The following is a 115,343-nucleotide window of genomic DNA, read 5'->3' as shown; positions in this document are numbered from 1 at the left end:
GCGCACCGGGGGCAGACGAGGGCGCCGGGCACGCCGCATCCGGCGCAGCGGGGCGGCAGGACCAGGTCGAGCAGGGCTGTCGGCACGGCTCCACGGTGCCAGGCGGCACCGACAAACCCCTCCCACGGAGGGAGGAACCACTCATCACAGCCGCAACCCCCCTCGCGGCGAAGGGGGAACCAGCCCACTCAGCCCAGGGGGTAGGCCGGAGAGGAGGGGCCGTCCTTCTCGGAGAAGAGCACGGTGCCGTTCTCGTCCTTGACCATGGGCTCCCACTTGGCCGAGGTGCGGTTCCAGTAGAGGACCTGCCGGTTGCCGTTGTCGTCCTGCGCCCCGGCCAGCAGGGAACCGTCCAGGGCGGTGATGCTCTCGATCCGGGAGTCGGAGGCCAGGGTCTTGGGCTCCGCCGCGACCGAGGCCTCCAGCAGGTCGGACTTACCGGTGAGGACGTAGAGGGTCTTGCCGTCCTTCCAGGCGATGTCCTTGATCGTCTGGTTGCCGTCGCCGTCCACCACGGACTGCAGGTCGGTGATGCGGGTGCCGCTCCCGTGGCCGACGACCGTGCCGATCTTGACCTCCTCCTCCAGGCCGTTCTTGACCACCACCGCGACGTGGACCCCGTCCCGGGCGACCTTGAGCGACGTGACGTGGACCGTGTTCAGGTCGGGGGCCCAGACGCGGTACTGCTGCCTGCCGTCGCGCCGCACCACCACCGAGCTGTTCCCGTCGGGGCGGTCGACCGTCCACAGGGTGTCGTAGCGGTCCCAGGAGGGCGGGGTGAGGGAGTCGCCGGTGACCCAGTCCTGCCACTCGCCCCCCGGGGCGAGCGGGGCGACCGAGACCTTCGTGCGGTCCTCCGACAGGGCCGCCACCTGCCCCTGCCCGCTGATCGCCGGACGGGTGCGCGTGCCGTCCTTCTCCCCCGCCCTGCCCTGCACCGGCTGGCCGACGTTCTCCTTGCCCAGCATCTGCAGGGCGCCACCGGCCATGTAGTACGGGTAGACGTCGCGGGGAGCCGTCCAGGGGTCGAAGTCCGCGTGCTGCTGGGCGTCGATCGCCAGCAGGCTGTCGGAGTAGTACAGCTTGCCCTCCACCCTGACCTCGAAGCCCCAGCCGCCCTTGGTGAGCTCGGCGAGCGTCCCGGCGAGCTGGGCCGACATCGGGGCGATCCGGTCGGAGTCCACCGGCTTGGTCAGGTCGACGACGACGCGGTTGTTCTCCGTGGTGACGTCGATGAGCCTGGTGCCCGGCCGGAAGGCGGAGTTCACCGCCTTCTTGAGCAGGCTGCTCGGCCCCTTCAGCAGCCGCTCCACCGCCGTCTTGGCGAAGTTGGACGTCGGGTCGATGGGCACCCGGACCTGGTCGGCCACCAGGCCCCTCCACGCCGAGTCCAGGAAGTAGAGGTCGACCTTGAGGTAGGCGCGGTCGACGTCCGCCTCGGAGAGCATCAGCCCCTCGGGCGCCGCGCTGATCCGCCACCCCTGCGCCCCCTTCACGAGGGTGAAGGGCTCGTTCAGGCTCCCGCCCTTCGGCCAGTAGCGGCCGTCCTGGTCGATCATGGCCGTCACGGTGCCCTTGAGGGTGACCCGGGTCTGCTTGGCGTCCGCCTGGACGGGCGGGGCCTTCTCGTACTGGTCCTGCTTGCCGTCCTGCTTGTAGACCGTCACCCCGCTCTGCGGATTCCACTCCCTGGCGAAGGCCTCGGTGAGGTATTCGCGTGCGACGTCACGCCCGGGGTCGTCGACGCTCGCCATCGCGGCCCTGAACCCGGTGACGACCTCCTCCGGCGACCAGTCGGCGCTCGGCGGCACGGCGATCACCCGCGCGTACGGGTCGCCCAGCGGGTTGCCCTTGCGGGGGTTGCCCACCGAGATGGGCTTGCCTCCGGTGGGGATGACCGAGCAGGCCGTCACCCCGCAGGTCAGCGCGACGATCAAGCCGACCGTCCCCACCCGTCGTCCTGTGCTAGTCCGCATCGTTTCCCCCGTCGGCGACCGCCGGTGAGAGCACCGGGGTCATGTGCCCCCGCCATGTCCGCCGCATCTCCACCTCCGGCGGGACCAGCGACAGCGGTGACCCCCGCAGCGGCGCCCCGGCCACCCGGGGCAGGGAGAGCCGGAACTGCGACCCCTCGCCCTGCGCCCCCCAGGCCTGGAGCCAGCCGCCGTGCAGCACGGCGTCCTCGCGGGAGATCGCCAGGCCCAGGCCGGTGCCGCCGATCGTCCGCGCGCGTGACGGGTCGGCCCGCCAGAACCGGTCGAAGACCATGTTCTCCTCACCCGGCTTGAGACCCACCCCGTGGTCCCGTACGGCCACCGCCACCGCGTCGCGGTCGGCCCCCACCGAGACGACGATGTCGCGGCCCTCGCCGTGCTCGATCGCGTTGAACAGCAGGTTGCGCAGGATCCGCTCGACCCGGCGGCTGTCCATCTCCGCCATGCAGGGCTCACCCGGCAGGCGCAGGTCGAACCGGGTCGAGTGGCGCTCGGCCAGTGCCTCGGAGTCGGCGACGGCGCGCAGCACCACGTCCCTGACGTCCACCGGATCGACGTCCAGCTCGGCCGCGCCCGCGTCGTAGCGGCTGATCTCCAGCAGGTCGGCGAGCATCGACTCGAACCGGTTGAGCTGGTTCTGCATCAGCTCGGCCGAGCGGGCGGCCATCGGGTCGAAGTCCTCGCGGGCGTCGTAGAGCAGGTCGGCGGCCATCCGCACGGTGGTCAGCGGGGTGCGCAGCTCGTGCGAGACGTCGGAGACGAACTGCCGCTGGACGTGGGAGAGCTCCTCCAACTGGTGGATCTTCAACGCCAGGTTGGCGGCCATGTCGTTGAAGGAGGTGGCCAGGCGGGCCAGGTCGTCCTCGCCGCGCACCTTCAGCCGCTCGTCCAGGCGTCCGGCGGCCAGCCGCTCGGCGGCCTGGCGCGTCAGCCGTACCGGCGTGACCACCTGGCGGGTGACCAGCGAGGCGATGGCCGCCAGCAGCAGCACCAGGGCGGCCCCGACGGCGACGAGCATCCGCAGGACCGAGTTGAGGGTCTCCTCCTCCTTGTCCAGCGGGATGAGGTGGTAGATCTCGTATCCGCTGTCCAGCATGGTCCCGGAGGTGTCGAGGCGGGTGCCGATCACCATGCCCCGCACCGGCTCGCGCCTGCCCTCGTAGTAGAGGTCCCCGTAGTGGGTGCTGTCCTCGCCCGCCTCCTTTTTGGACACCTCCTCGCGCAGCCCGGACGGGATGCTGCGCGGATCGATGTTCGGGGTGACGAAGAACTCCCCCGGCTGGTTGTCGTTGCGGGCGATCACCGAGTAGCGGGGGACGGCCCCCGCGCGCCCGGCGAGGGCGTAGACCGCCTGGCTGAGCGGGCTGTCGCCACCCCGCTGGAGCCCGTCGCCCGAATCGACGGACGGCTTGGAGACGTCGCCGGACGGCCGGTTCAGGTAGCCGAGCACCGCGTTCCGGTCGGCCTGCGCCTCGCTCCTGGCCGCGCGCTCCCGGTCCTGGAGCGTGGTCGCGATGATCTGCTGCATGAGGAAGACGCCGAGCACGGCCACCACCGCGATGGAGATGACCATCGTGCTGGTGACGACGCGGAGCTGCAGGGAGCGCCGCCAGACCCGGCGCACGCCTCCCGCGGCGCGACGGGCCCGCCGGCGGACGCCCCGCACCACCTGGCGCGGGGTACGGCGGCGCTTCTTCGGCGAGGACGGCATGTCAGGGGCCCGGGGGATCCGCGCAGGCTAGGCCGGGCCGGCCTTGTAGCCGACCCCTCGGACCGTCACCACGATCTCCGGGTGCTCCGGGTCCTTCTCTATCTTGGCGCGGAGCCGCTGGACGTGCACGTTGACCAGGCGGGTGTCGGCCGCGTGCCGGTATCCCCAGACCTGCTCCAGCAGGACCTCGCGGGTGAATACCTGGCGCGGCTTGCGGGCCAGCGCGACCAGCAGGTCGAACTCCAGCGGGGTGAGGTTGATGGTCTCCTCGTCGCGCTTGACCGAGTGCCCGGCGACGTCGATGGTGATGTCGCCGATCTGGAGGATCTCCGGCGTCGGCTCGTCGGTGCGGCGCAGCCGCGCGCGGACCCGGGCCACCAGCTCCTTGGGCTTGAACGGCTTGACGATGTAGTCGTCGGCCCCCGACTCCAGGCCGAGCACCACGTCGATGGTGTCGCTCTTGGCCGTCAGCATGACGATCGGCACACCGGACTCGGCGCGGATGCGGCGGCACACGTCGATGCCGTCGGCGCCCGGCAGCATCAGGTCGAGGAGGACCAGATCCGGCCGGGTGTCGCGGAACGCGTCGAGGGCCTTGTCCCCGTCGGAGACGAAGGAGGGCTCGAAACCCTCTCCGCGCAGCACGATGCCGAGCATCTCGGCGAGAGCGGCGTCGTCGTCGACGACCAGCACGCGTCCTTTCATGGCCCCTCATTCGTTTTACGCAGTTTGGGAGTTTTTGGGGTAAACGGCACGGTCGTCGAAGATTACCCTTGTCCGGCCACTGGATGACACCTGCCGACGAGCAGCCATCCAACTGCCGAATTTTAGGCGCACACAACGTAAAGCGTGTAGGAGTGCCCCCGTGCGGCCAACTCCGGTCTCGGCGACTGCGAACGCCAAGTGGAGGTGGTCACGCCCCCAGTCTGCGGTAAACGACGGTGTCTCGGCCATCCCTCCGGCATCTCCGCCGATCTCCCGGCGTGTGAAACCCCGTCGAGATCTCCCGGGCACCACAATCGGTGTGTCCACATGTCAGGATTGGGATATGTCAGACGGTCACGGCTCCACTCCCGACACGCCACCCGGCTGGGCGTCCAACCAACCTCCGCCGTACGGCGACGCCCCGGGATCACCGTGGACCGCGCCCGGCTCCGGCCCCGGCGCGCCACCGCCGCAGCCGCCCCCGCAGCAGCCCCACGGCGGGCAGGCGCCGCCGTACGGCCAGCCCCCGCCCCACCGGCCCGGCCCGTACGGCCCGCCGCCCCACGGCTTCCCCCCGCCCCCGGCGATGCGGCCGGGGATCATCCCGCTGCGCCCGCTCGGCATCGGCGACATCCTCGACGGCGCCATCAAGCTGATCCGTTCCAACCCCAAGACCATCCTGGGCCTTTCGGCGATCGTCGCCGCGCTCGGGGCGATCCCGGTGGCGATCGGCCAGGCGGTCATGATCGGCGACCTGGGCGCCGGCCTCGACGACCCCTCCGTCCTGGAGGACCCGCAGGACATCGGCTTCCTCGCCCAGTACGGCGGGACGCTGATCTCCTACGCGGTGCAGTTCGTCGCGGTGACCCTGCTCACCGGCGTGCTGACCCGGATCCTGGGCCGGGCGGTCTTCGGCGGCAAGATGAGCGTGGGCGAGGCCTGGCAGCTGACCCGCAACCGGGTGCCCACGCTGTTCGGGCTGGTGGCCATCGGGATGCTGGTCATGCTGATCCCCATGGTCGTGGTCATCGCGGTCATCGCCGGGCTGGGGGCGGCGGGGGCCGACTTCGGGGCGCTGTTCCTCGTCGGCGCGCTGGCGATCCTGGGCTTCGTCGCCTACGCCCTCTTCATCACCACCCGCCTGGCGCTCGCGGCGTCGGTGGCGGTGCTGGAGCGGCGCGGCGTCATCGACTCCCTGCGCAGGTCCTGGAACCTGGTGGGCGGCGGTTTCTGGCGGACGCTCGGCATCCTGCTGCTGACCCAGCTCATCACGGCCCTGGTCGCCCTGGTGCTCTCCTTCCCCTTCACCATCATGGCCTTCGTCGTCGGCATGATCGGCAAGGGCTCCACCGGCTCGCAGATCGGCACGGCGATCCTGATCGCGGTCGGCGGCACCGTCAGCGCCATGATCACCTATCCGTTCCAGGCCGGGGTCAACGGCCTGCTCTACGCCGACCGGCGGATGCGCGCCGAGGCGTTCGACCTGGTGCTGCAGACCGCGGCGATCGAGCAGCAGCGCCAGGGCTGGGTGCACGCCTCCGCCGACGACCTGTGGGACCCGTCCATCACGCCCAGCGGACCCGGCCGGTACGACCAGACCGGCCAGGGAGCTCCGTGGCGCGACTCCTGACCCTCCCGGCGCTCCTGGCGTCCCCGACCCCGATCGACATCGACCGGGACCAGGCCCGGCGCGAGGCGCTCCAGGAGCTGCTCAAGCCCGAATACGCCAAGGAATCCCTGATCGACCGCGCCATGCGGGCCGTGAGCCAGTTCCTCGGCGACCTGCTGGACCAGGAGTCCGTGGGCGTCGTCGGCAGCGTGGCCGCGCGGGTCGTCCTGGCCGTGATCGTGATCGCGGCCATCACCGCGGTGGTCACGATCGCGCGCAGGGCCACCCGGGGCGGCGCCGTACGCCAGGATGGGATCTTCGGAGACCGTCGCCGCACCGCTGCCGAGCACCGCGACGCCGCCGAGCGGCTGGCCGCCGAGTCCCGGTGGGCCGAGGCCGTCCGCGAACGGCTCAGAGCCGTCGCCCGAGACCTGGAGGACCGCGCCATCGTCGACTCCACGCCCGGCCGTACGGCGGGCGAGCTCGCCGCCGAGGCGGGGCGGGTCCTGCCCGCCTTCGCCGGGGAGCTGACCACCGCGGCGCGGGTGTTCGACGACGTGACCTACGGCGAGGTGCCGGGCACGGCCGAGGCCTACGAAGTCCTGCGCGACCTCGACGAGCGGTTGCGCACGGCCCGTCCCGTGCCCGCCGCCCCCGCGAAGGCGGTGCCCTCGTGAGCCTCGCCGCCGCCCCCGGGACGGGGTCGACGTCCACCTCGCCGACCGCCGCGACCCTGTGGCGCGGCGGCCGGGGCATCCTCCTGGTCGCGCTCATCGTGGTCGCCGGCGCCGTGATCGGCGTGCTGCTCAGCGGCTCCGGCGGGGGAAGGCCGCTCGATCCCGCCGACACCTCGCCGTCCGGCGGCAGGGCACTGGCCCAGCTGCTGCGGGCCCACGGCGTGCAGGTCACACGGGTCACCTCCGTCGCCGAGGCGGAGGCCGCCGGCTCCGGCGACCGCACGCTGCTGCTCAGCGACACCTCCTTCCTCGGCGAGGAGGAGGCCCGGCGGCTCGGCGCGATCCCCGCCGACCTGCTCGTGGTCGGCGTGCAGCCGCACCAGGAGCTGATCACCCCCGGCGTGAGGCCCGCCGAGGAGGCGCGGGCGCGCTCGCGCGAGCCCCGCTGCGAGCTGCGGGCCGCGACCAGGGCGGGCAGCGCCTACCTGGGGGGCTCGGCCCTCACCGCCCCCTCCGGGGCGACCGGCTGCTACCCGGCCGACGGCAGGCCCACCCTGGTCAGCTACACCGACGAGGGCAGGACGGTCACGGTCACGGGCGACGGCCAGTTCATGAGCAACCTGCGGCTGGCCGAGGACGGCAACGCCGCCCTGGCGATGAACCTCGCCGGGGCCAGGCCCGCCCTGGTCTGGCTGGTGGCCCCCGAGACCGCCGCGCGGGCCAGCGGCGAGCAGGGGTTCTACGACCTGATCCCCGGCGGGGTCAGGTGGGCCGTGGTGCAACTGGCCGTCGCGGTCCTCCTGCTGGCACTCTGGCGGGGCCGCCGGCTCGGCCCGGTGGTGGCCGAACGGCTGCCCGTCGTGGTCAGGGCGGCCGAGACCGTGGAGGGCCGGGGCAGGCTCTACCGGGCCAGGCGGGCCCGCGACCGGGCCGCCGTCGCCCTCCGCACGAGTTTCGTCGACCGGGTCACCCCCCGGCTCGGCCTGCCGTCGGCGGCCGGGCCGGACGCGAAGGTCGAAGCGATCGCCGAACGCACCGGACAGGCGCGCCTCCACGTGGGCGCCGCCCTGTACGGCCCGCCGCCGGCGGACGAGGCCGGGCTGGTAGCCCTGGCCGCATATCTGGACATGTTGGAGAGGCAGGTCAAAGAGTCGTGAGCGAGCGTAGCGAGCAGACCGTCGGGCACGGCGGCACGGTGCCGCCGGAGCCGGCAGAGGAGTCCTCGTGACCATGCCACCGGAGAACAGCGGCCTGGCGGAGACACCCCCGGTCGCGGGGACAGCGCCCGGCGCGAGCGCCGCCCGGGAGGCGCTGGCGGGCCTGCGCGCCGAGGTCGCCAAGGCCGTCGTCGGCCAGGACGCCGTGGTCACCGGGTTGGTGATCGCGCTGCTCTGCCGGGGACACGTGCTGCTCGAAGGCGTGCCGGGCGTCGCCAAGACCCTGCTGGTCAGGACCCTGGCGGCGGCGCTCTCGCTGGACTTCAAGCGGGTGCAGTTCACCCCCGACCTGATGCCGGGCGACGTCACCGGCTCCCTGATCTACGACGCGAAGACGTCGGAGTTCGAGTTCCGCCAGGGCCCGGTCTTCACCAACCTGCTGCTCGCCGACGAGATCAACCGCACGCCTCCCAAGACGCAGGCGGCGTTGCTGGAGGCGATGGAGGAGCGGCAGGTCAGCGTGGACGGCAAGCCGCGCAGGCTGCCCGAGCCGTTCATCGTGGCCGCCACCCAGAACCCGGTCGAGTACGAAGGCACCTACCAGCTCCCCGAGGCGCAGCTCGACCGCTTCCTGCTCAAGCTGACCGTGCCGCTGCCGCCCCGCGACCAGGAGATCGCGGTGCTGGAACGGCACGCGCTGGGCTTCGACCCGCGCGACCTGTCCCACGTCAAGGCCGTGGCCACCATCGCCGACCTGGATGCCGGCCGCGCGGCGGTCAGCCAGGTGCACACCGGCCCCGAGGTGCTCGGCTACATCGTCGACATCGCCAGGGCCACCCGGCAGTCGCCGTCACTGCAGCTCGGCGTCTCCCCGCGTGGCGCCACCGCGCTGCTGGCCGGGGCACGGGCCTGGGCCTGGCTGTCCGGCCGCTCCTACGTGACCCCGGACGACGTCAAGGCGCTGGCCAGGCCCTCCATGCGGCACCGGATCCAGCTCCGGCCCGAGGCCGAGCTGGAGGGCGCGACCGCCGACGGCCTGATCGACGCCATCCTCGCCTCCGTCCCCGTCCCCCGCTGAGCCGATGGCACTGACAGGACGGGCCGCCCTGCTGGCCCTGCTGGGCACGCTGGCCGTGCTCTTCGCGCCGCGGCCGGCTCCGGCCGTGGCCGGGGTGGCGCTGGTGCTCCTGGCGCTGGTCGCGGTCGACCTGCTGCTGGCCGCAGGCGTGCGGCAGCTGCGGTTCACCCGCTCGGGCGACCGGCTGATACGGCTCGGCGAGTCCGCCACGGTCGAGCTGATCGTGGAGAACCCCGGCCCCCGCCGGGCCCGGGGCATGCTCAGGGACGCCTGGCCCCCCTCGGCCGGGGCCACGCCGCGGCGCCTGCCGCTGGACGTGCCCGCCGGCGAGCGCCGCCGCCTCACCATGACGCTCACCCCCACCCGCCGGGGCGACCGCGAGGCGGTCACGGTCACCGTGCGCACGCTGGGCCCGCTGGGCATCGCGGCCCGCCAGGGCTCCCACCGGGTGCCGTGGTCGGTGCGGGTGCTGCCGCCGTTCCTCAGCCGCAAACACCTGCCCGCCAAGCTGTCCAGGCTCAGGGAGCTGGAGGGCCAGCACCCGTCGATGGTCAGGGGGCAGGGCACCGAGTTCGACTCGCTCCGCGAGTACGTGGTCGGCGACGACGTCCGTTCGATCGACTGGCGGGCCACCGCCCGCCGCAACGACGTCGTGGTCCGCACCTGGCGGCCGGAGCGCGACCGGCGGGTCCTGATCGTCCTGGACACCGGCCGCACCTCGGCCGGCCGGGTCGGCACGGCCCCCATCCCGCTGGCCGGCGAGACGCCCGGGCCCGGCGGCCTGTACGGCGGGGCGGCGGTCGTGCCGGGCTGGCCCCGGCTGGACTGGTCGATGGACGCGGCGCTGCTGCTGGCCGCGCTGGCCGCCCGCGCCGGGGACCGGGTGGACTTCCTGGCCTACGACCGCGCGGTGCGCGCCTGGGTGTCCGGCGCCAGCCGTACCGAACTGCTGTCGTCGCTGGTCAACACCATGGCACCGCTGGAGGCCGAGCTCGTCGAGGCCGACTCGGCCGGGATGGTCGCGGCCATTCTCGCGCGGGCCAAGCGGCGCTGCCTGGTCGTCGTGCTGACCGACCTGAACGCGGCGTCGCTGGAGGAGGGGCTCCTGCCGATGCTCCCCCAGCTCTCCTCGCGGCACCTGGTGCTCCTCGCCGCCGTCTCCGACCCGCAGGTGGCCGTGATGGCGGCCGGGCGCGGCACGCCGGAGCTGGTCTACAACGCGGCGGCCGCGGAGCACCAGAACTCCGGCCGGCGCAGGATCACCGCCCGGCTGCGCCGCCAGGGCGTGGAGGTCGTGGACGCCGCCCCGGAGCAGATCGCGCCCGCCCTGGCCGACGCCTACCTCGCGCTGAAGGCCGCGGGCCGCCTCTGACCGCTCCCGGCGCTCGGGGCGCGTCTGCGGACCTTCCGGCCCGCCATGGCCGCCCTGGCGCTGCGTCCCTGCTGACCTGGGGTGATGACGGTCTCAGCAGGATCGCCCCGGGTCAATTGATGATCGGAGCCTTCGCCCCGGGGAAGTCGAAGGCGAAGAGGTTCCCCCTGTGCTTGGCGAACAGCCGGCCCGGGGTGCGCAGAACACCCCAGTCGAAAGCGTTGTCGGTCGGATAGGGGAAATTCCAGCTCCGCCGCCCGCTCTTGACATCCCAGCCATGGAGGCCCTCGATCGTCGCGCCGATGAGGAGGTCTTCCGTACCGCCTCGAAAGCGGAGCGAGTTGTCCGCGGCCTCTCCTGTCCAGAGGGTCTCTCCGGTCAGGAGGTCACACGCTTTGATTTCTGAATCCACGTATATGAACGTCCGGTCCGACCTTGCCCAGATCAGTCCGGTGATGGACTTGGCGGGCCAGCGGCGGCGGCCGGTGGCGACGTCGAAGACGGCGACTCTCTCCGGTCCGCTGCAGCGGCAGACGAGCATGTCCTCCGCGAGGACCAGCTCATAGGATGGTTGGCCCGTTCGAGAACTGTACGGGGGCATACGGCTGGGCCTGTTCCAGATCTCGCGACCGGTGAGCGGGTCCAGGGCCGCCAGGTTCAGCCCCGGGCCGAGGACGTAGAACCGTTTGCCGTCCGTACACTGAGCGTGCAACCTGCCCTGCCTGGACCAGCTCAGTTCGCCGTCGGTGATGGAGATGGCGGCATAGGCGTCGAAGTATTCCGGAGTCGCCAGCACGACTCCCCGGGCAGCCTCTCCCTCCAGGAAAAGAGGTCTCCCTTCGGGGGTGAAGGTCCAGCGCTGTTTCCCGGTCGCGGCGTCGAGGCCGTGCAGGCGGTCGCGGGTGTCCCTCACCACGAGCGTCGAACCGGATGGGAAAGTCCACTCGGGTTCGCCGTCGCTCAGTCCGGAGATCCACAGCTCCTCGCCCGTCCGCGGATCGAAGGCGCTGATCGAGTCGTTGTCGCCGAGCATGTAGATCCGCTTGCCCACGAGCTTGGGGTAGTACCCCGCATAGTTGGTCTCGCTCTTCCAGCGGGGCTTGCCGTCCTTCAGGGTGAAGGCATCCGTCCCTTCCTTGTCAAGGCAGAAGATCAGGTCGCCCAGGGTCGCGAGGCTGCCTTTCTCACCGGAGACGGTGCGGGTCCAGAGGGGTTGGGCACCTGTGGAGCCGCTCGGCGAGCCAGTGGCCGTGGCACCTCTGGTGGGCCGGTCTCTTCCCGATGTGGCGAGCAGGGCGGCCGACGCGCCCGCGACAGCCACGACGGTGGCCACGGCGCCACTGATGATCAACTGGCGCCGCTGGGGCGACGGCGGCAGTATCTCGGTCGGCTCCGGCGACACGACCGTTTCCGGCGACACGACCGTTTCCGGCAACACGACCGTCTCCGGCGACGCGTTCGGGCCAGGGGTGACGAAGAGCTCCGGTAATCGGGCGACCGCCGGCCGGCGCAGCGGATCCTTGTCCAGGCAGGCGGAGACCAGACCGACGAGCCCTGGCGGCATCCCGTCGAGCTGGGGCGGTTCGTAGGCGGCGCGGAACATCACCGCCTGGAAAGGGCCGGTTCCGAACGCGGACCTGCCGGTCGACGCGAAGGCCACCACCGCGCCGAGCGCGAACACGTCGCTCATCGAGGTCAGCTCGCGCCCGGCGATCTGCTCGGGGGACATGTATCCGGCCGATCCGATGACACCGCCGGTAGCGGTGAGCGAGGTGCCGTCGGCGGCCCGGCTGATCCCGAAGTCGATCACCCGCGGGCCGTCGTCGGCGAGCAGGATGTTCGACGGCTTGAGATCCCGGTGGATGATCCCGGCACGATGGATCGCGGCCAGCGCCTCTGCCAACCTCGCGCCGAGTATCCGCACCTGCGCCTCGGGCATCGGGCCATGTGTCTCGATCTCGCTCTGCAGCGAGGGGCCGGGCACATAGACGGTGGCCAGCCAGGGCACCGGCCCGTCGGGATCGGCGTCCACGACCGGCGTGGTGAAGGCACCGCTGACCGCCCTGGCGGCCTCGACCTCGGCCTTGAACCGGCGCCGGAAGCTCGGATCGCCGGCAAGCTCCGGGCGTACCACCTTGACCGCCACGGACCTGCCGCTGGCCGAGGTGGCCAGATAGACCTGGCCCATACCTCCTTCCCCCAGTAGCCGAACAACCCTGAACGGACCGATGGCCGCTGTCCCGTCGCCTGCGAGAAAGGTCATTGCGGGATATTACTGATCTCGGGTGAAGGCCGGTCAAACACGCGCCGCTGGCGACAGCCCGCCGAGCACCGGGCACCGCGCCGCCCTTGACCCCTGGCCAGACATGTACAACCCGCACTGGGGACACACCGCGTCGGGAGGCCGGCCACCCGTCAGCCGCGTCACCGGCCTGCCGGGGCGGTACACCTAGCCGGCGCTCGGCGCGAGGTCGGGGGCCCGCTCCAGGTCTCCCGTCTCCTGGGCGGCCAGCGCCCGGCGGCCGAAGAAGATCACGTAGGCGAGGAAGGCCGCCTCCGCGACCACTCCGATTCCGATCCGCGCCCAGGTGGGCAGGCCCGAGGGGGTGACCAGTCCCTCGATCAGGCCGGAGACGAACAGCACCACGACCAGGCCGAGGGCCACGCTCATGACGGCCCTGCCCTGCTCGGCGAGGGCCTCGCCGCGCTTTCTGGGACCGGGGTCGACGACCGTCCAGCCGAGGCGCATGCCGACGGCCGCGGCCAGGAACACCGCGGTCAGCTCCAGCAGACCGTGCGGGGTGATCAGGCCGAAGAAGATGTCCAGCTTGCCGCGCGAGGCCATCAGACCGGCGGAGACGGCCACGTTGAGCGCGTTCTCCCACAGGATGTAGGGGATCGGCAGGCCGAGCAGCACGGCCATGATGATGACCTGCATCGAGACCCAGGCGTTGTTGACCCAGACCTGCCCGGCGAACGAGGCCGCGGGGTGCTCCGAGTAGTAGTCGGCGAAGTCGTGGTCGACGAGCTGGGTGATCTCCTCGGGCGTGCCGATCGCGGCCTGGACGGCGGGGTCGCCCGCCACCCAGACGGCGACGACCGCGGAGACCAGGACGAACGCGGCGGTCGTGCCGAGCCACCACCAGCGGGCCCGGTAGGCGACCACCGGGAAGGAGACGGCGAAGAAGCGGATGAACTCCCGCCAGGCGGGGGTGTGCGCGCCGGTCACCGCCGAGCGGGCACGGGCGACCAGCGCCGACAGCCGGCCCACCAGGATGGGGTCGGCCGATCCCGAGCGCACGATGGACAGGTGGGTGGCGACCCGCTGGTAGAGGTCGACCAGTTCGTCGATCTCGGCGCCGTTCAGCGACCTCCGGCGCCGGACGAGGTCCTCCAGCCGGTCCCAGGCCTGCCGGTGCGCGCTGACAAAGACGTCGATGTCCACGCAGGAAGCGTATCCACATCCGCGCTCACGCCGGGATGCCCGGCCGGCCGGAAGGGACCGCGGGCCGTACGGTCAGAACGCGACCCCGCACCGCAGGAGCACGTTGGCGTACGGCCGCGCCTCGCCGGTCCGCACGATCAGCCGGCTGGAGCGGGACAGGCGCTTGAGCTCGCTGTGCGGGATGTAGGTCAGGCCGGGCAGGCGGGCGGCGAGCAGGGCGTCGCACTCGGCGTTGGCCGTACGGACCTCCCGCGCCGCGGTGGCGCCCTCGACGACGAGCTCGGCGAGGATTCCGTCCAGCACGTCGGCGAACGCCGGGATGCCTGGCAGGAAGGCGAGGTCGACGACCTCGACTCCGGGGGGCAGCGGCATCCCGCTGTCGCAGACGAGCAGCTCGTCGGTGTGGCCGAGGCGGGCGAGCCCGCCGGACAGGGCCGCGTTGAGGATTCCCGCGCGCTTCACAGGGCCTCCAGATCCTCCGGGTACGGATAGGAACTCTGCGCGCCGGGCCTGCGCACCGAGGCGGCGCCCACCCGGACCGCGAAGGCGGTGGCGGTGGCCAGGTCGTCGCCGCCGGCCAGGCGCCAGGCCAGCGCCCCGGTGAACGCGTCACCGGCGCCGGTGGTGTCGACGGCCTCCACCCGGGGGCTCGGCACCTCGATCACCCCGCCCGGCTCGGCGACGACCGCGCCCCCGGCCCCCAATGTGAGGACCACCGAGCGGGGCCCGAGCGCGAGCAGGGCCCGCGCCTGCGAGCCGGGGGCGCCGCGCCCCCCGAGCAGGAACGCGGCCTCGTGTTCGTTGACGACGAGCGGGTCGCAGAGCGCCAGCAGCTCGTCGGGGACCACGGCCGGAGGCGACAGGTTGAAGACCACCCGCGCCGCCGTCCGGGCGGCGGCCAGGACCGCGGCGAGCGGGCTCTCCAGTTGCAGGGAGACGACCCGCGCCGAGGCCAGCAGGCCTGCCGCCGCGGCGACGTCGTCCTCGCTCAGCCGCGCGTTGACCCCCGGTGACACGATGATGCTGTTGTCCCCGTCCGCCCCCACGGTGATCAGGGCGACGCCGCTCGGCCCCGGGGTCTCGACGAGGTGGCCCAGCCCCACGCCGTCGCCGGCGAGCGCCTTGTGCAGGAACTCGCCGTGGCCGTCGGAGCCGATCCTGCCGAGCAGGGCCACGCGGGCGCCGAGCCGGGCCGCGGCGACGGCCTGGTTGGCGCCCTTCCCCCCGGGATGGGTGACCAGGTCGGAGCCGATCACGGTCTCGCCGGGCGCGGGACGGCGGTCGACGCGGACCACGAGGTCGGCGTTGACCGAGCCGACGACGACCATCTCGTACGGCCGTGCCCCGTCCTCCCCGCCCCGCCCGTGGGCGTCCTCGGGAGGGACGGGTTCGACGTCGCCGCCGTGGACGGTCATCACGAGCCCGCGAACTCTGCGACGTTGTCCTTGTTCACGGCCTTGACCGGCACGGCCACCGTGGCCTCGATCTTCTCTCCCTTGGCCGCCTTGACCGCGCCCTGTACGGCCTGCTGCCCGAGGAGCTGCGGCTGCTGGGCGATGCTGGCGTTCAGCGTGCCGGCCTCGATGGCCTTGAGCCCGTCCGGGGTGCCGTCGAAGCCGACGATCTTGACTTCCTTGCCCGCCTTCGCGCCCAGCGCCTTGATGGCGCCGAGGGCCATCTCGTCGTTCTCGGCGAACACCCCGGTGATGCCGGGGTTGGACTGGACCAGGTTGGTCATGACGTCCAGGCCCTTGGTCCGGTCGAAGTCGGCGGGCTGCTGGGCGACCACCTGGATGTCCGGGTAGGCCTTGATGCCCTCGGTGAAGCCCTGGCCGCGGTCGCGGGAGGCGGAGGTGCCGGGGACGCCCTGGAGGACGGCGACCTTGCCCTTCTCCCCCATCTGCTTGGCCAGCTCCTGAGCCGCCAGCTTGCCGCCGGCGACGTTGTCGGAGGCCACGGTCTGGGCCACCGTGGCGCCGTTGACCACGCGGTCGACGGCGATCACCGGGATCTTGGAGCGCTCGGCGGCCTTCACCGCGGGCCCGGCGGCGTCGGAGTCGACCGGGTTGATGATGATCGCCTTCATGCTCTGGCTGGCGAAGTTCTGGATCTGGTTCACCTGCTGCGAGGCGTCGTTCTGGGCGTCGGTGACGGTCAGCGCGACGCCCTGCTTCTTGGCCTCGTCCTCGGCGCCCTTGCGGAGCTGGACGAAGTAGGGGTTGTTCAGGGTGGAGACCGACATGCCGAGCTTGATGTCTCCAGCGGCCGCTCCGGACCCCTCCGAGGAGGAGCCCGATCCGCAGGCCGTCAGGCCCAGGGCGAGCGCGGCGCCGGCCGCGATGACGGTGATGGTGCGTTTCATGGTGTTCCCCCGATGGGTTCAGTTGGTTCCGCGACGGCGCAGGGTGTCGAGCAGGACCGCGAGCGCGATCACCACGCCGATCACGACCTGTTGCCAGAAGGCGGAGACGGACAGCAGGTTGAGGCCGTTGCGCAGCACCGCGAGGATGAGCGCGCCGACGAAGGTGCCGAAGGCCCGGCCCTTGCCGCCGGACAGGCTCGCCCCGCCGATGACGACGGCGGCGATGGCGTCCAGCTCGTAGCCGGCGGCCGCCTGGGGCTGGGCCGAGGCCAGCCGGCTGGCCAGGACGATGCCCGCGACCGCGGCGAAGAGCCCGGCCAGGGCGTAGGTGATGAGCTTCTGCCTGTTGACGTTGATGCCGGAGAGCCGGGCGGCCTCCTCGTTGCCGCCGATGGCGTACATCGCGCGCCCGGTGTAGGTCCGGCTCAGGATCACGGCCGTGATCAGACCCATGATCAGCATGACGACGACCGGGACCGGCAGGTAGTCGCCGATGGTGTCGCCCAGGTGCGAGACCGCCTCCGGCATCGCGATCGGGCTGCCCTGCGAGATCACCAGGGCCAGGCCGCGGGCGACGCCGAGCATAGCCAGCGTGGCGATGAACGGCGGCAGCTTGCCGTAGGCGATCAGGGCGGCGTTGACCAGCCCGCACGCGAGGCCGACGCCGAGGGCGATCACGGTGGCCAGCGGCCACGGCAGGCCCGCGTCGGTCGCGGTCCAGGCCAGCACGATCGCCGACAGGGCGGCGACGGAGCCGACCGACAGGTCGATGCCGCCGGTGATGATGACGAAGGTGGCGCCGAAGGCGAGGATCGCGGTGACCGCCGCCTGCACGCCCACGTTGAGCAGGTTGGTCACCGTCAGGAAGTCGCCCGACAGCAGCGACAGCGCCACCGCGAGCACGACCAGCGCGACCAGCGCGCCGTTCTCGCCCAGCCAGGTGGCGGCCGGCGACTTCCGGCCCGGGGGCTTGCGCTGCAGCACGTTAGTGGACACGAGCATCCTCCACCTCGGTCACGGCCAGGGCCATCACCGAGTCCTGTGTAGCCTCACCGGCGGCGAGCTCCCCGACGAGCCTGCCGCGGGCCATCACCAGGACGCGGTCGCTCATGCCCAGGATCTCGGGGAGATCGCTGGAGATCATGAGCACCGCGTGCCCGGAGGCGGTGAGCGAATTGATCAGTTGATAGATCTCGACCTTGGCCCCCACGTCCACACCCCGCGTGGGCTCGTCGAGGATGAGCACGCTCGCCTTGGCGAGCAGCCACTTCCCGATGACGATCTTCTGCTGGTTGCCACCCGACAGCGTGCGGACCTCCTGGCCGAGGCCGCTCATCCGCACGCCGAGCTGCCGGGCCACCTCGGCGGCGGCCCTGCGCTGTCCCTGCCTGTCGACGAACCCGCCGCGACTGGCCCGCCGCAGCGTGACCAGGCCGAGGTTCTCGCCCACGTCGGCGCCGAGCACCAGCCCCTGGCCCTTGCGGTCCTCGGGGACCAGGCCGAGGCCCGCCTCCATGGCGGCGTGCACGTCGCCGCGGGCCAGCGGGCGGCCGTTCACCAGGACCTCGCCGGAGTCGTAGGCGTCCGCGCCGAAGATCGACCGCGCGACCTCGGTACGGCCCGCGCCGACCAGTCCCGCCAGGCCCACGACCTCTCCGGCGCGCACCTCGAAGGAGACGTCGGTGAACTCGCCCTCCCTGCGGAGCCCCCGCACCTGCAGGAGAGGACCGCCCGGCGCCGCCGGCTCCCGGGGGTACTGCTGGTCGATGGGACGGCCGACCATGAGCCTGACCAGCTCGTTCTCCGGAGTGGTCGCCGGCACCTCGGCCACCGAGCTGCCGTCCCGCAGCACGGTGACGCGGTCGCCGATCTGCGGGATCTCCTCAAGGTGGTGGGTGATGAACACGATCGCCACACCCTGGTCGCGCAACTGCCGGACGATGCCGAACAGCCGCTCGACCTCGGTCGTCGTGAGCACGGCGGTCGGCTCGTCCATGATGAGCACGCGGGCGTTCAGGCCCAGCGCCTTGGCGATCTCGACCATCTGCATGCGCGCGATGCCCAGCCGCGCCACCGGGGTGCGCGGGTCGACGTCGACGCCGACCCTCCGCAGCAGCTCCCCCGCCTGCTCGTGCATCCGCCCGGTGTCGACGAAGCCGAAACGGCGGGGCGGACGTCCCAGGGCGAGGTTCTCACCGACGGTGAGCTGGGGAACCAGGTTGAACTCCTGGTAGATGGTGGCGATGCCCAGTCTCTGCGCGTCGCTCGCGGTGCGGATCTCGGTAGGCGCCCCGTCGACCAGGATCCGCCCTCCGTCGGGGTGGTAGGCGCCGGAGAGCATCTTGATCAGCGTGCTCTTGCCCGCGCCGTTCTCCCCGAGCAGGACGTGGACCTCGCCGGCCCTGAGGGTGAAGTCGACCCCGTCCAGCGCGACCACACCCGGGAACTCCTTGCGCAGGCCTTCGACCCGGAGGATCTCGTCGTTCAAGAGACGTCCCTTCCTTCCCCGCATGATTGGCGGACCACCAGTACGGCGGGCAGGGCCACCGACTCGGCGGGCCGCCCGCCGAGGCGGTCGAGGATGACCCGCACACCCCGCTTGCCGAGCTCGGCGGCAGGTTGGCTGATCGCGGTTATCGGTGGGTTCACGTGCGGGAACCACGGCACGTCGTCGAACGACGCCAGTGCCACGTCCTCGGGGATCCGCAGGCCGCGCGCCCGTATCTCGTCCAGCGCGCCCAGGGTCATCAGGTTGTCGCCCGCGAAGATCACCTGGGGCGGCGCCGGGAGGTCGAGAAGCCTGGCGGTGAGGGCGCGGCCGCTGCCGGACCGGAAGTCGCCTGCCTGGACGTACTCCGGGTGGACCTCCAGGCCGTGCTCGGCCATCGCGGCGAGGAAGGCTCCGGTCCGCTCCCTGCCCGTGGACAGCCGGGCGGGGCCCGAGATGAAGGCGATCCGCCGGTGCCCGAGCTGCCGCAGGTGGGCGACCAGCGCCCTGATCGCGTCGGTCCCGTCGGCCCGGACCGACGGCACGTGCATCCCGGGGAGCGTGCGGTCCAGGAAGACCAGCGGCCCGCCGGCCCGTGCGAGCTCCTCGACCAACGGCGTGACCTCGGCGGTGGGGCAGATCAACAGCCCGTCCACCCGCTGCTCCAGGAGGGTGCGCACGTAGTGGTCCTGTTCTTCGGCCCGCTCGTCGGCATTGCCGATGATCACGGTATAGCCGGCCGCCCGCGCCGCGTCCTCGACCGCTCTCGCCAACTCGGCAAAGAATGGGTTGACGATGTCGCCGATGATCAGCCCGAGGGTCTTGGTCGCCTCGGTGCGCAGCGAACGCGCCACTGCGTTGGGGACGTAGCTGAGCTCTCTCATCGCGGCGTAGACCCGGGTACGGGTCTCCTCCGTCACCGACGGGTTGTCGTTGAGGACCCGGGAGACCGTGGCGACGGAGACGCCCGCGTGTGCAGCCACGTCCTTGATGCGTGCCATCAGCCCTCCATGTAATCGATTACATCAGGGTATGTAATCGATTACATGGATGTAAACAGCGCATTAAGTGACCTACGTCACAGTCCGATGCTCCCGCAGGCCCCACACGCTCCCCCTGCCGGGTCAGGCGGCCCGGCGGCCGCAACCCGGACGCGACGGCGGTCCGGGGACGGATCGGCGCGGACACCGGGCGCACGCGCGCCCGCCGAGGGGCCCGCGGGCAGGGAAAGCCGGTCGCGTCACGGGTAGGGTTCTGTATGTGTCCGATGTCGTAACCGGCGAGGCCGTTGTCGTCGAAGTCCGGGTCGCCCAGCTTCCGAGCAGAGCGGCGGCGCTGCTCATCGACATCGCGGTCCAGCTCGCGACGCTGTTCGGGGCGTCCTTCGTGGTCGGCGCCCTGGTCTTCACCGCCGACGAGGCACTGACGACGATGATCTACATCGCGCTCACCGTGCTGGTGCTCGTCGGCTATCCGGTGATCTTCGAGACGCTCTCCCGCGGCCGCAGCCTGGGCAAGCTCGCCCTCGGGCTCCGGGTGGTCAGCGACGACGGCAGCCCCGAACGGTTCCGGCAGGCCCTGTTCCGCGGGCTGGCCGGAGTGCTGGAGTTCTGGACGCTCAGCGGCGCGCCCGCGCTGATCAGCTCGCTGATCTCGGAGAAGGGCAAGCGGCTCGGCGACATCTTCGCGGGCACCATCGTGATCTCCGAGCGCGGCCCCCGGCAGTACGGCCCGCCGCTGGAGATGCCGCCGCAGCTCGCCGCGTGGGCCGCGACGCTGGAGCTGTCGCGGCTGCCCGAAGGGATCGCCACCACCGCGCGGCAGTACCTCACCCGCTGGCACGACCTGTCCCCCGCGGTCCAGCACGAGATGGGCGCGCGCATCGCCACCGAGATGTCGGCCTTCGTCTCACCGCCCCCGCCCCCGGGCGTGCCGCCGTTCGCCTACCTCACCGCCGTCCTGGCCGAGCGCCGCCGCCGTGATCACGCGCGGCTGGCCCTCCAGGCAGGCACCCGGCAGCCGCCCGCCCCGGCGATGCCGATGCCCTACCCGCCGCAGCCCCACCAGCAGGCGCCGCATCCCTACCAGCAGACCCAGCCGTCGCACCGGCAGGCGCAGCCCCCCTATCAGCAGTCCCAGCCGCCCCCCTACCCGCCGCAGCCCCACCAGCGGGCGCCGCATCCGCCGCGGCCCCAGCAGCCGATCCCGGGTCCGATGCCCGCACCGCCCGCGTCCCAGCCGCCGGCCACGGCCCCCGGCCCCACCTCCGGCGGCTTCGTCCCGCCCGCCTGAGGTGGCCTGCGCCCGGCGGCGCGCCGTACGGACGAGACCGCCCGAGCCTGAGCACCGTACGGACGACCGCCCGGGCCTGAGAGCCATACGGATGGCCGGCCGGGCCTGAGCACCGTACGGACGACCGGCCGGGCCTGAGCGCGTATGGCGTGGAACATCCCGCCGGGCAGGGGCGCGCCGTACGGACGCGGGTGGGGCGGGGACGGATCGCCGCCCCCGCTCCGGGGTCAGTGGCCGTGTCCCTGGCGGTAGGAGGACTGGGTCTGCACGTTCAGCCGGTCCAGGCGGACGCTCCTGGCCGGGTCGGTGCGACGATCATTGATCTTGACCACGTCGAGTCCGTGGTGGAAGTCGCTGCCGTAGATGTAACCGTTGTAGTAGTAGGCCGACCAGATGCCGCCGCCCCTGCCGTTGGGCTCCGGGCCGCGCTCGAAGAAGCCGATCTCCCGGGGGCGGGCGGAGTCGGTGAAGTCCACGATCGAGATGCCGCCCTGGTACCAGGCCTGGACCATGATGTCCTTGCCCTTGACCGGGATCAGCGAGCCGTTGTGCGCGACGCAGTTCTCGGTGTCGGCCTGGTGGCGCGAGATCTTGAAGTAGCTCCTGAACACGAGCCGGCCGTCCCTGATGTCGAAGACGGCGTCGGCGCCGCGGTTCGGGCCGGTGGCCGCGTTGCAGGTGGCCGCCCCGCCGCCGCCCAGCTCGTCGGTGAAGACGACCTTGGTGCCGGCGTTGTTGAACGTCGCCGAGTGCCAGAACGCGAAGTTCGGGTCCGTCACCCGGGCCGTGACCACCGGGTTCGCCCGGTCGGAGATGTCGAACAGCACGCCGTCGCCCATGCAGGCGCCCGCCGCGACGTCCCTCTCCGCGTAGACGGTGATGTCGTGGCAGCCGCTGGTCGGCAGCAGCAGGCCCGGCTGGCTCTCGTTGCCCCCGTCGGGGAAGACGACCGGGGTGCTGACGACCGCCGCGTCCGCCGGGGCGCGCAGCGGCACCTTGATGACCGAGATCTTGTCGTGCGGCGGCCGGCAGTCGGGGAAGCTCACCGAGGGGTTGTAGGAGGAGGCGTAGAGGTAGACGTTGCGCCGGTCGCGGCCCTTGCCCGGCACGAGGGTCAGGGTGTGCGAGCCGCAGTCGGTCTCGACCGCCTTGACGTACTTCGGACTCCTCTTGTCGCTGATGTCGAAGATCCGGACGCCCTCCCACGACTCCTTGACCGACGCGACCTGAGCGGTGCTGTTGCAGGAGTCGTCGCTCCGGGAGGAGTCGACCGCGGTGAACAGCAGATCCCCGTAGACCGACACGTCCATCTGGGAGCCGGGACAGACGACGCTGCCGACGACCTGGGCCCGCTCCGGACGGCTGATGTCGTAGATGGAGAAACCGCCGTAGTTGCCGACATAGGCGTAGTCGCCCTGGAAGGCGATGTCGGTGTTGATGGTGGTCTCCAGCCCGGCGGGCTTGGGAACGTTGGCCACGTGCGACACGTTCGGGCTGGTGACGACCTCACCGGACGGTGGGATGCCGGCGGCCTGGACGGGCATCGCCGACATGAGCATCGCGGCGGCCGCCGCGATCGACGGCCAGACGATCCTGCGGAGAGTGAGCACCCGGTAACCTCCGTTGCGAGGGAGACGTGAAGTGCAGCCGAACGTCGAAATTGTCCGTCTCAACAGGCAAACAAACTAGATGTCAGCCGGTAAGGCTAATCATCTAGTTTGAGGTCTTCCCTGGTACGAAAGGACTATCCCGGCGCACCCTCCACCCGAGGCGGCGAGGACCGGGATCCCCGCCGCCCAGAGATGATCAGTCGTCGTCGTGGTCGCCGTGACCGCCGTGACCGCGCTCGGCGTAGGAGGCCTGGGTCTGCGCGTTCAGGATGTCGGCCTTGACCCCCTTGGCCTTGTTGGTGCGCGGGTCATTGATCTTCAGGACGTCGAGGCCCAGGTTGAAGTCGCTGCCGTAGATGTAGCCGTTGTAGTAGTAAGCGGACCAGAATCCACCGCTCAGCGCGGGGGCGGTGCTGTCGGGACCGCGCTCGAAGAAGGCGATCTCCTGCGGGTTGGCGGAGTCGGTGAAGTCCACGACCGAGATGCCGCCCTGGTACCAGGCCTGGACCATGATGTCCTTGCCCTTGACCGGGATCAGCGAGCCGTTGTGCGCGACGCAGTTCTCGGTGTCGGCCTGGTGCCTCGGGATCTTGAAGTAACCCTTGAAGGCGAGCTGGCCGCCCGCGATGTCGTAGTAGGCGTTGGCGCCGCGGTTCGGGCCGATCGCCGCGTTGCAGGTGGCCGCGCCGCCGCCGCCGAGCTCGTCGGTGAAGACGACCTTGGTGCCGGCGTTGTTGAACGTCGCCGAGTGCCAGAACGCGAAGTTCTCGTCGTCCCGGGCCGTCGCGGTGACCTTGGGGTTCACCGGGTCGGAGATGTCCATCAGGATGCCCTCGCCCATGCAGGCTCCGGCGGCGATGTTCTTCTCCGGGAAGACGGTGATGTCGTGGCAGCCGGTGGTCGCCGACGTGCGGTAGGGGTACTGCTTGTCCGGCTCACCGGGGTTGCCGCCGTTCGGCTCCTGTTCCGTCGGCGGGAAGAGGACCGGGGTGTTGACGACCGAGGCTGCCGCCGGGTCGGCCAGCGGCACCTTGACGATCGAGATCAGGTCGTGCGGCGGCTTGCAGTCGGGGAAGCTGGCCGAGGGGCTGTAGGAGGAGATGTAGAGGTAGACGTTGCGCCGGTCGCGGCCCTTGCCCGGCACGAGGGTCAGGGTGTGCGAGCCGCAGTTGGTCTCGACCGCCTTGACGTACTTCGGATTCTTCTTGTCGCTGATGTCGAAGATCCGGACGCCCTCCCACGACTCCTTGACCGACGCGCTCTGCGAGGTGCTGCTGCAGGAGTCGTTGTTGCGGGAGGAGTCGACGGCGCCGAAGAGCAGGTTCCCGTAGACGGCCACGTCCATCTGCCCGCCGGGGCAGATCACCGAGCTGACCAGCGAGGTCTTCTTCGGCTTGCGGATGTCGTAGATGGAGAAACCGGTGTAGTTGCCGACGTAGGCGTAGTCGCCCTGGAAGGCCATGTCGGTGTGGATGTCAGTGAGCGCGGCCGGCTTGGGAACGTTGGTCACGTGCTCGATGTTCGGGCTCATGACGATCTCGCCGGGTGCCGGGATGTCAGCGGCCTGGGCGGGCACCGTGGACAGCGCCATCACCGCCGCGACACCGGCTACTACCAGGAACCGGCCGGACAGGCCCTTCCTGAGAGGGGTGAACACTCGCGAACCTCCTTGCCATATGCACCATAAAGGGCGCATAAATGACTAGATCGTTCATCCTGGGGGGTAGATCAGGCAAGGTGTCACTGTGTCAGCAAGTTTTTCCGATTTGTTGTCTTTACTCACCTACCTGGCCGAGGTTAGGGTTTTTCGTCACAGCAGCTTCAAGAAGGAGGCCGGGTGCGCGTCGCGCTCGTCGTCGTGGTCGCCGCCCTCTCCCTCAGCGCGTGCAGCGCCGATCCGAAACCGCCCTCCGCGGCGCCGGACACCCAGGCGACCGCCCCCGTCATCGCGCCCGGCAGGCCAGGTGAGCCCGCCAGGACGATCAGCCCGGACGAGGCCGCCACGGCCGTGCCCGCACCCACCGCCAACGCGGCGGACGTGAAGTACGTCCAGGACATGATCATTCATCACCGGCAGGCCGTCGACATGGCGGTCCTGGCTCCGTCCCGGGCCGACTCGGCCACGCTCAAGGGCCTGGCCTCGCGCATCAAGGACGCCCAGGGGCCGGAGATCCAATACATGACGACCTGGCTGCAGCAGCAGGGCGTGAAGGCTCCCGGCCACCACGCCTCCCATGCCGGCATGCCGGGCATGGCCACCCCCGAGCAGATGGAGGCCCTCAAGGCCGCCTCGGGCAAGGACTTCGACCGGCTCTTCCTCACGCTGATGACCGCCCACCACCAGGGCGCCATCACGATGTCCGAGCAGGTCCTGGTCGGCGGCTCGCACATCAAGATCGAGGAGCTGGCGAACGACGTCGCCGCCACCCAGAGCGCCGAGATCCGCAGGATGCGGGAGATGCAGGCCGGGCTATGAGCCGAGCCGCCAGGAGTGGAGATACTTCTCCTGCTCGGCGGTCAGGGTGTCCACCTCGATCCCGGCGGCGGCCAGCTTGAGCCGCGCCACCTCGACGTCGACCTCCTGCGGCACGTCGTAGACGCCGGGCGCCAGCCCCGCCCTCTCCCGGGCCAGCCACGCGACGGCGAGCGCCTGCGCGGAGAAGGACATGTCCATGACGGCGGCCGGATGCCCCTCGGCCGCCGTCAGGTTCACCAGACGGCCCTCGGCGAGCAGCAGGAGCCGCCGGCCGTCGGCGAGGACGTACTCGTCGGTGTTGGGGCGCACCCCGCGATGGACGGCCTGCGCCAGCTCGTCCAGTGCCCGGACGTCGATCTCGACGTCGAAGTGGCCGGCGTTGGCCAGGATCGCGCCGTCCTTCATCACCGCCAGGTGCTCGTCCCTGATCACGTCGCGGTTGCCGGTGACCGTGATGAACACGTCGCCTGCCCGGGCGGCGCCCGTCATCGGCTGCACGTCGTAGCCCTGCAGTGAGGCGTCCAGGGCCTTGACCGGGTCGATCTCGGTGATCACCACCCGGGCGCCCAGGCCCCTGGCCCGCTCGGCGACGCCCCGCCCGCAGTAGCCGAACCCGGCGACCACCACGGTCTTGCCTGCCAGCAGGGTGTTGGTGGCGCGCATGATGCCGTCGATGGTGGACTGGCCGGTGCCGTAGCGGTTGTCGAACATCCGCTTGGTCCGGGTGTCGTTGACCGCCACGACCGGGAACCTCAGCGCCCGCTCGGCCGCCATCTGCCGGAGCCGGATGATCCCGGTCGTGGTCTCCTCGCAGCCTCCGGAGACCCCCTCCAGCAGCTCGGTCCGCTCGGTGTGCAGGATGTTGACCAGGTCGCAGCCGTCGTCCAGGACGATGTCCGGGGAGACGTCGAGCGCCTGGTGGATGTGCCGGTAGTAGGTCTCCCTGTCGACCCCGGCCCTGGCGTGCACGCCGATGCCGTACTCGCCCAGCGCGGCGGCGACGTCGTCCTGCGTGGACAGCGGGTTCGAGGCGGCCAGCGCGATCTCGGCCCCGCCCGCCTTCAGCGCGCCCATGAGCACCGCGGTCTCGGCGGTCACGTGCAGGCAGGCGGCGATCCGCAGCCCGTCGAGAGGCCGCTCGGCCGCGAACCGCTCGCCGATCGCGGTGAGCACGGGCATCGACCGAGCCGCCCACCCGATCCGCCGCTCGCCCGCGGCCACCAGTGCGCTGTCCACGTCTCTCCCCGGATTGCCCGAAGGCCCCCGCAGCTCTGCGGGGGCCCGGTTGGAACGGTCGATCAGTAGCGGTAGTGGTCGGCCTTGTAGGGGCCCTCGATGTCCACGCCGATGTATTCCGCCTGCGCCTTGGTGAGCTTGGTGAGCTTCACGCCGAGGGCGTCGAGGTGGAGGCGGGCGACCTTCTCGTCCAGGTGCTTGGGCAGCACGTAGACGCCGATCGGGTACTGCTCGGTCTTGGTGAACAGCTCGATCTGGGCGATCACCTGGTTGGTGAAGGAGTTGGACATGACGAACGAGGGGTGACCGGTGGCGCAGCCCAGGTTCATCAGACGGCCCTCGGCGAGCACCAGGATCTGGCGGCCGTCGGGAAAGGCCCAGGTGTGGACCTGCGGCTTGATCTCGGTCTTGACGATGCCCGGGATCTTGGCCAGGCCGGCCATGTCGATCTCGTTGTCGAAGTGGCCGATGTTGGACACGATGGCGTTGTGCTTCATCCGCGCCATGTGGTCGGCGGTGATGATGTCGAAGTTGCCGGTCGTGGTGACGAAGATGTCGGCGATGCCGACGACCTCGTCCAGCGTGGTGACCTGGAAGCCGTCCATGGCCGCCTGGAGCGCGCAGATCGGGTCGATCTCGGTGACGATGACGCGGGCGCCCTGGCCCCGCAGCGCGTCGGCACAGCCCTTGCCGACGTCGCCGTAACCGGCCACGACCGCGACCTTGCCGCCGATCAGCACGTCGGTGGCGCGGTTGAGGCCGTCGATGACGGAGTGGCGGCAGCCGTACTTGTTGTCGAACTTCGACTTGGTCACCGAGTCGTTGACGTTGATCGCCGGGAAGAGCAGCGAGCCGGCCTTGAACATCTCGTAGAGGCGGTGGACGCCGGTGGTGGTCTCCTCGGTGACGCCCTTGATGCGCGAGGCGACCTCGGTCCACTTCTTCTCGGGGGTGACCGTACGGCGGAGCAGATCAAGGATGATCTTCCACTCCTCCGCGTCGTCCTCGCCCGCGCTGGGGACGGCGCCGGCCTTCTCGTACTCGGCGCCCTTGTGGACGAGCAGGGTGGCGTCGCCGCCGTCGTCGAGGATCATGTTGGGGCCGTCACCGCCGGGCCATACCAGCGCCTGCTCGGTGCACCACCAGTACTCCTCCAGGGTCTCGCCCTTCCAGGCGAAGACCGGGACGCCCTGCGGGTCGTCGACGGTGCCGTTCGGGCCGACGACGACGGCGGCGGCCGCGTGGTCCTGGGTGGAGAAGATGTTGCAGCTCACCCAGCGGACCTCGGCGCCGAGCGCGACCAGCGTCTCGATGAGCACGGCGGTCTGGATCGTCATGTGCAGCGAGCCCATGATCTTCGCACCGGCCAGCGGCTGGGACTCGGCGTACTCCTTGCGGACGGCCATCAGGCCCGGCATCTCGTGCTCGGCGAGCTGGATCTCCTTGCGGCCGAAGGCCGCAAGGGAAAGGTCGGCGACCTTGAAGTCCATGTGTTACCCCTCTGGTTGATGGTCGCGCTCACCGCGTGCCCTCGCTGGTCTCGCGACCCCGCTTCGCTCTCGGGCCCGGCTCGGCGCTCCACCGGAAAAGTCGACGATGTGAGTTTAGGCGGCCGATATGACTCCGCGCACCTTCCAGGCGGCTAATCTGACACAAGAATGTAAGACTTTGCGGAAAGGCGTGAGAATGCGGATCACCGAGGCCGCCAGGCGACTGGGAATGTCACCCCGCATGCTCCGCTACCGCGAGGCGCTCGGCCTGCTCCCGCCGGTCAGGAGCCACGGGGCGCACCGGCGCTTCGGCCCCGAGGAGCTGTCGGCCGTGGCCCAGGGTGTGGAGCTGGAGAAGCGGTTCGACATCTCCCCCGCCGAGCTGGCCTTCGCGCTGCGGGTGCTGAGCGACCCCGCGGTGGCGCAGGCCGTACGCGATCTGGGGCTGCGGATCGGCCGCCTGCAGGCCCCCCGCCGGGCGCTGGACTTCGAGAAGGAGAAGGCGCTGCGCCTGCTCCAAGGTCGCTCCTAGGAGTGACGACCGCCGGCTCCGCCGCGGAGCGGCATGGGCCCTGACGGCGGGCCGGACGTGAAAGGACCCCGGCGCGGGGCGCCGGGGTCCTTCGGAGCGTCCGGGCTCAGACCGGACCGTTGACCTTGGACCTGTCGAGGTCCGGCTCAAGGTAGATGACGCGGGCCTCCGGCACGGCGGCGCGGATGCGCTGCTCGGCCTCGTCGATCCCGCGAGCCACCTCGGAGGCGGTGTCGTCGTGGTCCACCGCGATCTTGGCGGCGACCAGGATCTCCTCCGGCCCCAGGTGGAGGGTGCGCATGTGGATGACCCGGGTGACCTCCGGCGTGCCCTCCAGGGCGTCGCGGATCCGCCGCTCCACCTCCGGGCCGGCACCCTCGCCGATCAGCAACGACTTGGTCTCGATCGCGAGGATCACCGCGATGATGGCGAGCAGGACACCGATCGCCATCGTGCCGACGCCGTCCCAGACGCCGTCGCCGGTGACCACGGCCATCGTCACGCCGGCCAGCGCCAGGATCAGACCCACCAGCGCGCCCAGGTCCTCCAGCACGATGACCGGCAGCTCCGGCGACTTGGACCTGCGGATGAACTGCACCCAGGACTGGTTGCCCCGGACGTGGTTCGACTCCTTGATCGCGGTGCGGAAGGAGAACGCCTCGGCGATGATCGCGAAGATCAGCACGCCGAAGGCCACGATAGGCGTCTTCACCTCATGCGGATCGCTGATCTTGTGCCAGCCCTCGTAGAGGGAGAACAGCGCGCCGATCGTGAACAGCACCACCGCCACGACGAAGGCGTAGAAGTAGCGCTCCCGGCCGTAGCCGAAGGGGTGCTCCGGCGTCCGGTCCCGCGCCGCCCGTTTCCCACCGACCAGCAGCAACACCTGGTTGCCCGAGTCTGCGAGGGAGTGGATCGACTCCGCGAGCATCGACGAGGAAGTCGTGATCAGGAAGGCCACGAACTTGGCCACCGCGATCGCCAGATTGGCGGCAAGTGCCGCGATGATCGCCTTAGTACCGCCGCCCGCGCTCACGGCAGCCTCCGCTCATTGATTCCGTAAAAGACGAGAAGAAATCCTATGGGGAAATCCTCGCCTTAAGCTCTGTGATGGCCGACACCGGGGTCGGATCGACCCCGTACCCCAGCGCGAGGTACGTACTCGCGTAGTCTCCCAACTCCACCAGGGTCGCGAGCCGCTCCAGCGGGTGGAGCCCCTCGGCCGCGATCTGGGTGACCGGGACGCCCCGGTCCTCGGCCATCCGCACCGACACCTCGCGCCGCCGCGCCACCTGCGGATGCTCCTCCACGTCGCGCAGCACGAACAGCCGCAACGACCGCCCGCTCTCGTCGGCGAAGATGTCCCGCGTGGCCAGCGGGCCGTCGAAGGCCACCACCTGGTTGTGGTTGACCTCGGGGATCTCGCCCCAGACGGCCGGATACTTGCCGTTCTCGTTGAGCTGGCAGGCCCACCGGTAGGCGGCGACCGCGGCCAGCGGGGAGGATCCCCAGATCATCGGCACCGTCTCGGCCATCTCCATGGCCAGCGACTTGCCCGGGTTGATGAACGACTCGCTCGCCGGACGGCACCGGTGGGCGATGTCCTCCAGGCGCTTGGCCGTGCTCTCGAACGCCTCGTCGTCCGCCTGGACCAGGCCGAGTTCGGCGGCGATGACGACCAGCGGGATCGACAGCGCCCAGACGGCGGCACGTGGCTGCCCCCCGGTGGTGACGGGCACGAACGGCGCGCCCGCCTGCCTGGCGATCGCCTGCAGCGGCGAGTCGGGGGCGCCCAGGGCGAGCAGGCGGCACCCGCGGCGGACGGCCTCCATCGCCACCGCGAGCGTCTCCTCGGTCCTGCCCGAGCACGACACCGCGATCACCATGTCGGTCGCGCCGACCCAGCCGGGCAGGCGGTAGGACCGCACGGTCACGATCGGCAGCGGGGCACCGTGGCCGCACACCGCGTTGAGGATGTCGCCGGCGATGCCCGAACCGCCCATGCCCGCGACAACGATGGTCCTGGGCCGCCCCTCCCTGTCCAGCGACGAGAGGTCGGCCTCGCGTGCCGCCCGGTGGGAGGTGCGGACCTGCGCCGCCGAGGCCGCCACCGCGCGCAGCATGCCCGACGGGTCACCGTCGGTCAGCAGCTTCTGATCGTCGAGCCGATCAGGCTCCCAGCTCACGACTTCCGCGCCTCGTCAACCAGCAGCACCGGGATGTCGTCCCGGACCGGATAGACCAGGCCGCAGGAGGCGGAGGTGCAGGACAGCTCGTCCACCTCGGGCTCGGCGCGCAGCGGGGACTTGCAGTTGGGACAGGCCAGGATCTCAAGCAGCCAGTCGTCGATCTTCACTCGTTCAGCTCCTCACGACAGCAAGAACTTCGTCCCTGATCGCTGCCATCTGAATCTCGTCGGCCGCCTCGGCGTTCAGCCTGAGCAGCGGCTCGGTGTTGGACGGACGAAGATTGAACCACCATCCGGGGCCGGACACGGTCAGACCGTCCAGCTCGTCGAAGGTGACGCCGTCGCGGCCGGCGAACGTCTCGCGGACCCGCGCCGCCGCTCCCGCCTGGTCGGCGACCGTGCTGTTGATCTCTCCGGAGGCCGCGTAGCGGGTGTAGTCCGTGAGGATCTCCGACAGCGGCCGGTCCTGCCCGCCCAGCGCGGCCAGCACGTGCAGCGCGGCCAGCATGCCGGAGTCGGCGGACCAGAAGTCCTTGAAGTAGTAGTGCGCGGAGTGCTCGCCGCCGAAGACCGCACCGGTCCTGGCCATCTCGGCCTTGATGAACGAGTGGCCGACCCGGGTGCGGACAGGCTCGCCGCCGTGCTCGGCGACGATCTCCGGGACGCTCCGCGAGGTGATCAGATTATGGATGATCATGGCCCCCGGATGCCTGGCCAGCTCGCGCACCGCGACCAGCGCGGTGATCGCGGAGGGGGAGACCGACTCGCCGCGCTCGTCGATGACCCAGCAGCGGTCGGCGTCGCCGTCGAAGGCCAGGCCGATGTCGGCGCCGACGTCGAGCACGGCCTTCTGCAGGTCGCGCAGGTTGTCAGGCTCGATCGGGTTGGCCTCGTGGTTGGGGAAGTCGCCGTCCAGCTCGAAGTAGAGCTCGCTCAGCTCCAGCGGGAGCCCCTCGAACACCACCGGGACGGTGTGGCCGCCCATGCCGTTGCCCGCGTCCACCACGACCTTCAGCGGCCGGATGCCGGACAGGTCCACCAGCGAGCGCAGGTGCTCGGCGTAGCCCCGTAGCAGGTCCCGCTCGGAGACGGTCCCGCCGCCGTCGCCACCGACTCCGGACCTCAGGAGCTCGGCTGCCCGGTCGCGGATCTCGGCAAGACCGCTGTCGCCCCCGATCGGCACGGCGCCGGCGCGGCACATCTTCATGCCGTTGTAGCGGGCCGGGTTGTGGCTGGCGGTGAACATCACGCCGGGCAGACCAAGGCTGCCGCTCGCGTAGTAGAGCAGGTCGGTGGAGCCCAGACCCGCGTGGACGACGTCGGCTCCGCGTGAGGTGGCCCCGCGGGCGAAGGCCGAGGCCAGCGGTCCGGACGAGGCACGCATGTCGTGCGCCACCACGACGGTCCCGGCGCCGGTCACCTCCACGAAGGCCGCGCCGACCGCCTCCGCGGTCTCCTCGTCGAACTCGTCCGGCACGACGCCTCGAACGTCGTACGCCTTAAAGATCTTGGCGAGGTCGCCCACTCCAGCTCCGCCCTTTATGTCGTGTCTGCTGACCCCAGCCTAGTCGGGTCAGCGGTCGCGCTGGGGCTGGGCGGAACGGAGCACCCGCAGGTGGCCGCGGCGGCCCACCTCGACCCCCTGGCCGACCGGCTCGGTGCCGCCGGTGGGAGCGGGTCTGGCGGCCTCGCGGACCGCGTTGGCGAGGGCCTCCAGGTCGTCCGTGCTGGGCGGTGCGCCGTCGGTGGGAAGGCGGACGACCTCCCAGCCGCGGGGTGCGGTCAACCGCTCGGCATGCTCGGCGCACAGGTCATAACAGTGCGGCTCGGCGTACGTCGCCAAGGGCCCGAGAACGGCGGTCGAATCGGCGTAGACGTACGTGAGCGTGAATACGGCAGGCTGACTGCACGCGGTGCGGGAACAGCGGCGGACGGGGCTCACGGTGGGACCGTATCCGGTAAGCGTCCGAGGCGCCACTATCTGAGCGCTCTTAACGAGCGTGTCGCCACAATTCGGACACGTGTCCCACCTTCCACCCGCCTGTACGGCTTACGCCCCTGTCACCACCCCTCCCGCCCCTCCTCCGGGCGCGTCTAAGCTTGGCCCGTGAGCTCGGCACCCGGCAGACCCCGCCCTCCCCGCAGACGCGACCGGCACGGCCGTGGTATGCGCGGCCCCCTGGCGCCCTCCCACGTGCCGATCGCCAAGTCCCGGAGCGAGCGCTTCGACGACTTCGTCCTGGACGCGGTGGACCGGCTCAAGCCCCGCTGGAGCAAGCAGCTGTCGGCGGTGGAGTTCGCGGTCGAGGAGGTCCCGCCGATCAGCCACCTGGGCGACGGGCCCGGACTGCTCAGCGGCGAGCCGATCCCGTTCGGCCGGGCCGAGCCCGCCGCCGGGAAGCGCCCGGCCGTCGTGATCATCTACCGGCGCCCCCTGGAGGCGCGGGCCCGCGACCGCGACCAGCTCGGCGCGATGGTGCACGACGCCGTGGTGGAGCAGGTGGCCGGGCTGCTGGGCCTGTCCCCCGAGACGGTGGACCCCGGCTACGACGAGCGCGACTGAACGACCCCGCGGGCCACTAGGGCAGCACGGCCGCCACGGACTCGGTGATCGGCGGGACCAGCGCCCACATGCGCGCGGACGCCAGCGGCTGGGCGGTCAGCAGCAGTCCGCCCTTGACGCTCTCGTCCATCACCCGCCCGCCGTACACCGGGCCGGAGCCCGGCAGCGGCAGCACGACCACCGCGAAGGCGCCGTCCACCTTGGGCAGCTTGACCTCCTTGGTGTGCGAGCCGGTGATGTCCACCTCGAAGGGCTCCGGTGCCTCGCCCTTGCGCGGCAGCACCTGGACGCTCACCTTCCCGGCCGCGTCCGGTGCGGTCAGCAGCAGCCGGGAGCTCTTCTTCTTGCCCGTCCGGTTGTCGGCGACCACGCTGCCCAGGTCGATCGGCGCCGCCCCGGCGGTGAAGGCCACGTCGATCTTCTTGCCGGTGCCGGTGACGGCCAGCCCGGCCACGATCGGCGTGTCCGAGGTGAGCAGGAGAGCGGAGGGCTGCCCGCCGATGCCGCTGGACAGGTCGAGGGTGGCGACCGACCCCGCGGGGACCTCCACCAGCTCACGGCCCTTGAGGGCGTAGGTCCCGTCCGGGGTGAGCGCCTTGACCTCGACCAGGGTGTCGGACTCGCCGGTGGAGGCGACGTACAGCTCGCGTCTGCCCCCGCCGCCGGGGACACCCGGCACCACGACGCGGGTGGCGGGGGCGGCGGAGACCGGCAGCCAGTCGACGCCCCGGCCGCCGCGCATGACCGCCCGGGCGGCGGCGGCGACCCGGCCGGAGGTGGTGCGCACCTCGACGGCCATGACGAGCGGCGAGGGGGCCAGGTCCTTGAGCTTGACCGTACGGCTCTCGCCCGGCTTGAGCGTGAACACCCCGCCGGAGTCGCTGACCACCGGGCCCTCCCCGGAGTAGATCATGATCTCCGCGATGGCCGGGGCGGGGTCGGCGTTGGTGAGGTGGAGCGTGACGTCGGCCGCGGCCGGGCCCGGCCCGACCAGCCAGGTGCTCGCCACCGGCTCCACGCATCGCACCCCCGCCAGCCCCCGCTGGTCGCCCGAGGTCTCCCTGCGCATCTGCCCGGCCTCCAGGCCCGCGGCCATGCTCCCGGTCGACGCCACCACCAGCGGCCCCGACTTGGCGGGGATCTGCTCGTGCCAGAGGCTGCCGGTGGTGTCGAGGCCGGCGAGGGTCTTGTCCCCGGTGAGGAGCGCCGTGGCGCCCGGCCCCGTCCCGCCCGGCGGGGTGATGACGCCGACGGTGGTCTCGGCGGGATCGGGGCAGATGGCCGTCACGGAGGCGACGGGCACCTTCTGCGGACCGGGCGCGGGCCGGGCGGTGGCCTTCGGCTGGGTCGCGAAGGCCACGCCGTACAGGGCGAGCAGGGCCACCAGGACGAGGCCGAGCAGGCCGAACCGGTTCTCGATCAGGGATTTCACCGGGAGGCCAGCTCTCTTGAGGGCTCCGACAGGTCCGGGGAGGCGTCGCCGTCGGCCTCGCCGGTCCGCGAGCCGGGCGCGGCCAGGACGGAGACGGCCAGCAGGATCGCGGCCTGGACCCAGAGCCAGCGGCCGTGCCAGGGGTCGCCCTGCGGGGCCGGGGCCGCCGCGATCGGCTGGGTCAGCCGCCACACGCCGAGCGCCCGGGACAGGCTCATCCTGGCCAGGGCGGGCTGGGAGTCCAGCGCGTGGCTGATCTCCGGGCTCACCGGCGCGGCCACCACGACGAACCGCACGCCGTGGGCGGCCAGCACGCGGGCGTCGTCTCCGCCCCGGCCGGAGACCAGCCCGGCCGCCGCGACGCCGACACGCTCGCGGACGCCCTGCGGCATGGGGATGTCGGACTCACCGACCACCGGGGTACGGCCGCGCAGCACGGTGAAGGTCAGTCCGTTCTCCCGGGTGCGCAGGAGCAGGGTCCGCTCGCCGTTGCCCGAATTGACCGCCACCAGGGCGGGGAGCACGTCGCGCACGTTCCCGTCGATCGGCCCGTCCACGCCCCGGATGATCCACATGCCCGCCGCGAGCAGCGGCGTGGAGAAGGCGACCGCCACGACGACCAGCGCGGTGACCCTGCGCAACCCGCCCGCCGCACGGAACTCGACGACCCGGTCGGCGGTGAGGGCGGCCACCACCAGCATGCCGGTGGCGGCGAAGGCCAGCGGCACGCCCGGCCAGGCCGGGGCCACGGCGTCGCCGTTCAGGGAGGTGACGGGGGTCCGGCTGACCAGGATCGCCACCAGCACGCCGAAGAGCGCGACGCCCCAGCCGATCGCGATGACCATCCGGTTGCGGCGCATCAGCAGCGCGGCCAGGCAGGCGGAGATGAGACCGCCGGTCACCCAGAGCGGCGGCATCCCGGGGCCGCCGGGGCTGAGGGTGAGCAGCGACTGGGCGGGCAGGGCGGCGTCGACCAGGGAGAGCTGGTGCAGCCCGGCCTCCAGCAGGAGCTGGCCCGGGTTGCCGAGCACCTGGGCCAGCCAGGGGAACAGCAGCGCCACCGGGACGCCGAAGACGATGATCACCGAGACGGCGACGCCTCGGCGGGGGAAGGCCAGCGCGGCCAGGGCGCCGAGGACGAGCGTGAGCGGGTAGACCAGCGGGGCGAAAGCCGTACCGACCGCGAGGAGGAGACCGAGGCCCCAGGCGGCGCGGCGGGCCCGGCGGCCCTCGCCGGTGAGCAGGGTGGTGGCCAGCGCCGCGTAGACGGGCAGCAGCACGAAGACCACGGCGGTGCCGAGCCGTCCGGCGGCGGTCGCGCCGGTGGCCACCGGGAGGAGCGCGTAGGAAGAGGCCAGCCAGATGCGGGTCCACCGGCCCGGGATCATCGACCGGGTCGCCGCGTAGGCGGAGAACCCGGCCAGCGGCACGCAGCCCAGCAGCAGCACCGAGACCGCGAGCCAGGTCTTGCCGAACAGCACGGTGGAGAGCGCGGCCAGCACCGCGACGTACGGCGGGGCCCAGGCGTCGCTCCCCAGGCCCGCCTGGTGGTAGCTCTCAAGGTAGAGGTCCCACAGGTCCGAGGACCCGCCGATCACCGGGACGAGCGCGCCGCCGCCCAGCCGGGTGCCGCCGATCAGCCCGCGCTCGGCGACCAACGTGACCACGGCGAGCGCGAGGAAGAGCAGCACGCCCGGGTTACCGAAGATCCGCTGGATCGCCCCGGCGTCGGTGAGCAGTTCCTCGCCGTCCTCCTGGGAGGTGGTCATGGCGTGGTGCCGCCCGGCGGACTCCACGAAGCCGGTCCCGGCCAGGTAGCTCTGGAAGCGGTCAGAGAGGCGCCGGTAGCCCGCGCCCGGCGGGGTGAGCAGCCGTTTGATCGCCGCGTGGTTCTGTTTACGGCCCTTGGCCCGGGTCCGGCGAGCCTTGATCATCCGGCTGGGATGGCCGAGCACCGAGCCGATCGCGGCGACCTCGTCCAGCGCGTCGGCGGGCTGTTTCGCCACCAGGAACAGCAGCGTGCGGAAGGCCGAGCTGAAGAGGTTGCGGACCAGCGCCCACATCAGCGGCCAGAACGGCAGGTTCGCCATGACCACGAAGATGGCGTTGCGACGGTCCAGGCGGCGGGGGTGGTCACCGCTGACGGTGATGCGGCGGCGGCGCCGGGTGGCCGCCTCGGCGTGCCAGGCGACCGCCTGGGTGACGTTCTGCACCCGGTGCCCGGCGGACCGCACCCGCCAGCACAGGTCCAGGTCGTCGCGGAACAGCGGCAGGTAGGGGTCGAGCCCGCCGACCTCGTCCCAGACGTCCCGGCGGATCAGCATCCCCGCGGTGGAGACCGAGAGCACGTCCCTGACGCCGTCGTACTGCCCCTGGTCGAACTCGCGGGCCTCCAGGCCGGTGTCCCGGCGGCCCGTCCGGTCGACGGTGACGCCGACCTCCAGCAGGAGCCGCCGGTCCAGCCAGTCACGGAGTTTGGGACCGAGCACCGCGGCCTTGGGATCCTGGTCGGCGGCCCGGAGCAGGTTCTGCAGCGCGTCGGCGTCCGGCGCGCAGTCGTCGTGCAGCAGCCAGATCCACTCCCGCCCGCCGGCGGGCCCCAGCCGGTCGAGCACCGCGGCGACGGCCTGCCCGAAGCTCGTCGAGCGTGGGAGGGTGAGCACGGCGTTCGGGCCCAGGACGCCGGTCAGCAGCGCGGTGCTGCCGTCCCGGCTGCCGTTGTCCACTCCGACGGCACGGTCCACCGGCCGGGTCTGCCCGAGCAGCGCGGCGAGGGTCTCCTCCAGCCATCGGGCACCGTCGTGGGAGACGACGATCGCGGTGACGGTGTGGGGGAGACGGGGGGAGTCGGTGATGGACATGCGTCCCGTGTTCAGGAGGGGGATGATCGGCGCGACAACGATACGACACCCTATGTCCGACTACACCGCGCGGATGAAAAAAGGGTCACGTGACCTGAGGTCACGTGACCCACGAAATATCGTCAAGCGCCCTCGGCGAGCGCCACGGACTGTCTCAGACTGCCTCACGCTTGATCCGGCGGCGTTCCCGCTCGGAAAGCCCACCCCAGATGCCGAACCGCTCGTCATGCTCAAGCGCGTACTCAAGGCACTCGGCACGTACTTCGCAGGAGCGGCAAACCTTCTTGGCCTCCCGTGTGGATCCGCCCTTCTCCGGGAAGAACGCCTCCGGGTCGGTCTGCGCACACAAGGCGCGTTCCTGCCAGCCAAGCTGCTCTTCAGCGATGCTGTCCTGTGCGATGACCAGGTCGGCCACTGCACACCTCCCTGCCGCCCGCAAATGGAGCCCCCCTATGAACGCCTCCCTCTTACCCACCCAGAGGAAGGCGTAACAACACGTGTGTAATTACACGCGCGTGGCCAGTGTGGCGTCAAGCGGCATGCCGGTATCCGGGGAAAGACCTGCTCTCCCCGGTTCTGGGTCGTGTGCCTGCGACGACGGCGCTCGCGCCAAGCGATCGTGACGATCGCCTGGCCGTTCAGTGCTCTCGGCGGTCGGAACCGTACCAGGACATGTTCTGCTCCTGACCGGGGCCCACCCTCTCTCTATCGGGGATTTCCTCACCCGTGACCTGAGCCGATCGCTCCGGCTTGTAGATCGCCGTGGGGTCTATGGCCGGTTGCGAGTCCCAGGAGTTACGCCCGGCATTGGGGTCGTTGAGCGGATCGCCCTGGTAGGCGCTCGGGTCGAACCGGAGCGTCGCGTCGGCCGCCGGTGTGTCCCACTGGTGACCGCCCTGCTGCTGGTACGGCTGCGCGGCGGGCGGGGCCTGCGGGGTCTGCGGGTGGCCGAACGGGTCGTCGTAGGACCCGCCCGCCTGCGAGGCGCCGTACTCGGGGACCCGGAGCTGCGGCTCGCCCCCCTGGGACTGCTGCTGGTAGGACTCCGCCTGCTGGTAGGCCTGGGCCATCTGCTGGGAGCGGGGGTCGACCGGGTCGGGCGCCGGGTAGTGCAGGTTCGGCTCGGTCGGCCGGGCGAAATCCGTGCCGGAGTAGCCGCCGAACGGCTGGCCGTAGTTCTCCGGCGGCTGCGGGAAGGACGACTGCGCCTGGCTGTCGAAGGACACGCGCGGCTGGGCGTCGGCCGGCGTGTACGGCGCGGGCGCCTCGGGCTGTGCCTGGTATGCCTCGGGCTGCGCCTGGTAGAAGGGGGCCTGCTGCGGCTCGGACTGCGGAGCGTAGCCGGGGAACTGGGCGTCGGCCTGCTGGCCGTAGCCCGAGTGCTGGGGCTCGGCCGGCGAGCCGTAGCCCGGGTGCTGGGGCTCGGCGTAGGGCGGGGACTGCGGCTGCTGCTCGGCGGGCGTGGCGTAGATCGGCGGGTCGTATGCCGTGACCGGCGGCTCGTACGGCCTGGCCGGGGCCGGGGGCTGGACGTCCGCGGCGACGTACGGGCTCGGGGTGTAGGGCTCGGCCGGGGCGGCGGGGGGCAGCGCCTGCGGGGCGGGCTGCGCCGGGGCGTAGGAGGCGGCCTGGTTCCCGTACGGCTGGTTCTCCGCAGGCGGCGCGTAGGCGGCCTGGGAGTATCCGTCGCCGACCGGCTGGGCATAGCCGTGCGCCTGCTGGCGGCCGTAGTTGTTGTCGGAGGCGCCGTAGTTGTCGGAGGCGCTGTAGCTGTCGGAGGCGCCGTAGTTGTCGGAGCTAGCGGAACTGGGCGCGGGCGGGAGCGCCGGCTGGCTGTAGGGGAGCTGGGGGGCGGGCGCGGGCTGGGCCTGCTGGGAGTGACCGCCCTGCGAGTAGGCGTGACCACCCTGCGGAGACTGCTCCTGCGACTGGAAACCCTGCTGCGGGGCCTGACCACCCTGCGAGTAGGTCTGGCCACCGCCCTGGAAGGCCTGGTCCTGCGACGGAAAACCCTGCTGGGGGGCGGGCGCGGGCTGGGCCTGCTGGGAGTGACCGCCCTGCGAGTAGGCGTGACCACCCTGCGGAGACTGCTCCTGCGGCTGGAAACCCTGCTGCGGCGCCTGGTCCTGCGGCTGGAAACCCTGCTGGGACATCTGGTCCTGCGGCTGGAAACCCTGCTGCGGAGACTGCTCCTGGGACGGGAAGCCCTGCTGCGGCGCCTGGTCCTGCGGCTGGAAGCCCTGCTGCGGGGCCTGACCACCCTGCGGGTAGGCCTGACCGCCCTGGAAGGCCTGGTCCTGCGGCTGGAAGCCCTGCTGGGACATCTGGTCCTGCGATTGGAAGCCCTGCTGCGGCGCCTGACCGCCCTGGGAGTAGGCCGGACCGCCCTGCGAGGCGTGGCCCGGGGAGACGTACTGCTCCTGGGGGCGGTCGAAGCCGCCGTCGGCCCGGAAGCCGGCCGGGCGGGAGGCGGCCGGGGCCGCCTTGGGCAGCAGGTAGAGCAGTGCGACCACGGCCAGGGCCAGGCTGGGCAGGCCGACGAGGAAGAACTCGATCTTCCGCCCGAAGTCCAGGTCGCCGCTGAACAGCCCGCCGAACAGCCCGACCACGCCGAACAGCGCGGCGAGCCCGAGCGTGGCCACGGCCACGTAGACCATCACCTTCAGCCGCGCGATCACCGGGCCGAGATGGCTGGCCAGCAGCACGGCGCCGACCGCCAGCACCACGGTGACCGGCGAGGTGAAGTCATCCACGTATCCGGCCGCGCGGAGGCCGAAGGACGATCCGCCGGTGGAGGATCCCCCGAACAGCAGCCGCTCGACGCCGACGAGAACGCTCGTGAACGCGATGGCGGTCATGAGCCACGCGGCCGGTTCTCGGAGCCGGCCTGCCTCGAGGTTGATCACAGCTACCCCCATGGGTCCTTTGGTAAACCCCGGTCAGTTTTGCACATGGCTGCCTTTGGTGTCGGGCGACCCAAGAACCCCATGAATCCCATATGTGTCTCATTGCACCCTATTGGCATATATTTCGGACACCCCCCGAGGCAACCCTGCCAGCGAAGACAGTCCGCGTAACGATCAAGACAAGGCGCCGCCCACCCCGGCGGCAGGCCCTTCGGACCGATGCGTCCGAGGCAGTGGAAGACTGGATGGCATGCGCATTGTGTCCCTCGCCGGCGGAATCGGCGGCGCCCGTTTCCTCCGCGGCCTGCTCACCGCGGCCCCCGACTCAGAGATCACCGTCATCGGCAACACCGGTGACGACATCACCCTCTACGGTCTCCAGGTCTGCCCTGACCTGGACACCGTGATGTACACCCTGGGCGGCGGCATCGACGAGGAACAGGGCTGGGGCCGGCAGAAGGAGACCCACGTCGTCAAGGAGGAGCTGGCCGCCTACGGCGTCGAACCGCAGTGGTTCGGCCTTGGGGACCGCGACTTCGCCACCCACATCGTGCGCACCCAGATGCTCAAGGCCGGCTACCCGCTGTCCGCGGTCACCGAGGCGCTGTGCGCTCGCTGGGAGCCGGGCGTGCGGCTGATCCCGATGAGCGACGACCGGACCGAGACCCACGTGGTCATCTCCGACGAGCAGGGCCGACGGGCCGTCCACTTCCAGGAGTGGTGGGTGCGGATGCGCGCCTCCGTCCCGGCCGAGCAGATCATCCTGGTCGGCGCGGACCAGGCCCGTCCGGCCCCCGGCGTGCTGGAGGCCATCGCCGAGGCCGACGTGGTGATCCTGCCGCCGTCCAACCCGGTGGTCAGCATCGGCACGATCCTGCAGATCAAGGGCGTCCGCGAGGCCCTGGAGACCAAGACGGTCGTCGGGGTCTCCCCCATCGTCGGCGGCGCCCCGGTCCGCGGCATGGCCGACGCCTGCCTCACCGCGATCGGCGTGGACACCACCGCCCAGGCGGTCCTGGAGCTGTACGGCTCGCCGCTGGTGAACGGCTGGCTGGTCGCCGAGGAGGACGCCGGGGTCGCCCTCGACGGCGTCCGCGTCCAGGCCCGCCCTCTGATCATGCATGACGTCGAGTCCGCCGCCGCCATCGCCCGCGCCGCCCTCGACCTGGCCACCGAGCTCGCGGCCCGGCCGGGTGGATCCACCGCGCCGCGGGGCGAGGACGCCCCGTGAGCAGGATCCGCCGCAAGCACGACAACCGGGCCGACGCCAGGCTGGAGATCTTCCCCGTCCCCGGGATCCCCGAGGTGCGGGAGGGCGACGACATCGGCGAGCTGATCGCCACGGCCATGCCCGACCTGCGCGACGGCGACATCCTCGTGGTCACCTCGAAGATCTCCAGCAAGGCCGAGGGCCGGGTCCGCCGGGGTGACAGCCGGAACGAGGCGATCGCCGCCGAGACCACGCGGGTCGTCGCCCGCCGGGGCGAGACGGTGATCGCGCAGACCGCGCACGGGTTCGTCATGGCCGCCGCCGGGGTGGACGCCTCCAACACCGAGCCCGGCACCGTCGTGCTGCTGCCCGTCGACCCGGACGCCTCCGCCGCGGCCATCCGGGCGAGCATCCGGGCACGGCTCGGCGTGCCGGTCGGCGTGATCGTCTCCGACACCTTCGGCCGCCCCTGGCGCAACGGCCAGACCGATCTCGCCATCGGCGTGGCGGGCGTGACCCCCGCGCTCGACTACCGGGGCCTGTCCGACGACCACGGAAACGCGCTGGAGGTCACCCTGACCGCGGTCGCCGACGAGTTCGCCGCGGCCGGAGACCTGGTCAAGGGCAAGCTCGCGCAGACTCCGGTGGCGGTGATCCGGGGCATGGCGGAATACACCACCGAGGAGGACGGCCCGGGGATCCGCGAGCTGGTCCGCCAGTCCGAGGACGACATGTTCCGGTACGGCTCGCGCGACGTGGTCTTCGCCCGCAGGACCATCCGCGAGTTCTCCGGCGAGCCGGTGGACGGGGCCAAGGTCCGCCGGGCGGTGGACGCCGCGATCGCCGCCCCCGCCCCGCACCACACGACTCCGTGGCGGTTCGTCCTGCTGGAGTCCGCCGGGATCCGGGAGAAGCTGCTCGACGCCATGCGCGAGGCGTGGATCGCCGACCTGCGCGGCGACGGTTTCTCCGAGGAGTCGATCGCCAGGCGGGTCCGGCGCGGAGACGTGCTGCGCGCCGCGCCGTACCTCGCGGTGCCGTGCCTGGTCATGGACGGCTCGCACACCTACCGCGACGACCGGCGCAACGCGGCCGAGCGGGAGATGTTCGTGGTCGCCACGGGCGCCGGGGTCGAGAACTTCCTGGTCCAGCTCGCGGTGGAAGGGCTGGGCTCGGCCTGGGTCTCCTCCACCATGTTCTGCCGCGACGTGGTCCGCGAGGTGCTCGACCTGCCCCCGGGCTGGGACCCGATGGGCGCCGTGGCGATCGGCCATCCGGCCGCCCCGCCCCGCGACCGCGCGCCCAGGCGGGCGGCCGACTTCATCGTCGTCCGCTAGCGTCCCGGAGCGCCCTACCGGGTGCCGCCGTTCCGCCGGCCGTGCCGCCGGCGGAACGGCGGCCGCGGAGTTCCGTCAGTGCCGGATCGCGTTCGCGACCACCGCGAACAGGATCAGCGCCAGCAGGCCGACCCCGACCATGCCCCGGACCGCCGCCCACGCGGCCGACTTCGCGCCCGGGATCTTCTCCGCCGCCTCGGCCGCCGCCTGGATCGCCTTGCCCCACCCCGACCAGGTGTCCAGCGTCCGCTGGAAACGCCGCCCGACGAAGAACACGACCGTCGCGATCACGACGAGGATCAGGAGCCGACCGTCCGAGCTGCCCATCGGCGCACACCTACCTTGGGGGGAGGAGCAGGGTTTCATCACGGGAGGCCGGCGGGCGGCTACGACAGCCGCGCGATGGCGAACACGATCGTGACGATCACGATGAGCATCAGGATCCGACCGTCTGGAGTGTCCATCGACGCCCTCCGACCCGAGGAAGCAGGATTTCGTCACCAAGAGTAGTCCAATGACTACAGAAATGCCAAGAAGTATCTCCTTCGCCCCTCCACGGGGAACGGCCCGGACGGGCGGGGAACCGTCCGGTCAGGCCGCCGCCCCTCCGGCACGCGGCACAGGCGCGGTCACGGGGCCTTGGGGCACGTGGGGTGGCACAGGCGGCGGGCCAGGGCGGACAGGAAGACCTCGATGATCTCGTTGGGCTCCTGGGCGATGTGCAGGGAGCCGTTGGTGATGCTCGCCACCTGCCCGAGGGCGGCACGGTCCAGGTCGTCGCCGAAGGCCAGCACGACGATCTGGACCGGATGCTCCGGGTCCCACTCGTCTCTGAGCCGCTCCGCCAGTTCGCCGCTAGACAGCCCCTTGCCGTCGTCCCTGCCCGCGGTGATGACGAGCAGGGTGTTGTTCATCGTCTCGTCGTAGGAGTCGGTCACCTCGCGGAACCCGGCGAGGACGGAGTCGTAGAGGGAGCTGGACAGCTTCGGGTCGGCGCGCAGGGTGCGGGTCAGCTCCTCCAGGCGGCTGCGCCGGATGACCTGGCCCCCGTCGGGCTCCAGGATCGGGCCGATCCGTACCCGCTCGCGGTGGTCCCCGCCCTTGGCCGCGGCGAACTCCCACATGCCCATGTGGGTGGAGTTGGGGAAGAGCTGCAGGCCCAGCCTGGCCGCTTCGAGCGCGACGGTGAGCTTGGTCCTGCCCTTCTCCTCCTTGATCGGCCGGGCCATGTGCTTGCCGGTGTCGGCCAGGACCAGGATGTTGGTCGGCGGGGCCAGCCTGCTCCAGGCCTCCAGCGCCTCGTCGATCATCGCGGGCAGGATGGCCGGCCGGGTGCGGGGCGCCTCGGTGGGGATCTCGGGTCCGGGTGAGTACGGCCCCTGGGTGCCGTCCGCCGAGCGGAAGCCCGCCCGCCGTACGGCGTCCTGGGTCTCCGGGGAGCGCAGCCAGGTGGCGAAGGCCCGCGATCCGCTCGCCTTCGTGCTGTCCGCGGAGGTGACCACGTAGGGGTAGTCCAGGTTGATGGTCCCCTCGCGGGGATGGAGCGCGACCACCGGGTCGCCGGACGGCAGGCGGTTGTGCGTCCACACCGACTGCTCGGGGACGATCACCACCGGGCGCTGCCAGAAGGAGCGGTCGTCGACCGCGGCGAGCATGCTCCGGTAGTCGGGCGCCGAACCCGCCTGTGCCCAGCGGACGAACGCGGTGAGCGAGCGGTCGGCCTCCGCCCCGGTGCCGACGACGTCCCTGGCCGCGGCCACCGTGGCGATCCCGGCCCCGGCGAGCGAGGGGTCCGGGACGCGGACCACGTCGGGCTCGTCGGCGTTGGGCCGGATCCGGCCCCGGGTGGTCGCCGGGAAGACCATCCGCCAGTTCATGTCGGTCTTGCCGACCGCGAAGCGCTGGGCCAGGGACTTGCGGGTGGCGAAGACCAGGGGCGAGGTGGCCATCACGGTCTCGGTGCCCGCCAGGTTCCCGGCGCCCTGCTTGCGCGCGAGCCGGATCCAGGCCGAGGAGTCGGTGATCCAGCCGTCGGGGCGCTCACTGAGCACCCCGGCGGTGCCGCCGATCAGGGTGCGCAGCACGGTGGCGGGCGGCTGCTCCATGACCTGGACCAGCACGCACCGGCCGTCGACGCCGGTCCCGCTCCGGTTGAACCGGCCTGCGGCCTCCATGACGGTCGGCGCGATGTCCACCGCGGCGGCGACGCCGACCAGCACCGGGTCCCGGGGTGAGCACCGGCCGTCCGCCGGGCCGAGCGCCAGGACCAGGCTCCCGGTCAGGGCGACCGCGACCGCGACCGCCGCCAGCGACAGACGCAGATGCACCTGCCGCCGGCGCCTCTCGGCGCCGGCGGCCACACGGTGTCGACCGGAAGAGGGCACGCGGGGACCTCTCGCTTCAGGGAAATAACGATTGTCCCAATGAACCCCTTACGGCGCGCAAGTCAATAGAGGACTTGTTATCGGCGCCCCAGCGGCACGAAGTTGCGCACACTTTGACAAACTCCGTCGCTCGCCGCGGCGGCGGCCAGCCGATCCTCGTCCGGCACGCCGTAGGAGGTGGTCCGTTGCCGGAGCGGCCGGCCGGTCGGGGCGACCATCGCCGCGATGTCGCTGATCGTCTTGAAGGAGCCGTTCTCCGACCCCGCCATCCGGCTGATCGTCTCCTCCATCAGCGTGCCGCCGAGGTCGTTGACCCCGCCCTGGAGCACCTCGCGGCACAGGCCGTCCTGGAGCTTCACCCAGGAGCACTGGATGTTCTTGATGGCGCCGTGCAGGAGGATGCGGGCCAGCGCGTGCACGGCCCGGTTCTCCCGCGCCGTCGGTCCGGGCCTGGCGATCCCGGCCAGGTAGATGGGCGCGCTGTGGTGGACGAACGGCAGCAGCACGAACTCGGAGAACCCGCCGGTCTCCTCCTGGATGCGGCGGATCAGCCGGATGTGCTGGACCCAGTGGGCGTGGTTGTCCACGTGGCCGTACATCATCGTGGAGGTCGTCGGGATGCCGACCCGGTGCGCGGTGGAGATGACCTCCACCCACTCCCTGGTGGGCAGCTTGCCCTTGGTCAGCACCCAGCGCACGTCGTCGTCGAGGATCTCGGCCGCGGTCCCGGGGAGCGAGTCGACGCCCGCCTCCTTGGCCGCGACCAGCCAGTCCTCGATGGACAGGTTCGTACGGCTGGCGCCGTTGATGACCTCCATCGGGGAGAAGGCGTGGACGTGCATCTCCGGCACCCGGGCCTTGACCGCCCTGGCGATGTCGAAGTAGGCGCTGCCGGGCATGTCCGGGTGGATACCGCCCTGCATGCACACCTCGGTCGCCCCCGCCTGCCACCCCTCCCAGGCCCGGTCGGCGACCTGCTCCAGGCTCAGGGTGTAGGCGTCGGCGTCGGTACGGCGCTGCGCGAAGGCACAGAACCGGCAGCCGGTGTAGCAGACGTTGGTGAAGTTGATGTTCCGGTTCACCACGTAGGTCACCTCGTCGCCGACCGCCTCCCTGCGGAGGTCGTCGGCGATCCGGCACAGCTCCTCCAGCGCCACGTCGTCGGCCCCCACGCCGTTGTGGTCACCGGCGACGTCGAGGAGGGTGAGCGCCTGCGCGTCGGTCAGCCGGGCCGGGTCGTCGGCGGCCTGCCGCAACGCCTCCCTGACCTCCCCGAGCCGGACGGCGGGCTCCCCGGCCGGCGCGGGGGCCGGGAGCCGCTCCCTGAGGGCCTCCCAGTCGCCGTAGACGTTGTCGAAGTCGTCGCGGCGGTCGTTGGTGCGGCCCTCGGTGTCGACGGCCGTGTGCAGGTCTGTGCGGCCCAGGGAGACGAAGCCGCCGTCCGGCTCCTGCCAGGGGCGGCCGGCGAGGACGGCGTCCTCGCGGGCGAGGCCCGTCTCCGGGTCGGCCAGGGCGGCCACGTGCGCGTCGAGCCGGGGGTCGAGCCAGGGCTCACCGGCCAGCACGTATTCGGGGTAGATGGTCAGCCGCTCGCGCAGGGCGAACCCGGCGGCGGCGGTGCGGACGGCGAGGTCGTCGATCTGGGGCCAGGGGCGCTCGGGGTTGACGTGGTCGGGCGTCAGCGGGGAGACCCCGCCCCAGTCGTCGATCCCGGCCCTGATCATCAGCTCGTACTCGGAGTCGACCAGGTTCGGCGGCGCCTGCACCCGCATCCTGGGCCCCAGCACCAGCCGGGTCACCGCGATCGTGGCGGCCAGCTCCTGCAGGTCCGCGTCCGGCATGCCGCGCATCGCGGTGTCCGGCTTGGCGCGGAAGTTCTGAACGATGATCTCCTGGAGCCCGCCGTACTCGCGCGCCACCCTGCGCAGCGCGAACAGCGACTCGGCCCGGTCCTCGACGGTCTCGCCGATGCCGATGAGGATGCCGCTGGTGAACGGCACGTTGGTCCGTCCCGCGTCCTCCAGCACGCGCAGCCGTACCGCGGGGTCCTTGTCCGGCGATCCGTAGTGCGGCTGTCCCTTCTCCTCGAACAGCCGCCGCGAGGTCGTCTCCAGCATCATGCCCATCGACGGCGCGACGGGCTTGAGACGCTGCAGGTCCTGCCAGGTCATGACCCCGGGGTTCAGGTGCGGCAGCAGGCCGGTCTCCTCCAGCACCCGGATGGCCATCGCGCGGACGTAGGACAGCGTGTCGTCGTAGCCGTGGGCGTGCAGCCACTCGCGGGCCTGGGGCCAGCGGTCCTCCGGCCGGTCGCCCAGGGTGAACAGCGCCTCCTTGCACCCCATGGCCGCGCCCTGCCGGGCGATCTCCAGCACCTCGTCGGGGCTGAGATACATGCTCTCCAGCTTGTGGGGGGCGGTGGCGAACGTGCAGTACCCGCATCGGTCGCGACAGAGCCTGGTGAGCGGGATGAAGACCTTACGGCTGTAGGTGATGATCCCTTGCCGTCCGACGGCCTCCAGCCCCGCGTCCCTCACCCGTCCGGCGTGCCCGAGCAGGGTGTCGAGGTGGGCGTCTCTGGCGTGCAGCAGAACGGCGGCTTCGGTCAGGTCGAGAGCTTTTCCGTCGCGGGCGCGGGCCAGTGCCCGGCGCATCGCTGTATCGGTGGGGTTCACGCTCATGAGCGCACATTACGGCGCGCCGCCAAGTCAACCGGAGGCGGGTACCGGATCACGGGACGAGACACTTCAGCACTGCTAAAGAGTGCAGTCAAGTAAATCTCGATGGACGTAAATGATTGCAGGCGCATATATTTGAGTCATCCCACCGGACCTCCTTCGAAACCTCAGGAGCCGAAAATGATCTGGTTTCTCCTCGCCTTCGCCGCGGCCGCCGTCCTCGCCCCGCTGATCGGGGCGGACAGCCGCGACAGCCGCGACTGGCGGACCGTCGAGCCCTTCCCCGACTTCGACGGGGTCAGAACGAGCGGTAGTCGCGAGCTGCTGTCCTCGGTCCCCGAGCGGGCGGCCGCGCACCGCCCAGCTTCAGCAGCCTGCTGACCCGGTGCCGGTGCCCCCGGTAGGGCGCGAGCAGCCGCAGCATCTCCGCGTCGTCGGCCTTCCTGCCGGTCAGCGACCAGCCGACCAGCGACGCCAGGTGATAGTCGCCCACCGAGATCGCGTCCGCGTCACCGTGCGACCGCTGCCGTACCTCGGCGGAGGTCCACACCCCGATCCCCGGCAGCGCCCGCAGCAGCCGATCCGCGTCGGCGCTGTCCCCGGCCGCCTCCAGCTTCGCCGCGTGCCACGCGGCGTTCACGACGGTCCGCGCCCGTACGGCCTCCGTCCCCGCCCGGTGCCAGTCCCATGGCGGGATCGACCGCCACGCCTCGGGCTCGGGGAAGACCCTCATCCCCTCGGGCGCGGGTCCCGGTGCGGGCTCGCCGTACCGGCCGAGCAGCCACCGCCACGCCCGCCAGGCCTCACCGGTCACGACCTTCTGTTCGAGCACGGCGGGCACCAGGGCCTCCAGCACCCGGAAGGTCCGCCCGACCCGGAGCCCGCCGTAACGCCTGGCCGCGTCGCGGATCGTGTCGTGCTCGGGGACGAACCCCGAGAGGTCGTCGTCCACGCCGAGCATCGCCGGGAGCGTCTCCAGCAGCCACTCGGCGCCCGGCCCCCAGGCGGCGCCGTCGACATGACCGCCCCGGGCGAGCACCCGTAACGTGCCGGGACCGTCCGGCGTCCGCGAGGTCCGCCAGATCGCCCCGTCGGGCGTCTTCCGCCAGGCCGGGTCACCGCCCCCGCGCCGGTGCGGGCCGAGGGTCAGCTCAAGGTCGAGCGGCCCCTCCGAACGCCACCGCCGCTCCCTCGCCGCATCCCGCGCGAGCACTGTCATCCCACCCGTGCGCCGTAGGGGATCAGACGTCGCTGGAGAATCGGACGGCGCACTCGGGGAGCACGACACCGGGCCAGACGCGGCTGCCCGCCATGAGCTCGTTGCCCGGACCCACGATCGCGCCGTCGCCGATGACGACGTCGCGCAGGACCGCTCCGGAGGCGACGCGGGCGCCGATGCCGACCACCGAGTCGGTCACGGCCGCCCCCGAGTGGATCACGCAGTCGTCGCCGAGCACGCTGCCGGAGACCTGGGCGCCGGACTCCACGACCGCGCGGGCGCCGACCGCCGTGCCACCGTCGACCTTGGCCTCGGTCGAGACCTTCGCACCGGGCAGCGCGAGGAACTCGCCGGGAGGGCCGGGCAGCGCGGGCGAGGCGAGGCGGCCCAGGACCAGGTCGCGGGAGCCCTTGATGAACGCCGCGGGCGTGCCCACGTCGAGCCAGTAGGAGGCGTCGGCGTAGCCGAGCACCAGGGCACCGGACTCGATCAGGCCGGGGAAGGTCTCGCGCTCGACCGAGACGACCTCCCCGGCCGGGATCGAGTCGATCACCGAGCGGGTGAAGACGTAGCAGCCGGCGTTGATCCGGTTGGTGACCGGGTTCGGGGTCTTCTCCAGGAAGGCGGTCACCCGTCCCGCGTCGTCGGTCGGCACGCAGCCGAAGCGCGTGGGGTCCTCCACCTCGGTCAGGTGCAGGGTGACGGCGGCCTGCCGGGCGACGTGCCGGGCCACCTGGTCGCCGATGTCGTGGCCGGACAGGATGTCGCCGTTGAGCACCAGCACCGGCGCGTCGGGATCGCAGGTCAGCGCCTCGGCGGCGTTGCGGATGGCGCCGCCGGTGCCGAGCGGCGTCTCCTCGGTCATGTATTCGAGCGAGAGCCCGAACGCCGAGCCGTCCCCGAACGCCTCGGAGAACATCTCCGCCCGGTAGGAGGTGGCGAACACGATGCGCCGCACGCCGAACGAGCGGGCCCGCGCGAGCTGGTGGGCAAGGAAGGGAACCCCCGCGGTGGGCAGCAGCGGCTTGGGGGTGCCGAGCGTCAGCGGACGCAGGCGCGTCCCCTGTCCTCCGACAAGGAGAATCGCCTCAAGTTCCGGCAAAGGGGTCTCCATCATCCCGTGAGGTTAACCCACTATTCGACAGCACGTTGATACGAGACCAGGTGGGCCTCAGCCGAGGCTTCCCAGGTGAACTCCCTGGAGCGGGTCAGGCCGGCCGCGGACAGGGCCTCGCGGCGCTCCCGCGAGGCCAGCAGCGCGCGGAGCGCGTCGGCGATGCTGGCGTCGTCGGGCTCGGTGTAGGCGACCGCGTCCCCTCCCACCTCGGGCAGCGAGGTGCGGTGCGTGGTGAGCACCGGCGCGCCGCAGGCCATGGCCTCCAGCACCGGGAGCCCGAACCCCTCGCCGCGCGAGGGGAAGGCCGCCACGAGCGCGCCGCCGAGGAACCCGGACAGGTCGCCGAAGGCCAGGTAGCCGGGGCGGAGCACCTTCACGGTGGAAGGCACCTCCCCGACCGCCGCGTCCACATCGGCGTCGCGGAGGCCACCGGCCAGCACCAGGGCGGGCGGGTCGGGCAGGTCCTGGACGGCCCGGACGAAGCCGCGGATCAGGTTGGGGATGTTCTTGCGCGGCTCCAGCGGGCCCAGGAAGGCGACGTAGGGGGCACCGTGCAGGCCGAGCCGGTCGGCGGCGTGCCGGACCTCCCGCTCGGACGGCCGGTGGAACAGCGCCGGGTCCACCCCGTGATAGGCCACGTCGATCCGGGTGGGGTCGGCGGCGAGCACCCGGATCAGCTCGTCCCTGGTCGCCTTGGAGGGCACGATCACCCTGGAGGCGTGCCGGACCGCCGTGCGGGTCGCCGAGCGGAAGAAGGAGGCCTTGACCTCGCTGTGCTGCGAGGGCTCGGTGAACCAGGTGACGTCGTGCACGGTCACCACGGTCGGCAGGCCGGAGCGGAGCGGCATCGAGTAGTAGGGGGCGTGGATCACCTCGGCGCCGGTCTGCTGGGCGAGGACGGGGAGCCCGGTCTGCTCCCAGGCGAGCCGGGCGGCCCGGTTGGAGATCCCGAGCGGGCCGGACAGGATCCGGGCGGAGGGCGCGAGCGCGGCGTACCGTTCGGCGTCGGCCCGCTGGCACACGACCGCCAGGTCGGCACCGGCCCTGTCCAGCGCGGCGACGAGTCCGTCGACATACCTGATCAACGCACCGCGATCGGCCGGGACGGCGGCCGCGTCGACGAGCACTCGGGGCGTCAAGAAGGATCGCTCCCCTCAAGGACCACGCGGGACGGTCGTCCCCTTCTCCCGTTCACTCTATTGCCCCGGCCTCCGAAATCGTGGGGTAAATCACACGGCTTTTCCGGGGTCGGGATCGCGCCGGGGGTCGACGACGCGCCGCGCCGACAGACCCGCCGCACCGGCGCAGACGAGATCGCCGAGGATGATCACGATCCTGGAGCAGAGCGCCACGGCGATCGCCGATCCGCGGTCCAGGACCGGCGCCAGCACGACCACCATGGCCGCCTCGCGCACCCCCGCCCCGGCCGGGACCACGAACGTCATGATCCCCAGGCACCAGGACAGCGCGAACGCCCCGATGGAGAACACGACCGCCGACACCCCCGACGGCCCGAACTCGTGGACGACCGCGGCCAGGTGGAGGCCGTACGCGGTCCAGCCGAGCAGCGCCCAGCCCAGCGCGGTGAGCATGCCCCTGCGGGTGAGCGGGCGCTCCAGCGGCTCGCGCCTGAGCTTGCGCAGCCCGAACCCGAGGACCGCGTTGATCACCCTCGGCTCGAACACCACCGCGAGCAGCGGGATCAGCAGGAACACCCAGGCGTACGGCGCGGCCGTCCCCGGCAGGGCGGCCAGCAGCGTCACCGCCGAGATCACCAGCCCGCTGCCGAGCTGCACCGGCATCGTCAGGAAGAAGGCCGCCGCGCTCCGCGACCGGGGCACGCCCAGCTCACGGCCCATCTCCATCTGGGCGAGCACCGGCCAGAGCGAGCCGGGGATGTATTTGCCGAGCTGGCCGACGAAGAAGACCTTCGCCGCCTGGCGGAACGGCAGCGGCGAGCCGAGATCGGCCAGCAGCGCCCGCCACGTCATCATCCCGGAGCACAGCGCGGCGACCACGGCGACCAGCGACAGCACGAGCGACTGCCAGGACAGCCGGGCGAACCCGGCCCGGATCTCCTCCCACTGCTTCGCCACCACCCACGCGCCGAACCCGAGTGCCACGACCAGGAAGGCGATTCGGACCAGCCGTTTCACCGGGGAAGGACCGGGTCGGGCGGCTGGGGCAGGGCGGCTCCGGCCGGGCGGCGGGTGCCCTTGGTCGCCACCCACAGGTAGGTCGGCACCACCGGCAGCAGCCCACGCAGGACGGGGCGGGGCAGCCGGGCCAGCACGCCGCCGGCCACGCGGCCGACCACGCCGGGGAACAGCTCGGAGCCGGCGAACGCCGCCGGGGTGGCGAGCACCGGGAAGGTGTAGTCCCACACCCGCAGGCCGCGCACCATCTTCCGCAGGCCGCGGCGGGTCCGGTAGCGCTCGTAGTAGCTGTCCGCGCGGCCGGACAGCCGGACGTAGCGGTCGGCCAGCCTGGGCGGCAGGTAGGACAGGAAGGGCAGCTTGTAGTGCGGCTCCATCACCCCGAGCCGGTTGCCCAGCCCCAGGTAGAGCACGCCGTCGTCGGCGAGCACCCGGCGCATCTCCGCCATGATCGCGTCGGGGTCCACCACGTGCTCGTAGATGTGGTTGAAGACCAGCACGTCGATGGAGCCGTCGGGGAAGGGCAGCGCGGTGCCGTCGGCGCACACGAACTCGACCCGCTCGCCGAACCGCTCGGCCGCCTTGCGCAGGCCGGGCACGTCGATGTCCACACCGAAGGTCCGCCTCGCGCCCGCGGCGGCGAGCTCGTCGGCGATGAAGCCCGCCGAGCAGCCGATGTCCGCGACCGTCAGGCCGTCGAGGACGTCCCGGTCACGGCCGAGGAAGTGGCCGAGCACCGCCACGATCTTCGCGGCCTTGCGGCGGCGCTTCTCCTCGTCCAGCATCGCCGCCTGGAACTCGGAGTACGCCAGCTGCGCCACCCGTTCCGCGCTCATCGGTCGCCCACCACTCCTCATCCGCTCCGCGGACCGCTCGTCCCTCGCGATCCGTCGTGCCGGGGACGCGCACGGGAGCACCGCGCTCACCGCACCGGGTCCGCGCGACGCCCATCGCCGTCACGCCGCCCAAGAGTACCGGCGAGCCGGGCCCCTACCGCCGGGTAAGGTCCGCGTCGTACCCTTGGCGGATGCTCAGCCGCCTGCGGTCAAGCCGCCTGCTCCGGGTGATACTGGCCCTGGTCGCGCTGGCCTTCGTCGGCTACGGCCTGGCCCAGAACTGGGAGGGCACGCTCGGGGCGCTCGCCCGGCTGTCCTGGTGGTCGGTGGCCGGGGCCTGCGCGGCGGTGATGGCGGGCGCGGGCTGCATGCTCCTCGCCTGGCGCTCCGTGGTCGCCGGGCTGGGCTCCCCGCTGCCGCTGCGCGTGGCCGCGCGCGTGCTGTTCGTCGGCCAGCTCGGCAAATACGTCCCGGGATCCGTCTGGGCCTACGCCGCGATGATGGAGCTGGGCCGCGACTACGGCTGCCCGCCCCGGCGCACCTTCAGCGCCACCTCCCTGGGCCTGGTGATCTCCCTGGGCTGCGCGGCCGGGCTCGCCGCCGCCACGCTGCCGTTCACCGCCCGGTCGGTGGCCGAGCGCGCGTGGTACCTCGTCCTGATCATCCCGGTGATCATCGTGTGCCTGCATCCGAGGATCCTCACCTGGGGCCTGAACCTGGCGCTGCGGATCGCCCGCAAGGAGCCCATCGAGCAGGTGCTGCCCGGCCGCGCCCTGCTCGCCGCCGTCGCCTGGACGGTCCTCGGCTGGCTGCTCTACGGCCTGCACACCTGGCTCGTCCTCGGCGACCTGACCGGCGACTTCTCGTTCTACCCGCTCGGCGCCGGGGCCTACGCCTTCGCCTGGGCGACCGGCCTGCTGGTCGCGGTCGTCCCGGCCGGGCTGGGCGTGCGCGAGGCCGCGATGGTCGCGGTCCTCGTCACGGCGCTGGACGGCCACGGCCTCGGCCCGGCCGTGACCATCGCCGGGGCCGTCGCCCTGGTCTCCCGGCTGGCCTTCACCCTCACCGACGTGGCCTGGGCCGGGATCGGCTGGCTCCTCGGCCGCGGGACTCAGGCCCCCACGGAGACCAGGGCGTCCACGTACGCCGCCCAGTAGGGCTCCGGATCGACGGCCTTGACCCCGGCGCGGAGCCGTTCGGGCTCGCCCGGCCGGTAGAACGCGGCCAGCGCCGCGCGGAGGTCCTCCACCGAGCCGGGCTCGACGACCAGCCCGTCCACCCCGTCGGTGACGTGGTCGCCGAGCGTCCCCACCCGGCTGGCGATCACCGGCACCCCGTGCTCGTGGCCGAACCACACCTGCTGGCTGGCCGTCCCGCTCCGGTACGGCAGGACCAGCGCGTCGACGTCGGCGAACAGGCCGGGCACGTCGTCGTCGGCCACATAGCCGGGCCGCAGCTCCACCCGGCCGGTCAGCCCGAGCCCGGCGATCAGCGCCTCCGTCTCCTGCAGGCCGCCCCAGAACTCTCCGGCGACCCGGAGGGAGACGTCTTCGGGCAGCGCGCGGATCAGCAGGTCCAGCCCCTTGTACGGCCGGACCAGGCCGAAGAACAGCAGCCTGCGCGTCACCCCTCCGGCCTGGCCGCTCCCGGGAGACCTGACCGGGAGGTGCGGCGCCATCTCGGCCACCGTCACCGGGGCGGGCCCGAGCTCGCGGGCCAGCACGGCCTGCTGCCCGGAGTGGACGAGCACCCCGTCGACCCGGCGGAGCAGGGCCTTCATCAGCGGGGTGTCATAGGGCTTGCGCTCGTGCGGCAGCACGTTGTGGCAGAGCGCGACGACCCGGGTCCGGCGGCGCAGGCCGTACAGGATGCCCAGGTAGGGCGGGACCTGCACCGGGCTGAGCACCGCGAGGATCACCAGGTCGGCGCCCGCGAGCCGCCGCCCGCAGCGGACCCAGCCGTCGGGGCGGCGCCAGTCGAGCTCGCGGCGGACGTGGGGGAACGGGGCGCCGTCGGGGGTGTCCACGGTCTGCTGCCCCGGGTAGAGGAAGGACGGGTACTGCGCCTTCCACGACTCGATCACCACGTCGTGCCCGGCGGCCCGCAGCCGGTGGGCCAGCTCGGTGGTGTGCGCGGCCCCGCCACCCTTGTAGGGATGGGCCGGCCCGACGATCGCGATCCGCATCTACTCGCTCCGGGAGCGCACGATGAGGTCGGCGAGCAGCGCCAGCGAGCCGATGAGCAGGCCGGACAGGAAGATCACGATGGTGTTGCTGGTCAGGTAGAACCCGTAGCGGACCATGTCCACGACACCCTTGACCAGGCCGATGCCGACCAGCCAGAGCGCGGGCGGCATGAGGACCTTGAGCGGGTTGAAGTACATGACCATCCGCAGCACCTGCAGGATGTAGCGGTAGGCGTCGGAGATGAAGCTGAACTTCGACTTGCCCGCCCGCTTGCTGTATTCGATCGGCAGGTAGTAGACGTCGTGCTGGTTGGACAGGAACGACAGCGTGATCGTGGTGACGCAGGAGAACCCGGGCGGCAGCAGCCGCAGGTACGGCTTGGCGACCGACTTGCGGAACGCCCGCAGGCCGCTGTTGAGGTCGGGGATCTTCTGCCCCGCCAGCCGTTCGGCCACCTTGCGGATGAACCACTTGGCCGGCACCCGCAGGAACTTGTGCGAGCCCTCCTCGGTGGTCCGCGCGCCCACGACCTGGTCGACCGTGTGGTCCTTGTCCAGGATCTCGACGAGCTCGGGGATGCGCTCGTTCGGATACGTCATGTCCGCGTCGGTCCACACGACGATCTCGCCGCGTGCCTCCTGGCTGCCGATCCTGCGCACCGTGCCCGACCCACCGTTGCGGTGGAAGGCCCTGATCCGCATGTTGGGGAAGCGCGGCGCGGCCTCCTGCAGCCTGGCCAGCGTCTGGTCGGTGGAGCAGTCGTCGACGGCCACGAGCTCGTAGGTGTAGCCGCTGCGGTCCATGGCCTCGGAGATGCGCTCGACCTCGTCGATGACATGGTCCTGCTCGTTGTAACAGGGCAGAACGATCGTGACGTACGGTGTTGCGTCCACAGCTGGTCCACTCTCGGATGTCTCGGGCGTGCTCACGTCGGGCGAGGATACTCTGCCCGGCTGGGAGCCGGTCTCACTTCGCCGCGTTCGGACGGCCACGCGGCACGACCCGGCCCTCCGGACCACGCGCGGATCCGGACGCCGCCGAGGCACCCGGAGCACCGCTCACCGCCGTACCGATCCTCTCACCCCGAGGTCAGGCGCCGGTCCGCCGCACGACGTCGGACCCGCGTCATCTCGTCCTGACGGTCATGGGGACGGACCGCCCGTCGCCCACCATTACGGCCTCATACACGCCCGCCATCCCCTTGACCGCGTTGATCACCGTCTTGGCGCGACCCGGATCGACGAGCTTGACGTAGTAGCTCTCCGGGAAACGACGCTCCAGAAGAACACCGGAGCCGAGGGATTTCATCGCCCAGACATGCCCGAACACCCGGCGGGCGTGGGCGCGGTTCTCGAAGTAGAGGTTCTGGCTCTCTTCGAGGGTGCCGAGCCGGGCCTCGAGGGCCTTCTTCTCCTCCAGCGTGGCCGACCCTCGCCCCTTGCAGGCGTAGACCGTCTTCTTGTGCCCGCACAGCGTGACTGCGACGTCCGCCTTGTCCTTCCAGAAGAAATCACCGAAGGAGTAGACGGTGGAGACGCCTGCCGCCTTCCGCAGTTCCGACCGGAAGGGCAGGATGTCGTCCCAGCGGCGGAGCCTGCCCCGGAACGACTCCGGCATGTCCTCGACCTGGAGGGCCGAGAGCAGGGTCTTGTTGCCGGCGTTCTGTTGCCTGAAGTTCGCCATCGCCTCCTCGCGGGACTCGAACTCGACCTCCGTCACCTCCGGCATCGCCCGCAACCTCGTCTCCAGCGCGCGTTCCTGCTCCGCCGTGGTCGCCCGCCCCCGGCAGTTCTCCCAGACGTCGTAGTCCCTGCACAGGAAGACGGTGAATGTGCCGCCCTCGGGCCAGTCGTCCGGCGGCGGAAGCACCTGGACGCCCTGCCGATCCTGTCGATCCGCCGCCCCGGCCGCTCCCGCGGCCCCGGCTGTCCCGAACGTCACGGCGAGAGCCGTCACCCCGGCCAGCAGGATCCGTCCGACCGTCGGCATCGTTGCACCCACTACGTCACCCGCCGTAATAATCGAGATATTTCCCGATATCCTGACACGAATGACCCGAGTTTGATCATCAATTATCGAACAGGCTCCGCCTGACCGCAGCCCTCCGGACATGGTCCTTCCGAACCGTGATCGCATTCCTACTGGAGTTTCAGATCGGCGGGCAGGAGGGTGGACGCGTCCGCCCGGTTGAGCGGTGAGATCACGCGAAAATGCCGCTCGTCCAGCGCGCACCGGCATCCGCGACGATCATTCGCCGGATCCGTCGAGGTCCTCGTCAGCGCGGGAGGCCCACGTGGGATCTCCACTCGTCGCATACCCCACGGCGGACATGACCATCTTCGGCTGCCGGAGCGGAATGACCATGGCGATCGGTTCACCCCGCTCGGTGATGGTCAGCGTCTCGCCGGCCTTGACCTGTGCGAGAACCTGACTGGTTCCATGAGTGAGGTCACGCACGCCTACGGTGTGGTCAGTGGGAAAGGGCTCGCTCATGTGGCAACCCTGCCTCTCACGTGGCCGCACCGACAGGGAAACGTCGCAAGATCCAAGCATCCGATCCGGTACGGAGCCGGACCGGAGTTCTTCTCGCAGCGCTCCGAAGACGGCCCCTGCCCCTCTCTCCCGGCTGCGCCGATCCGTGACCAGCCGGGTGTCCTGCCGCCGACCGGCTAGGGAAGGGCCATCCAGGCGTCCATGGACAGGGACCAGGTGCCGTCGGGGGGGCCGACGAGCGATCTCTCCTCCTGGCGGGTGCGGAGCTTCATCACCTGGACCGGCGCGCCGTACTGGGAGAGCTGGTCGGCCCTGGCGGCGAGCAGGACCGGCACGCGGCCGGTGGCGCGGGTGCGGCCGATCAGGCGGTCGACGTCGGACGGGACGGGGACGTCGGCGCCCCGGTAGAAGGCGACCCGGGCGGTGGGGACCCCGCAGGTGCCCCGGACGAGCTGGGTGAGCCGGTCGCCGGTGACCCGCTCCACGATCAGCACCGAGGCCCGTTCCGGCAGGGCCGCGCACATCGCCTCGACCGCCGCGCGCTCGCCGCGCTCCACGGGGGTGAAGGCCGTCCCGGCGGAGGTGATCGCCGGGGGGACGAGCAGGAGCACCACGCCGACGGCGGCCAGGCCGTTCTGGACGGCCGGGCCGTACCCCATCCTGCGGGCCTTGTCCCGCGCCCAGCGCAGGCCCCAGACGGCGAGCAGGACGAGGCCGGGGATGACGATGGGGACCAGCCGCCGGGCGGCCCACGGGTGGTCGGGGGTGATGCCCGGACGGTAGAGCGTGGTGAGCGTGGTCCAGCCGATGACGGCCAGCGGCAGCAGCCAGCCGAACCCCCTGCCCCGCACCATCCTGCGCGTGAGCACCGCCCCGGCCAGCGTGGCCAGCACCACCACGGGGACCCCGACGTACCAGATCACCCAGTACAGCGACTCCTCGTAGTAGAGCCGGGCGCCGTCGACCGGCAGGCCGTTCGCCGTCTGCGTCCTCTCGATGAACTCGTAGTTCAGCCGGTCCTCCGGCGTGGTCGGCCGCCGCAGGACGGTCTGCAGCCACGGCCGGGCCGCGAAGGCCACCATGACCAGCACCACCAGGCCGCCGGCGATCTCGGGCAGCCGCCGGATCCCCGCGGCCCGCCGCAGCACGGCCGCGAGCCTCGGCGCCGCGAGCGCGGCGACCAGGGTGAGCACCAGGACCGCGCCGCAGATGGCCAGCAGCGGCCGGAGCGAGCCGGACAGGTAGTTCAGATAGGGCCTGGACAGGATGTATCCGGCCGCGACCCCCATGATGGTCCCGGCCGCCAGGCCGCAGAGCAGCGGGACGCCGAGGCGCCCCTCGTCACGGATCCCCGCCCGGCGCAGGGCGATCAGCAACCCGGCGTAGACCAGCACGGGAAGCACGTCGCGCAGCCCGTCGATCCTGACCAGGACGGCCAGGCCGAACACCAGGCCGGCCAGCTCCGCCCCGATCACGGCGCCGTCGGACTGGGCCCGGCGGACCCGCCCCGGCTGCTCGGCGGAGGGCAGGGACGGCAGGTAGCCCAGGCCCGTGATGCCGGAGCGGAGCCTGACCTGGGCGTCGTGCAGCAGGGCGATCCCGCCGAAGAGCAGGATCATGGAGGGGATCTCGCTGAAGGTGGTGCGCGAGGTGTAGAGGATCGGGAGGCTGACCGCGAACACCAGGGCGGCCGGCGCCGCCCAGCGCGCGCCGACGAGCCGGGCGACGACCCCCGACAGGACGAGCACCGCCAGCGCTCCCAGCACCGGCGGCACCAGCAGCAGGCCGGTCAGGCCCCCCAGCCAGTGTCCCGGCGCGTCGATCAGCGGCGCGCCCGGCATGAACTGCGGCACGACCGCGCCGCCCGAGCTGTAGAAGCCCGCGCTGTCGAAGCGCAGCGCGTGATCCGGGCCGCCGAAGGCCGCCTGCTGGTACGGGATCGGCAGCGAGCCGTGGCCGGCCAGCCAGACGGCGTACTGGGCGTAGGTGGCGGGGTCGCGGCGGACGACGAGCTGCTCGCTGTGGAGCAGGCCGTTGAAGACCCCCGAGGCCAGGGCCGCGGCGACGACGCCGCTCGCCTGCCAGGCGGTCGCCTCGACGGTCTCGGGCAGGCGGCGCAGGCCGTACCGGCACAGGACCGCGGCGACCGCCAGGCCCAGTGGCAGGGCGGCGATCGGCCGGAACCAGCCGAGCAGCAGCAGCGACAGCCCGGCCACCAGCCAGCCGGCCAGCACGAGTGCGGGCACGACCGACACCACGGCGAGCACTCTGCCCGCCGAGGGCCTCCGCGTGTGATCCAACCAGGTGATCCTCATGGCTCGTCCCGAGCGTAGTGGCAGCCTCCGGCGACGGCGATGCCCGCGCGCGGCTGCCAGGCGAAAGCCGGTAGCGTACGCGCAGCGCGCGAAGGGGGCGGAAAGTGGTCGGCTGGGCTCGGGGGCACCGGTGGTTCCTGGGGGTGCTGGGCCTCGGGGCCGTGCTGCGGGTGATCACCATGCTCGGCTACCGGCCCGCGATCTGGTTCCCCGACTCCTACACCTACGTGGTGACCGCGCTGAAGCCCCGGCCCGACCTGGTCCGCCCGGCCGGATACTCGATGTTCCTGCGGCTGCTCGAACCGTTTCACAGCTTCGCCGCCGTCGCGCTGGTCCAGCATCTGCTGGGACTGCTGGTCGGCGTGCTCGTCTACCTCACCGCCCGGCGGCTGCGCGCCCCCGGCTGGGCCGCCGTGCTCGCGTCCGTCCCCTCCCTCCTGGACGCCTACCAGATCGAGCTGGAGCACCTGCTGGTCTCCGACACCCTGTTCGCCGCGCTGGTGATGTCGGCGGTCTGCCTCGGCCTCTCCCGCGACCTCGGATGGCGTACGGCGTGCGGGATCGGGCTGCTGATCGCGGCCGCGACGCTGACCAGGACGGTCGGGCTGCCACTGGTCGTGATCTTCGCGTGCTGGCTGATCTACCGGATGCGCGGCCGGGTGCTCATGGCCGGGGTGATGCTGGCCGCGGCGGCGCTGCCGATCCTGGGGTACGGGGTCTGGTTCCACGCGACCTACGGCCGGATCGGCATCGTGGGCGCCAACGGCGTCTTCCTCTACTCCAAGACGATGACCTTCGCCGACTGCGCGGTGATGCGGCCGCCCGCGGACCTGGCCGTGCTCTGCGACCCCCGCCCGCCCGCGCAACGGCCCCCCGCGCAGGAATACGTCTGGAGCCCGGACTCCCCGCTGGTCAGGCTGCCCGGCATCACCTTCAGCGAGGAGAACGACACGCTGGCCGGCCGGTTCGCCTCGCTGGCCATCCGGAGCCAGCCGCTCGGCTACCTGGGCTCGGTCCTCTCCGAGCTGGCGCGCTCGTTCCCGCTGAGCCGCCCGGTCTACCCCGACCAGGAGGTCTACGGCTACTACGAGTTCCCCGCGGCGCCGCCGGCCCCGCCGGGCCGCTACCCGGCCACGGTTGGCGCCGAGCGCGCCGAGCGCGACTACGAGCGGGGACCGATCGCCACCCGGATCGTCGAGCCCTACACGGGCTGGATGCGGGCCTACCAGGACGTCGTGTGGTTGCCCGGCGCGGCGGTGCTGCTGATCCTGCTGGTCCCCCCGGTCGCGGCGGGCGTCCGGCGCCTCCGCCCGGAGTCCCCGATGTGGGTGCTGCCGTGGACGACGGCCGTGGTGCTGCTCGTCATGCCCCCGGCGGTCGCGGAGTTCGACTACCGGTACGTCCTGCCCGCCGTACCGGCTGCGTGTCTGGCCGCGGCCCTTGTGGTGGGTAAACCTTCTTTCCGTAACATTCCAAGAAATGTCCGTATTTGAGTATGCTGAGCGCTCGGATCATCACGGGAGTCTCAGGGAGCGGTCATGACCAAGTTCACGTCATCATGGCTTCCGTCACTCACCTCGTGACCTACTCTTTGGGCGCAATGAGCGAGCTGAACCAGCACCGGACGTTGCCGCCAGGCGAGGAGATCGCATGAGCGACCATCGGCACGTCGCCGTCGAGGACCGCCGGGCGGAGCCGACCAGCCCCGGCCGCCGGGCCTCCCGGCGGGCGGGCGGGAACGGCGGAGCGCCCCCCGAGATCCCCGTGGAGTACGCCAGGCCGCCCCGCAACCCGGGCCGCAAGGCCAAGCGGCTGAGCGTCGGCGCCTGGATCAGCGTCGCGATGACCGGCGTCCTGGTGGTCGGCACCCTCGGCGCCTACAAGCTCTACCGCGACATCGACGGCAGCATCGTCCGTGACGACGTCGAGAGCAGGCTCGGCGCCAACCGCCCCCCGGAGACCGGGGCGCTCAACGTGCTCGTCGTGGGCTCCGACAGCCGCGCCGGCGCCGGCAACAAGAAGTACGGCCAGCACATGCAGGCCGACGGCGAGCGGACCGACACGATCATCCTGCTCCACATCTCGCCGAACCGCGACAAGGCGACCATGATCAGCTTCCCCCGCGACTCCATGGTCCAGGTGCCCAACTGCAAGAACCCCAAGACGAAGGCGATCATCCCCGGCGGCCTCAAGCAGATCAACGCGACCTTCAACGAAGGTGGCATCGACTGCACGTGGACGACGATCGAGACGCTGACCCAGATCCGCATCAACCACTACGTCAAGGTGGATTTTGCCGGGTTCAAGGGCATCGTCGACGCGCTGGGCGGCATCGAGATCTGCCTGCCCAAGGACGTGACGGACAAGAGGGCCAAGCTCGATCTGACCAAGGGCAAGCACGTGGTGAAGGGCGAGACCGCCCTCGCCTACGTCCGCGCCCGCTACGGGCTCGGCGACGGCAGCGACACCAGCCGGATCAAGCGCCAGCAGGTCTTCCTCAACCAGGTGATGCAGAAGGCCACCAGCTCCGACCTGCTCACCGACCTCGGCAAGCTCACCGGCTTCCTGAACGCCGCCGCCGCCTCGGTGACGGTGGACAAGAACCTTGACACCGGGCGCATGCTGGAGATCGCCCAGAGCGCGAAGTCCCTCACCGCCAAGGGGCTGCAGGCCGTCACCGTGCCCTTCCAGCCCTACCCGGCCGACACCGCGCGGGTCCAGTTCCGGCAGCCCGCCGCCGACGAGCTGTTCGAGTCGATCCGCAGCGACATCGAGGTGACCAAGAGCCCGACGCCCGAGGCCTCCCCCAAGCCGGTCATCAAGCACGAGCAGGTCCAGGTCCAAGTCTTCAACGGCACCGATACGCCGGGAAGGGCCAAGGAGGTGGCCGACAAACTGGCCGCCCAGGGCTTCCGGGTGATCCAGGTCGGCAACGCCCGTCCGGCGACTGGCAACGTGCCCGCCACCACGCTGCGCTACGGCAAGAAGGACGCCGAGGGCGCCGCCTACGCCGACGCGGTGGCCGCCCGGCTCTCCGGAGACAAGCTCGCCCCCGTCGCGGGCAAGACGAAGCCCGTCAGCGTGGAGAACTACGCCGCGACCATCCCTGCCACCCCGCTCCCCACCGGCCCGGTCGTCCAGCTGATCATCGGCGCCGACTGGAAGGGCGTCCGGGTCCCCACCAAGATCCCCGACTCCCTCAAGGGCGACATCGTCGACAGCGAGACCAACCCCTGCCAGTGACCCTCGCCGCCGGCGATCGGCCGGCCGGCGGGGGAGCCGGGAACCCGGCGGAGCGCACAGGTTTCAAACGATCACGATTCGCCGCGAACCATCTCAAACCCCGAGTGCTCGTGCGACAGACGGCGCGTGATCGGTCTAGGGTTGTCGGGTCGGCGAGGCGAACTCCACTCGACCGCATCCCCCGGCGGTCCCTGGGCGTCTTCAGTAGCGTGTCCGACTACCTCCCAGTCTCCGACAGATAGCTGAGCGTTTTCCCCGTGAGCGACACCCGATCCCCCTTCCAGCTTCCGACCCCCCGGGACGACGGCGCCCCCGACGCCGACACCGGCGGGTCCGCCGGCGGACAGGGCCGGACACCCGCCCCGTGGCCGATGCCCGAGCACGCGCAGTCGTCCCAGACCTCCTGGCCGGAGCCACCGGACCGTGCTTCCACCGCCTCCTCCTGGGGCCGCCGGGACGCGCAGGGCTCGGAGGAGGACCCCGGCGAGGTCACCGCCTGGGGCTACCCGGCCTACCAGGAGCCGCAGTCCTCCGCCAAGGAGGACGCGTGGGCGAACTGGGACACCCAGACACCTCCCGGAGAGCAGGAGCAGGCACCGCGGCGGGAGACCCGGAAGTCCTCCGGGTCCCAGGGCCGGACGCCGTACGGGGACACCCCGCCGCCCGCCGCCCCCGGGGCACGGGCGGCGGGCGAGGACGCCCCGTCGCCCGCCGCGCCGGAGTTCTGGGCGATGCACGAGGAGGCACGACCGTCCGCCGCGCCGGAGGGGTGGCCCGCCGCCCAGCCGCCCTCGGCGCCCGACCCCTGGGCGACGCGCGACGCCCAGCAGCCCGCGGTGCCGGGGTCCTGGGCGACGCGCGGGGACGCACAGCCGTCAGCCGCGCGGGAGACGCGGGCGCCGTACGCGGACGTGCGGCCCCCCGGCCCCCGGAGCCCGCTGGACATGACGCACCGCGCCGCACCCGCCGGGAACCTGCTGGACCCGCTGGACCCCGCCTGGGCCTCGGACCACGACGCCGCCCGGACGCAGGCCGCTCCCGCGGCGTGGGCGCCGGAGGCCCCCCGGCACAGGCCGCAGCCGCAGGAGGCTCCGGCCGCCGAGCGGCCGTTCTCCTACTGGGAGAACTCCGCCCGTGACCCCGAGCCCTCCCCCTGGGGCCGGTTCCCGGAGCAGGAGCCGGAGCAGGCGCAGGAGCAGCGCCCGGAGGAGGCACCCGCCGCTCCCCCGGCCAGGAAGAAGCGCGAGCCGTACCTCGACAACGTCAAGTTCGTCCTGATCGCCCTGGTCGTGACCGGGCACTCGCTGGTGCCCACCCTGGCCGCGCACTCGGCCAAGTCGGCCTACCTGTTCATCTACACCTTCCACATGCCGGCGTTCGTGCTGATCAGCGGTTATCTCGGCCGGAACTTCTGGAACTCCAACGCCAAGATCAACAAGCTGGTCGACACCATGCTGGTGCCCTACGTGGTCGTGGAGATCGGCTACGCGCTGCTCCGCTACGGGCTGGGCCAGAAATGGACCCTGACGATCATCGACCCGGCCTGGCTGAACTGGTACCTGCTGGCCCTGGTGCTCTGGCGGATCTCCACGCCCATCTGGAACCGGATGCGGCAGCCGCTGCTGGTTGCGGTGGTCATCTACATGGTGGCCGGCTTCTCGGAGATCTCCGGCGACTTCAGCATCGACCGCTTCTTCGGCCTGCTCCCCTTCTACGTGCTCGGCCTGGTGCTCAAGCCCGAGCACTTCGACCTGCTCAAGCCGGTCTGGGTCAGGATCGTGGCCGGGATCACGGTCGCCGGGGGCATCGCGGTGGCGGTCTTCATCGCCCCGCACGTCAACCTCAAGCCGATCTACTTCCGCTACAGCATCAAGTCCATGGACACGAGCTGGCTGATCGGGCTCGGCGTGCGCGGCGCCGTGCTGGTCGCGGCGCTGGCCATGTCGGTCGCGCTGCTGGCCCTGGTGCCCCGGCGCGAGACCTGGTTCTCCGACCTCGGCACCCGCACGCTCTACGCCTACCTGCTCCACGGCGTCGTGGTGCTCATCGCCAAGGACCAGGGGTGGCTGAGCTTCCCCTGGCTGTACGGCCCGCTGGGCGTGCTGGCGATCATGTCCAGCTCCCTGGCGCTGGCCATCGTCCTGTGCCTGCCGGAGACGCGCACGCTCTTCAAGTGGCTGCTGGAACCCCGCCTGGTCTGGCTCTACCGCCGCCCGTCGGCGGACTCCCCCGGCAAGCAGGCGGAACCGGCCCGCAAGGAGAGTTCAGCGGCAGTTCCTCGGTAATTAACCCAACACATCCGGTGATGACGGAACCGACACTCAGCATCGGGATATGCGGGTATGTGTCGGGACGATTGTCCATCACCCCGAAGACGCCCGGATCATGCATCGGCAGATCCGGGCGCTCCTCGACGCGGGGCACGAGATCACCTATGTCGCGCCCTTCACCGACTGCAACGTCACGCCCGATCCCCGGATCCGGGCCGTCGACGTCCCCCGCGCGCTGGGCCGCCACCGTAGACGTGCCCTGAAGGCCGCCCGGGGGGCCCTGAAGCGCGGAGCCGAGGGCGCCGACCTTCTGGTCGTCCATGACATCGAGCTGCTTCTCCGGCTGCCCAGGCGCCGCCCCGTGACCGTCTGGGACGTCCACGAGGACACGGCCGCCGCCCTGGAGGCCAAGACGTATCTCCCGGAGCTCCTGCGCCGGACCCTGCCGTCGCTGATCCGCCGGGTCGAGGCCCGCGCGGAGGACCGGCTGCACCTCGTCCTGGCCGAGGAGGCCTACCGGGAGCGGTTCTCCGGGTCCCACCCGGTGGTGCCCAACACCACCTACGTGCCCCATCGGCCGCCCCCGCCGCCCGGCCGGAACCGGGTGGTCTACGTGGGCCAGCTGTCCCGGGCCAGGGGCGCGGCGGAGCTGGTCGAGCTGGCCCGGCGGCTGCTCCCCCACGGGATCAGGACGGACCTGGTGGGCGCCGCCGACGCCGAGATCAGGCCCATGCTGCGGGACGCGCAGCGACAGGGCCTGCTCGACTGGTACGGCTACGTGCCCAACCAGCACGCGCTGCGGATGGCCGAAGGGGCGATCGCCGGGCTGTCACTCCTGCACGACGTGCCCAACTACCGGCAGTCGATGCCGACCAAGGTCGTCGAGTACATGTCCCGCGGGCTCCCGGTGGTCACCACGCCGCTCCCGGCCGCCGCTGCCCTGGTCGGCCGGACCGGCTGCGGGGTGGTCACGCCCTTCGGGGACGTGGACGCGGTGCTGGGCGCCGTACTGGCGCTGCGGGACGATCCCGGGGGAGCCGCGGCGATGGGCGCACGCGGCTACGAGGAGGCGCTGCGCCACTACGACTGGCCCGCCCACGCGGGCGAGTTCGTGGGGCTGCTGGAGGGGTGGGCGACGGCGAGCGCCGCCCCCGCGCGCGCCCACCGCCGTCCCCTCGTGGTCTGATCCTCCGTACGGTCATCGGGGCCGCTCCAGTTCGAAGGCGATGTCGGCCACCCGCACCGTCGCGACCCGGGGGTCCTCGATCAGCTCGCGCAGCGACGAGATCGAGGCCGGGGAGTCCACACAGGCGTAGGCCCGGCCCTCGGCAGCGGATTGGTCACACCCCAGTGACGTGAGGGCCGGAGATTGGTGTACTGGAGGTATGGCACGCCATCTGATCCAGGGCCGCGAGATCGCCATGCCGGTGCGGATCCGGGACGCCTCCGTCTGCAGCGCCTCCTACCTGGTCCGGGCGGACGCCGCCCGGGCGGTGATCGCCTACTCGGGGCTGGACGTGGCCGAGGTGCTGCCCGGCAAGGCCCTGTGCACGCTGGTGTTCGTCGACTACGCCGACGGCGACCTGGACGCCTACCGGGAGTTCGGCGTGGCCTTCCTGGTCCGCCCGCCCGACGGGGGCCGGCCACCTCCCCGAGGGCTGCGCGCCGGCCTGTCCGAGCTGCGCAGGGCCGGGGCCGGGGCGTTCATCCACTGGCTCCCCGTCGACCAGGGCTTCACCCTGGAGGCGGGCCGTAGGATCTGGGGCTTCCCCAAGGAACTGGCCGACATCGACCTCCGCCTGAGCTCCCCCTACAAGCGGTGCATCCTGCGCAAGGACGGCCGCCTGGTGCTGGACCTGCTGATCAAGCCCGGCGCCCCGGTGCCCGGGGGCGGCACGATGGCCCCCGTCGACGCCTACAGCCACCTGGACGGCGTCACCCGCCGCACTCCCTGGTCGATGTCCCCCCGCGGGGTCCGCATGCGTCCCGGCGGAGCGCTGATCCGCCTGGGCAACCACCCCGTCGCCAAGGAGCTGAGCGAGCTCGGCCTGCCCAAGCGCGCCCTGATGACCAGCACGGTCTCCCACCTCACCATGACATTCGGCGAGGCGAAGGAGCTGTAGGCGCCGCATGAACGCGGGCGCGCTCCACTCCCCTTACGACGACTCCGCGGCTTACGGCGACTCCGCAGCCGCCGGAGAGCGCCGGCGTCGCTCCACGAGGAGGAAGCGGACGACGACGAAGCCGATGATCGCGGCAGCCGCCGTCCATACGATCGTCTTCCCCATGGTCTCGACCACCTCGTTCCTGCCGGGCGGGAGCACGACCATCTGTACGGCGGCGCCGACCGGCACGGTCAGTCTCGCGAGCAGACCGATCGCTCCCGACCGCCTGACGCATACGCCGACGGCCCCCAGGGGCGCTCCGAGGACGACACTGGCGACCCACCACAGGAGCGGTTCGGACTCGTACCAGGAGACCTGCCCGCCGCTACGGACGGCGTCCACGACGCTGTAGGCGGCCGTGGCCGCGAGCAGGGCCAGCGCACCGGCGGCACCGCCCTGCGCCAGCGCTGCGGGACCGCTCTCCCTGGCCCGCGTGACCAGCCACCCCACCGCGACCGCCAGACCCGCCCAAGCCCAGCCGGAGTCGAGCAGCACGCTCATGATTTCCGCGATTGACCACCCGCCGGTGGTGTAGGCACGGCTTTCAAGGTCGGCGTAGCTGTTGGACAGGGCGTTCACGAGGGAGGTCGCCGCGCCGAATCCCGCTCCGACCGCCAGGGCGCTCACCAGGATCCCTACGGGACGGGTCACATGCGAGCGGCCCTGCCGTCGCCTGCCATGCCGCTGATCGTTGGTCACGACGCCTTCCTATCGTAAAGATCATGATTTGTACGGCGGACGTTCCATGCGATCCGGGGATCAGCCGCATTCGGCGGTCGGTGCCATGTCCGTTGACGGCACCCCGGCACCGTCACCGGATCTCATCGGCATCACCGCCCCGAAGCCCCCGCGACCGTCGCTCGAACGTTGCCGCTTCTCGCGGTCACGGTCAGGCCCGGACGTCGCCTCAGACGTCGGACTCCAGCAGCGGCAGTTCGGCCCTGGTGGGCAGCCCCTGCCACTCGCTGGTGCTGGAGACCGCGAAAGCCGCCAGCAGGGCGCCCCGGCGCAGCCGGTCGGCGGGGTGCAGCCGCTCCAGCAGCGCGCTGAGGTAGCCGGCGGCGAAGGCGTCTCCCGAACCGGTGGGATCGACCACGGGCGTGCCGAGGCTCGGGGCGTCGTGGCGGACGCCGTCCACCCGGACGCTCGCACCCCGGGCGCCCCGGATCACGATGACCTCCCGGTCCCCGCCGAGGGCGGGCTTGACCAGGTCCAGCTCGTTCTGCCGGACGAACAGCACGTCGGCCGAGCAGGCCAGCGCGCTGAGGATCTCCTCGGCCTCCCGGAGGTCCGGCCAGAGCTGGTCACGGTAGTTGACGGCCACCGAGACGGTGACCCCCGCGAGCCGCGCGGCCCGCACCGCGGCGTGCATGGCGTCACGCGCGCCCAGCGCGGCGGCGATCCCGCTGACATGCAGGACCCGGGAGGCCGCGATCCGGTCGGTGGGGACGTTGCCCTGCGTGAGCCGGGTCCCCGTCCGGTAGTAGGTGACCCTGGCCGCCTGCCCGAGCCTGGACTCCTTCAGGAGCAGCCCGGTGGGGGAGGCGTCGTCCACCCGCGCGTCCGAGACGTCCACGCCCTCACCGCGCAGCGCCGTGAGGATCCGGGCGCCGATCTCGTCGCCCCCCACCTTGCCCAGCCAGGCGGCCGCGTGCCCGAGCCTGGCCAGCCCGACCGCGACGGTGAGCTCGGCCCCGGCCACGTCCAGCCTGGCCTCGTGCTCATGACGGATCCGGCCGCTGGTGACGACGGCGAAGGCCTCGCCGAGGGTGTAGACGTCCACCGCGGGGTCAGACGATCGGCGGGCGGCCCAGGCGGAGCATGCGCCAGGCGGTCTTCCAGCCCATGGGACGGCGTTCCCCCGCGGGCTCGCGGAGACCTTCGGTGAAGCCCTTGAACCAGGCGCGCAGGGCGGCGCCGGAGCGTTCGCGGATCAGGGTGAGGACGATCCAGTTGAGGAGGTAGAGCGCGGCCAGGGGCCAGGGCAGGTTGCGGCGGGCCAGCCAGACGCGGTTGCGTGCGTTGAGGCGGTAGAAGTCGGCGTGGCGGGTGGGGGGGACCTGCGGGTGGTACATGACGGTCTGGGCGTCGTATTCGATGCGGTAGCCCTCACCGAGCAGCCGCCAGGCCAGGTCGGTCTCCTCGTGGGCGTAGAAGAACCGCTCGGGGAGACCGCCGACCTGCAGGAAGGCGGATCGGCGGATGGCGCAGGCGCCGCCCAGGAAGGTGGTGACCGGGGAGGACCGCTCGGGGTCGCCCGCCCGCAGGCGGGGGACGTGGCGGCGCTGGCCGGTGCCGCCCTCGGGGTCCATCACCCGGAAGGAGACGACGGCCAGGTCGTGCTCGGTGGAGAAGCGCTCACGCAGGTGGGAGACGACGTTCATCGCGCCGTACCAGCCGTCGTCGTCCAGGAAGAGCACCACGTCGCCCGAGCACTCCTCGACGCCGCGGTTGCGGCCCGCCGGGATGCCCGTGTTGTGGCTGAGCCGCACGGTCTTGACCGAGGCGGACGAGCCCGCCGGCACGGAGACCGACAGCTCGGGGACGTCCGCGCCGTTGCCGACGATGACCACCTCGACGTCGCCGTCGGTCTGGCGCAGCGCGGACTCGACGGCCCGGTCCAGCTCGGGGACCCGGTTGCCCATGGTGAGGATGACGCACGAGATCTTCAACGGGTCATCGTCCTGACGCGTCGAGAGCACGTGCGGAGCATACTTTCATGATCACCGAGTCTGCTGGGTCGGGCACATGTGTCATGGCTGAACGTTTCTGATTTACCGGAAAGCAAGCGTATCGGAACCGTCGGCGAACACCCACCAAACAATGAGGTGTCCGCACCTACGACGCACCGCACCGCTCTCCGGTTCCTCATGAAAGCCGCCTGGAGGCCAGGATGCTGACCAGGTGCAGTGCCATCTGCAGCACGGCGACCACGACACAGGCCACCATGAGCACCCGGGTGGCGGCCAGGCCGCCCGCGAGCAGGTCCCACACCGCGGCGACGACCACGATGATCGACAGCTCGACGGCCTGGACGAGCCGGTGGAACTTCAGGGCGGCGGCCGCCTTGCGGGCCATGCCCAGGCCGCGCGACTGGAACTGCTCGGCCGAGCTCTCGGTCGCCGCGACCAGGCCGGACCGGGCGCGGGCCACGTCGACCAGGTCGGTCTCCGCCTTGATCAGGATGGCGCCGAGCGCGGCGGCGAAGCCCATCACGGTGTACCAGTCGGGAAGGGTCTCCGACGCCCGGAAGCCCAGCCCGATGAGCAGGGCGGCCTCGGCGAAGTAGTGGCCGACCCGGTCCAGGTAGACGCCGGTGATGGAGGTCCGCCTGGTCCACCGCGCCAGCTCGCCGTCGGAGCAGTCGAGCAGCAGGTAGAGCTGGATCAGCAGCGCTGCGCCGACGGCGGCCCAGAGACCGGGGAGCGCGATGACCACGCCCGCCAGCACCCCGGACAGGATCATCAGCCAGGTGGTCTGGTTGGGGGTGATCGGCGTCTTGGCGAGGAACCAGGTGACGTAGATCGACAGCTTCCGCATGTACAGCGCGCCGGCCCAGTGCTCGCCGCTGTTGCGGTCCATGGTCGAGTGCGGCTGGGCGACCGCACGGAGCTCAGCGACCGACGGCCCGGACATAGTCCTCCACCCGATCGCGAATCTCCGGCTCCGACAGGCGCAGGTGCTCCAGGATCGTGTAACGCCCCGGACGGGTCGAGGGCGCCAGCATGACCGCCTCGGTGAACTGCTCGACGGTCAGCCCCAGATCGACGGGGGTGATCGGCAGCTCGTGCCCGCGCAGGCAGTCGACGACCTGGTTTAGCCTCCGGGAGTCCTCGCGGAGGAAGAAGCAGAAGGCGGCACCGACCCCGGCGAGCTCGCCGTGGTTGGAGGTGCCGGGAAAAAGCTGATCCACGGCATGAAGGATCTCATGGTCTCCGCCACTGGAAGGACGGGAGGACCCGGCGATCACCATCGACATCCCCGAGAGGATGAGCGCCTCGGCCAGCACGGTGAGGAAGGCGTCGGACTCGATCGAGTCGTTCCGGCCGATCACCGCCTCCGCCGCGGTGCGGGCCATCGCGCAGGCCAGGCCGTCGATCGGCTCGCCCCGCTCGATGTTGCCGAGCTGCCAGTCCTCGATCGCCGACAGGTTGCTCACCACGTCTCCGACCCCGGAACGGACCAGGGACTGCGGCGCGTCGTGGACGAAATCGAGATCCACCATGATGGCCAGCGGCATGGGGACGCCGAAGGAGCCCTTGCCGCCGTCGTGCGTCAGCGACGCCACCGGCGAGCAGATCCCGTCGTGCGACAGGTTGGTGGCCACCGCCACCATGGGGATGCCGGCGAGCGACGCGGCGTACTTGGTCGCGTCGATGGTCTTGCCGCCGCCGATCCCGACGACCGCCTCGTAGGCGCCCTTGCGCAGGTCGGCGCCGAGCGAGACGGCCGCGTCCACCGAGCCGTCGGGGACCCGGAAGACCTGGGCCTCGCCGAGCGAGGGGGCGATCACCGAGGCGATCCGGTCACCCTGGCCCGCGCCCACCGCCACCGCCACCCGCCCGGAGGTCGCCACCCGGCTGTCGGCCAGCAACGAGCCGAGCTGGGCGATCGCGCCCCGCCGTACCTCCATGGTCAGCGGGGCGGGCAGCATTCTGGCTAGTATCGGCACGCGATCTCCCGCGCCTTGGCGAGGTCGTCGTGGTTGTCGACCTCGACCCACGGGACCTCGCCGATCGGGGCGACCGCGATCTTCTCACCGCGGGCGACCAGCTCCTGGTAGCCGTCCTCGTAGTAGAGCTGCGGGTCGCGCTCGAAGGTGGCCTGGAGGGCGTCGGCGAGGCGCTCGCCGATACCGGGGCGGATCAGCGTCGCGCCGATGTATTCACCCGCGGCGTCGGCCGGGTCCATCAGCTTGGTGATCAGCTTGAGATGGCCGTCACCGTCGAGGGTGACCTTCATCTCCTCGTCGGCGAGCTTCTTCACGGCGTCGACCGCGAGCAGGATGTCACTGGTCGCGGGTGCCGACAGCAGCGTGTGCTCGACGGAGACCGGGTGCACCGTGTCTCCGTTGACCAGCAGCACGCCCTGGTCGAAGTAGTCGCGCGCGCACCACAGGGAGTAGGCGTTGTTCCACTCCTCGGCCTTGTCGTTGTGCACGAGGGTGAGTTTCACACCGTGCCGCCGCTCCAGCTCGGCCTTCCGCTCGTGTACGGCCTGCGCCTGGTAGCCGACGATGACCACGACGTCACGGAGGTCGGCCGCCGCGAGGTTCCGCAGCGAGATGTCCATGATCGTGGTCTCGCCGTCGACCGGCACCAGCGCCTTGGGCAGCGTGTCCGTGTACGGCCGCAGGCGTCGTCCGGCCCCGGCGGCCAGCACCATTCCCAGCAACGTGCGCTCCTCATCCAAGTGAGCCCCTCGGCGGGCACTCCTGGCCCCAAAGGTTAGTTGGCTTTAGACCCTGATCGTGTAATCAGGGGTTTGCCGGACGTTCTCAATCGTGGGCGCCCAGATCGGCCGCGTCCACCCCCGAGCGCGGCGCGGCCACCCAGCAGGTGACGCTCTCCCACCCGAAGAACCCCCACAGATAGAGCGCGAGCAGCACGAAGACCAGCGTGACCTGCCCGGCGAGGCCGCCCAGCGCGATCAGCAGCATGCGGCCGTCCCAGCCCAGCCCGGCCGTGGCCAGCCAGGGCGGCGGGTAGACGCGCTGGCGCACCCGGTAGACGACGTCGTAGTGGTGGAACGCCATCGCGCCGAGCAGCAGGAAGATCAACCACGGCGGCACGCCGTGCGCGAACCCGACCGAGGCCACGAATCCGTACTCGGTCAGGCGCAGGATCGGCGGGACCAGCCAGTCGAGCCTGCCGTCGTGCGGGTGGGAGCTGCCGGGACCGGCCAGCAGCAGCGCCACCGCGGGGGCGAACACCGCCAGCCCGTCGCTGCCGGCCACGCCCACCATCAGCAGCACCCCGGTCACGAAGGTCCCGACGAGCGCCGGCGGCAGCGGCGGGAGCTGCCCGGCGACCAGGTTGCCCATCGCCCGCGACAGGACCCCGTCGTCCCGGTAGGCCGTCACGATGCTGTGCGGCACCGGCGTCATGTGGACGGAAACCATGGTCGCGCTCGTCTCCTCACCGGTTCCGCGGAGTGCTCCGCGAGCCGTGCCTCCCGTCCCGCCGGCCGCGGAACCCCCGTTCCCACTCATCGGCTGAAGGACCTGCCGATCCTGCCCGCAACCGTGTAGAGGGCGGCGACGCCGCCCCAGACCAGCAGCGCGATGAAGGTCACCCGCGCGTTGAACACCGCGGCGGTCACCGCGATCAGAGCCATCCGCTCCCCGATGGGGAGCACGATGATCTTCTTCAGCCAGCGGGTGAAGGAGATCCGTTCCAGACGGCGCGACAGCCTGACGACCGCGTTCCCCGAGCCGGGGCCCTGCCGTTCCCGCAGGTAGCGCTCCGCGGCGGCGATCCCGTCCGCGACCTCGGCCGACTGCTCCAGCGGCGTCCGCCGCGGCACCGCCCCCATGGACGCGTCGGCCGGGGCGGTCAGCGAGGCGGCCGTCACGGCCCCGGCCGCCTTCGACCGGCCGGCGTCGGCGCGGGCCCCCGCGTAGGAGAAGTCGATCATGTGACGGAGCATCTGCAGGATCATCGCCGCGACCGCCAGCACCCAGATGCCGTGCGGGCCGCCGCGGGAGTCGTCCATCCCGGCCGCGTAGCCGATGGCGAGGCCCACGTAGACGGCGTACTCCTTGACCCGGTCGAAGGTGGCGTCCAGCCACGCGCCGAGCGGGGAGAACGCGCGGGTGTAGCGGGCGAGCTGGCCGTCCACGCAGTCGAGCACGAACGAAAGGTAGAGCAGGACCGCCCCGGCGATCTGCGCCTCGCGGGTGCCCGCGGTGAACCAGACCGCGGCGAGCGCGGCCAGGCCGACGGAGATCCCGGTGACCGCGTTCGGGGTCAGGTGCAGGTCGGCCGCCAGCTTGACCAGGTGCGTGGACCAGGAGCTCACGAAGTGGGTGGCGAAGAAGCCGTCGTCGGACTTGACCGCGACCTCCAGCCGGGCGCGGTCCTCGTCCACCTCGCCCAGCCGCAGCACGGCCGCGTCGGCGCCCTCCTGCCCGGCCACCCGGTCGCAGTGCAGCCGCCCGATCCCGCAGGCGCGCACCGGGACGCCGGCGCGGACCAGCCCGACCAGGAGGAGGTCACCGGCCTCGGCGCCGCCCATCTGGCCGAACCCGCCGGCCTCGGCCAGCTCGGCCAGCGTCTCCGCGGTCTCGGCGAGATCGGCGAGATCGGCCGCGCCGACCTGGAGCACGCCCCTGAAGGTGCCGTTGGCGTCGACGACGTCGTGGAATGAGGTGCCCGCGGCGACCACCCGGCCGCCCTCGGTCCGGACCGGCGGGCGCGACGGCCCGGCGTCCTCGGCGCCCCGGGTCACCAGCGCGCCCGTGTCGCGCGCGGGATGCTCCAGGAGCATGGCCAGCGCCTCGGTGTGGGCCACCAGGTCTCCCGCCACCACCGCCACCGGGGCGGTGGACGTCCGGGCCACCGCGGCGACCCTGCGCAGGTCGTCGGCGAGCCCCCGCGAGCCCTCCGAACCGATCATGTAGGTGCCGCCGGGAGCGTGGATGATCTCGCTGGAGCGGGCGACCACGTGCACGTCCCCCACCGGGAGCCGGACGAGCTGGTCGGTCAGCCGGTCGAGCAGAGTGCCGTCGGCGCAGCGCAGGGCCGCCGCCTCCATGGTGGCGAGCACCACGGCGGCCGTCCGGCGGGCGCCGGACGGGGCGAGGGCGTGAGAGTCATGCAAACCGGGCTCCTTCGTATCCGACGGGATCACCGTACGAATCGGGGAGTGCGTACTTAGCGTAGCGAGATCTTGACGGGATAGCACGGGAGCGCGGCCCGCGATCGGGTACGCACCCATTACGCTCGCCCTATCCGGACCGTTGAAGGAAGCAGATCTTGGCCGCTCTCGAACCACGCCTCCGCACCGTCGGGGTCGTCCTTGCCGGCGGTGTCGGCCAGCGTGTCGGCCTCAACACCCCCAAGCAGCTTGTCAAGATCGCCGGGAAGACGATCCTCGAGCACACCCTCGCGCTGTTCGACGGCGCGCCGGAGGTCGACGAGATCATCGTGATGATGACCCCGGGCTTCACCGAAGAGGTGGAGCGGATCGTCGCCCTCAACGGCTTCAGGAAGGTCAGCAAGATCCTGGAGGGGGGCGCCAGCCGCCCCGACACGACCTGGCGGGCACTGAAGGCGCTGGGCGCCCAGGAGTGCGACGTGCTCCTGCACGACGCCGTGCGGCCGCTGCTGGAGCCCCGGATCATCACCGAGTGCGTGGAGGCCCTGAAGGTCTACTCGGCCGTCGACGTGGCGATCCCGAGCTCCGACACGATCGTGGTGGCCGCCCCCGGCCCGCGCGGGGAGATCGTCCGCGACATCCCCGAACGGTCCAGGCTGCGGCGCGGCCAGACGCCGCAGTGCTTCCGGCTCTCGGTGATCCGCGAGGCCTACGAGCGGGCCTTCGCCGACCCCGGCTTCGACCGGCAGCCGCCCACCGACGACTGCGGCGTGGTGCTGCGCTACCTGCCCGACGTGCCGATCTACATCGTGCCGGGCAGCGAGCACAACATGAAGGTCACCCACCCGGTGGACGTGTTCATCGCCGACAAGCTCTTCCAGCTCGCCGCAGGCGCCGCCCCGGAGCACTCCCCCTTCGCCTACCGGGAGGCGATGGAGGGCAGGACCATGGTGGTCTTCGGCGGCAGCTACGGCATCGGCGCCGACGTGGTCGACCTCGCCGAGCGCCACGGCGCCGAGGTGTTCTCCTTCTCCCGGTCGCTGAACGGAGTGCGCGTCGAGGACCCCCAGGCGGTCGAGGACGCCCTCGCCCACGCGGCCAAGGAGACCGGCAGGATCGACTACGTGGTCAACACCGCCGGCGTGCTGCACATGGGCAAGCTCGGCGAGGTGAACGACACCACGATCGCCGAGACCGTGGGGGTGAACTACCTCGGTCCCGTCAACATCGCCAGGGCGGCCATCGGCCACCTCCGCGAGACCCAGGGCCACCTGCTGCTCTACACCTCCTCCTCCTACACGCGGGGCCGGGCCGACTACAGCCTCTACTCCTCGACGAAGGCCGCCGTGGTGAACCTCACCCAGGCCCTCGCCGACGAGTGGGCCGAATACGGCGTCCGGGTCAACTGCGTCAACCCGGAGCGGACCAGCACCCCGATGCGGGTCCGCGCTTTCGGCGAGGAACCGGCGCATACCCTGCTCTCACCGCGCGCCGTCGCCCAGACCTCCCTGGACGTGCTCATCTCACATCTCACCGGGCACGTGATCGACGTCCGCCTCGACGGAACCTGACACAGCGCGCCTACCAGGGCAAACACCGGCACGCGGGTTAGCGTCGGAAGATGACGCGTGACCCTCGTGCCCTGATGGCGTGCGCCGTCCTGGCCGGCTCGTACCCACTGCTCGTCATCGCCGCCCTGTGGCCCCTGCCGTGGCTGTTCCTGGTGGCCTGCGCGCTGTCGTACGCGGCCGAGATCGTCGCCAGGCGGCGTGCCCGCCGGGTGATCGACCTGCTCAGCAAGGTGCGCCTGGGTGTCACGCTGCGGTTCATGATGCGCGAGACGGCCGCGATCCTCCTGGTCGCGCGTACGGCGGGCACCGACTCGCCCTGGTTCACGCTCCTGGTCCTGGGGCTGTTCACCCTGCACGGCGCGCGGGCCCTGCAGACCTGGCTCGCGATCACCTACAGCCGCGTCCTCAACCAGCTCCCGGTGCTGACCCGCAACATCGACGGCGTGGTGAGACTCCCCCCGCCCCCGTCGGCCATCCTGGTCGACCACGGGAGCATGCGGATGCTCCACCTGGACATGCTGCCGGTCGGCGGCGCAGCCCTGGGCGCGGTGCTCGGCACCGGCCACCAGGGGGCGGCCGGGGCCGTGGTCGCGGTCGGCCTCGGCGCCGCGGGCGCGGTCGGCCTCCTGCCCCACCTGCGCCGGATCCAGCCGCTCAAGAACCGGCGCGGCATGCTGAAGGCGGTCAACAGGCGCCTCGCCAGATACAGGCCGGAGGTGATCCTCTACTTCTCCGGGCCGAACGACTCGGCCTACCAGGTCACCATGTGGCTGCGCCCGCTGGAGCGGATCGACCGGCGGGCGGTCGTGGTCCTGCGGGAGCGGAACATGCTCCGGCTGCTGGGAGAGACCTCGCTGCCGGTGGTCTGCATCCCGTCGGCGGCCGACCTGATGAGCTTCGGGGCGCTCGACTCCGCCCGCGTGTGCCTGTATCCGTCCAACGTCGGCAAGAACATCCACATGCTCCGCATCCGGGGGATGCGCAGCGTCTTCGTCGGCCACGGGGACAGCGACAAGGAGGCGTCCTTCAACCCGTTCACCAAGGTCTACGACGAGGTGTGGGTGGCCGGGCAGGCCGGTCGCGACCGGTATCTCCGCGCGCGGGTGGGCGTGTGCGACGAGGACGTCCACGAGGTGGGCCGCCCGCAGCTCACCGGCGTCCACACCACCGGCCCCGGCCTGCCGTACCGCACCGTGCTCTACGCCCCCACCTGGGAGGGGTGGACCGACGACCTGTTCCACACCTCGATCATCACGATGGGGCCCTCGATCGTCCGCGCCCTGCTCGCCCACTCCCCCGCGCTCCGGGTGATCTACAAGCCGCACCCGCTGACCGGCTACCGCAACCTGGCCGCGCGCCGTGCCCACGAGGAGATCCTCACGATCCTGGAGGAGGCCGAGCTGTCCCGGTCCATCGCCCGCCATCCCGCCGGCGCGGTCCGCACCGATCCGATCGGGCACCGGGCCGTCACCGGGTCCGAACCGCACCTCTACGACTGCTTCAACCAGGCCGACCTGATGGTCACCGACATCTCCAGCGTGGTGGCGGACTTCATCGCCAGCGGCAAGCCGTACGTGGTGACCAACGTGGCGGGGCTGCCGGAGCGGGCCTTCCGCGAGCGGTATCCGAGCACGGAGGCCGGCTACCTGCTCACCCGGGACCTGGGTGAGCTGCCCGCCGTCCTGGCGGCCCTGGAGCAGGACGGGGAGGACGTCCTGGCGGCCACCAGGCGCAAGCTGAAGGCCTACCTGCTCGGCCCCGACCATCCGGACGCCATGGCCCGTTTCAACGACGCGGTGAACGCCTCCTACGGCCGCGCCGCACGCGGGGCGGACACGGCCGGGACCGGTGTCGCCGCCGCACGCGGCGAGGGCTGAGACCGGCGGCGGGCGGGCCCGGAGGCCTCAGCCCCGGGTCCGCCCGGACTTGCTCAGACGCTTCGGGCTCGTCAGGAAGCCCCAGCCCCATGACATGTGCATGGTGACGTAGACCAGCGGCAGCCGGACGAGTGAGGCCGTGGGCAGGCCGCTGCCGGTCACCGCCGAGCCGGCCAGGATCGCCGCCAGGTAGCCGCCGGGGATCAGCAGGCCGGGCCAGAAGAACGGGGAGAGGACCAGGCCGGCGAGGATGGCCAGCACGGCCACCGGGGGCGCCAGGTAGCGCAGGTTGATCGTGCCCTCGTGGGTGCGGGCGACCACCCTGCGCCAGCGGCCGTAGTGGAAGTACTGCTCGGCGAGGGCCTTGACGGTGGGCCTCGGCCGGTAGGAGACGCGCATCCGGGGCTGGAACCAGACCAGGCCGCCCGTCTCGCGGATGCGGTGGTTCATCTCCCAGTCCTGCGCCCGCTGGAAGTGCTCGTCGTAGCCGCCGACCCGCTCCAGCGCCTCGCGGCGGAACACGCCGAGGTAGACCGTGTCGGCCGGGCCCGCGGTGCCGCCGGTGTGGAACCGGGCGCCGCCGACACCGATCTTGGAGGTCATGGCACGGGCCACGGCCTGCTCGAACGGCGTGACGCCCTCGGCGGCCATGACGCCGCCGACGTTGTCGGCGCCGGTCTCCTCAAGCGTCTCCACCGCGACCTGGAGGTAGTCCTCCGGGAGCATGGCGTGGCCGTCCACGCGGGCGATGATCCCGTTGCGGGAGGCGCCGATGGCGGCGTTGAGGGCGTTGGGGGTGCGTCCGGTCGGGTTCGGGACCACGGTCACCCGGGGATCCTCGGCCGCGATCGCGTCCGCGACCTCCTGGGTGCGGTCCCGGGAGGGGCCGATCGCGAGCACGACCTCGATCGGTCCCGCGTATCGCTGCGCGAGGACCTGACGCACCGCCTCCCGCAGATGGCGCTCCTCGTTCAGCACCGGGATGACGATGGAGATGGGGGGCCAGACACGTGTCTCGGGAGACGACGCCGGCGCGGGCGAGTCGGGGAACTGCTTCATGGCGTCGCTCACGCTACTGTACGGACGGGTACCTCATCGACCCAGCCGAGCCTAGGGGGCCACGCATGCGCGACCCGGAAGAGGACGACTCGGGTGTGCAGGTGGGCGGTGACGCCTACGGCACGGTCCGGGTGACCCCGGTGAATCCGAGGCGTGACCGCAGGTCCGTCAGGGGTGCCCGGTCCCGGCGTCGCGGCCTGTTCGTCGCCGGCGCGCTCTCGTGCCTGGTCCTGGGGAGTTCCGGGGTGACGTGGGCGCTGACGAACTACGCCGAGAAGAAGATCGAGGCGGTCGACGCCGGCGTGCCCGGCTCGCAGTCCACCGGCGCGATGAACATCCTGGTGGTCGGCGTGGACAGGCGCGACAACCTCTCCCGCCAGCAGCAGAACCGGCTCAAGCTGGGCCGCGAGAGCGGCGAGCGGACCGACACCATGATGGTGCTCCACCTCTCGGAGGACCACACCAGGGCCACCGTGGTCAGCCTCCCCCGCGACACCTGGACGACGGTCCCCGGCAAGGGCGCGCACAAGATCAACGCCGCCTACCAGCTCGGCGGCCCGAAGCTCGCCGTGCGGACGGTGCAGAACGCCACCGGGCTGACCATCCACCACTACGTCGAGGTCAACGTGCTGGGCTTCATCGAGGTGGTCGACGCGCTGGGCGGCGTCTCGGTCTGCACCCCGGTCGCGATCAATGACCCCAAGACCGCGCTCACGCTCCAGCCCGGCACCTACTCCCTCGACGGCGTCAAGGCCCTCGCCTACGCCCGCACCCGCGCCACCGCCCGCTCCGACCTGGACCGCATCGACCGCCAGCAGCAGGTGATCTCCGCCCTGCTGCACCAGGCCCTCAGCGGCGACACGCTCACCAACCCGGTCAGGCTCGCCTCGTTCGTCGACACCGCCCTCGGCACGCTCCGGGTGGACGACGCGCTCCGCAAGGACCTGCTCGGCCTGGCCAACCAGCTCAAGGACGTCTCCACCGACGACGTGGCCTTCGCCACCGTCCCGCTCGCCGACGTCGACTACAAGACGCCGACCAACGAGTCCGCCGTCCTCTGGGACAAGGAGGCGTCCAAAGAGCTGTTCCGCCGGATCGCCGCCGACGAGCCGCTCACCAAGCCCGCCAAGTCCACGGCGACCCCGGCCCCGGCGTCGAGCGCGACGCCGTCCCCCTCGGCCACCGCGCCGACCGTGCCGCCCTCGCGGATCTCGGTCAAGGTGCTCAACGGCACCCTGATCACCGGCCTCGGCGCGCGGACCCGCGCGGACCTGCTGAAGGCCGGCTTCCTGGTCCCCGAGATCGCCGGCGACACCCGGAAGAGGGACCACGACAAGACGGTCATCCGGTACGGCAAGGGCCGCGAGGACTCCGCGCGGACCCTGGCCGCCGCGCTGCCCGGCTCGGACACGCGCCTGGTGGAGGACCTCGGCGACCGGATCGAAGTGATCGCCGGCCGGAAGTACCAGGGGGTCAAGAAGGTCACCGTCGACGATGCCGTCAAGCCGACCGCGACTCCGTCCCCGGCCCAGAGCGCCCTCCCCACGGCCAGGACCGCCACCCAGAACATCTGCAAAAAATGAGCTGAGCGCATAAACGCCCCCCGTCAGGGCAGGTAAGCCCGCACGGAGGTGATGATCGTGATCCCGGCTTTCGATGTTCAGAGATGGAACAACGGTCCCTGCGTGATAGTACGGGCGGCAGGTGAGCTGGACATGGCGGTCGCCCCACGGCTCCGGGCGGAAGTCGACCGCGCCCTGGAGACCCCCGGTCACCCGTGCCTGGTGATGGATCTGACCGAGGTGCCGTTCTGCGACTCGGTGGGCCTGGGCATCCTGGTGGGCGCGCTCACCCGGATCAGGGACACCCATGGCCGTCTCATCCTGGTGGTGGGTCCCGGCATGATCACCCACCTGTTGACCATCACCAATCTCAACCGGCACTTCGAGACGTGCGGCAGCCTGCGCGAGGCCCTCGACGCCGCCGCCTGAGCCCGGGGTCCGGGCGGTCCCGGCCGAGGCCCGCCCGCGGATCCACGCGGCCCGGGGACGTCCCGGGCCTGCCGGCGGATTCCTGCCCCCCTCGGCGTCCGATGTCCGTATGCTGAGCGCCTGCCCCTGCTGACGCCCGGGAGATCCGGATGGCGCGGGACGGAGCGGCTCGACGGCGCGGCTCGTCACCGGACGCCAGGTGGCCGCGGAAAAACCGGGAACCTTCTTAACAGATACTTCCATCCATACCCGGATATCAGGCGGACGTGTTTCACGATCCGCCATTTTTGATGCAATGACCTGTTTGCGAAATCCCGAGAGCGCTCGGCCGCCAATAGCATAATTCGTCACAGTTGCGGCTTTTAGCCCATATGCGACTGCGGACCATCGGTCAGAATACCGTTCCAGTTGATCCGTACTGACCGGTCGGGTAAATGGTGTTCATGCAGCTCAGAACAGGTATGTTGAAGATCGTTCAAATTCGGGCGAAGTTACGTTGGCCAACCCATGATCGTGAGGCTATTGTGACGCTTCAAGCTGATCCATCGATCATGAATGAGGTTAATTTCCGCAATGGTCCATCAGGCCGCCGAGCCCCCGGATACCTCTCGCGAGGGCTCGCCCGATCCCCCTCGAAAACCGGAGCTCCCCGACTCCCAGGAGCCCCCCGACACCCGTTCCAAAGGAGGGAAACGCGTAGGGTGCATTGTTTCGATCTTGATGCTCGTGGGCACGCTCTGCACGGCCTTCGCCGGAGGGGTTGACGCCGTCAAAGGGGCTCGCAGCCTCTTCGGGAAGCCCGCCCCCGGCTCCGAGGCCTCGGTCACCGAACCGGTGGCGGCCAACGCCACGCCGTGGAGCCCCTGCCAGGTGATGCGGGGCAGCGCCCGGCTCCAGGCCGGCAAGACACTGGTGGCCGCCGTACGGCAGCCGTACGACAAGAAGGCGAGATACCACTTCGAGCTGATCGAGGTCGGTGACGACGGCGCCTGGACGGTGGTCCTCCCGCTGGACCCCGGCGACCCGGCGGCGGGCGGCAGGACCTACAAGATCACGTTGCTGGACGCGGACAGCAGGTGGGTCGCGCACGTGATCGACGCTGCCGGCGGTGGGAGCGAGACTTCATGGAAGGCCCGCGCCACACCGCCGCGCAGCTCTTCTCTGATCAGTTTTTCGATTCTGCGTTCCCTCGGAACCGGGAACTGCTGAACCGTATTCATCCCGGGCGGATCTGGTTGGCGCCTCCCGTCCGGGAACCGGATCGCAGCGAGCATAGGCCAATACCCGTCTTGATCATGAGTCATCGACGTAAAGCTTTCGATCCGTCATCACGACGCTGCGCGATCCGCAGCGCATACGTAAACGATGAAGGGCCCGGACTGCACGGGTTTCGGGCCTTTCGTACGGTGACTTCTCCGGCCCCGCCCGCCGAAAACGGAAGGCGGGGTTTCTGCGCGTCAGGCCCTACTTGAGGAGCTGGCGGGCCATCACCATGCGCTGGATCTGGTTGGTGCCCTCGTAGATCTGGGTGATCTTGGCGTCGCGCATCATGCGCTCGACCGGGTAGTCGCCGGTGTAGCCGTACCCGCCGAGAAGCTGGACGGCGTCGGTGGTGATCTCCATGGCCGCGTCGGAGGCGGCGCACTTGGCGGCGCTGGAGAAGAACGTGAGGTCCTTCTGCGGCTCGCCGTGCATGGCCAGCTCCGACTTGGCGGCGGCGGCGTAGGTGAGCTGCCGGGCGGCCTCCAGCTTCATGGCCATGTCGGCGATCATGAACTGCACGCCCTGGAACTCGGCCACGGCCTTGCCGAACTGCTTGCGCTCCTTGACATAGCCCACCGCGTAGTCGAGCGCGCCCTGGGCGATGCCGAGCGCCTGGGCGGCGATCGTGATCCGGGTGTGGTCCAGGGTGGCCAGGGCGGTCTTGAAGCCGGTGCCCGGCTCACCGATCATCCGGGAGGCGGGGATGCGCACGTTCTCCAGGATGACCTGACGGGTCGGGGAGCCCTTGATGCCGAGCTTCCTCTCCTTGGGCCCGAAGCTGACGCCCTCGTCGCTCTTCTCCACGACGAACGCGGAGATGCCCCGGGCGCCGGCGCCCGGCTCGGTCACGGCCATCACCGTGTAGTACTCCGACACACCGGCGTTGGTGATCCACATCTTGGCGCCGTTGAGCACGTAGTGGTCGCCGTCGGCCACGGCCCGGGTCTTCATCGCCGCGGCGTCGCTGCCCGCCTCGGCCTCGGACAGGGCGTAGGAGAACATCGCCTCACCCCGCGCGACCGGCGCGAGGTAGCGCTGCTTGACCTCCTCGGAGGCCGACAGCAGCAGCGGGACGGTGCCCAGCTTGTTGACGGCGGGGATCAGCGAGGACGACGCGCAGGCCCGCGCCACCTCCTCGATGACGATGACGGTCGCGAGGGCGTCGGCCCCCGCCCCGCCGTACTCCTCCGGGACGTGCACGGCGTGCATGTCGGCGGCGACGAGCGCCTTGTAGACGTCCCAGGGGAACTCCCCCGTCTCGTCGGCCTCGGCGGCACGAGGGGCGATCTTCTCGTCGGCAAGAGCGCGGACGGTCTCCCGGAGCATGTCGTGCTCTTCGGGCAGCGCGTAGAGAGGGAAGCTCATGGGGAAATAGTAGGACGTCCAACAAAGTGTGGACCGCTCCACTGCATGTGATATGTGTCCCTACCTGTTTGTGCAGGTGGTGAGCACAAGGAGGGATACCGATACTCTGACGGCACATAATCGGGCAGAAGCGAAAGGAACACCAGTGGCCTACCGCCTGACGATGGTGGGAACCGGATACCTGGGTGCGACGACGTCCGCGTGCATGGCGGAGCTGGGCTTCGAAGTCCTCGGTGTCGACGTGGACGCGGAGAAGATCGCCCGGCTGCAGGCCGGGGATCTGCCCATCTACGAACCCGGGCTGCAAGAGGTCCTCAGGCGCAACCTCGCCAACGGGCGGCTGCGCTTCACCACCTCCTACGAGGAGGCCGCCGCCTTCGGCGACGTGCACTTCCTGTGTCTGGGCACCCCGCAGAAACCCGGTGAGTACGGAGCCGACGTCTCCTACCTGGACGCCGCGATCGAGTCGCTGGCCCCCCACCTGAAGCGCGAATGCCTGGTCCTGGGCAAGTCGACCGTGCCCGTGGGCACCGCCCAGCGCCTGGCCGACAAACTGGCTCGGCTGGCGCCCATCGGCTCGGGAGCCGAGCTGGCATGGAACCCCGAGTTCCTCCGCGAGGGCTTCGCCGTGAAGGACACCCTGTACCCCGACCGGATCGTGCTCGGCGTGGCCTCCGACAAGGCGGAGAAGGTCATGCGCGAGGTGTACGCCTCCATGCTGGAGATGGGCACGCCGATAGTGATCACCGACTACCCGACCGCCGAGCTGGTCAAGGTCGCCGCCAACGCCTTCCTGGCCACCAAGATCTCGTTCATCAACGCGATGGCCGAGGTCTGCGAGGCCTCGCACGCCGACGTCAAGCAGCTGTCACTGGCGCTCTCCTTCGACGACCGCATCGGCGGCAAGTTCCTCAACCCCGGCCTGGGCTTCGGCGGCGGCTGCCTGCCCAAGGACATCCGCGCGTTCATGGCCCGAGCCGGGGAGCTGGGCGCCGACCAGGCACTGACCTTCCTGCGCGAAGTGGACGCGATCAACATGCGCCGCCGGGCCCGCATGGTCGACCTGGCCCGCGAGCTGGCCGGCGGTTCCTTCCGCGGCTGCACGGTCACCGTGCTCGGCGCCGCGTTCAAACCCAACTCCGACGACATCCGCGACTCCCCCGCCCTCGACGTCGCCGTCAAGATCAGCGAGCAGGGCGGCCGGGTCACCGTCTACGACCCCGTCGCCCAGGAGAACGCCCGGCGGGCCCACCCCGAGCTCTCCTACGGCGAATCCGCCCTGGAGGCGGCCCGCGATGCCCACGTGGTGCTGCTGCTGACCGAATGGCAGGAGTTCATCGACCTCGACCCCGACACGCTCGGCACCGTCGTGGCCACCCGCAAGATCGTCGATGGCCGCAACGCCCTCGACGCCGAAACCTGGCGCGCCTCCGGCTGGCACTACCGCGCCCTCGGCCGCCCGTAGTGAGCAGCTGAGGTCCCGCTCTCCCCGCGGCTCCTCCCGGCCTACGGCTCAGCCCGCCCGGCGCCACCCGCCGACCGTGGCGCGCTCCGCGGCGGCCCGCTCCTCCAGCGTGCGGAGCGGGCCGCCGCGACGCCCCTCACCTGACCGCCCGTCCCGGCGGCCGCGCGAGGGGTGTCGCGCGGACCGGCCCCGCGCGGACGCGACCGGCACCGGAGCCACCCACCTGACCGCCCGTCCCGGCGGCCGCGCCCGGCCGGCTACAGATCAGGCACCGTCCCGGCGCGGGCACCGTACCCGCGCCGGTCTCAGCCTGATAGATCGCATCATCGTCGGCTGCGCGGCGGGACAGGTCCGTTCAGGGGCGGCTGACGGCGGCCAGGCGGACGCCCAGAGCGATGAGGGCGGCTCCCGACAGGGCGTCGATCGTGCGGCGCGCCGCGGGGCGTGCGAGGATCCGGCGTAGCGCGCCGACGAGGTTGGCCACCGTCAGGAACCAGGCCGTGGTGATCACGAGGGCGACCGCGGACAGCATCAGCGTGTCACCGAGCGGGGCGCCGTCGGAGAGGAACTGCGGCATGAGCGCCACGAAGAACAACGCGGCCTTGGGGTTGAGCACGTTGCAGAGCAGGCCCTCGCGGAACGCCGCCCACGGGCTCCCCCGGCCGGCCTCCGGCGCGTCCGGCTCGGCACCCCCGCCGCGGACCGCCCCGATAAGTGCCCGGACGCCCAGGTAGAGCAGGTAGGCCGCTCCCACCATCTTGACGATGGTGAAGGCCATCGCCGACGCGGCCACCAGGGCAGCCAGCCCGGTCGCCGCGGCGGCCGCCCAGGCGAACACCCCGGCCGCGATGCCCACCGCCGTGGCCATGCCCAGATTCCTGCCCGAGACGGCTGAGCGCCGGACGACCACGGCGAAGTCCGGGCCGGGCGACATCGCCCCCAGCATGACCACGCCTCCGAAAGCGAGCACTTGCGGCAAGGACGTCATCGTTACCTCCAGGTATGTGCGATCTCAACCAGGTATGTGCCTATCTCATCGGCGCAGCCTAACGACCGCCCCCTTCCGGACAGCGCCCTGCCAAGGAGGCCACCGAGCCGGTCAGGCAGGCGGCCACGCCGCTGCTGTGCGACCACTCCCGGAGGATGTTCCTTGTCCGGTTCCCTCGCCGGACGCCCCCGTCCCACGCCCCAGGCATCGCCCGTCACGCCGGTGGCTACATCCAGTGGCGCGGTGTACGAGTATCCGATGCCGGGACTGGGGTCGAGGGTGAGGCAGGGATCGAGGGTGGCGTCGGGGTCATTCGTCGTCAACCGGCGCGGCGCCGTACCGGGGTGGAAAGTCAAAAGCGCAGCGAGGGGTGAGTGGAGCGGCCAAGGACCACTCCTTCCGTACAGGCCGCACCGGGGTAGAAAGTCAAAAGCGCGGCGAGGGGTGGGTGGGGTGGCCGGGGACCGCTCCTTCTGTGCGGGTCGGTGTCTCGTGGTCTGGGGGCGGTGGTGGACCGGGTGAGGCAGGGCGGGCGCCGATGAGTGCCGGGAGCGGTAGTGATCAGGGGTTTTCCTTGATCTGTTGGGATTGGGCGTCCTGTAGCACGGCTAATCCCAACAGATCAAGGAAAACCCCGCACCGCCCCCGCCCCGCCCGCTCCCGCGCAGCGGGAGCACCCCGTACGGCGCCGCGTGGATGGGCCGGCCCCCAGCCGCTCCACCCGCCCCTCGCTGCGCTTTGACCTTCCACCCGGTACGGCGCCGCACAGATGGACACCCCTGAGCCGCATCGAGCAGTACGTCACGATGCCGGCCGAGCACAGGAAGATCTATCCCTGATCCGCCAGGCGCCGTGTCCGCCCACCGTCCGCCCACCGTCCGACCGACGGCGGGGGACGGTCTCGGCCTTGCCGGCCTCGGTGCTGCCGGGACCTTTACACCTCACACCTCCCTTGGGGATCGGGGTGGACGGCGAAGATTCCTTGGGGATCGGGGTGGACGGTGAAGACGAAATCTGTGCTCGTCCTGCGGTTGAGGGGGATGTCGCACTTGATCCGGCGTCCGGTTTCGCTCCTGCTGATGCCGAGACCTTGGGCGATCAGTTGTTCCGGACGGACCGGCACGGGGTCCAGGAACTCGACCTTCACCTGGACCGGCCAGCTCGCATCCGCAGGCGGCTCCTGCGGCGTGACCAGACGCCACGCGCCGTTCCACTTGAGGGTGAACCGATTGCGCCGGGCGACCAGCGGGTCCAGGAGCGTCTGGGCGACGGATGCCGAGTCGTTGGTTTCGAACGCGTGGAGCTGGACCGGGTCGAAGGATCGGACCGGGGCCCGCTCGTGCACCGTGACCTTCGAGGTCTGGCCGCAGGCGACGCAACGGACCAGAAGCCACACGTCGAGGAGCTTGCCGTTGGCATTGACCCGGAACCTGCCCTCCCCGGTGGTGGCCACCGTCGCCCGGCACTCCAGGCAGCGAAGGGAGAGGAGAGGCAGGCGAGTTCGCTGCACGATCCAGGGCAGCACGACATGATCTCTATGGGGTTGTGAAGACATGATCTCTCTAAGACCTGACGAAAGGCCGTGTTCACACGGCCTGGAACGCTGAAGAGCCGGAGGCTGCCCGAGGCGGTCCAGGGCAGTCCGGCGGAGCCGACCACGTCGGCTACGAAGCGCTGTGGGAAAGTGTCAGGCCAAGAAAGCAGGCGGGGTCACGCGGTTGTCCTCACGGTGCGTCTGACGATGCCGACCGTAAATTACGTGATCACACGCCGAGCCACAACTGATTTCTTTCGGGTGCCGGGCCGTCGATCCGCGGGAGTCCGGGGTTCTGTCCACCGGTTGCCGTCGTATGCCCCTGTGATCCGGCCGAAGGGGTGTGGACGGATCCGAACGGCAGGCCATCCAGCCGCGCCGAGGGCGGCGGCGATGAGCTCTCATCGTCCTCATCCGAAGCCACCTCAAGATCCGAAACCACCTCAAGCGGACGCGGTACCGGTCGACGCCGTTGAGCGGCTTCATCACCGAGACCGGTCCGGCCTCTGAGCCGGCGTGATCTCAGCCTTCGGAATCAGTGGCGAGGCGACTCCGAGCTCACGCCGGTCTGGGCGGGCCGGTGGGCATCGCCCGCTCCCATGCTTCCGAAGACGGCCAGTACGGCCACGGTGAGTCCGATGGCGGCGCGTATCGCATTCCTCATGATCCTCAACCTCCGAAACCTTGGAGGTCCCTCCCTTCCCCGGGAGCCGTCACCTATCCCCGGTACGGCGGGCGGGCTGTTCCGAGGGTGATCGGCTCGGCGGGTCGTTCACGGGACCGGTCCCCCTCTTCCGGCCGCTGAGGAAGCCGGCGACCTCCGGAAACGCCGGGCGGCTCCCCGAGGAGCCCGTGCCGAACCGGAGAGCCGTCAAGCCAGGAAACCGGGGAGCCGGGGAGTCCGAGGAGCCGAGAAGTCCGGGGAGCCAAGGAGTCCGAGAAGTCCGGGGAACCGAGGAGGCCGGGGAGTCGGTCTACCGGATGGGGACGCGCAGCGGAGGATACTGGGCGATCTTGACCTGCGCCGACGAGGCGCCGGCGGGCAGCGCGAAGAGGCTCCAGAACTCCTTCGTCCGGCCCGGAGCGATCTTCTCCGTGCCCACGCGGACGCCCGCCAGCTCGGTGCAGGCGCAGTAGGCGTCGGTCCCGTCGTCGGCCTGCACGACGATCCTGCCCGGCAGGTACTGCCGCCGGGTGGCGGGGTCCGTCAACCGCACGTTGCCGGCGGCCTGGTACTTGTACGACATCCATTCGGCGGAGCGGTTGAGCTCGTGGTGCCACGCCTCTGCGTCGCCGTCATTGGTGATCTTGTAGGTGAGGACGCCCAGATCGCCGGGGAGCCGCCGCAGGCTGGTCACCTCCAGGGTGAACGGCTGCCCGTCGTCCTTCCCCCGCGCCGTGAGGCCGCGTCCGCTCGGCGCCGGGTCCGCCTCGGGAGTGGTCGCGGGCCGCGTCTCGGCGGGCCGCGGCTTGGCGAACGTCACGGTGACACGCCGGTTGCGCCGCCGTCCCTCCTCGTCCTCGTTGCCGTAGAGCGGCCGCCGCGAGCCGTACCCCTTCGCCTGGAAACGCACCCCCGTCCTGGTCAGCAGGCCGGACAGGGCGCGCTGCACCGCCTGGGCCCGGCGCTGGGAGAGCGGGTCGTTGATGGCGTCGGTGCCCGAGGAGTCGGCGTGTCCCTCGACAGTGATCGTGGCGCCCTCGGAGGTGTCGATCAGCTTGGCGGTGCGTGTGAGCACGGCCCTGGACCGGGGCGTCAGGTCGGCCCTGTTCAGCGCGAACAGCACGTCGGAGGAGAGGTTGACGTGCAGGTCCTCGCCGTCGTCGGTGGTCTCCTCCGACCTGTCGGGCGACTCCGACGGCGTCATGATCCGGTGGCTGATCACGGTGACCGGCTGGGCCTCGGGGTCGGGGAAGGTCTGCCCGGCAGGCGGCGTGACGGGCTCGTCGCTGATCGGCACGTCCATCATGGGCGGGCCGAGCGGGGTGACGACGGTGGTGGTGGCCGGGTTCCCCGAGGGGGCGGGCAGGACGGCGTAGACGGGCAGCGACTCGCCGGGCTCGATGAAATAGCCGAGGTCGTCACGCCGCTCGTCGCTGCACAGGCACGGGCTGTCGGCCGGCTTGTACGGCAGCAGCCAGCGGCGCGCGGCCGCGTCCAGCACGCCGATGCCCGAGGCCCAGCGGATCTCACCGAGCGGGCGGGTGTTGTCCCCCAGCTCCCCGGTCCAGGAGATGTTCTCGCTGGTGCCGGTGTTGGAGAGCCTGAGCTGGACGACGAGGTGCTTGCCCGCGACCCGGTTCAGGCCGACGACCTCGACCTTGTAGGCCGGGGTGTGGGTGCTCTGCGTGCTCGCGAGCGCGGGACGGGTGTCCGCTCCGGCACCGGTCGGCGAGGAGGCGGTGGCCGTCGCCCCGGGGGCCGGCTGTGAGGTGGGCGCGGACCCGGTGGGGCTCGCCGCGGCCGGGCCGAACTGGCGTTCCTCACCGCCGCCGCCCTGCGGGACACCCGTCAACCCGCATGACGTCAGCATGACCGTCGCCATCGTCACGGCCGCGAGCGACGCGGGCTTCCTCACCATGGTCGTTGTCTCCTCATCCTCGGGCGCTGGGAAGCCCTCAGGCTAGTGAGCCGACATTCAGGATCGGTATAGCTCCCCTGCGGCGTGGATGACCGCGCTGTTTCCCCGCCTCGGGGGCATACCACTGAAGCGGCTGACCTGTGACCGCGGCGACACAGTCGAAATCATGGTCACGATGCAACAACGTGAGCCCCCGCAGCTCCGCTGTCGCCGCCACCACCAGGTCCACCGGCCCCGCGCCCCGCTGCTGTCCCTTCGCCGTGAGCAGACCCTGGGCCTGCCAGGCTCGGTCATAGGCACGGTCGTCGACAGGCGCCCACCCGAACAGCTCCCGCATGTCCTCGATCCCCGCTCACGCGTACATCCCGGAGAACCCGGCGCGGGCGAGTGGCCGCCGCGCCTCCGGGGACCGATGGCTCCGCGGCTCCACCGGAGAGCGGAGGGCGGAACCACCGCCGCGCGTCCAGCCGAAACCCACCCGGCGGGCCAGGGAGGTCCCGCCGCCCGGAGACCGTACGGCTCAGCCGCCGAGCTGAGCGGCCTCGGCGCGGAGCTTGGCGCCCTTGGCGTGGGCCTGCTCCTTGAGGGACGCCTGGAACTCCACCATCCGGGCCCGCAGGTCCTCGTCGGCGGCGGCGAGGATGCGTACGGCCAGCAGGCCCGCGTTGCGGGCGCCGCCGACGGCGACGGTCGCGACCGGGACTCCGGCGGGCATCTGGACGATCGAGAGCAGGGAGTCCATGCCGTCGAGATACTTCAGCGGGACCGGGACGCCGATCACCGGCAGGGGGGTCACCGAGGCGAGCATGCCGGGCAGGTGGGCGGCTCCCCCGGCCCCCGCGATGATCACCTTGAGGCCCCGCCCCGCCGCCTGCGCGCCGTAGGCGATCATCTCCTCGGGCATGCGGTGCGCCGAGACCACGTCCGCCTCGAACTCGACGCCGAACTCGGCCAGCGCCTCGGCGGCGAGTCTCATCACCGGCCAGTCGGAGTCGCTGCCCATGACGATGCCGACGGTGGTCATGCGTTCTCCTCGCCTCGCGGCCCGTGGACCGTGTTCGCAGTGGTGCCGTGCCCGCCGATCGGCAGGCTCATGTGTAGACGCCCTCGGTGAGGTAGACGGCGGCGTGCCGGGCCCGGGCCCGGACCTCGTCCAGGTCGGTGCCGAGGGCGGTGACGTGGCCGATCTTGCGGCCGGGCCGTACTTCCTTGCCGTAGAAGTGGACCTTGATCCCCGGGTCGTGCGCCATCACGTGCTCGTAGCGGGAGAAGACGTCGGGGTCGTCGCCGCCCAGGAGGTTGGCCATCACCACGACCGGAGCGGTCAGCGAGGGCGAGCCGAGCGGGAGGTCGAGCACGGCGCGCAGGTGCTGCTCGAACTGGGAGGTGCGCGCGCCGTCGATGGTCCAGTGACCGCTGTTGTGCGGGCGCATGGCCAGCTCGTTCACCACCAGCCCGGAGGCGGTGGCGAACATCTCCACCGCCAGCAGCCCGCTCACCCCCAGCTCGTGGGCGATCGTCAGGGCGATCCGCTGGGCCGCCGCGGCCTGCTCGGGGTCGAGCCCCGGCGCGGGGGCGATCACCTCGACGCAGATGCCGTCGCGCTGGACGGTCTCCACGACCGGGTAGCTGACGCCCTGCCCGTGCGGCGAGCGGGCGACCAGGACGGCCAGCTCGCGCTCGAAGGGCACGAACGCCTCGGCCATCAGCGGCACCCCGCTGGCCAGGACCTCCGCCGCGTCCTCGGCGGATCGGCAGATCCAGACGCCGCGCCCGTCGTAGCCGCCGCGCACGGCCTTGAGCACGACCGGCCAGCCGTTGTCCGCGGCGAACTCCTCGACGTCGGCGGCCGTGGCGATCCGCCGCCAGGGCGGGCACGGGACGCCGATCGCGGTCAGCCGCTCGCGCATCACGGCCTTGTCCTGGGCGTGCACGAGGGCGTCGGCACCGGGGTGCACGGCGGAGCCGTCCCCGGCCAGCGCGCGGATGTGCTCGGTGGGCACGTGCTCGTGGTCGAAGGTGAGCGCGTCACACCCCTTGGCGAAGTCGCGCAGGTCCGCCAGGTTGCGGTAGTCGCCCAGGCGGACGTCGACGATCACCCGGGCGGCGCTCTCGTCCGGCGAGTTGGCCAGCACCCGCAACTCCACCCCGAGGGCGATGGCCGCCTGCTGCATCATCCGGGCCAGCTGGCCCGCTCCGATCACGCCGACGACGGGTCCGATGGGACTGGCCAAAGAAGGGCTGCTCACGGCGGTTGAGTTTACCGGGCCCTGGCCGGTGGGAGGTCAGCCGGTGGTGAGGGTGGCCAGGGAGCGGCGCGCGGCGACCGTGGAGACCCCGGTGCCACCGGTCACCTCGGTGACGACGAGCACGATCTCGGTGCCGGTCAGCCCGGCGACCCTGCCCTTCCCGGTGAACCCGCGCAGCTCGTCCTTGCCGTAGATCGGGTGGCGCAGCGATGAGCGGCCCGGCCCGGCCCTCTGCCGGTGTTCGATCTCCAGGGCGTGGATGACCAGCGCGCCCCCGCCGGGCAGCAGCAGCGCCCGCTGCGGTCCGACGAGCAGCCGGACGTCGGAGGTGAGGCGGTCGGGCCGCACCTTCCGGGGCCGCCGGACCAGCTCGTCGAACAGCTCCCTGGCGATGTCCCCCTTGGGGAAGGTCACCCCGCTCACCCCGGCGGGGTCGGTCAGGTAGGTCAGGTAGCGCTGCGGCGCCAGGCGCGCCCCGACCCCGGCGCCGGGGTCGTCGGCGGGCACCGCGCCCCCGGCCGGCTCGCGCGGCTCGCCCTTCACCGGGACGGGGCCGGCGGCGAGCCTCCAGTCGTCGCCCTCGTGGACGAACAGGAAGTAGGCGGGGTGGGGACGGCGGGCCAGGGCGACGAACCAGCGGTCCGCGCCGGCCGTGGCCGGCAGGAAGAACTCCGCGTCGGAGTATCCCTTCCGGGAGGGGGCTGGGCGGCCGTTCCGGGTCGCCTCGCAGGCACGACCGCCCAGCGTCTTCTCCGCCCAGGTGGTGAGCCTCTCGACGGTCTGGCAATCTCGCTTCCGCCAGGCGTCGTCGAGCCGGCCCAGCAGCTTGAAGGCCTGGGCCGCCTCGGCGGGCTCGACCGCGCGGACGGACGTCCTCGGCGAAGCCCCGGGCTCACGGGGCGTGTCCTGCCCGGCTGCCCGCGCACCGCAGCCGGTCGTCACGGACAGGCCGAGGAGCAGGGCGAGGAGTCGGCGGGGCAAGGAGTGGTCCCGTGGTCGTGGCCGTCGCGTGCGGCGATCCGTCTGACCGATCGCAGGGGCGGACTCCCCCGAAGCCTCCCAGCGATCTACCGGATCAGGGTAACGTCAGATGCCCGGATTTATCCGGCAAGGCGTGACATTTATTGAAATATTCTTAGCTGACTGGTATGCACAACACCTGGTCAACCGGCAGGCGGAGCCCGGGACGCCCCCGGTAGCCTGGCAGAAGAATGTCCGAGGTCCTCCCGAGTGGCGGATCCCCAGCCAACCTGGAAAGGACCGTGCAGGAGACGTGCAGTTTCTGCGAGGTGCCTACGAACGGCTCTCCGGTCTGATCCGCGAGCTGTCGAAGTTCGGGACCATCGGGGCGATCGCCTTCGTCATCGACACCGGCGGCTTCAACCTCCTCCAGTACGGCCTGCACTGGGGCACCCTGACCTCCAAGGTCATCGCCACCGTGATCGCGACCACCTTCGCCTACTTCGGCAACCGCTTCTGGACCTACCGGCACCGGGAGCAGAGCGGGCTCGCCCGGGAGTATTTCCTGTTCTTCCTGCTCAACGGGGTCGCCCTACTGATCGGGCTGCTCTGCATCGGCTTCACCCGCTACACCCTGGAGCTGACCGACCCGCTGAGCATCAACGTGGCCAACCTGATCGGCATCGGCCTGGGCACGCTGTTCCGCTTCTGGTCCTACAAGAAGTGGGTCTTCCTGGCCGCCACCGAAGAGGTGCCGAAGGAGCTCCCCGACGAGGTCACGCGGGCCCGCTGACCACCCGGTCGAGACCACTCCGGCCGGCCGGCCACCTGCCCCCGCCGTTGCCCCGCCCGCCGTCACACCGGGTCGCCGTCATGCCGGCCCGCTGACCACCCGTTTTCTGCCGGGGTCGCCGACCTGCCGGAGGAACAGCGCGAAGGCCGCGGGGCGCGGCCGTACCAACTCCAGGCGTCCGCCGTCGGCGGCGGCCAGCGCCCGCGCGAGGGTCAGCCCCAGCCCGGTGCCCCCCGCGCCGCTCACGTTGCGCTCGAAGACCCGGGGGGCGAGGTCTTCGGGGATGCCCTCTCCCTCGTCCGCGACCTCGACGAGGACGGACCTGTCCTTGTCGCTGGTGGTCACCGTCACCGTGCCGTCGCCGTGCTCCAGCGAGTTCTCCAGGAGAGTGGAGATCACCTGGCTGATGCCGCCGCTGGTGCCCACCGCCTGGAGACCGCGCGTGCCGGACAGCTTGAGCTGCCGCCCGCCCCGGCGGAACACCGGACCCCATTCGATGAACTGCTGGTCCAGCAGGTCGTCGAGCTCGACCACCTCGGTCTGGGCGTGCCGCTGCCGTCTGGCGGCGGCCAGCAGCTCGTCGATCACGGCGGTGAGCCGCTCGGCCTGCACGATGGCGGCCTCGCCCTCCTCCTTGACGATGCCGGGCTCGTGCGCGGCCGCCACGATCTCCTCCAGCCGCATGGTCAGCCCGGTGAGCGGCGTGCGGAGCTGGTGCGAGGCGTCGGTCGCGAACTCCCGCTCCCTGGCCAGCAGGTCGGAGATCCGGGTCGCGCTGCGGTCCAGCACCTCGGCCACCCGGTCGAGCTCCTGGATGCCGTAACGGTGCTTGCTCGGCCTGGCGTCCCCCGAGCCGAGCCGCTCAGCGATCATCGCCAGGTCGCTGAGCGGGAGCGTCAGACGGCGCGACTGCACGATGGCGAGCCCGACCGCGACCGCGAGCGCCGCCGCGGCGAGCGCCAGGATGAGCAGGAGCCACGCCCGGACCTCGCGCTCCACCTCCGTCTTGTCTCGGCTGACCGCGACGTACACCCCGTTCTCCGACTGGGCGTCCTGGGTCATCTTGTGGTTCTCGGGGGGCTCGTCGCCCACCGTCGTCACCTGCGGCGGCGTCCCCTTCGCATAGATCTGGATGTAGCGGTCGGGATATTTGCGCTTGAGCTGTTCGGGATCGATGGGCTGATCCTGGATCCGGGCGTACTCCACTTCCCCCAGCAGGCTCTTGGCCTGGGAGGAGAGCTCCTGGGTCGCCTCTTCCTCGATCAGCCGGTTGACCGCCACACCCAGGGGGATGCCGAGCAGAAGCACCCCGATGACCGCGACGAGCAGAGTGGAGGAGAGCAGTCGACGACGCATCCCCTACTCGCGTTCGAACCGGAAGCCGACCCCTCGGACCGTCGTGATGTAACGGGGCTTGGCGGCGTCGTCACCCAGCTTGCGGCGCAGCCACGAGATGTGCATGTCGAGAGTCTTGGTGGAGCCCCACCAGTTGGTGTCCCACACCTCGCGCATGATCTGCTCGCGGGTGACCACCTTGCCGGCGTCGCGGACGAGGACGCGCAGCAGGTCGAACTCCTTGGTCGTCAGGTGCAGCTCCTTGTCGCCCATCCACGCGCGACGGGAGTCGGCGTCGATGCGCACGCCCTGCACCACGGGCGTCTCGGACGTGCCGCGCCGCAGGAGGGCGCGGACCCGGGCCAGGAGCTCCGCCAGGCGGAACGGTTTGGTGACGTAGTCGTCGGCCCCGGCGTCGAGGCCCACCACGGTGTCCACCTCGTCGACACGGGCTGTGAGGATGAGCACGGGCGTGCCGTGCCCTTCCGCGCGGATACGCCGGGCCACCTCGAGACCGTCCATCTCGGGTAGGCCCAGGTCAAGAACTATCAAGTCGATGCCACCCGACAGAGCCCGCTCCAGGGCCTGCGGGCCGTCGGGGCTCACCTCAACTTGGTAGCCTTCGCGGCGCAGTGCACGCGCCAGCGGCTCGGAGATCGAGGTGTCATCCTCGGCGAGAAGTACACAGGTCATGTTGCGATCGTAGGACCTTAGGCGATCGTTTCCCGGGTACAGCGCGCGGTTTGACTCGTCATTGACCTATCCATTGACCTGGGCAAACACTGATAAATCCCGGATAGTCGTCCCGCAACGGTTCAGGGCCGCGGAGTACGGCTCCCGCCTCGTAAGAGCCTGGAAAGGACAGGCTCACCAATGACCTCACTGACAAAGCAGAACACGCCCGGCCGTAAGGGACCCGGCGGGCGTGTTCGGGCAATCGACTCAGGAAGCCGACGGCGGCTCGGCGTAGCGAGCCAGGTAGAGCTGCTCGCCGAGGCTCTCGATGAGCCCCAGCTCGGTCTCCAGGTAGTCGATGTGGCGCTCCTCGTCTTCGAGGATCTCCTCGAAGATGCGGGCCGAGGTGGCGTCGCCCTTCTCGCGCATCAGGATGATGGCGGGCCTCAGACGCGTGACGACCTCCAGCTCGACGTCCAGGTCGGCGCGGAGCTGCTCCTTGACGGTCTGGCCGATGTGCAGGATGCCCAGCTTCTGATAATTGGGCAGGCCTTCGAGGAAAAGGATCCGGTCGGTCAGCTTCTCCGCGTGACGCATCTCGTCGATGGACTCTTCGCGGGTGTACTTGGCAAGTCTGGTGTATCCCCAGTTCTCCTGCATCTTGGCGTGCAGGAAGTACTGGTTGATCGCTGTCAGCTCGGCCGTGAGCTGTTCGTTGAGCAGTTCGATGATCTTCTTGTCGCCCTGCATGACGGGCTCCTCGTGCTACGCGGTCGGCAACAAATCTTCAGACCGCTTCAGGATTGCACAGATCTTGCGCACGCAAGAAGCGCAGTCGCCCCCGGCACCGGTGATGTCGCGGACCTGGCGCGCGCTCTTCGCTCCGCCCGCGATGCAGTCATGCACCTCGTTCTCGGTAACCGCGCGGCAGACACATACATACATGGCGGGGGAGAAGCCTCTCTTGGGAGCTCGCGTAGGTAAGGCACACCTAATTTAGCTCATTCGGTAAGGCTTGCCTATGTGTGGTGGGACACACATAGGCCGGCTCCCCCGCCACCTCATTGAGGACGGGGCGACGTCGTCGCACCTGTCAGTGCCCTCTGAGCAGCCACTCCTCCAGGTGCGGAGCCTCCGCGCCGATCGCGGTGGAGTCGCCGTGACCGGTGTGCACGGCCGTGCCCTCCGGCAGGGTCAGCAGGCGCCCACGGATCGAGTCGATGATCGTTTCGAAGGAGGAGAAGGACCTGCCCGTCGCGCCGGGGCCGCCCTTGAACAGCGTGTCGCCGGTGAAGACCGCCCCGATCTCCGGCGCGTGCAGGCAGACCGCGCCCGGCGCGTGGCCGGGCGTGTGCAGCGCGGTCAGCTCGACGCCGCCCGCCGAGATCACCTGGCCGTCCCGCAGCGGCGTGTACGGCATGTCGCCGTAGACCATCTCCCACAGGACCTGGTCGGCCGGGTGCAGCAGGATCGGCGCGCCCACCCGCGCGGCGAGGTCGGCCGCGGCGTTGATGTGGTCGTTGTGCCCGTGGGTGCAGACGATCGCCCTGACCTCACGGCCGCCGATCCCCGCGACGATGGCGTCGGCGTCGTGCGCGGCGTCGATGACGACGACCTCGCTGTCGGAGCCGACCAGCCAGACGTTGTTGTCGACCTCCCACGTCCCGCCGTCCAGCGAGAACGTCCCCGAGGTGACGACCTTGCCGATCACAGGACCACCACCGAGCGGAGGACCTCGCCGCGATGCATCTTGGCGAAGGCCTCCTCGACGTCGCCGAGGCCGATCGTCTCGGAGACGAAGCCCTCCAGGTTCAGCCGCCCCCCGAGGTAGAGGTCGATGAGCATCGGGAAGTCACGGGTGGGCAGGCAGTCGCCGTACCAGGACGACTTCAGCGCCCCGCCGCGGCCGAAGACGTCCAGCAGCGGAAGCTCCAGCGTCATCTCCGGGGTGGGCACGCCCACCAGGACCACGGTCCCGGCCAGGTCGCGGGCGTAGAAGGCCTGCTTGTAGGTCTCCGGGCGGCCGACCGCCTCGATCACCACGTCCGCGCCGTTGCCGCCGGTGATCTCCCTGATCGCCTCCACCGGGTCGGTGGTGCGGGAGTTGACGGTGTGGGTGGCGCCGAAGTCCTTGGCCCAGGCGAGCTTGCGGTCGTCCACGTCCACCGCGATGATCTTCGTGGCGCCCGCCAGCCAGGAGCCGTGGACGGCTGCGCCGCCGACGCCGCCGCAGCCGATGACGGCCACGCTGTCGCCGCGGGTCACGCCACCGGTGTTGATGGCCGCGCCGATGCCCGCCATCACGCCGCAGCCCAGCAGGCCCGCCACCGTCGCCGGCGCCGCCGGGTCGACCTTGGTGCACTGCCCGGCCGCGACCAGGGTCTTCTCGATGAAGGCGCCGATGCCCAGGGCCGGGCTGAGCGGCGTGCCGTCCGCCAGGGTCATCTTCTGGGTCGCGTTGTGGGTGTTGAAGCAGTACCACGGACGGCCGCGACGGCAGGCGCGGCAGTCGCCGCAGACCGCCCGCCAGTTCAGGATCACGTAGTCGCCGGGGGCCACGTCGGTGACCCCCTCGCCGACTGCCTCGACCACTCCGGCGGCCTCGTGGCCGAGCAGGAACGGGAACTCGTCGTTGATCCCGCCCTCGCGGTAGTGCAGGTCGGTGTGGCAGACGCCACAGGCCTGGACGGTCACCACCGCCTCGCCGGGACCGGGGTCCGGCACGTGGACCGTCTCCAGCGAGACGGGCTCACCCTTGCCACGCGCGACCACGCCTTGCACGGTGTACGGCATGTCCTGCACCTCATCTTTGAGATCTTCGAATTCGGTTACCGGTGAAGCGGCGTTCGCTTGAACGCGCCCCCACGTCCATGCCTATCAGGCTCCGCGGAGCGCTTACGGCTCAGGCTCTGCGGAGGACGTAGGGCTGGACCACCCCGAGACCGCGGGCGGGCCGGCGCCGGATGCGGTGCGCCTCGACGCCGGGCGTCTCCCCGACGGCCTCGGCGAGCTCGCCGTCGACGATGATCGTGCCGGGGCGGGCGATGGCCGTCAGCCGGGCCGCCAGGTTGACGGTGGTCCCGAAGACGTCGCCCATCACCGGCAGGACCGGCCCGTAGGCCAGCCCGATCCGCACCTCGGGCCCGTCGCGCCGGATCGCCTCGACGAGCTCCAGCGCGATCAGGGCGGCCGTGCGCGGGTCGGCCGCGGTGAACAGCACCTCGTCGCCGAGGGTCTTGACCATCCGGCCGCCGTGCGCGGCGACCACGTCGGAGGCCCGGGACTCGAACCCCTCGACCAGCTCGGCCAGGGCGCGCTCGTCCAGCTCCCGGGAGACCTGGGTGAAGGAGACGAGGTCGGCGAAGCCCACCGCGAGGGTCAGCCGGGTGGGCACGATCTCCTCGGTGAGGTCGGTGATGGCCAGCAGCCTGGTCCCGGCGGCGGCGAGCTGGGCGCGCCAGACGTGGATCAGCACCTGCTCGAAGTCCGGGAGCAGCCGGTGGGCGGTGTCCAGGATCGCGGCCAGCGCGGCGTCGGTGGGCTGCTGGTCCGGCTCCAGCATGGCGCCGATCATGATCTCGGCCTGCCACTGCGCGAGCCTGGCGGTCGTCTGGCCCAGTGCCCTGGCCATCCGGACGACCGTCTGGTCGTCCAGCAGGCCGCCCTCCATCATCGCCCGGACCCGTTCGAGCGCGGCCACGTCGGCGTCGGTGAAGGCCACCGCGTCGTCGGCCAGCGTGGCGAACCCGAGGGCACGCCAGATCCGCTCGGCGAGATCCTGCGGCACCCCTGCGACCTCGGCCACCTGGACCCGGGTGTGGCGGGGCGAGGCGCCGACGAAGAGCCGTTCGATCTCCTCGGCCGTCGGACGTCCCGTCACTTCCCCTCCGCCCATTTTCTTTCCCCAATCCAGGAGATTACGCCACGTGACGGTACGGCGCGCGGCCGCCGGTCCCTCACGGATCGCCGTCGGACGCGTCGTCGAGCGCGCGGAACAGCTCCGCCCGCACGTCCTGGATGTGGGGGATGTCGCGCAGCGTGATGTGGCCCTGCTCCCCCGCCGACTCGACGTTGAGCGTGCCGCAGCCGAGTATCCGCCCCATCAGCGTCTGGTCGGCGCTGACCGTGTTGACCTTGCTCATCGGTATGTCGTCGTTGGACTTGTTCAGCACGCCCGTGCTGATCGTCAACCGGTGCGAGGTGAGCACGTACGAGGTGTTCTTCCACTGCACGTACGGGACGAACGACCACACGGTCAGCAGCCCCACCGCGATCACGGCCACCGCGATGCGCGCGTAGGCGTCGTATTCGAAGGCGGGCATGAAGAAGATCGCCGCACTGGACCCGGCGATGATGAGGATCAGCGCGAGCAGCGGGACGACGAGACGCTTCCAGTGGGGGCGGAACGCGCGGATGCGTTGCTCGCCCTCCGTCAGGTGGTGATCCGGGAGACCCATGGGGCAAATCGTGGCACGTCTAGCGGCCCCGCGTCATGAGGTGTGCGGCCGGACGTGCACGACGTCGCCGGCGCTCAGCGTGTGCTCCTCGCCCTTGGACCGGACGAGCAGGTGGCCGGCCTGGTCGATGCCGGTGGCCAGCCCGGTGAGCACCCGCTCTCCCGGCAGCTCCACCCTGACCTCGCGGCCGACCGTCGCGCTGAGCCCGAGGTAGGCGGCCCGCAGCCCACACGCGTCGGCGTCGCCGTCCTCCTGCGACCATTCGCGGTAGTGGAGCTCGATCTCCCGCAGCACCGCCCGGATGAGCGGGTCGCGGTCGACGCAGGCGGCCTCCTCCACGGCCAGCGAGGTGGCGGTCTCCACGGGCAGCTCGTCGGCGCGGACGCTCACGTTGAGCCCGACGCCCATGATCACCGCGCTGTCCACCCGCTCGGCGAGCACCCCGGCGAGCTTGCGCTCCCCGATCAGCAGGTCGTTGGGCCACTTCAGGCGGACGTCCACCTCGGCGAGCTTGCGCACGGCCGACGCGACGGCCAGGCCCACGAGCAGCGGCAGCCAGCCCTGCCTGGTGGGAGGCGGTTCGGGCCGCAGGAGCATCGAGAACGTCAGGCCGGAGCGCGGCGGCACGCTCCAGACGCGGCCGAGCCTGCCACGGCCGGCGAACTGCGCCTCGGCGATGAGCACGGCCCCCTGCCTCGCGCCGTCACGGACGGCCTGGGCGAGGTCGGCGTTCGTCGAACCGGTCCTGCCGACGACGGTGATGTCGGACCACAGGCCGCCGGGGCGGACCAGGGCACGGGTGAGCGCCGCCTGGGAGAGCGGCGGGCGGTCGAGATCGGTGAAGGGCGAGTCGAGCACTTAGCCATCTTCCCTCCCTTACCGACCGCCTGTTACCGAATTACGTCAATGACCAGGGAATACCGCGACCACGCGGCGGAGGCGGGCCGGATACGCGACTATCCGCACAGGTGGGAGCGCGAGAGGATGGCGATATGCGCAGACGCCTCACCCCGCACGACCAGGCCTGCCGGGACGCCTCCGTGACCGGAGAGCGCGGGCCGGACCTTCCTCCGGAGCTCCGGCGGACCACCCGTGGATAGCGTCACGAGACCGGGGCCGACCACGCGGGCCCGGGTCCGGCAGGTGTCGGCCGGGATCGTCAGGGACCACCGCGACGACCTGGCCACCGAGGAGCCGCTGGAGATCCGGATCCAGGCGGGCGAGGCACGCCGTACGGTCGCGATCACCATGCGGACCCCGGGCGCGGACTTCGAGCTGGCGGCCGGGTTCCTTTACGGCGAGGGCGTCATCGCCCCGGGTGACCTCTCCTCCATCGCCTACTGCACCGATGCGGACGTGGCGCCCGAGGCCCGCTACAACACGGTGACGGTACGGCTGAGCGCCGGGCGGCTGCCCGACCTGCCCGCCCTCGACCGGCACTTCGTCACGTCGAGCGCCTGTGGCGTCTGCGGCACCGCCAGCCTCGACGCGCTGCGCGGCCGCTGCTCCCCGCTGCCCGACCAGGAGGACCTGCGGGTCTCCCCCGAGATCCTGTACGGCCTGCCGCACCGGCTGCGGGAGGGGCAGGGCGTGTTCGGCAAGACCGGCGGGCTGCACGCGGCCGGGCTGTTCACCGTCGAGGGGGAGCTCCTGGCGATCCGCGAGGACGTGGGGCGGCACAACGCGGTGGACAAGCTGGTCGGCTGGGCCCTGATGAACGGGAGGCTGCCGCTGGGCGGGCACATCCTGATGGTCAGCGGGCGCAGCAGCTACGAGATCATGCAGAAGGCCCTCGCGGCGGGCGTGCCGGTCGTCTGCGCGGTCTCCGCGCCCTCCTCCCTGGCCGTCGACCTGGCCAGGGAGTTCGGGATGACGCTGGTCGGCTTCCTCCGCGACGAGCGCTTCAACCTCTACTCGGCCCCCGAACGGGTCGTTCCCTGAGATCCCTGAGATCCCCCGCCGAAATACCGGCATTCCCCCGCAGACCGACCCGTCGGAACGCCCTCCACCTTCCACACCCGCAAATGAGCCAAAAAGCGCTCACCAATCTGCTTTTCGCCCGGATTTGAAATTTGCTATTTTATCGATCACCCTCGAATGCTTTTCGAAAAAACTTCCCGCGAATCGAATGCTCTGAGTAATCTGACGGCCATGCCATCGCAGGAACACGAAACCTTGATCCACCTCTTCCGCAACCGCCCATCCCTCGCCGCCGAACTGCTGGTGGACGCGCTGGGCGTCACAATTCCCACCTATAGTGAGGCCCGGCTGGAGTCGGAGGAGTTCACCGACTGCACACCGACGGAATACCGGGCGGACGCGGTGGTGATGCTCACCCTGGCCGACGAACCGGCGCTGGCGGTGGTGGTGGAGGTGCAGCGAGGCCAGGACAAGGACAAGAGGCCAGGACAAGGACAAAAGGTGGAGCTGGCCGGTCTATCTGGCCACCCTCCGCGCCCGGACGCGCTGCCCGACCGTATTGCTGGTGATCTGCACCAACACCCGGACCGCCATATGGTGTGCAACCCCGATCCCCCTGGGACATCCCGGTTGGACACTCGCTCCGCTCGTCATCGGCCCCGAGGCCGTGCCGATGGTGACCGACGCCAAGGAAGCCGCCCGTGCCCCTGAGCTGGCCGTACTGTCCGCGATGGCGCATGGAGGCTCACCGGAGGGGACCGACGTGCTCCAAGCGCTGTTCGGCGCGCTCTCCACCATCGATGACGACCAGGCCCGGCTGTATTCTGATTTCGTGCTCATGGCACTTCCACCCGCCGCCCGACTTTCTCTGGAGGTAATGATGGAGACCGGCACCTATGAATACCAAAGCGACTTCGCCCGGAAATACGTTGCAGAGGGCCGGGAAGAGGGGCGGGCCGAAGGGGAGACCAGGGCTCTTCTGGCGGTTCTCGCCGCACGGGGGGTCGAGGTGTCCGACGACGCCAGAGAACGCATCACGAATTGCACCGATATCGAGCAGATCGAATCATGGATCCGTCTCGCGGCCACGGCGGATTCGACCGACGTCCTGTTCGGGTGAGGCCTCGGGAGACCGCCCCGTTCCCCTATGGCAATCGGGGCGGACCCCGATCAGGTCCGCCCACGGCCGGTAGGCCGCCGCGACGAGTTCCTCGATCGCCGGCAGGTCACCGGGGATGGCCGGGTCCTTTCAGGGTGAAGGGCCCGGCCCCGGCAGGATGAGAATCCCTCCCTCCGGGGGAGGGGGATCTCAACCGGTGTTCTGCAGGCCGGCGGCGACGCCGTTGACCGACAGCAGCAGCAGCGTGGACAGGCGCTCGCGCTCCTCCTCCGACAGCCCGTCGTCGGCGCGGAGCCTCGACAGCGCGCGGAGCTGGAGATGGGAGAGCGCGTCCACGTAGGGGTCGCGGAGCTGGACCGCGCGTGAGAGCACCCTGCGGTTCTCCAGCAGGCGGCTGTGGCCGGTGATCTCCAGGACCAGACGGCGGGTGAGGTCGTACTCGCGCAGGACCTGCTCGACGAAGTCGTCCCGGCCGCCCAGCGCGAGATAGCGGGCCGCGATGTCGCGGTCGGTCTTGGCCAGCGACATCTCCACGTTGTCCAGCAGCGAGGCGAACAGCGGCCACTCGCGGTAGGCGGCGCGCAGCTCGTCCAGGCCGGACTCGGAGATCACCGCCTGCAGCCCGCTGCCCAGGCCGTACCAGCCGGGCAGGTTGACCCGGGTCTGGGCCCAGGCGAACACCCAGGGGATGGCCCGCAGGTCGTCCAGCGACCGGGGCGCGCCGAGGCCGCGCCGGGCGGGGCGGGAGCCGAGGCGGAGCGAGCCGATCTCCTCCAGCGGGCTGACCAGGGAGAACCACTCGGGGAAGCCGGGTGCCTCGGTCAGCGACCGGTAGGCCTTCTCCGAGGCGGAGGCGACCTGCTCGGCCATGCCCCGGAAGCGTCCGGCGGCCTCGGCCGTACGGGCCTCGATCGACGGGGTGGAGGCGAGCAGCACCGCCGAGGTGACCTGCTCCATGTGGCGGCGGGCGATGGCGGCGTGGCCGTAGCGGGCGAAGATGACCTCGCCCTGCTCGGTGACCTTGAACCTGCCGCCGACCGAGCCCGGCGCCTGGGCGAGCACGGCCCGGTTGGCCGGACCGCCGCCCCGGCCCAGGGCGCCGCCACGGCCGTGGAACAGCGTCAGCCGCACGTCGTGCTCGGCGGCCCACGCGGCCAGGGCCTCCTGCGCCTCGTACAGCTTCAGGGTCGCGGCGGCCGGGCCGAGCTCCTTGGCGGAGTCGGAGTAGCCGAGCATGACCTCCAGGCGGCGGCCGTTGGCGGCGAGACGCTGCTGGATGCCCGGGATCTCCAGCATCCCCGACAGCACTCCCGGGGCGTTGGCCAGGTCGGCGCCCGACTCGAACAGCGGGACCACGTCGAGCTGCGGGGCCTTGTCGCCGAGCGCGTGCCCGGCCAGCGCGTAGACCGCGGCGATGTCGTCGGCCGAGCGGGTGAAGGAGACGACGTAGCGGGAGCAGGCGGTCACGCCGTACCGCTCCTGGATCCAGCCGATCGTCCGGATGGTGGCCAGGACCTCGTCGGTGCGCTCGGAGGTCCGCCCGGCGGCGAGCTCGGCCAGCGCGGCGGCGTGGACCTGCGAGTGCTGGCGCACCTCAAGCTCGGCCAGGTGGAAGCCGAACGTCTCCACCTGCCAGATCAGGTGCTGCAGCTCGCCGTACGCCTGCCGCTCGGCCCCGGCCGCGACCAGCGACTCCTGGGCGGTCCGCAGGTCGCCCAGGAGCTCTTCGGGCGAGCGGTAGGCCAGGTCGAGGCCGCGCTGCCGGGTGGCCACGATCCGGGCGGCGACGAACAGCAGCCACTGCCGGTGCGGCTCCTGCGGGGAGCGGGTGGCCATCTCCGAGACCAGCTCGGGGTGGTCGTTCTCGGCGGCGGTGAGCGCGGCCCGCAGCCGCGGCGAGGCGGGGGTGTAGCCCGCGGTCAGGGTGAGGGTGCGGGCGATCCTGTGGGTGGCGTTCTCCAGGGCGATCAGCACGTGCTCGGCCTGGATGAGCACGGCGTCCCTGGTCACCTTGGCGGTGACGTTGGGGTTGCCGTCCCGGTCACCGCCGATCCAGCTCCCGTAGCGGATGAAGGGACGGGCCAGCGGCTCGCGGGTGCCGGTGCCCTCGCCGAGCGCGGCGTCCAGCGAGCGGTAGACCAGCGGCACCACCCGGAACAGGGTCTCGTCGAAGGCCGCCATGGCGGTGCGGACCTCGTCCAGCGGGTCGAGCTTGGTGGACCTGAGCTGGGAGGTCCGCCAGAGCAGGTCGATCTCCTCCAGCAGCCGCCGCCGGGTCTCGGCCCGCTCGGCGGCGCCCCGCTCGGGACTGTTGTAGGCGGCGAGCTGGCCGCTGATCCGCTGGATCGCGGTGACCACCGCGCGCCTGCGGGCCTCGGTCGGGTGCGCGGTCAGCACCGGGTGCAGCCGCAGCCCCTCCACCAGCTCGGTGACGCGCTCGCCGCCGAGCTCCTGCACGGCCTGCGCCAGGGACTCGGGCAGCGGCTCCTCGCCGGTGTCGCGGACCCGGAGCGTGCGGATGCGGAAGTGCTCCTCGGCCAGGTTGGCCAGGTGGAAGTAGCAGGTGAACGCCCGGGCGATCTGCACCGCCCGCTCGACGGGCCACTCGGCGACCATCGCGGTGATCTCGTCGACCGAGACCTTCCCGCGACGGGCCGCGATGACGGCCTTGCGAAGACGTTCGACATCGGCGAGCAGATCATCACCGCCGTACTCGGCGATGACCTGCCCCAGGAGCTCGCCGAGCAGCCGCACGTCCGCGCGCAGCTCGTCGGGCATCTCGGTGACGGCGGAAGAACGTTCTGCCTGATGGTGCGCGATGGCGGACATGTTTGCCAGCGTAGCCAGTCCGTTTTCTCCGGCGGAGACTGGTCTCACCTATTGGACTAGACCATTCAGCCCGGCTGGGAGGTCGCGGCCAGGATCTCGGGATATCTCCTGAATCCGAGGTCACCGGCGATCCGGCGGCCGCCCCAGGAGATCAGCAGGCCGTACGGCACGGCCAGCACGCTGACCCAGGTGAGGCCGAGGAGGACCGGCAGCGCGACCGGCAGCGCCAGCACGCTGCTGCCGATCATCGCGCCGAAGGAGGCCGCGAAGGCGACGCCGCCCTGCCCGGGAGCGGCGCCGGTGAAGGCGTTGAGCCGCTCGGGCACGGTGTACGGCAGCAGCACGCTCGTCAGGGCGCCCACGCCGAGGCCGACGCCGAGGATGCCCCAGGCGGTGAGCACGGCCGGGACGGCCCAGACCAGGTTCCCGGCGAGGAGGGCGGCGACCACGGACAGCACGGTCAGCAGCGGGGCCGCGATCGTCATGACGGCCAGGTGCCGTCCGGCGAGGTCGGCCCGCCAGTCCCGGCCCGTGCCGTAGACCATGGAGTTCATCCACAGCGAGCGGCCGTCGATGCCGAAGGAGTTGGACGACTGCAGGCCGATCATCACCCCACCGATGCACGCCGGGGCGATCGCCAGGGCGACGCCTCCCGTCCCCGTCCCGTCACGGCTCAGGGAGAAGGCCATCACGCCGGTGACGGCGACGGCCGCGAACCAGCCGACCCGGCCCCTGGGGTCGCGGCGGGCGTACTTGAGCTCCTTGGTTGCGACCGCGGCGAGCGGCCCGTCGGGCAGGACGCGCGCCAGCAGGCCCTTGGAGTTGCGGACGGAGGCTCCCTCGGTGGAGGCGTCCGTGGAGACCAGCGCCCGGCGGAGCGCCACGATCCAGAGCCATCCCAGCACGACGGTCAGGACGGCGAGGAAGGCCAGCTCGGCCGCCGCCACGGCGCCGCCGTCGGCGATGGCGTGCGCGGCCATGCCCGGCGGGGTCCAGCGCAGCACCGAGGCGACGCCGTGCAGCGTCCCGGCCAGGTCGCCCGCCAGACCGCCGTTGAGCAGCAGGTTGGGGAGCTGGGCCGCCAGGATGAAGAAGATCACCGAGACGGCGAGCACGTCCCGGCCCCTGCGGCTGCGCAGGATGCCGGACAGGGAGGTGGTGACCAGGCGCGAGGTGACGATGCAGAGCGCGAACTGCAGCAGCACCGCGACGACGCCCAGGAGGACCCCGCCGATTCCGGTGGCCAGCCCCGCGACGGCCCCGGCCGTGATGATCAGAGTGGCGATCGGCCAGACGCCGGTGACCGAGGCGGCGAACATTCCGGTGGCGAGCCGGCCGGTCCGCAGCGGGAAAAGCGCCAGCCGCGACGGGTCGAGCGTGTCGTCCAGGCCGAACGCCAGCAGCGGGACGATCGCCCAGCTCACCAGGAAAGTGGTGAACAGCACGATCACGACGTCCGTCGCGACGTCGGCGGGCGCGAGCCGGAGCATGCTCATCGCGAAGAAGCCGAGGCTCGCCACGACGACCGCGGCGATCACGGTGAAGACGAACCCGAGCAGGCGCTGGGTGCTGCCGCGCAGGTTCCCGGCGATCAGCCGGAGCTTGAGCCGGACGAAGACCGAGGGCCCCACCCGGACCGCGCCGCCCCCGCCCGCCGCGCTCATGCCGAGGTCGCGCCCAGCCATGACAGCCCCTCCTCTCCGTTGCCGTCGCCCCGGACGCCGACCAGGCCGAGGAAGGCCTCGTTGAGGCTGCGCCCCGCGCGGACCTGGTCCAGCGGCCCCTGGGCGACGATCTGGCCGCGGTTCATCACCGAGACCCAGTCGCACAGGCGCTCGACGAGCTCCATGACGTGGCTGGAGAAGACGACGGTCGAGCCGGATGCCGTGTAGCGCTGGAGCACCTCGACCAGCGTGTTGGCGCTGACCGGGTCCACGCCCTCGAACGGCTCGTCCAGGAAGAGCACCTTGGGGTTGTGCAGCAGCGCGGCGGCCAGGCCGATCTTCTTGCGCATGCCGGTGGAGTAGTCGACGACGAGCTTGTCCGCCGACTCCGCCAGGTCCATGACCCTGAGCAGCTCCTCGGCCCGCTGCTCCACCTCGGCCCTGGGGATGCCGCGGAGCTGGCCGTTGTAGGACAGCAACTCCCGTCCGGACAGCCGCTCGAACAGGCGCAGCCCCTCGGGGAGCACGCCGATGCGGCCCTTGACCGGGAGCGGGTCGCGCCAGACGTCGAGGCCGTCGATGTGGACGGCGCCGCCGTCCGGGCGGAGCAGGCCGGTGACCATGCTGAGCGTGGTGGTCTTGCCGGCTCCGTTCGGACCCACCAGCCCGGCGAAACTGCCCCGCGGTACGACGAGGTCGACACCGCCCACGGCCACCTGATGCCCGAATCTCTTGAAGAGCTGGTGTGTGCGTACCGCGTCAGCGATGTCCGTCATGTCCCCTACTTTGGCAGGATTTCCGGTTTTGAGGATCAGGTCTCCTCGCAGGCAACGAATGACCGCCCCCGATAGTTCGTGATGTCAGAAGACGGTTACCCTGCTGAGGATGGGCAGGAGCCGGGAACCAGCCCGGAACGCACAGCGGGGTGAGGCGCCGCGCCGCACCCGCCGAGACCATGCCGGGACCACGCGGAGACCGCGTGGAGCGGACAGGAGTGGAAGGGCCCGATGAGCGCTGAGCCGGTAGCCGCCGGGATTGACATTCACACCACGGCGGGCAAACTCGCCGATCTGGAGCGCCGCCTGGACGAGGCGGCCCACGCCGGTTCCGCGCGCGCGGTGGAGAAGCAGCACGCCAGGGGCAAGATGACCGCCCGGGAGCGGGTCCTGGAGCTGCTGGACGACGGCAGCTTCGTGGAGTTCGACGAGCTGGCCAGGCACCGGTCCACGAGCTTCGGCCTGGAGCGCGAGCGCCCCTACGGCGACGGCGTGGTGACCGGCTACGGCACGGTGGACGACCGGCCTGTGGCGGTGTTCGCCCAGGATTTCACGGTGTTCGGCGGATCGCTGGGCGAGGTCTTCGGCGAGAAGATCGTCAAGGTCATGGACCACGCGCTGAAGACCGGCTGCCCGGTGATCGGCATCAACGACTCCGGCGGGGCGCGCATCCAGGAGGGCGTCGTCTCCCTGGGCCTGTACGCCGAGATCTTCAAGCGGAACGTGCACGCCTCCGGGGTGATCCCGCAGATCTCACTGGTCATGGGTCCGTGCGCGGGCGGCGCGGTCTACTCCCCCGCGCTCACCGACTTCGTGCTGATGGTGTCGGAGAAGTCGCACATGTTCATCACCGGCCCCGACGTCATCAAGACGGTCACCGGCGAGGAGGTGACGTTCGAGGAGCTCGGCGGCGCGCACACCCACAACTCCAGGTCGGGCGTCGCGCACTACGAGGCCGCCGACGAGGCCGACTGCCTGGAGTTCGCCAGGGCGCTGCTGTCCTATCTGCCGTCCAACAACCTGGACGAGGCTCCGGCCCTCGACGTCGCCCCGGTCCTGGAGACCACCGGCGAGGACCGCGAGCTCGACACGCTGATCCCGGATTCGGCGAACCAGCCGTACGACATGCACACGGTCATCGAGCATGTCGTCGACGACGGTGAATTCCTTGAGGTGCACGCGCAATTCGCGCCCAACATCGTCGTTGGCTTCGGCAGGGTCGAAGGACGCTCGGTGGGGATCGTGGCCAACCAGCCGATGAGTTTCGCGGGCACCCTGGACATCGCGGCCTCGGAGAAAGCGGCGAGATTCGTCCGAACATGCGATGCGTTTAACATTCCGGTCCTGACATTTGTGGATGTGCCCGGATTCCTACCGGGCACCGACCAGGAATGGAACGGGATCATCCGCCGCGGCGCCAAGCTGCTCTACGCCTACGCGGAGGCGACCGTGCCACTGGTCACGGTGATCACCCGCAAGGCGTACGGCGGCGCCTACGACGTCATGGGCTCCAAGCATCTGGGCGCGGACGTCAACCTGGCCTGGCCGACCGCGCAGATCGCGGTGATGGGTGCGCAGGGCGCGGTCAACGTCCTCTACCGGCGCGAGCTCACCTCGGCCGACGACCCCGACACCGAGCGGGCCCGGCTCGTCACCGAATACGAGGACGCTCTCGCCAACCCGTATCTCGCCGCCGAACGCGGGTATGTGGATGCGGTGATCCGTCCCTCCGAGACCCGCGTGCGGATCGTCAGGGCGCTGCGTGCCCTGCGCAACAAGCGCGCGACCCTGCCCCCGAAGAAGCATGGGAACATCCCGCTATGACGCACCTGAAGATCGTTCACGGCGACGCGACCCAGGAGGAGATCGCCGCTCTGGTGGTCGCGCTCGCGTCGCGGACCGCTCCGGCGGCGAAAGCCGTACGGAAACCAGAAATATGGCGTAATCCCGCACATCGCATGCGAAAACCTCTCCCGGTTGGACAAGGCGCATGGAGATCGAGCGCCCTGCCGAGATAGATCCGAAGAACAGGGTGTCAAGTTGCGCGAGAGTTGGGACTATCTAAGAAATGGGCGCATATAGTCAGCCGATCAGCTAGTTCCGAGGCCTGGAGGACGACATGACCATCCTGGACCTCACCTCCCATCCCGTTGCCGCGAAGTACGCAGTCTTGGTGGACGTGGGGTATCTGTACGCGGCAGCGGGGGAAGTGCTTCTTGGTGCCAAAGAACGCAAGGAATACCGCGTCTCGGCCGACGAGCTGATCCAGGCACTGCAGAAACACGCGGAAACCCGCATTCACGGCGAGCTGCTGAGGATCTACTGGTACGACGCCGCCCGTGACCGCGTGCCGACCGTGGACCAGCGCGTCATCGCCCAGCTCCCCTGGGTGAAGGTGCGCCTGGGCAACCTCAACGCCCGGGGCCAGCAGAAGGGCGTGGACGCGCAGATCAGGAGCGACCTGGAAGCACTGGCCAGGCACCACGCGGTGAGCGACACGATCCTGCTCGCCGGGGACGAGGACATGGTCCCGGCCGTCGAGGCCGCCCAGGCCTACGGCGTGCGGATCCACCTGTGGGGCGTCGAACCGCCCTACGGCACCAACCAGGCCGAGCGCCTCGTCTGGGAGTCCGACACCGTCGAGATCATCAGCGCCGACTTCCTCCGCTCCTACTTCAGCCGCGCCCCCGTCCCCGTCCCGGCCGCCCCGGCCGCGCCCTCCCCCGCCCAGGTCTTCGCCGCCCGCACCCCGGCCGCGATCAAACCCAAGGCCCCGGTCGGCCAGATCACCAAGCTCGGCCCCAGCCGCCCGAGGGTGGAGGAGGTCGGCGAGCACGTGGCCCAGAAGTGGATCCTCACCCGCGGCCGCGACAACATCCGCGACCTGCTCCCCGGCCCGATCCTCCCCACGGTCATCGACACCGAGCTGCTGATCGAGGCGGAGAAGGAGCTCGGCCACTCCCTGCGCCCCTATCCCGAGGCCCGCGTCTGGCTCCGTGACGGCTTCTGGGCCCGCGTCTACCGGGAGTTCGAGATCGGGGTCGGCGTCTCCTCCAAGTGACGGCCGCCTGACGATCACGTCCGATTCCCGCCAGTCGTACGCTCTGCGCTGCGGATAACGTCGTTGATGTGTCCGTGAAAGAGCTTGACTTCGATTCCTGTTACCGCGCGGTGAGCGCCAGGGACGCCCGGTTCGACGGGCGGTTCTACACAGCGGTCACCTCCACGCACATCTACTGCCGTCCCATCTGCCCGGCGCGCACGCCCGCCTCCCGCAACGTGCGCTTCTACCGGCACGCGGCCTCCGCCGAGGCGGCCGGTTTCCGGCCCTGCAAGCGGTGCCGGCCGGAGCTCAGCCCCGGAGACCCCGGCTGGGACCACCGCGGCGAACTGATCGGCCGGGCGCTCCGGCTGATCGACGAGGGCGTGGCCGACGACGGCGGGATGACGAGGCTGGCCGGGCGGCTGCACATCACCGAGCGGCACCTGCACCGGCTGTTCACCGCCGAGATCGGCGTCGGCCCGCTCGCCGTGGCCAGGACCAAGCGGCTGCTGCTGGCCAAGCAGCTGTTGACCGAGACCGGGCTGTCGATCACCGACGTGGCGTTCGCGTCGGGGTTCGGGAGCGTGCGGCAGTTCAACGCGACCATGAAGGAGACCTACGGCTTCACCCCCGGCGAGCTGCGGGCCACCGCGGGACGGGCCGTCACCGACAACTCGCTGACGCTCCGGCTGCACCGGCGCGAGCCGTACGAGGCGCGGACGCTGCTGCGGTTCCTGCAGGGGCGGGCGATCCCCGGGCTGGAGCGCGTCGACGAGACGGGTTACAGCCGGGCCGTCCCGGGCGGCACGGTCACCCTCACGCCGGGACCCGGCGACGTCCGGCTGGAGGTGAGCCTCGACGACACCCGCCACCTGGCCCGCGTCGTCGCCCGTTGCCGCCGCCTCCTCGACCTCGACGCCGACCCCGAGGCCATCGCGCAGGCCCTCGGGGAGACCTCCCTGGCCCCCCTCGTCGCCGCCCGCCCCGGCCTGCGGGTCCCCGGCGCGTGGGACGGCTTCGAGGTGGCCGTCCGCGCCGTGGTCGGCCAGCAGATCTCCGTCGCCGGCGCCCGCACCATCCTCGGCCGCATCGTGAACCGCGCCGGCCGCCCCGTCGAGGCGGAGGGGTTCACCCACCTGTTCCCCACCCCCGGGGAGCTCCTGGAAGCCGACCTCGACGGGCTCGGGCTGACCGGGCGGAGGGTGGTCACGCTGAAGGCGCTCGCCGCGAAGGCGGCGGACCGCGAGATCGACCTGGACGGGGCGCAGGAACCCGGAGAGGCCGTGGCCCGGCTGCTGGAGGTGCCGGGCATCGGGCCGTGGACGGCCAGCTACATCGCGCTGCGGGCGCTGCGCGACCCGGACGCATGGCCCGCGGGAGACCTCGTGCTGCGGCGGGCCATGGCGTGCCTGGGCATCCCCGACGACCACATCGAGCGGTGGCGGCCCTGGCGGGCCTACGCCGCGCTGCACCTATGGAGTTCACAGTGATCGAGGCACAGGTCCTCCCCACGCCCACCGGCCCGCTGACGCTGCTCTCACACGAGGGGGTCGTCGTCGCCGCGGGTTTCACCGCCGACCCGCACCAGATGTTCCTGCGGCTCCCGTCCCGCCTCCAGGCGTACGGCCTGCGCCGGGTGGAGGACCTGGGCCACCCGGCGCAGGCCGTACGGGACTATCTGGACGGGGAGCTGACGGCCCTCGACAGCGTCGCGCTGACCCAGCCGGGCACGCCCACGCGGCAGCGGCTCCTGACGGCCCTGCGGGAGGTCCCGGCGGGGACCACGATCGGCTACGCCGAGCTGGCCGAGCGTGCGGGGCTGCCGAGAACGGCTGCCAGGGCGGCGGGCGCGGCGTGCGCGCAGAACCTGATCGCGCCGTTCGTCCCGTGCCACCGCATCCTGCCCTCCGCCGGCGGCTTCGGCGGCTACTACTACGGCACGCCGGTCAAGCAGTGGCTGCTCACCCACGAGAAGGCCCTCGCCCAGACCAGCGTGCTCTGAGGTCCTCCCCCGCCGGGAGGCGGGGGATTCCCACTCCGCCGGCCGCTCAGCCGGAGCCCCTGACGGTGCTCTGCACCTCGCCCACCTCGACGTCGCGAGTGGCGCTGACCTGGATCGGGTCGTAGGCGAAGGGCACCACGGCGGCCTGCACCCCGACCTCCCAGACGGAGGTGACGGTCAGGGTGTAGACGTCGCGCGGCTGGTCCGCCGAGGC

General features: G+C 71.2%; 102 protein-coding genes (2 of these 102 only partly in view). 33 read left to right on the top strand and 69 right to left on the bottom strand.

All coding sequences use genetic code 11. The annotated features are described in order from the left end of the window. The 4 genes from SROS_RS06795 to mtrA form a co-directional block, all read right to left on the bottom strand. Window positions 1-86, bottom strand: partial view of a ComF family protein gene (locus SROS_RS06795; protein WP_043651510.1) — the 5' end (the start) only. 619 nt of this gene lie to the left of the window's left edge; the window shows 86 of its 705 coding nt (coding positions 1-86); the start codon lies at window positions 84-86; the stop codon falls past the left edge of the window. Between the two features lie 102 nt (window positions 87-188). Then, complete coding sequence (locus SROS_RS06790) at window positions 189-1,952, bottom strand: LpqB family beta-propeller domain-containing protein (protein WP_012888153.1); 1,764 nt, start codon at window positions 1,950-1,952, stop codon at window positions 189-191. A gap of 13 nt (window positions 1,953-1,965) precedes the next feature. Beyond that, window positions 1,966-3,705 carry an MtrAB system histidine kinase MtrB gene (mtrB, locus tag SROS_RS06785; protein ID WP_012888152.1) on the bottom strand — a complete coding sequence of 580 codons (1,740 nt, stop codon included), beginning with the start codon at window positions 3,703-3,705 and terminating at the stop codon, window positions 1,966-1,968. Between the two features lie 27 nt (window positions 3,706-3,732). Continuing rightward, a complete protein-coding gene (gene mtrA / locus SROS_RS06780) occupies window positions 3,733-4,410 on the bottom strand; it encodes an MtrAB system response regulator MtrA (protein ID WP_012888151.1) in 678 nt (225 codons plus the stop codon). Between the two features lie 343 nt (window positions 4,411-4,753). Between mtrA and SROS_RS06775 the strand changes: the two genes are divergently transcribed. The 5 genes from SROS_RS06775 to SROS_RS06755 all read left to right on the top strand — a co-directional run bounded on the left by SROS_RS06775 (window position 4,754) and on the right by SROS_RS06755 (window position 10,303). Continuing rightward, complete coding sequence (locus tag SROS_RS06775) at window positions 4,754-6,040, top strand: DUF7847 domain-containing protein (protein WP_012888150.1); 1,287 nt, start codon at window positions 4,754-4,756, stop codon at window positions 6,038-6,040. Beyond that, window positions 6,025-6,696, top strand: a complete 672-nt coding sequence (locus SROS_RS06770) for a DUF4129 domain-containing protein (RefSeq protein WP_012888149.1) — start codon at window positions 6,025-6,027, stop codon at window positions 6,694-6,696. Before SROS_RS06775 ends, SROS_RS06770 begins: the two co-directional genes overlap by 16 nt. Next, window positions 6,693-7,853 (top strand): DUF4350 domain-containing protein, encoded by a 1,161-nt coding sequence (locus SROS_RS06765; RefSeq protein ID WP_012888148.1) that lies wholly within the window; start codon window positions 6,693-6,695, stop codon window positions 7,851-7,853. Before SROS_RS06770 ends, SROS_RS06765 begins: the two co-directional genes overlap by 4 nt. A gap of 73 nt (window positions 7,854-7,926) precedes the next feature. Beyond that, the gene (locus SROS_RS06760; protein ID WP_081453394.1) at window positions 7,927-8,931 is read left to right on the top strand and encodes an AAA family ATPase; all 1,005 of its coding nucleotides are present in this window, start codon (window positions 7,927-7,929) and stop codon (window positions 8,929-8,931) included. 4 nt (window positions 8,932-8,935) lie between these two features. Further along, window positions 8,936-10,303, top strand: a complete 1,368-nt coding sequence (locus SROS_RS06755) for a DUF58 domain-containing protein (protein WP_012888146.1) — start codon at window positions 8,936-8,938, stop codon at window positions 10,301-10,303. A 112-nt stretch (window positions 10,304-10,415) separates the two neighbouring features. Here the strand turns inward: SROS_RS06755 and SROS_RS50780 are convergent, their stop codons facing one another. The 8 genes from SROS_RS50780 to SROS_RS06715 all read right to left on the bottom strand — a co-directional run bounded on the left by SROS_RS50780 (window position 10,416) and on the right by SROS_RS06715 (window position 19,599). Next, the gene (locus SROS_RS50780) at window positions 10,416-12,566 is read right to left on the bottom strand and encodes an outer membrane protein assembly factor BamB family protein (protein ID WP_012888145.1); all 2,151 of its coding nucleotides are present in this window, start codon (window positions 12,564-12,566) and stop codon (window positions 10,416-10,418) included. 186 nt (window positions 12,567-12,752) lie between these two features. Continuing rightward, window positions 12,753-13,748 carry a stage II sporulation protein M gene (locus SROS_RS06745; protein WP_012888144.1) on the bottom strand — a complete coding sequence of 332 codons (996 nt, stop codon included), beginning with the start codon at window positions 13,746-13,748 and terminating at the stop codon, window positions 12,753-12,755. A 72-nt stretch (window positions 13,749-13,820) separates the two neighbouring features. After that, window positions 13,821-14,210: a D-ribose pyranase gene (rbsD, locus tag SROS_RS06740; RefSeq protein WP_012888143.1), complete on the bottom strand. Its 390-nt coding sequence runs from the start codon at window positions 14,208-14,210 to the stop codon at window positions 13,821-13,823. Next, window positions 14,207-15,163 (bottom strand): ribokinase, encoded by a 957-nt coding sequence (locus SROS_RS06735; protein ID WP_012888142.1) that lies wholly within the window; start codon window positions 15,161-15,163, stop codon window positions 14,207-14,209. The genes rbsD and SROS_RS06735 overlap by 4 nt, the downstream gene beginning before the upstream one ends. Beyond that, window positions 15,163-16,110, bottom strand: coding sequence for a D-ribose ABC transporter substrate-binding protein (locus SROS_RS53775; protein ID WP_012888141.1), 948 nt, complete (start codon window positions 16,108-16,110; stop codon window positions 15,163-15,165). Before SROS_RS53775 ends, SROS_RS06735 begins: the two co-directional genes overlap by 1 nt. Before the next feature lie 18 nt (window positions 16,111-16,128). Beyond that, entirely contained in the window at window positions 16,129-17,112 is a 984-nt protein-coding gene (locus SROS_RS53770) for an ABC transporter permease (RefSeq protein WP_012888140.1), read from the bottom strand. Next, complete coding sequence (locus SROS_RS06720; protein WP_012888139.1) at window positions 17,096-18,622, bottom strand: sugar ABC transporter ATP-binding protein; 1,527 nt, start codon at window positions 18,620-18,622, stop codon at window positions 17,096-17,098. The genes SROS_RS53770 and SROS_RS06720 overlap by 17 nt, the downstream gene beginning before the upstream one ends. Continuing rightward, window positions 18,595-19,599 carry a LacI family DNA-binding transcriptional regulator gene (locus SROS_RS06715; RefSeq protein WP_012888138.1) on the bottom strand — a complete coding sequence of 335 codons (1,005 nt, stop codon included), beginning with the start codon at window positions 19,597-19,599 and terminating at the stop codon, window positions 18,595-18,597. The genes SROS_RS06720 and SROS_RS06715 overlap by 28 nt, the downstream gene beginning before the upstream one ends. A gap of 259 nt (window positions 19,600-19,858) precedes the next feature. Here SROS_RS06715 and SROS_RS06710 point away from each other — a divergent pair, with 259 nt between their 5' ends. Continuing rightward, on the top strand, window positions 19,859-20,890 hold the full coding sequence (locus SROS_RS06710) for an RDD family protein (RefSeq protein ID WP_012888137.1): 1,032 nt from the start codon (window positions 19,859-19,861) through the stop codon (window positions 20,888-20,890). A gap of 227 nt (window positions 20,891-21,117) precedes the next feature. Here SROS_RS06710 and SROS_RS06705 read toward each other — a convergent pair whose 3' ends face one another. Both SROS_RS06705 and SROS_RS06700 read right to left on the bottom strand, forming a co-directional pair. Then, window positions 21,118-22,500: an LVIVD repeat-containing protein gene (locus SROS_RS06705; RefSeq protein WP_012888136.1), complete on the bottom strand. Its 1,383-nt coding sequence runs from the start codon at window positions 22,498-22,500 to the stop codon at window positions 21,118-21,120. A gap of 196 nt (window positions 22,501-22,696) precedes the next feature. Beyond that, a complete protein-coding gene (locus tag SROS_RS06700; protein ID WP_012888135.1) occupies window positions 22,697-24,157 on the bottom strand; it encodes an LVIVD repeat-containing protein in 1,461 nt (486 codons plus the stop codon). Window positions 24,158-24,337: 180 nt separating this feature from the next. Here SROS_RS06700 and SROS_RS06695 point away from each other — a divergent pair, with 180 nt between their 5' ends. Then, window positions 24,338-24,976 (top strand): DUF305 domain-containing protein, encoded by a 639-nt coding sequence (locus SROS_RS06695; protein WP_012888134.1) that lies wholly within the window; start codon window positions 24,338-24,340, stop codon window positions 24,974-24,976. Here SROS_RS06695 and SROS_RS06690 read toward each other — a convergent pair. Beyond that, entirely contained in the window at window positions 24,971-26,212 is a 1,242-nt protein-coding gene (locus SROS_RS06690) for an adenosylhomocysteinase (RefSeq protein WP_012888133.1), read from the bottom strand. The genes SROS_RS06695 and SROS_RS06690 overlap by 6 nt on opposite strands. 62 nt (window positions 26,213-26,274) lie before the next feature. Then, window positions 26,275-27,702 (bottom strand): adenosylhomocysteinase, encoded by a 1,428-nt coding sequence (ahcY, locus tag SROS_RS06685; RefSeq protein ID WP_012888132.1) that lies wholly within the window; start codon window positions 27,700-27,702, stop codon window positions 26,275-26,277. 196 nt (window positions 27,703-27,898) lie between these two features. Here ahcY and SROS_RS06680 point away from each other — a divergent pair, with 196 nt between their 5' ends. After that, window positions 27,899-28,234: a MerR family DNA-binding transcriptional regulator gene (locus tag SROS_RS06680; protein WP_043651504.1), complete on the top strand. Its 336-nt coding sequence runs from the start codon at window positions 27,899-27,901 to the stop codon at window positions 28,232-28,234. Window positions 28,235-28,340: 106 nt separating this feature from the next. Here the strand turns inward: SROS_RS06680 and SROS_RS06675 are convergent, their stop codons facing one another. The 5 genes from SROS_RS06675 to SROS_RS06660 are packed head-to-tail and all read right to left on the bottom strand — an operon-like array spanning window position 28,341 to window position 32,364. Continuing rightward, window positions 28,341-29,270: a cation diffusion facilitator family transporter gene (locus tag SROS_RS06675; protein WP_012888130.1), complete on the bottom strand. Its 930-nt coding sequence runs from the start codon at window positions 29,268-29,270 to the stop codon at window positions 28,341-28,343. 43 nt (window positions 29,271-29,313) lie between these two features. Next, entirely contained in the window at window positions 29,314-30,420 is a 1,107-nt protein-coding gene (locus SROS_RS06670) for a bifunctional phosphoglucose/phosphomannose isomerase (protein ID WP_012888129.1), read from the bottom strand. Continuing rightward, window positions 30,417-30,590: a Trm112 family protein gene (locus tag SROS_RS47235; RefSeq protein ID WP_012888128.1), complete on the bottom strand. Its 174-nt coding sequence runs from the start codon at window positions 30,588-30,590 to the stop codon at window positions 30,417-30,419. Before SROS_RS47235 ends, SROS_RS06670 begins: the two co-directional genes overlap by 4 nt. Before the next feature lie 4 nt (window positions 30,591-30,594). Then, window positions 30,595-31,947 carry a phosphomannomutase/phosphoglucomutase gene (locus SROS_RS06665; protein ID WP_012888127.1) on the bottom strand — a complete coding sequence of 451 codons (1,353 nt, stop codon included), beginning with the start codon at window positions 31,945-31,947 and terminating at the stop codon, window positions 30,595-30,597. Between the two features lie 48 nt (window positions 31,948-31,995). Beyond that, window positions 31,996-32,364: a DUF3499 domain-containing protein gene (locus SROS_RS06660; RefSeq protein WP_043651503.1), complete on the bottom strand. Its 369-nt coding sequence runs from the start codon at window positions 32,362-32,364 to the stop codon at window positions 31,996-31,998. Between the two features lie 225 nt (window positions 32,365-32,589). Between SROS_RS06660 and SROS_RS06655 the strand changes: the two genes are divergently transcribed. Beyond that, window positions 32,590-32,985 carry a metallopeptidase family protein gene (locus SROS_RS06655; RefSeq protein WP_052316883.1) on the top strand — a complete coding sequence of 132 codons (396 nt, stop codon included), beginning with the start codon at window positions 32,590-32,592 and terminating at the stop codon, window positions 32,983-32,985. Between the two features lie 16 nt (window positions 32,986-33,001). Here the strand turns inward: SROS_RS06655 and SROS_RS06650 are convergent, their stop codons facing one another. From SROS_RS06650 to SROS_RS06635, 4 genes are all read right to left on the bottom strand, one after another. Then, window positions 33,002-34,417, bottom strand: coding sequence for a DUF5719 family protein (locus SROS_RS06650; RefSeq protein WP_012888124.1), 1,416 nt, complete (start codon window positions 34,415-34,417; stop codon window positions 33,002-33,004). After that, complete coding sequence (locus tag SROS_RS06645) at window positions 34,414-37,278, bottom strand: glycosyltransferase family 2 protein (protein WP_012888123.1); 2,865 nt, start codon at window positions 37,276-37,278, stop codon at window positions 34,414-34,416. The genes SROS_RS06650 and SROS_RS06645 overlap by 4 nt, the downstream gene beginning before the upstream one ends. Window positions 37,279-37,432: 154 nt before the next feature. Then, the gene (locus SROS_RS06640) at window positions 37,433-37,693 is read right to left on the bottom strand and encodes a WhiB family transcriptional regulator (protein ID WP_012888122.1); all 261 of its coding nucleotides are present in this window, start codon (window positions 37,691-37,693) and stop codon (window positions 37,433-37,435) included. 223 nt (window positions 37,694-37,916) lie between these two features. Then, on the bottom strand, window positions 37,917-40,196 hold the full coding sequence (locus tag SROS_RS06635) for a hypothetical protein (protein ID WP_012888121.1): 2,280 nt from the start codon (window positions 40,194-40,196) through the stop codon (window positions 37,917-37,919). Window positions 40,197-40,434: 238 nt separating this feature from the next. On the opposite strand from SROS_RS06635, the gene cofD reads away from it, so the two are divergent. Then, entirely contained in the window at window positions 40,435-41,415 is a 981-nt protein-coding gene (gene cofD, locus SROS_RS06630; protein WP_012888120.1) for a 2-phospho-L-lactate transferase, read from the top strand. Next, entirely contained in the window at window positions 41,412-42,731 is a 1,320-nt protein-coding gene (locus SROS_RS06625; RefSeq protein WP_012888119.1) for a coenzyme F420-0:L-glutamate ligase, read from the top strand. The genes cofD and SROS_RS06625 overlap by 4 nt, the downstream gene beginning before the upstream one ends. A 75-nt stretch (window positions 42,732-42,806) precedes the next feature. Here SROS_RS06625 and SROS_RS06620 read toward each other — a convergent pair whose 3' ends face one another. The 3 genes from SROS_RS06620 to SROS_RS06610 all read right to left on the bottom strand — a co-directional run bounded on the left by SROS_RS06620 (window position 42,807) and on the right by SROS_RS06610 (window position 47,796). Further along, window positions 42,807-43,058 (bottom strand): hypothetical protein, encoded by a 252-nt coding sequence (locus SROS_RS06620; RefSeq protein WP_012888118.1) that lies wholly within the window; start codon window positions 43,056-43,058, stop codon window positions 42,807-42,809. Between the two features lie 302 nt (window positions 43,059-43,360). Then, window positions 43,361-45,058, bottom strand: coding sequence for a substrate-binding and VWA domain-containing protein (locus tag SROS_RS06615; RefSeq protein WP_245564578.1), 1,698 nt, complete (start codon window positions 45,056-45,058; stop codon window positions 43,361-43,363). 134 nt (window positions 45,059-45,192) lie between these two features. Continuing rightward, complete coding sequence (locus tag SROS_RS06610; protein ID WP_012888116.1) at window positions 45,193-47,796, bottom strand: bifunctional FO biosynthesis protein CofGH; 2,604 nt, start codon at window positions 47,794-47,796, stop codon at window positions 45,193-45,195. A 177-nt stretch (window positions 47,797-47,973) separates the two neighbouring features. Between SROS_RS06610 and SROS_RS49320 the strand changes: the two genes are divergently transcribed. Next, window positions 47,974-48,174: a hypothetical protein gene (locus SROS_RS49320; protein ID WP_148268972.1), complete on the top strand. Its 201-nt coding sequence runs from the start codon at window positions 47,974-47,976 to the stop codon at window positions 48,172-48,174. On the opposite strand, the gene SROS_RS06605 is transcribed toward SROS_RS49320, so the two are convergent. From SROS_RS06605 to SROS_RS06585, 5 genes are all read right to left on the bottom strand, one after another. After that, window positions 48,092-49,012, bottom strand: a complete 921-nt coding sequence (locus SROS_RS06605) for a DNA-3-methyladenine glycosylase family protein (protein WP_012888115.1) — start codon at window positions 49,010-49,012, stop codon at window positions 48,092-48,094. The two genes, SROS_RS49320 and SROS_RS06605, sit on opposite strands and share 83 nt — an antisense overlap. 22 nt (window positions 49,013-49,034) lie before the next feature. Beyond that, on the bottom strand, window positions 49,035-50,129 hold the full coding sequence (gene manB, locus SROS_RS06600) for a mannose-1-phosphate guanylyltransferase (protein WP_012888114.1): 1,095 nt from the start codon (window positions 50,127-50,129) through the stop codon (window positions 49,035-49,037). Window positions 50,130-50,146: 17 nt separating this feature from the next. Beyond that, window positions 50,147-51,268: a glycosyltransferase family 4 protein gene (locus tag SROS_RS06595; RefSeq protein WP_012888113.1), complete on the bottom strand. Its 1,122-nt coding sequence runs from the start codon at window positions 51,266-51,268 to the stop codon at window positions 50,147-50,149. Window positions 51,269-51,358: 90 nt separating this feature from the next. Beyond that, a complete protein-coding gene (locus SROS_RS06590) occupies window positions 51,359-52,285 on the bottom strand; it encodes a lysylphosphatidylglycerol synthase transmembrane domain-containing protein (protein WP_012888112.1) in 927 nt (308 codons plus the stop codon). Beyond that, complete coding sequence (locus SROS_RS06585) at window positions 52,282-53,121, bottom strand: class I SAM-dependent methyltransferase (RefSeq protein ID WP_012888111.1); 840 nt, start codon at window positions 53,119-53,121, stop codon at window positions 52,282-52,284. The genes SROS_RS06590 and SROS_RS06585 overlap by 4 nt, the downstream gene beginning before the upstream one ends. A 191-nt stretch (window positions 53,122-53,312) precedes the next feature. On the opposite strand from SROS_RS06585, the gene SROS_RS06580 reads away from it, so the two are divergent. Continuing rightward, the gene (locus SROS_RS06580; protein ID WP_012888110.1) at window positions 53,313-54,278 is read left to right on the top strand and encodes a lysylphosphatidylglycerol synthase transmembrane domain-containing protein; all 966 of its coding nucleotides are present in this window, start codon (window positions 53,313-53,315) and stop codon (window positions 54,276-54,278) included. Here the strand turns inward: SROS_RS06580 and SROS_RS06575 are convergent. The 5 genes from SROS_RS06575 to SROS_RS06555 all read right to left on the bottom strand — a co-directional run bounded on the left by SROS_RS06575 (window position 54,233) and on the right by SROS_RS06555 (window position 60,100). Further along, window positions 54,233-55,306 (bottom strand): glycosyltransferase family 4 protein, encoded by a 1,074-nt coding sequence (locus SROS_RS06575; RefSeq protein ID WP_012888109.1) that lies wholly within the window; start codon window positions 55,304-55,306, stop codon window positions 54,233-54,235. The two genes, SROS_RS06580 and SROS_RS06575, sit on opposite strands and share 46 nt — an antisense overlap. Beyond that, window positions 55,307-56,236 (bottom strand): glycosyltransferase family 2 protein, encoded by a 930-nt coding sequence (locus tag SROS_RS06570; protein ID WP_012888108.1) that lies wholly within the window; start codon window positions 56,234-56,236, stop codon window positions 55,307-55,309. It lies immediately after the preceding gene. A gap of 196 nt (window positions 56,237-56,432) precedes the next feature. Further along, the gene (locus SROS_RS06565) at window positions 56,433-57,296 is read right to left on the bottom strand and encodes a permease-like cell division protein FtsX (protein ID WP_012888107.1); all 864 of its coding nucleotides are present in this window, start codon (window positions 57,294-57,296) and stop codon (window positions 56,433-56,435) included. Between the two features lie 258 nt (window positions 57,297-57,554). Further along, window positions 57,555-57,800 (bottom strand): type II toxin-antitoxin system Phd/YefM family antitoxin, encoded by a 246-nt coding sequence (locus SROS_RS06560; protein ID WP_012888106.1) that lies wholly within the window; start codon window positions 57,798-57,800, stop codon window positions 57,555-57,557. Window positions 57,801-57,976: 176 nt separating this feature from the next. Continuing rightward, the gene (locus SROS_RS06555) at window positions 57,977-60,100 is read right to left on the bottom strand and encodes a hypothetical protein (RefSeq protein ID WP_245564577.1); all 2,124 of its coding nucleotides are present in this window, start codon (window positions 60,098-60,100) and stop codon (window positions 57,977-57,979) included. Window positions 60,101-60,219: 119 nt separating this feature from the next. On the opposite strand from SROS_RS06555, the gene SROS_RS06550 reads away from it, so the two are divergent. The 5 genes from SROS_RS06550 (at window position 60,220) to SROS_RS06530 (ending at window position 67,751) form a co-directional block, all read left to right on the top strand. Continuing rightward, window positions 60,220-61,608 (top strand): hypothetical protein, encoded by a 1,389-nt coding sequence (locus SROS_RS06550; RefSeq protein ID WP_012888104.1) that lies wholly within the window; start codon window positions 60,220-60,222, stop codon window positions 61,606-61,608. Window positions 61,609-61,765: 157 nt separating this feature from the next. Further along, window positions 61,766-63,358 (top strand): LCP family protein, encoded by a 1,593-nt coding sequence (locus tag SROS_RS06545; RefSeq protein ID WP_012888103.1) that lies wholly within the window; start codon window positions 61,766-61,768, stop codon window positions 63,356-63,358. Window positions 63,359-63,615: 257 nt separating this feature from the next. Next, window positions 63,616-65,643, top strand: a complete 2,028-nt coding sequence (locus tag SROS_RS47230) for an acyltransferase family protein (protein WP_012888102.1) — start codon at window positions 63,616-63,618, stop codon at window positions 65,641-65,643. Window positions 65,644-65,692: 49 nt separating this feature from the next. Beyond that, complete coding sequence (locus SROS_RS06535) at window positions 65,693-66,814, top strand: glycosyltransferase family 4 protein (RefSeq protein WP_012888101.1); 1,122 nt, start codon at window positions 65,693-65,695, stop codon at window positions 66,812-66,814. A 199-nt stretch (window positions 66,815-67,013) separates the two neighbouring features. Beyond that, window positions 67,014-67,751, top strand: a complete 738-nt coding sequence (locus SROS_RS06530; RefSeq protein ID WP_012888100.1) for an acetoacetate decarboxylase family protein — start codon at window positions 67,014-67,016, stop codon at window positions 67,749-67,751. A 51-nt stretch (window positions 67,752-67,802) separates the two neighbouring features. On the opposite strand, the gene SROS_RS06525 is transcribed toward SROS_RS06530, so the two are convergent. The 8 genes from SROS_RS06525 to SROS_RS53760 form a co-directional block, all read right to left on the bottom strand. Continuing rightward, window positions 67,803-68,492, bottom strand: coding sequence for a hypothetical protein (locus SROS_RS06525; RefSeq protein ID WP_012888099.1), 690 nt, complete (start codon window positions 68,490-68,492; stop codon window positions 67,803-67,805). A gap of 208 nt (window positions 68,493-68,700) precedes the next feature. Next, window positions 68,701-69,576, bottom strand: a complete 876-nt coding sequence (locus SROS_RS06520) for a sugar kinase (RefSeq protein ID WP_012888098.1) — start codon at window positions 69,574-69,576, stop codon at window positions 68,701-68,703. A gap of 7 nt (window positions 69,577-69,583) precedes the next feature. After that, window positions 69,584-70,465, bottom strand: a complete 882-nt coding sequence (locus SROS_RS06515; RefSeq protein ID WP_012888097.1) for a glycosyltransferase family 2 protein — start codon at window positions 70,463-70,465, stop codon at window positions 69,584-69,586. 196 nt (window positions 70,466-70,661) lie between these two features. After that, window positions 70,662-71,429, bottom strand: coding sequence for a CDP-alcohol phosphatidyltransferase family protein (locus tag SROS_RS06510; RefSeq protein WP_012888096.1), 768 nt, complete (start codon window positions 71,427-71,429; stop codon window positions 70,662-70,664). Next, complete coding sequence (locus tag SROS_RS06505) at window positions 71,407-72,447, bottom strand: iron-containing alcohol dehydrogenase family protein (protein WP_043651493.1); 1,041 nt, start codon at window positions 72,445-72,447, stop codon at window positions 71,407-71,409. The genes SROS_RS06510 and SROS_RS06505 overlap by 23 nt, the downstream gene beginning before the upstream one ends. 5 nt (window positions 72,448-72,452) lie before the next feature. Then, the gene (locus SROS_RS06500) at window positions 72,453-73,187 is read right to left on the bottom strand and encodes a phosphocholine cytidylyltransferase family protein (protein WP_012888094.1); all 735 of its coding nucleotides are present in this window, start codon (window positions 73,185-73,187) and stop codon (window positions 72,453-72,455) included. Between the two features lie 103 nt (window positions 73,188-73,290). Continuing rightward, complete coding sequence (locus SROS_RS53765) at window positions 73,291-73,914, bottom strand: DUF5941 domain-containing protein (protein ID WP_012888093.1); 624 nt, start codon at window positions 73,912-73,914, stop codon at window positions 73,291-73,293. An 86-nt stretch (window positions 73,915-74,000) separates the two neighbouring features. Beyond that, window positions 74,001-75,614: a CDP-alcohol phosphatidyltransferase family protein gene (locus SROS_RS53760; protein ID WP_012888092.1), complete on the bottom strand. Its 1,614-nt coding sequence runs from the start codon at window positions 75,612-75,614 to the stop codon at window positions 74,001-74,003. 155 nt (window positions 75,615-75,769) lie between these two features. Here SROS_RS53760 and SROS_RS06485 point away from each other — a divergent pair, with 155 nt between their 5' ends. Both SROS_RS06485 and SROS_RS06480 read left to right on the top strand, forming a co-directional pair. Beyond that, the gene (locus tag SROS_RS06485) at window positions 75,770-77,182 is read left to right on the top strand and encodes a bifunctional cytidylyltransferase/SDR family oxidoreductase (RefSeq protein ID WP_012888091.1); all 1,413 of its coding nucleotides are present in this window, start codon (window positions 75,770-75,772) and stop codon (window positions 77,180-77,182) included. 50 nt (window positions 77,183-77,232) lie between these two features. Beyond that, window positions 77,233-79,059 (top strand): CDP-glycerol glycerophosphotransferase family protein, encoded by a 1,827-nt coding sequence (locus SROS_RS06480; protein WP_012888090.1) that lies wholly within the window; start codon window positions 77,233-77,235, stop codon window positions 79,057-79,059. Between the two features lie 27 nt (window positions 79,060-79,086). Here the strand turns inward: SROS_RS06480 and SROS_RS06475 are convergent, their stop codons facing one another. Further along, window positions 79,087-80,118 (bottom strand): glycosyltransferase family 2 protein, encoded by a 1,032-nt coding sequence (locus SROS_RS06475; RefSeq protein WP_012888089.1) that lies wholly within the window; start codon window positions 80,116-80,118, stop codon window positions 79,087-79,089. 65 nt (window positions 80,119-80,183) lie between these two features. On the opposite strand from SROS_RS06475, the gene SROS_RS06470 reads away from it, so the two are divergent. The 3 genes from SROS_RS06470 (at window position 80,184) to SROS_RS06460 (ending at window position 83,318) form a co-directional block, all read left to right on the top strand. Beyond that, window positions 80,184-81,701 (top strand): LCP family protein, encoded by a 1,518-nt coding sequence (locus SROS_RS06470; RefSeq protein ID WP_012888088.1) that lies wholly within the window; start codon window positions 80,184-80,186, stop codon window positions 81,699-81,701. A gap of 51 nt (window positions 81,702-81,752) precedes the next feature. Then, window positions 81,753-82,109 carry an STAS domain-containing protein gene (locus SROS_RS06465; RefSeq protein WP_043651490.1) on the top strand — a complete coding sequence of 119 codons (357 nt, stop codon included), beginning with the start codon at window positions 81,753-81,755 and terminating at the stop codon, window positions 82,107-82,109. Between the two features lie 717 nt (window positions 82,110-82,826). Continuing rightward, the gene (locus SROS_RS06460) at window positions 82,827-83,318 is read left to right on the top strand and encodes a hypothetical protein (protein ID WP_148268969.1); all 492 of its coding nucleotides are present in this window, start codon (window positions 82,827-82,829) and stop codon (window positions 83,316-83,318) included. Between the two features lie 255 nt (window positions 83,319-83,573). Here the strand turns inward: SROS_RS06460 and SROS_RS06455 are convergent, their stop codons facing one another. Beyond that, window positions 83,574-84,737 carry an acyl-CoA dehydrogenase family protein gene (locus SROS_RS06455; RefSeq protein ID WP_012888085.1) on the bottom strand — a complete coding sequence of 388 codons (1,164 nt, stop codon included), beginning with the start codon at window positions 84,735-84,737 and terminating at the stop codon, window positions 83,574-83,576. Window positions 84,738-84,882: 145 nt separating this feature from the next. On the opposite strand from SROS_RS06455, the gene SROS_RS06450 reads away from it, so the two are divergent. Continuing rightward, entirely contained in the window at window positions 84,883-86,202 is a 1,320-nt protein-coding gene (locus SROS_RS06450) for a UDP-glucose dehydrogenase family protein (protein WP_012888084.1), read from the top strand. Between the two features lie 355 nt (window positions 86,203-86,557). On the opposite strand, the gene SROS_RS06445 is transcribed toward SROS_RS06450, so the two are convergent. The 8 genes from SROS_RS06445 to SROS_RS06415 all read right to left on the bottom strand — a co-directional run bounded on the left by SROS_RS06445 (window position 86,558) and on the right by SROS_RS06415 (window position 94,536). Continuing rightward, window positions 86,558-87,190 carry a LysE family translocator gene (locus SROS_RS06445; RefSeq protein WP_012888083.1) on the bottom strand — a complete coding sequence of 211 codons (633 nt, stop codon included), beginning with the start codon at window positions 87,188-87,190 and terminating at the stop codon, window positions 86,558-86,560. A gap of 934 nt (window positions 87,191-88,124) precedes the next feature. Beyond that, the gene (locus SROS_RS06440; protein ID WP_245564574.1) at window positions 88,125-88,715 is read right to left on the bottom strand and encodes a DUF1062 domain-containing protein; all 591 of its coding nucleotides are present in this window, start codon (window positions 88,713-88,715) and stop codon (window positions 88,125-88,127) included. Between the two features lie 544 nt (window positions 88,716-89,259). Next, window positions 89,260-89,388, bottom strand: coding sequence for a hypothetical protein (locus tag SROS_RS53755; RefSeq protein WP_012888081.1), 129 nt, complete (start codon window positions 89,386-89,388; stop codon window positions 89,260-89,262). A gap of 310 nt (window positions 89,389-89,698) precedes the next feature. Next, complete coding sequence (locus tag SROS_RS45735; protein WP_012888080.1) at window positions 89,699-91,306, bottom strand: OmpA family protein; 1,608 nt, start codon at window positions 91,304-91,306, stop codon at window positions 89,699-89,701. A gap of 37 nt (window positions 91,307-91,343) precedes the next feature. After that, a complete protein-coding gene (locus tag SROS_RS06430; RefSeq protein WP_012888079.1) occupies window positions 91,344-91,643 on the bottom strand; it encodes a PIN domain-containing protein in 300 nt (99 codons plus the stop codon). Window positions 91,644-91,826: 183 nt separating this feature from the next. Further along, window positions 91,827-92,330: a 5-(carboxyamino)imidazole ribonucleotide mutase gene (purE, locus tag SROS_RS06425; RefSeq protein WP_012888078.1), complete on the bottom strand. Its 504-nt coding sequence runs from the start codon at window positions 92,328-92,330 to the stop codon at window positions 91,827-91,829. A gap of 67 nt (window positions 92,331-92,397) precedes the next feature. After that, a complete protein-coding gene (locus tag SROS_RS06420) occupies window positions 92,398-93,555 on the bottom strand; it encodes a 5-(carboxyamino)imidazole ribonucleotide synthase (RefSeq protein WP_218919820.1) in 1,158 nt (385 codons plus the stop codon). Between the two features lie 36 nt (window positions 93,556-93,591). Further along, window positions 93,592-94,536 carry a hypothetical protein gene (locus tag SROS_RS06415; RefSeq protein ID WP_012888076.1) on the bottom strand — a complete coding sequence of 315 codons (945 nt, stop codon included), beginning with the start codon at window positions 94,534-94,536 and terminating at the stop codon, window positions 93,592-93,594. Window positions 94,537-94,828: 292 nt separating this feature from the next. On the opposite strand from SROS_RS06415, the gene SROS_RS06410 reads away from it, so the two are divergent. After that, the gene (locus tag SROS_RS06410) at window positions 94,829-95,308 is read left to right on the top strand and encodes a GtrA family protein (RefSeq protein ID WP_043651485.1); all 480 of its coding nucleotides are present in this window, start codon (window positions 94,829-94,831) and stop codon (window positions 95,306-95,308) included. Between the two features lie 78 nt (window positions 95,309-95,386). Here the strand turns inward: SROS_RS06410 and SROS_RS06405 are convergent, their stop codons facing one another. From SROS_RS06405 to SROS_RS06370, 9 genes are all read right to left on the bottom strand, one after another. Continuing rightward, entirely contained in the window at window positions 95,387-96,664 is a 1,278-nt protein-coding gene (locus tag SROS_RS06405) for an ATP-binding protein (RefSeq protein ID WP_012888074.1), read from the bottom strand. Between the two features lie 3 nt (window positions 96,665-96,667). Then, window positions 96,668-97,336, bottom strand: coding sequence for a response regulator transcription factor (locus tag SROS_RS06400; RefSeq protein ID WP_012888073.1), 669 nt, complete (start codon window positions 97,334-97,336; stop codon window positions 96,668-96,670). Between the two features lie 249 nt (window positions 97,337-97,585). Next, entirely contained in the window at window positions 97,586-98,068 is a 483-nt protein-coding gene (bfr, locus tag SROS_RS06395) for a bacterioferritin (RefSeq protein ID WP_012888072.1), read from the bottom strand. Between the two features lie 15 nt (window positions 98,069-98,083). Continuing rightward, entirely contained in the window at window positions 98,084-98,263 is a 180-nt protein-coding gene (locus SROS_RS47225; RefSeq protein WP_081453045.1) for a (2Fe-2S)-binding protein, read from the bottom strand. A 148-nt stretch (window positions 98,264-98,411) separates the two neighbouring features. After that, window positions 98,412-99,029, bottom strand: a complete 618-nt coding sequence (locus tag SROS_RS06390; protein WP_012888071.1) for an MBL fold metallo-hydrolase — start codon at window positions 99,027-99,029, stop codon at window positions 98,412-98,414. Further along, the gene (locus SROS_RS06385; protein ID WP_012888070.1) at window positions 99,026-100,111 is read right to left on the bottom strand and encodes an S-(hydroxymethyl)mycothiol dehydrogenase; all 1,086 of its coding nucleotides are present in this window, start codon (window positions 100,109-100,111) and stop codon (window positions 99,026-99,028) included. Before SROS_RS06385 ends, SROS_RS06390 begins: the two co-directional genes overlap by 4 nt. Before the next feature lie 109 nt (window positions 100,112-100,220). Next, window positions 100,221-101,213 (bottom strand): adenylate/guanylate cyclase domain-containing protein, encoded by a 993-nt coding sequence (locus SROS_RS06380; protein ID WP_012888069.1) that lies wholly within the window; start codon window positions 101,211-101,213, stop codon window positions 100,221-100,223. A 61-nt stretch (window positions 101,214-101,274) separates the two neighbouring features. Beyond that, window positions 101,275-101,775 carry a PH domain-containing protein gene (locus tag SROS_RS06375; protein ID WP_012888068.1) on the bottom strand — a complete coding sequence of 167 codons (501 nt, stop codon included), beginning with the start codon at window positions 101,773-101,775 and terminating at the stop codon, window positions 101,275-101,277. A gap of 33 nt (window positions 101,776-101,808) precedes the next feature. After that, window positions 101,809-102,633, bottom strand: a complete 825-nt coding sequence (locus tag SROS_RS06370) for a biotin--[acetyl-CoA-carboxylase] ligase (protein WP_012888067.1) — start codon at window positions 102,631-102,633, stop codon at window positions 101,809-101,811. A gap of 234 nt (window positions 102,634-102,867) precedes the next feature. Here SROS_RS06370 and fdhD point away from each other — a divergent pair, with 234 nt between their 5' ends. From fdhD to SROS_RS52050, 3 genes are all read left to right on the top strand, one after another. Further along, window positions 102,868-103,716, top strand: coding sequence for a formate dehydrogenase accessory sulfurtransferase FdhD (fdhD, locus tag SROS_RS06365; RefSeq protein ID WP_012888066.1), 849 nt, complete (start codon window positions 102,868-102,870; stop codon window positions 103,714-103,716). 156 nt (window positions 103,717-103,872) lie between these two features. Then, window positions 103,873-104,406, top strand: a complete 534-nt coding sequence (locus tag SROS_RS52055) for a hypothetical protein (protein ID WP_218919819.1) — start codon at window positions 103,873-103,875, stop codon at window positions 104,404-104,406. Further along, window positions 104,369-104,815, top strand: a complete 447-nt coding sequence (locus tag SROS_RS52050; RefSeq protein WP_218919818.1) for a hypothetical protein — start codon at window positions 104,369-104,371, stop codon at window positions 104,813-104,815. The genes SROS_RS52055 and SROS_RS52050 overlap by 38 nt, the downstream gene beginning before the upstream one ends. A gap of 189 nt (window positions 104,816-105,004) precedes the next feature. Here SROS_RS52050 and SROS_RS06355 read toward each other — a convergent pair whose 3' ends face one another. From SROS_RS06355 to SROS_RS06345, 3 genes are all read right to left on the bottom strand, one after another. After that, the gene (locus tag SROS_RS06355) at window positions 105,005-107,644 is read right to left on the bottom strand and encodes a phosphoenolpyruvate carboxylase (RefSeq protein WP_012888065.1); all 2,640 of its coding nucleotides are present in this window, start codon (window positions 107,642-107,644) and stop codon (window positions 105,005-105,007) included. Window positions 107,645-107,709: 65 nt separating this feature from the next. Continuing rightward, on the bottom strand, window positions 107,710-109,329 hold the full coding sequence (locus SROS_RS06350) for a hypothetical protein (protein ID WP_012888064.1): 1,620 nt from the start codon (window positions 109,327-109,329) through the stop codon (window positions 107,710-107,712). Beyond that, window positions 109,305-110,084 (bottom strand): ABC transporter ATP-binding protein, encoded by a 780-nt coding sequence (locus SROS_RS06345; RefSeq protein ID WP_012888063.1) that lies wholly within the window; start codon window positions 110,082-110,084, stop codon window positions 109,305-109,307. Before SROS_RS06345 ends, SROS_RS06350 begins: the two co-directional genes overlap by 25 nt. A gap of 231 nt (window positions 110,085-110,315) precedes the next feature. Here SROS_RS06345 and SROS_RS06340 point away from each other — a divergent pair, with 231 nt between their 5' ends. From SROS_RS06340 to SROS_RS06325, 5 genes are all read left to right on the top strand, one after another. Next, entirely contained in the window at window positions 110,316-111,908 is a 1,593-nt protein-coding gene (locus SROS_RS06340; protein WP_012888062.1) for an acyl-CoA carboxylase subunit beta, read from the top strand. Then, complete coding sequence (locus SROS_RS47220) at window positions 111,905-112,102, top strand: acyl-CoA carboxylase subunit epsilon (protein WP_081453044.1); 198 nt, start codon at window positions 111,905-111,907, stop codon at window positions 112,100-112,102. Before SROS_RS06340 ends, SROS_RS47220 begins: the two co-directional genes overlap by 4 nt. A gap of 101 nt (window positions 112,103-112,203) precedes the next feature. Further along, the gene (locus tag SROS_RS06335) at window positions 112,204-113,145 is read left to right on the top strand and encodes an NYN domain-containing protein (protein WP_012888061.1); all 942 of its coding nucleotides are present in this window, start codon (window positions 112,204-112,206) and stop codon (window positions 113,143-113,145) included. Between the two features lie 68 nt (window positions 113,146-113,213). Further along, entirely contained in the window at window positions 113,214-114,617 is a 1,404-nt protein-coding gene (locus SROS_RS06330; protein WP_012888060.1) for an AlkA N-terminal domain-containing protein, read from the top strand. Next, the gene (locus SROS_RS06325; RefSeq protein ID WP_012888059.1) at window positions 114,614-115,129 is read left to right on the top strand and encodes a methylated-DNA--[protein]-cysteine S-methyltransferase; all 516 of its coding nucleotides are present in this window, start codon (window positions 114,614-114,616) and stop codon (window positions 115,127-115,129) included. The genes SROS_RS06330 and SROS_RS06325 overlap by 4 nt, the downstream gene beginning before the upstream one ends. A 46-nt stretch (window positions 115,130-115,175) precedes the next feature. On the opposite strand, the gene SROS_RS06320 is transcribed toward SROS_RS06325, so the two are convergent. Next, window positions 115,176-115,343, bottom strand: partial view of a hypothetical protein gene (locus SROS_RS06320; RefSeq protein ID WP_245564572.1) — the 3' portion only. The gene runs 747 nt beyond the window's last position; 168 of the gene's 915 nt are visible here — the last part of the coding sequence; the start codon falls outside the window, past its right edge; its stop codon occupies window positions 115,176-115,178.

Origin of the sequence: Streptosporangium roseum DSM 43021, from assembly GCF_000024865.1 — a bacterium.
In the GTDB taxonomy this organism is placed as follows: domain Bacteria; phylum Actinomycetota; class Actinomycetes; order Streptosporangiales; family Streptosporangiaceae; genus Streptosporangium; species Streptosporangium roseum.
Note: the sequence above shows the minus strand (reverse complement) of the source record. Positions and strands in the feature narration are given on the sequence as shown.

Coding starts and splice junctions, on each gene's coding strand:
- mtrB (WP_012888152.1), bottom strand. CDS start 3,705: ATGCCGTCCTCGCCGAAGAAGCGCCGCCGTACCCCGCGCCAGGTGGTG.
- mtrA (WP_012888151.1), bottom strand. CDS start 4,410: ATGAAAGGACGCGTGCTGGTCGTCGACGACGACGCCGCTCTCGCCGAG.
- SROS_RS06775 (WP_012888150.1), top strand. CDS start 4,754: ATGTCAGACGGTCACGGCTCCACTCCCGACACGCCACCCGGCTGGGCG.
- SROS_RS06760 (WP_081453394.1), top strand. CDS start 7,927: ATGCCACCGGAGAACAGCGGCCTGGCGGAGACACCCCCGGTCGCGGGG.
- SROS_RS06755 (WP_012888146.1), top strand. CDS start 8,936: ATGGCACTGACAGGACGGGCCGCCCTGCTGGCCCTGCTGGGCACGCTG.
- SROS_RS50780 (WP_012888145.1), bottom strand. CDS start 12,566: ATGACCTTTCTCGCAGGCGACGGGACAGCGGCCATCGGTCCGTTCAGG.
- SROS_RS06735 (WP_012888142.1), bottom strand. CDS start 15,163: ATGACCGTCCACGGCGGCGACGTCGAACCCGTCCCTCCCGAGGACGCC.
- SROS_RS53775 (WP_012888141.1), bottom strand. CDS start 16,110: ATGAAACGCACCATCACCGTCATCGCGGCCGGCGCCGCGCTCGCCCTG.
- SROS_RS53770 (WP_012888140.1), bottom strand. CDS start 17,112: ATGCTCGTGTCCACTAACGTGCTGCAGCGCAAGCCCCCGGGCCGGAAG.
- SROS_RS06720 (WP_012888139.1), bottom strand. CDS start 18,622: ATGCGGGGAAGGAAGGGACGTCTCTTGAACGACGAGATCCTCCGGGTC.
- SROS_RS06715 (WP_012888138.1), bottom strand. CDS start 19,599: ATGGCACGCATCAAGGACGTGGCTGCACACGCGGGCGTCTCCGTCGCC.
- ahcY (WP_012888132.1), bottom strand. CDS start 27,702: ATGGACTTCAAGGTCGCCGACCTTTCCCTTGCGGCCTTCGGCCGCAAG.
- SROS_RS06680 (WP_043651504.1), top strand. CDS start 27,899: ATGCGGATCACCGAGGCCGCCAGGCGACTGGGAATGTCACCCCGCATG.
- SROS_RS06655 (WP_052316883.1), top strand. CDS start 32,590: ATGCGCGGCCCCCTGGCGCCCTCCCACGTGCCGATCGCCAAGTCCCGG.
- SROS_RS06645 (WP_012888123.1), bottom strand. CDS start 37,278: ATGTCCATCACCGACTCCCCCCGTCTCCCCCACACCGTCACCGCGATC.
- SROS_RS06635 (WP_012888121.1), bottom strand. CDS start 40,196: ATGGGGGTAGCTGTGATCAACCTCGAGGCAGGCCGGCTCCGAGAACCG.
- cofD (WP_012888120.1), top strand. CDS start 40,435: ATGCGCATTGTGTCCCTCGCCGGCGGAATCGGCGGCGCCCGTTTCCTC.
- SROS_RS06620 (WP_012888118.1), bottom strand. CDS start 43,058: ATGGGCAGCTCGGACGGTCGGCTCCTGATCCTCGTCGTGATCGCGACG.
- SROS_RS06610 (WP_012888116.1), bottom strand. CDS start 47,796: ATGAGCGTGAACCCCACCGATACAGCGATGCGCCGGGCACTGGCCCGC.
- SROS_RS49320 (WP_148268972.1), top strand. CDS start 47,974: ATGATCTGGTTTCTCCTCGCCTTCGCCGCGGCCGCCGTCCTCGCCCCG.
- SROS_RS06605 (WP_012888115.1), bottom strand. CDS start 49,012: ATGACAGTGCTCGCGCGGGATGCGGCGAGGGAGCGGCGGTGGCGTTCG.
- manB (WP_012888114.1), bottom strand. CDS start 50,129: ATGATGGAGACCCCTTTGCCGGAACTTGAGGCGATTCTCCTTGTCGGA.
- SROS_RS06585 (WP_012888111.1), bottom strand. CDS start 53,121: ATGAGCGCGGAACGGGTGGCGCAGCTGGCGTACTCCGAGTTCCAGGCG.
- SROS_RS06580 (WP_012888110.1), top strand. CDS start 53,313: ATGCTCAGCCGCCTGCGGTCAAGCCGCCTGCTCCGGGTGATACTGGCC.
- SROS_RS06575 (WP_012888109.1), bottom strand. CDS start 55,306: ATGCGGATCGCGATCGTCGGGCCGGCCCATCCCTACAAGGGTGGCGGG.
- SROS_RS06565 (WP_012888107.1), bottom strand. CDS start 57,296: ATGCCGACGGTCGGACGGATCCTGCTGGCCGGGGTGACGGCTCTCGCC.
- SROS_RS06560 (WP_012888106.1), bottom strand. CDS start 57,800: ATGAGCGAGCCCTTTCCCACTGACCACACCGTAGGCGTGCGTGACCTC.
- SROS_RS06545 (WP_012888103.1), top strand. CDS start 61,766: ATGAGCGACCATCGGCACGTCGCCGTCGAGGACCGCCGGGCGGAGCCG.
- SROS_RS06535 (WP_012888101.1), top strand. CDS start 65,693: ATGCGGGTATGTGTCGGGACGATTGTCCATCACCCCGAAGACGCCCGG.
- SROS_RS06530 (WP_012888100.1), top strand. CDS start 67,014: ATGGCACGCCATCTGATCCAGGGCCGCGAGATCGCCATGCCGGTGCGG.
- SROS_RS06510 (WP_012888096.1), bottom strand. CDS start 71,429: ATGTCCGGGCCGTCGGTCGCTGAGCTCCGTGCGGTCGCCCAGCCGCAC.
- SROS_RS06505 (WP_043651493.1), bottom strand. CDS start 72,447: ATGCTGCCCGCCCCGCTGACCATGGAGGTACGGCGGGGCGCGATCGCC.
- SROS_RS53765 (WP_012888093.1), bottom strand. CDS start 73,914: ATGGTTTCCGTCCACATGACGCCGGTGCCGCACAGCATCGTGACGGCC.
- SROS_RS06480 (WP_012888090.1), top strand. CDS start 77,233: ATGACGCGTGACCCTCGTGCCCTGATGGCGTGCGCCGTCCTGGCCGGC.
- SROS_RS06475 (WP_012888089.1), bottom strand. CDS start 80,118: ATGAAGCAGTTCCCCGACTCGCCCGCGCCGGCGTCGTCTCCCGAGACA.
- SROS_RS06470 (WP_012888088.1), top strand. CDS start 80,184: ATGCGCGACCCGGAAGAGGACGACTCGGGTGTGCAGGTGGGCGGTGAC.
- SROS_RS06465 (WP_043651490.1), top strand. CDS start 81,753: ATGATCGTGATCCCGGCTTTCGATGTTCAGAGATGGAACAACGGTCCC.
- SROS_RS06455 (WP_012888085.1), bottom strand. CDS start 84,737: ATGAGCTTCCCTCTCTACGCGCTGCCCGAAGAGCACGACATGCTCCGG.
- SROS_RS06445 (WP_012888083.1), bottom strand. CDS start 87,190: ATGACGTCCTTGCCGCAAGTGCTCGCTTTCGGAGGCGTGGTCATGCTG.
- SROS_RS53755 (WP_012888081.1), bottom strand. CDS start 89,388: ATGAGGAATGCGATACGCGCCGCCATCGGACTCACCGTGGCCGTACTG.
- SROS_RS45735 (WP_012888080.1), bottom strand. CDS start 91,306: ATGGTGAGGAAGCCCGCGTCGCTCGCGGCCGTGACGATGGCGACGGTC.
- SROS_RS06430 (WP_012888079.1), bottom strand. CDS start 91,643: ATGCGGGAGCTGTTCGGGTGGGCGCCTGTCGACGACCGTGCCTATGAC.
- purE (WP_012888078.1), bottom strand. CDS start 92,330: ATGACCACCGTCGGCATCGTCATGGGCAGCGACTCCGACTGGCCGGTG.
- SROS_RS06405 (WP_012888074.1), bottom strand. CDS start 96,664: ATGCGTCGTCGACTGCTCTCCTCCACTCTGCTCGTCGCGGTCATCGGG.
- SROS_RS06400 (WP_012888073.1), bottom strand. CDS start 97,336: ATGACCTGTGTACTTCTCGCCGAGGATGACACCTCGATCTCCGAGCCG.
- bfr (WP_012888072.1), bottom strand. CDS start 98,068: ATGCAGGGCGACAAGAAGATCATCGAACTGCTCAACGAACAGCTCACG.
- SROS_RS47225 (WP_081453045.1), bottom strand. CDS start 98,263: ATGTATGTATGTGTCTGCCGCGCGGTTACCGAGAACGAGGTGCATGAC.
- SROS_RS06385 (WP_012888070.1), bottom strand. CDS start 100,111: ATGCCGTACACCGTGCAAGGCGTGGTCGCGCGTGGCAAGGGTGAGCCC.
- SROS_RS06380 (WP_012888069.1), bottom strand. CDS start 101,213: ATGGGCGGAGGGGAAGTGACGGGACGTCCGACGGCCGAGGAGATCGAA.
- SROS_RS06375 (WP_012888068.1), bottom strand. CDS start 101,775: ATGGGTCTCCCGGATCACCACCTGACGGAGGGCGAGCAACGCATCCGC.
- SROS_RS52055 (WP_218919819.1), top strand. CDS start 103,873: ATGCTTTTCGAAAAAACTTCCCGCGAATCGAATGCTCTGAGTAATCTG.
- SROS_RS52050 (WP_218919818.1), top strand. CDS start 104,369: ATGGTGACCGACGCCAAGGAAGCCGCCCGTGCCCCTGAGCTGGCCGTA.
- SROS_RS06355 (WP_012888065.1), bottom strand. CDS start 107,644: ATGTCCGCCATCGCGCACCATCAGGCAGAACGTTCTTCCGCCGTCACC.
- SROS_RS06350 (WP_012888064.1), bottom strand. CDS start 109,329: ATGGCTGGGCGCGACCTCGGCATGAGCGCGGCGGGCGGGGGCGGCGCG.
- SROS_RS06345 (WP_012888063.1), bottom strand. CDS start 110,084: ATGACGGACATCGCTGACGCGGTACGCACACACCAGCTCTTCAAGAGA.
- SROS_RS06340 (WP_012888062.1), top strand. CDS start 110,316: ATGAGCGCTGAGCCGGTAGCCGCCGGGATTGACATTCACACCACGGCG.
- SROS_RS47220 (WP_081453044.1), top strand. CDS start 111,905: ATGACGCACCTGAAGATCGTTCACGGCGACGCGACCCAGGAGGAGATC.
- SROS_RS06335 (WP_012888061.1), top strand. CDS start 112,204: ATGACCATCCTGGACCTCACCTCCCATCCCGTTGCCGCGAAGTACGCA.